The organism is Glycomyces halotolerans (assembly GCF_054779575.1).
Genome location: NZ_BAAGXZ010000007.1, coordinates 55,351 through 170,693 on the forward strand (window position 1 = coordinate 55,351; position 115,343 = coordinate 170,693).

Annotated in this window: 96 protein-coding genes, 1 tRNA gene, 1 other RNA gene, 1 pseudogene and 1 riboswitch (2 of these 100 only partly in view); of the genes and pseudogenes, 59 read left to right on the forward strand and 40 right to left on the reverse strand. The window is 70.0% G+C overall.

Features of this window, described 5'->3' with window-relative positions; genetic code table 11:
- Together ACYVL2_RS08330 and ACYVL2_RS08335 are read right to left on the reverse strand one after the other, a co-directional pair.
- A protein-coding gene (locus tag ACYVL2_RS08330; RefSeq protein WP_460542121.1) for a hypothetical protein crosses the window boundary here: on the reverse strand, positions 1-300 show its 5' portion. The gene continues 204 nt to the left of window position 1, outside the view; only the first 300 of its 504 coding nucleotides appear in the window; the start codon lies at positions 298-300; its stop codon lies beyond the left edge, outside the window.
- Between the two features lie 111 nt (positions 301-411).
- On the reverse strand, positions 412-945 hold the full coding sequence (locus ACYVL2_RS08335; RefSeq protein WP_460542123.1) for a hypothetical protein: 534 nt from the start codon (positions 943-945) through the stop codon (positions 412-414).
- A gap of 193 nt (positions 946-1,138) precedes the next feature.
- Here ACYVL2_RS08335 and pdhA point away from each other — a divergent pair, with 193 nt between their 5' ends.
- From pdhA to ACYVL2_RS08350, 3 genes are read left to right on the forward strand one after another with little or no spacing between them, the layout of a single operon-like run.
- Positions 1,139-2,296: a thiamine pyrophosphate-dependent dehydrogenase E1 component subunit alpha gene (gene pdhA, locus ACYVL2_RS08340; protein ID WP_460542124.1), complete on the forward strand. Its 1,158-nt coding sequence runs from the start codon at positions 1,139-1,141 to the stop codon at positions 2,294-2,296.
- Entirely contained in the window at positions 2,296-3,270 is a 975-nt protein-coding gene (locus tag ACYVL2_RS08345; RefSeq protein WP_460542126.1) for an alpha-ketoacid dehydrogenase subunit beta, read from the forward strand. Before pdhA ends, ACYVL2_RS08345 begins: the two co-directional genes overlap by 1 nt.
- Positions 3,271-3,282: 12 nt before the next feature.
- Entirely contained in the window at positions 3,283-4,602 is a 1,320-nt protein-coding gene (locus ACYVL2_RS08350; protein ID WP_460542128.1) for a dihydrolipoamide acetyltransferase family protein, read from the forward strand.
- 820 nt (positions 4,603-5,422) lie between these two features.
- Here ACYVL2_RS08350 and ACYVL2_RS08355 read toward each other — a convergent pair.
- Positions 5,423-6,130: a hypothetical protein gene (locus ACYVL2_RS08355; protein ID WP_460542130.1), complete on the reverse strand. Its 708-nt coding sequence runs from the start codon at positions 6,128-6,130 to the stop codon at positions 5,423-5,425.
- A gap of 5 nt (positions 6,131-6,135) precedes the next feature.
- Complete coding sequence (locus ACYVL2_RS08360; RefSeq protein ID WP_460542132.1) at positions 6,136-6,894, reverse strand: GntR family transcriptional regulator; 759 nt, start codon at positions 6,892-6,894, stop codon at positions 6,136-6,138.
- Between the two features lie 154 nt (positions 6,895-7,048).
- Here ACYVL2_RS08360 and ACYVL2_RS08365 point away from each other — a divergent pair, with 154 nt between their 5' ends.
- From ACYVL2_RS08365 to ACYVL2_RS08445, 17 genes are all read left to right on the forward strand, one after another.
- A complete protein-coding gene (locus ACYVL2_RS08365; RefSeq protein ID WP_460542134.1) occupies positions 7,049-7,549 on the forward strand; it encodes a hypothetical protein in 501 nt (166 codons plus the stop codon).
- A 15-nt stretch (positions 7,550-7,564) separates the two neighbouring features.
- Positions 7,565-7,822 carry a hypothetical protein gene (locus tag ACYVL2_RS08370; RefSeq protein ID WP_460542136.1) on the forward strand — a complete coding sequence of 86 codons (258 nt, stop codon included), beginning with the start codon at positions 7,565-7,567 and terminating at the stop codon, positions 7,820-7,822.
- Between the two features lie 4 nt (positions 7,823-7,826).
- Positions 7,827-8,291, forward strand: coding sequence for a hypothetical protein (locus ACYVL2_RS08375; protein ID WP_460542138.1), 465 nt, complete (start codon positions 7,827-7,829; stop codon positions 8,289-8,291).
- Positions 8,288-9,058 carry an ABC transporter permease gene (locus ACYVL2_RS08380; RefSeq protein WP_460542140.1) on the forward strand — a complete coding sequence of 257 codons (771 nt, stop codon included), beginning with the start codon at positions 8,288-8,290 and terminating at the stop codon, positions 9,056-9,058. The genes ACYVL2_RS08375 and ACYVL2_RS08380 overlap by 4 nt, the downstream gene beginning before the upstream one ends.
- Before the next feature lie 98 nt (positions 9,059-9,156).
- A complete protein-coding gene (locus ACYVL2_RS08385; RefSeq protein ID WP_460542142.1) occupies positions 9,157-9,372 on the forward strand; it encodes a hypothetical protein in 216 nt (71 codons plus the stop codon).
- Positions 9,371-9,438, forward strand: an RNA gene (locus ACYVL2_RS08390) — hammerhead ribozyme type II. The genes ACYVL2_RS08385 and ACYVL2_RS08390 overlap by 2 nt, the downstream gene beginning before the upstream one ends.
- Complete coding sequence (locus tag ACYVL2_RS08395) at positions 9,424-10,071, forward strand: NUDIX domain-containing protein (protein ID WP_460542144.1); 648 nt, start codon at positions 9,424-9,426, stop codon at positions 10,069-10,071. The genes ACYVL2_RS08390 and ACYVL2_RS08395 overlap by 15 nt, the downstream gene beginning before the upstream one ends.
- 83 nt (positions 10,072-10,154) lie before the next feature.
- Entirely contained in the window at positions 10,155-12,278 is a 2,124-nt protein-coding gene (locus ACYVL2_RS08400) for a cell division protein FtsK (RefSeq protein WP_460542146.1), read from the forward strand.
- A 133-nt stretch (positions 12,279-12,411) separates the two neighbouring features.
- Complete coding sequence (locus tag ACYVL2_RS08405; protein ID WP_460542148.1) at positions 12,412-12,642, forward strand: hypothetical protein; 231 nt, start codon at positions 12,412-12,414, stop codon at positions 12,640-12,642.
- A gap of 11 nt (positions 12,643-12,653) precedes the next feature.
- A complete protein-coding gene (locus ACYVL2_RS08410; RefSeq protein WP_460542150.1) occupies positions 12,654-13,562 on the forward strand; it encodes a bifunctional DNA primase/polymerase in 909 nt (302 codons plus the stop codon).
- A 23-nt stretch (positions 13,563-13,585) separates the two neighbouring features.
- On the forward strand, positions 13,586-14,584 hold the full coding sequence (locus ACYVL2_RS08415) for an AAA family ATPase (RefSeq protein WP_460542152.1): 999 nt from the start codon (positions 13,586-13,588) through the stop codon (positions 14,582-14,584).
- A gap of 177 nt (positions 14,585-14,761) precedes the next feature.
- On the forward strand, positions 14,762-15,031 hold the full coding sequence (locus ACYVL2_RS08420) for a helix-turn-helix transcriptional regulator (protein WP_460542154.1): 270 nt from the start codon (positions 14,762-14,764) through the stop codon (positions 15,029-15,031).
- A complete protein-coding gene (locus ACYVL2_RS08425) occupies positions 15,028-16,488 on the forward strand; it encodes a tyrosine-type recombinase/integrase (RefSeq protein WP_460542156.1) in 1,461 nt (486 codons plus the stop codon). The genes ACYVL2_RS08420 and ACYVL2_RS08425 overlap by 4 nt, the downstream gene beginning before the upstream one ends.
- A 260-nt stretch (positions 16,489-16,748) precedes the next feature.
- The gene (locus ACYVL2_RS08430) at positions 16,749-18,176 is read left to right on the forward strand and encodes a hypothetical protein (protein WP_460542157.1); all 1,428 of its coding nucleotides are present in this window, start codon (positions 16,749-16,751) and stop codon (positions 18,174-18,176) included.
- A 27-nt stretch (positions 18,177-18,203) separates the two neighbouring features.
- Positions 18,204-19,991 (forward strand): NHL domain-containing thioredoxin family protein, encoded by a 1,788-nt coding sequence (locus tag ACYVL2_RS08435; protein ID WP_460542159.1) that lies wholly within the window; start codon positions 18,204-18,206, stop codon positions 19,989-19,991.
- 129 nt (positions 19,992-20,120) lie between these two features.
- Positions 20,121-20,318, forward strand: coding sequence for a hypothetical protein (locus ACYVL2_RS08440; RefSeq protein ID WP_460542161.1), 198 nt, complete (start codon positions 20,121-20,123; stop codon positions 20,316-20,318).
- 281 nt (positions 20,319-20,599) lie between these two features.
- Positions 20,600-21,454 carry a DUF6042 family protein gene (locus ACYVL2_RS08445; RefSeq protein WP_460542163.1) on the forward strand — a complete coding sequence of 285 codons (855 nt, stop codon included), beginning with the start codon at positions 20,600-20,602 and terminating at the stop codon, positions 21,452-21,454.
- Positions 21,455-21,508: 54 nt separating this feature from the next.
- On the opposite strand, the gene ACYVL2_RS08450 is transcribed toward ACYVL2_RS08445, so the two are convergent.
- The 3 genes from ACYVL2_RS08450 to ACYVL2_RS08460 all read right to left on the reverse strand — a co-directional run bounded on the left by ACYVL2_RS08450 (position 21,509) and on the right by ACYVL2_RS08460 (position 24,536).
- The gene (locus ACYVL2_RS08450; RefSeq protein WP_460542165.1) at positions 21,509-22,426 is read right to left on the reverse strand and encodes a hypothetical protein; all 918 of its coding nucleotides are present in this window, start codon (positions 22,424-22,426) and stop codon (positions 21,509-21,511) included.
- Between the two features lie 74 nt (positions 22,427-22,500).
- A complete protein-coding gene (locus ACYVL2_RS08455; protein ID WP_460542167.1) occupies positions 22,501-23,088 on the reverse strand; it encodes a hypothetical protein in 588 nt (195 codons plus the stop codon).
- A gap of 2 nt (positions 23,089-23,090) precedes the next feature.
- Positions 23,091-24,536, reverse strand: a complete 1,446-nt coding sequence (locus tag ACYVL2_RS08460) for an aldehyde dehydrogenase family protein (RefSeq protein WP_460542169.1) — start codon at positions 24,534-24,536, stop codon at positions 23,091-23,093.
- Between the two features lie 99 nt (positions 24,537-24,635).
- Between ACYVL2_RS08460 and ACYVL2_RS08465 the strand changes: the two genes are divergently transcribed.
- Positions 24,636-25,325, forward strand: coding sequence for a hypothetical protein (locus ACYVL2_RS08465; protein WP_460542171.1), 690 nt, complete (start codon positions 24,636-24,638; stop codon positions 25,323-25,325).
- Between the two features lie 258 nt (positions 25,326-25,583).
- On the opposite strand, the gene ACYVL2_RS08470 is transcribed toward ACYVL2_RS08465, so the two are convergent.
- Complete coding sequence (locus ACYVL2_RS08470) at positions 25,584-25,826, reverse strand: DUF3073 domain-containing protein (protein WP_460542173.1); 243 nt, start codon at positions 25,824-25,826, stop codon at positions 25,584-25,586.
- Between the two features lie 295 nt (positions 25,827-26,121).
- Entirely contained in the window at positions 26,122-27,192 is a 1,071-nt protein-coding gene (locus tag ACYVL2_RS08475; protein WP_460542175.1) for a Glu/Leu/Phe/Val dehydrogenase dimerization domain-containing protein, read from the reverse strand.
- Between the two features lie 233 nt (positions 27,193-27,425).
- Here ACYVL2_RS08475 and ACYVL2_RS08480 point away from each other — a divergent pair, with 233 nt between their 5' ends.
- Positions 27,426-28,259 (forward strand): hypothetical protein, encoded by an 834-nt coding sequence (locus tag ACYVL2_RS08480; RefSeq protein ID WP_460542177.1) that lies wholly within the window; start codon positions 27,426-27,428, stop codon positions 28,257-28,259.
- 208 nt (positions 28,260-28,467) lie between these two features.
- Positions 28,468-28,689 (forward strand): BldC family transcriptional regulator, encoded by a 222-nt coding sequence (locus tag ACYVL2_RS08485; protein WP_460542179.1) that lies wholly within the window; start codon positions 28,468-28,470, stop codon positions 28,687-28,689.
- A 508-nt stretch (positions 28,690-29,197) separates the two neighbouring features.
- On the opposite strand, the gene ACYVL2_RS08490 is transcribed toward ACYVL2_RS08485, so the two are convergent.
- Entirely contained in the window at positions 29,198-30,070 is an 873-nt protein-coding gene (locus ACYVL2_RS08490; RefSeq protein ID WP_460542181.1) for an HhH-GPD family protein, read from the reverse strand.
- A gap of 61 nt (positions 30,071-30,131) precedes the next feature.
- Here ACYVL2_RS08490 and ACYVL2_RS08495 point away from each other — a divergent pair, with 61 nt between their 5' ends.
- A complete protein-coding gene (locus tag ACYVL2_RS08495) occupies positions 30,132-30,788 on the forward strand; it encodes a hypothetical protein (protein ID WP_460542183.1) in 657 nt (218 codons plus the stop codon).
- A gap of 8 nt (positions 30,789-30,796) precedes the next feature.
- On the opposite strand, the gene disA is transcribed toward ACYVL2_RS08495, so the two are convergent.
- Complete coding sequence (gene disA, locus ACYVL2_RS08500; protein WP_460542185.1) at positions 30,797-31,819, reverse strand: DNA integrity scanning diadenylate cyclase DisA; 1,023 nt, start codon at positions 31,817-31,819, stop codon at positions 30,797-30,799.
- 372 nt (positions 31,820-32,191) lie between these two features.
- Here disA and ACYVL2_RS08505 point away from each other — a divergent pair, with 372 nt between their 5' ends.
- Positions 32,192-32,785: a hypothetical protein gene (locus tag ACYVL2_RS08505; RefSeq protein WP_460542187.1), complete on the forward strand. Its 594-nt coding sequence runs from the start codon at positions 32,192-32,194 to the stop codon at positions 32,783-32,785.
- 5 nt (positions 32,786-32,790) lie between these two features.
- On the opposite strand, the gene ACYVL2_RS08510 is transcribed toward ACYVL2_RS08505, so the two are convergent.
- A complete protein-coding gene (locus ACYVL2_RS08510) occupies positions 32,791-34,077 on the reverse strand; it encodes an adenylosuccinate synthetase (protein WP_460542189.1) in 1,287 nt (428 codons plus the stop codon).
- Between the two features lie 127 nt (positions 34,078-34,204).
- On the opposite strand from ACYVL2_RS08510, the gene ACYVL2_RS08515 reads away from it, so the two are divergent.
- The 5 genes from ACYVL2_RS08515 to ACYVL2_RS08535 all read left to right on the forward strand — a co-directional run bounded on the left by ACYVL2_RS08515 (position 34,205) and on the right by ACYVL2_RS08535 (position 41,610).
- On the forward strand, positions 34,205-35,029 hold the full coding sequence (locus tag ACYVL2_RS08515; protein ID WP_460542191.1) for a diacylglycerol kinase family protein: 825 nt from the start codon (positions 34,205-34,207) through the stop codon (positions 35,027-35,029).
- Between the two features lie 154 nt (positions 35,030-35,183).
- On the forward strand, positions 35,184-37,139 hold the full coding sequence (locus ACYVL2_RS08520) for a beta-galactosidase (protein WP_460542194.1): 1,956 nt from the start codon (positions 35,184-35,186) through the stop codon (positions 37,137-37,139).
- Positions 37,140-37,345: 206 nt separating this feature from the next.
- Positions 37,346-38,083, forward strand: coding sequence for an SGNH/GDSL hydrolase family protein (locus ACYVL2_RS08525; protein WP_460542195.1), 738 nt, complete (start codon positions 37,346-37,348; stop codon positions 38,081-38,083).
- A gap of 217 nt (positions 38,084-38,300) precedes the next feature.
- Positions 38,301-39,410 carry a DUF4253 domain-containing protein gene (locus tag ACYVL2_RS08530; RefSeq protein ID WP_460542197.1) on the forward strand — a complete coding sequence of 370 codons (1,110 nt, stop codon included), beginning with the start codon at positions 38,301-38,303 and terminating at the stop codon, positions 39,408-39,410.
- A gap of 397 nt (positions 39,411-39,807) precedes the next feature.
- Positions 39,808-41,610 carry an HNH endonuclease signature motif containing protein gene (locus tag ACYVL2_RS08535; protein WP_460542199.1) on the forward strand — a complete coding sequence of 601 codons (1,803 nt, stop codon included), beginning with the start codon at positions 39,808-39,810 and terminating at the stop codon, positions 41,608-41,610.
- A gap of 286 nt (positions 41,611-41,896) precedes the next feature.
- On the opposite strand, the gene ACYVL2_RS08540 is transcribed toward ACYVL2_RS08535, so the two are convergent.
- Genes ACYVL2_RS08540 through ACYVL2_RS08555 form a run of 4 tightly spaced genes read right to left on the reverse strand, consistent with a single transcriptional unit; the run spans position 41,897 to position 46,928 of the window.
- On the reverse strand, positions 41,897-43,765 hold the full coding sequence (locus ACYVL2_RS08540) for a beta-propeller domain-containing protein (protein WP_460542201.1): 1,869 nt from the start codon (positions 43,763-43,765) through the stop codon (positions 41,897-41,899).
- Between the two features lie 45 nt (positions 43,766-43,810).
- Entirely contained in the window at positions 43,811-44,653 is an 843-nt protein-coding gene (locus tag ACYVL2_RS08545) for a carbohydrate ABC transporter permease (protein ID WP_460542203.1), read from the reverse strand.
- A complete protein-coding gene (locus ACYVL2_RS08550; protein ID WP_460542205.1) occupies positions 44,653-45,648 on the reverse strand; it encodes a carbohydrate ABC transporter permease in 996 nt (331 codons plus the stop codon). The genes ACYVL2_RS08545 and ACYVL2_RS08550 overlap by 1 nt, the downstream gene beginning before the upstream one ends.
- Positions 45,645-46,928, reverse strand: coding sequence for a type 2 periplasmic-binding domain-containing protein (locus ACYVL2_RS08555; RefSeq protein ID WP_460542207.1), 1,284 nt, complete (start codon positions 46,926-46,928; stop codon positions 45,645-45,647). Before ACYVL2_RS08555 ends, ACYVL2_RS08550 begins: the two co-directional genes overlap by 4 nt.
- A 434-nt stretch (positions 46,929-47,362) precedes the next feature.
- On the opposite strand from ACYVL2_RS08555, the gene ACYVL2_RS08560 reads away from it, so the two are divergent.
- Positions 47,363-47,436, forward strand: a tRNA-Gly gene (locus tag ACYVL2_RS08560).
- 83 nt (positions 47,437-47,519) lie between these two features.
- On the opposite strand, the gene ACYVL2_RS08565 is transcribed toward ACYVL2_RS08560, so the two are convergent.
- Positions 47,520-47,996, reverse strand: coding sequence for a GNAT family N-acetyltransferase (locus tag ACYVL2_RS08565; RefSeq protein ID WP_460542209.1), 477 nt, complete (start codon positions 47,994-47,996; stop codon positions 47,520-47,522).
- A 358-nt stretch (positions 47,997-48,354) separates the two neighbouring features.
- Between ACYVL2_RS08565 and ACYVL2_RS08570 the strand changes: the two genes are divergently transcribed.
- Entirely contained in the window at positions 48,355-49,458 is a 1,104-nt protein-coding gene (locus tag ACYVL2_RS08570; protein WP_460542211.1) for a PP2C family protein-serine/threonine phosphatase, read from the forward strand.
- On the opposite strand, the gene ACYVL2_RS08575 is transcribed toward ACYVL2_RS08570, so the two are convergent.
- Positions 49,437-49,655, reverse strand: a complete 219-nt coding sequence (locus ACYVL2_RS08575) for a hypothetical protein (RefSeq protein WP_460542213.1) — start codon at positions 49,653-49,655, stop codon at positions 49,437-49,439. The genes ACYVL2_RS08570 and ACYVL2_RS08575 overlap by 22 nt on opposite strands.
- Before the next feature lie 202 nt (positions 49,656-49,857).
- Here ACYVL2_RS08575 and ACYVL2_RS08580 point away from each other — a divergent pair, with 202 nt between their 5' ends.
- Positions 49,858-51,696 carry an acyl-CoA dehydrogenase gene (locus ACYVL2_RS08580; protein WP_460542215.1) on the forward strand — a complete coding sequence of 613 codons (1,839 nt, stop codon included), beginning with the start codon at positions 49,858-49,860 and terminating at the stop codon, positions 51,694-51,696.
- Between the two features lie 51 nt (positions 51,697-51,747).
- Here the strand turns inward: ACYVL2_RS08580 and ACYVL2_RS08585 are convergent, their stop codons facing one another.
- The 9 genes from ACYVL2_RS08585 to mqnB all read right to left on the reverse strand — a co-directional run bounded on the left by ACYVL2_RS08585 (position 51,748) and on the right by mqnB (position 64,066).
- Positions 51,748-53,166 carry a serine/threonine-protein kinase gene (locus tag ACYVL2_RS08585; protein ID WP_460542217.1) on the reverse strand — a complete coding sequence of 473 codons (1,419 nt, stop codon included), beginning with the start codon at positions 53,164-53,166 and terminating at the stop codon, positions 51,748-51,750.
- A 266-nt stretch (positions 53,167-53,432) separates the two neighbouring features.
- A complete protein-coding gene (locus ACYVL2_RS08590; RefSeq protein WP_460542219.1) occupies positions 53,433-54,410 on the reverse strand; it encodes a flagellar basal body-associated FliL family protein in 978 nt (325 codons plus the stop codon).
- Positions 54,411-54,562: 152 nt separating this feature from the next.
- A complete protein-coding gene (locus ACYVL2_RS08595; RefSeq protein ID WP_460542221.1) occupies positions 54,563-60,193 on the reverse strand; it encodes an alpha-1,6-glucosidase domain-containing protein in 5,631 nt (1,876 codons plus the stop codon).
- Positions 60,194-60,314: 121 nt separating this feature from the next.
- Positions 60,315-60,518 carry a hypothetical protein gene (locus tag ACYVL2_RS08600; protein ID WP_460542223.1) on the reverse strand — a complete coding sequence of 68 codons (204 nt, stop codon included), beginning with the start codon at positions 60,516-60,518 and terminating at the stop codon, positions 60,315-60,317.
- 10 nt (positions 60,519-60,528) lie between these two features.
- On the reverse strand, positions 60,529-60,987 hold the full coding sequence (yidD, locus tag ACYVL2_RS08605; protein WP_460542225.1) for a membrane protein insertion efficiency factor YidD: 459 nt from the start codon (positions 60,985-60,987) through the stop codon (positions 60,529-60,531).
- Positions 60,988-61,278: 291 nt separating this feature from the next.
- Positions 61,279-62,118, reverse strand: a complete 840-nt coding sequence (gene larE, locus ACYVL2_RS08610; RefSeq protein WP_460542227.1) for an ATP-dependent sacrificial sulfur transferase LarE — start codon at positions 62,116-62,118, stop codon at positions 61,279-61,281.
- Between the two features lie 27 nt (positions 62,119-62,145).
- On the reverse strand, positions 62,146-62,541 hold the full coding sequence (locus tag ACYVL2_RS08615; RefSeq protein ID WP_460542229.1) for a cold-shock protein: 396 nt from the start codon (positions 62,539-62,541) through the stop codon (positions 62,146-62,148).
- A gap of 95 nt (positions 62,542-62,636) precedes the next feature.
- Positions 62,637-63,452, reverse strand: coding sequence for a 1,4-dihydroxy-6-naphthoate synthase (locus ACYVL2_RS08620; RefSeq protein WP_460542231.1), 816 nt, complete (start codon positions 63,450-63,452; stop codon positions 62,637-62,639).
- Entirely contained in the window at positions 63,452-64,066 is a 615-nt protein-coding gene (mqnB, locus tag ACYVL2_RS08625) for a nucleoside phosphorylase-I family protein (protein ID WP_460542233.1), read from the reverse strand. Before mqnB ends, ACYVL2_RS08620 begins: the two co-directional genes overlap by 1 nt.
- Before the next feature lie 54 nt (positions 64,067-64,120).
- Between mqnB and ACYVL2_RS08630 the strand changes: the two are divergent.
- A pseudogene (locus ACYVL2_RS08630) lies at positions 64,121-64,888 on the forward strand (DUF3027 domain-containing protein); the annotation flags it as partial.
- On the opposite strand, the gene ACYVL2_RS08635 reads toward ACYVL2_RS08630, so the two are convergent.
- On the reverse strand, positions 64,861-65,319 hold the full coding sequence (locus ACYVL2_RS08635) for a DUF2530 domain-containing protein (RefSeq protein ID WP_460542235.1): 459 nt from the start codon (positions 65,317-65,319) through the stop codon (positions 64,861-64,863). The pseudogene ACYVL2_RS08630 and the gene ACYVL2_RS08635 overlap by 28 nt on opposite strands.
- Between ACYVL2_RS08635 and sepH the strand changes: the two genes are divergently transcribed.
- From sepH to dacB, 6 genes are all read left to right on the forward strand, one after another.
- A complete protein-coding gene (gene sepH / locus ACYVL2_RS08640; protein ID WP_460542237.1) occupies positions 65,318-66,337 on the forward strand; it encodes a septation protein SepH in 1,020 nt (339 codons plus the stop codon). The two genes, ACYVL2_RS08635 and sepH, sit on opposite strands and share 2 nt — an antisense overlap.
- Before the next feature lie 199 nt (positions 66,338-66,536).
- Positions 66,537-67,802, forward strand: a complete 1,266-nt coding sequence (locus ACYVL2_RS08645; RefSeq protein WP_460542239.1) for an MFS transporter — start codon at positions 66,537-66,539, stop codon at positions 67,800-67,802.
- Between the two features lie 170 nt (positions 67,803-67,972).
- The gene (gene thpR, locus ACYVL2_RS08650) at positions 67,973-68,635 is read left to right on the forward strand and encodes a 2'-5' RNA ligase family protein (protein WP_460542241.1); all 663 of its coding nucleotides are present in this window, start codon (positions 67,973-67,975) and stop codon (positions 68,633-68,635) included.
- Positions 68,636-68,705: 70 nt separating this feature from the next.
- Positions 68,706-70,586: a PQQ-binding-like beta-propeller repeat protein gene (locus tag ACYVL2_RS08655; protein WP_460542243.1), complete on the forward strand. Its 1,881-nt coding sequence runs from the start codon at positions 68,706-68,708 to the stop codon at positions 70,584-70,586.
- 89 nt (positions 70,587-70,675) lie between these two features.
- Complete coding sequence (gene glmS / locus ACYVL2_RS08660) at positions 70,676-72,523, forward strand: glutamine--fructose-6-phosphate transaminase (isomerizing) (protein WP_460542245.1); 1,848 nt, start codon at positions 70,676-70,678, stop codon at positions 72,521-72,523.
- A gap of 84 nt (positions 72,524-72,607) precedes the next feature.
- Complete coding sequence (dacB, locus tag ACYVL2_RS08665) at positions 72,608-74,218, forward strand: D-alanyl-D-alanine carboxypeptidase/D-alanyl-D-alanine-endopeptidase (protein WP_460542247.1); 1,611 nt, start codon at positions 72,608-72,610, stop codon at positions 74,216-74,218.
- Positions 74,219-74,265: 47 nt separating this feature from the next.
- On the opposite strand, the gene ACYVL2_RS08670 is transcribed toward dacB, so the two are convergent.
- Positions 74,266-74,646, reverse strand: coding sequence for an Rv3235 family protein (locus tag ACYVL2_RS08670; protein WP_460542249.1), 381 nt, complete (start codon positions 74,644-74,646; stop codon positions 74,266-74,268).
- Positions 74,647-74,963: 317 nt separating this feature from the next.
- On the opposite strand from ACYVL2_RS08670, the gene ACYVL2_RS08675 reads away from it, so the two are divergent.
- Together ACYVL2_RS08675 and ACYVL2_RS08680 are read left to right on the forward strand one after the other, a co-directional pair.
- Positions 74,964-75,335, forward strand: a complete 372-nt coding sequence (locus tag ACYVL2_RS08675; protein WP_460542251.1) for a holo-ACP synthase — start codon at positions 74,964-74,966, stop codon at positions 75,333-75,335.
- 22 nt (positions 75,336-75,357) lie between these two features.
- A complete protein-coding gene (locus ACYVL2_RS08680; protein ID WP_460542254.1) occupies positions 75,358-76,809 on the forward strand; it encodes a bifunctional ADP-dependent NAD(P)H-hydrate dehydratase/NAD(P)H-hydrate epimerase in 1,452 nt (483 codons plus the stop codon).
- Here the strand turns inward: ACYVL2_RS08680 and ACYVL2_RS08685 are convergent.
- Positions 76,784-77,452, reverse strand: a complete 669-nt coding sequence (locus ACYVL2_RS08685) for a cysteine dioxygenase (RefSeq protein ID WP_460542256.1) — start codon at positions 77,450-77,452, stop codon at positions 76,784-76,786. The genes ACYVL2_RS08680 and ACYVL2_RS08685 overlap by 26 nt on opposite strands.
- 91 nt (positions 77,453-77,543) lie before the next feature.
- Here ACYVL2_RS08685 and ACYVL2_RS08690 point away from each other — a divergent pair, with 91 nt between their 5' ends.
- On the forward strand, positions 77,544-78,503 hold the full coding sequence (locus ACYVL2_RS08690; RefSeq protein WP_460542258.1) for a C40 family peptidase: 960 nt from the start codon (positions 77,544-77,546) through the stop codon (positions 78,501-78,503).
- Between the two features lie 32 nt (positions 78,504-78,535).
- Here the strand turns inward: ACYVL2_RS08690 and ACYVL2_RS08695 are convergent, their stop codons facing one another.
- Complete coding sequence (locus ACYVL2_RS08695; RefSeq protein WP_460542260.1) at positions 78,536-80,527, reverse strand: SpoIIE family protein phosphatase; 1,992 nt, start codon at positions 80,525-80,527, stop codon at positions 78,536-78,538.
- Positions 80,528-80,673: 146 nt separating this feature from the next.
- Positions 80,674-81,951 (reverse strand): hypothetical protein, encoded by a 1,278-nt coding sequence (locus ACYVL2_RS08700; protein ID WP_460542262.1) that lies wholly within the window; start codon positions 81,949-81,951, stop codon positions 80,674-80,676.
- Between the two features lie 259 nt (positions 81,952-82,210).
- Between ACYVL2_RS08700 and ACYVL2_RS08705 the strand changes: the two genes are divergently transcribed.
- The 6 genes from ACYVL2_RS08705 (at position 82,211) to ACYVL2_RS08730 (ending at position 90,460) form a co-directional block, all read left to right on the forward strand.
- Entirely contained in the window at positions 82,211-86,653 is a 4,443-nt protein-coding gene (locus ACYVL2_RS08705) for a HAMP domain-containing protein (RefSeq protein WP_460542264.1), read from the forward strand.
- Complete coding sequence (locus tag ACYVL2_RS08710; protein WP_460542266.1) at positions 86,650-87,204, forward strand: response regulator; 555 nt, start codon at positions 86,650-86,652, stop codon at positions 87,202-87,204. The genes ACYVL2_RS08705 and ACYVL2_RS08710 overlap by 4 nt, the downstream gene beginning before the upstream one ends.
- 63 nt (positions 87,205-87,267) lie before the next feature.
- The gene (locus ACYVL2_RS08715) at positions 87,268-87,630 is read left to right on the forward strand and encodes an STAS domain-containing protein (protein WP_460542268.1); all 363 of its coding nucleotides are present in this window, start codon (positions 87,268-87,270) and stop codon (positions 87,628-87,630) included.
- Positions 87,627-88,997, forward strand: a complete 1,371-nt coding sequence (locus tag ACYVL2_RS08720) for a PrsW family intramembrane metalloprotease (RefSeq protein WP_460542270.1) — start codon at positions 87,627-87,629, stop codon at positions 88,995-88,997. Before ACYVL2_RS08715 ends, ACYVL2_RS08720 begins: the two co-directional genes overlap by 4 nt.
- A gap of 471 nt (positions 88,998-89,468) precedes the next feature.
- Positions 89,469-89,975 (forward strand): tRNA adenosine deaminase-associated protein, encoded by a 507-nt coding sequence (locus ACYVL2_RS08725; RefSeq protein ID WP_460542272.1) that lies wholly within the window; start codon positions 89,469-89,471, stop codon positions 89,973-89,975.
- Positions 89,976-90,037: 62 nt separating this feature from the next.
- A complete protein-coding gene (locus ACYVL2_RS08730; RefSeq protein WP_460542352.1) occupies positions 90,038-90,460 on the forward strand; it encodes a nucleoside deaminase in 423 nt (140 codons plus the stop codon).
- Between the two features lie 3 nt (positions 90,461-90,463).
- Here the strand turns inward: ACYVL2_RS08730 and ACYVL2_RS08735 are convergent, their stop codons facing one another.
- The 6 genes from ACYVL2_RS08735 to ACYVL2_RS08760 form a co-directional block, all read right to left on the reverse strand.
- Entirely contained in the window at positions 90,464-92,608 is a 2,145-nt protein-coding gene (locus tag ACYVL2_RS08735) for a (Fe-S)-binding protein (protein WP_460542275.1), read from the reverse strand.
- 494 nt (positions 92,609-93,102) lie between these two features.
- On the reverse strand, positions 93,103-94,197 hold the full coding sequence (locus ACYVL2_RS08740) for a LacI family DNA-binding transcriptional regulator (RefSeq protein ID WP_460542277.1): 1,095 nt from the start codon (positions 94,195-94,197) through the stop codon (positions 93,103-93,105).
- Positions 94,198-94,228: 31 nt separating this feature from the next.
- Positions 94,229-95,653 (reverse strand): glycoside hydrolase family 1 protein, encoded by a 1,425-nt coding sequence (locus ACYVL2_RS08745; protein ID WP_460542279.1) that lies wholly within the window; start codon positions 95,651-95,653, stop codon positions 94,229-94,231.
- The gene (locus ACYVL2_RS08750; RefSeq protein WP_460542281.1) at positions 95,650-96,567 is read right to left on the reverse strand and encodes a carbohydrate ABC transporter permease; all 918 of its coding nucleotides are present in this window, start codon (positions 96,565-96,567) and stop codon (positions 95,650-95,652) included. The genes ACYVL2_RS08745 and ACYVL2_RS08750 overlap by 4 nt, the downstream gene beginning before the upstream one ends.
- On the reverse strand, positions 96,564-97,508 hold the full coding sequence (locus ACYVL2_RS08755; RefSeq protein WP_460542283.1) for a carbohydrate ABC transporter permease: 945 nt from the start codon (positions 97,506-97,508) through the stop codon (positions 96,564-96,566). Before ACYVL2_RS08755 ends, ACYVL2_RS08750 begins: the two co-directional genes overlap by 4 nt.
- 203 nt (positions 97,509-97,711) lie before the next feature.
- Positions 97,712-99,037, reverse strand: a complete 1,326-nt coding sequence (locus tag ACYVL2_RS08760) for an ABC transporter substrate-binding protein (RefSeq protein WP_460542285.1) — start codon at positions 99,035-99,037, stop codon at positions 97,712-97,714.
- Positions 99,038-99,548: 511 nt separating this feature from the next.
- On the opposite strand from ACYVL2_RS08760, the gene ACYVL2_RS08765 reads away from it, so the two are divergent.
- On the forward strand, positions 99,549-102,149 hold the full coding sequence (locus ACYVL2_RS08765; RefSeq protein ID WP_460542287.1) for a glycoside hydrolase family 48 protein: 2,601 nt from the start codon (positions 99,549-99,551) through the stop codon (positions 102,147-102,149).
- Positions 102,150-102,381: 232 nt separating this feature from the next.
- Here ACYVL2_RS08765 and ACYVL2_RS08770 read toward each other — a convergent pair whose 3' ends face one another.
- The gene (locus ACYVL2_RS08770; RefSeq protein WP_460542289.1) at positions 102,382-102,918 is read right to left on the reverse strand and encodes a DUF1349 domain-containing protein; all 537 of its coding nucleotides are present in this window, start codon (positions 102,916-102,918) and stop codon (positions 102,382-102,384) included.
- A gap of 590 nt (positions 102,919-103,508) precedes the next feature.
- On the opposite strand from ACYVL2_RS08770, the gene ACYVL2_RS08775 reads away from it, so the two are divergent.
- The 9 genes from ACYVL2_RS08775 (at position 103,509) to ACYVL2_RS08815 (ending at position 114,173) form a co-directional block, all read left to right on the forward strand.
- Positions 103,509-103,916, forward strand: coding sequence for a hypothetical protein (locus ACYVL2_RS08775; RefSeq protein ID WP_460542291.1), 408 nt, complete (start codon positions 103,509-103,511; stop codon positions 103,914-103,916).
- A 167-nt stretch (positions 103,917-104,083) separates the two neighbouring features.
- Entirely contained in the window at positions 104,084-105,931 is a 1,848-nt protein-coding gene (dnaK, locus tag ACYVL2_RS08780) for a molecular chaperone DnaK (RefSeq protein ID WP_460542293.1), read from the forward strand.
- The gene (grpE, locus tag ACYVL2_RS08785; protein WP_460542295.1) at positions 105,928-106,770 is read left to right on the forward strand and encodes a nucleotide exchange factor GrpE; all 843 of its coding nucleotides are present in this window, start codon (positions 105,928-105,930) and stop codon (positions 106,768-106,770) included. Before dnaK ends, grpE begins: the two co-directional genes overlap by 4 nt.
- Before the next feature lie 47 nt (positions 106,771-106,817).
- Positions 106,818-107,942, forward strand: coding sequence for a molecular chaperone DnaJ (gene dnaJ, locus ACYVL2_RS08790; RefSeq protein WP_460542297.1), 1,125 nt, complete (start codon positions 106,818-106,820; stop codon positions 107,940-107,942).
- Positions 107,943-108,187: 245 nt separating this feature from the next.
- Positions 108,188-108,523 (forward strand): heat shock protein transcriptional repressor HspR, encoded by a 336-nt coding sequence (locus ACYVL2_RS08795; protein ID WP_460542354.1) that lies wholly within the window; start codon positions 108,188-108,190, stop codon positions 108,521-108,523.
- A 133-nt stretch (positions 108,524-108,656) separates the two neighbouring features.
- Positions 108,657-110,009: a hemolysin family protein gene (locus ACYVL2_RS08800; protein WP_460542300.1), complete on the forward strand. Its 1,353-nt coding sequence runs from the start codon at positions 108,657-108,659 to the stop codon at positions 110,007-110,009.
- Positions 110,006-111,028 carry a hemolysin family protein gene (locus ACYVL2_RS08805; protein ID WP_460542302.1) on the forward strand — a complete coding sequence of 341 codons (1,023 nt, stop codon included), beginning with the start codon at positions 110,006-110,008 and terminating at the stop codon, positions 111,026-111,028. Before ACYVL2_RS08800 ends, ACYVL2_RS08805 begins: the two co-directional genes overlap by 4 nt.
- Positions 111,029-111,159: 131 nt before the next feature.
- Entirely contained in the window at positions 111,160-112,416 is a 1,257-nt protein-coding gene (locus ACYVL2_RS08810; RefSeq protein WP_460542304.1) for a coiled-coil domain-containing protein, read from the forward strand.
- Between the two features lie 140 nt (positions 112,417-112,556).
- Positions 112,557-114,173 carry a beta-N-acetylhexosaminidase gene (locus ACYVL2_RS08815; protein WP_460542306.1) on the forward strand — a complete coding sequence of 539 codons (1,617 nt, stop codon included), beginning with the start codon at positions 112,557-112,559 and terminating at the stop codon, positions 114,171-114,173.
- A 121-nt stretch (positions 114,174-114,294) separates the two neighbouring features.
- Here ACYVL2_RS08815 and ACYVL2_RS08820 read toward each other — a convergent pair whose 3' ends face one another.
- Positions 114,295-115,233: a C40 family peptidase gene (locus tag ACYVL2_RS08820; RefSeq protein ID WP_460542308.1), complete on the reverse strand. Its 939-nt coding sequence runs from the start codon at positions 115,231-115,233 to the stop codon at positions 114,295-114,297.
- A 9-nt stretch (positions 115,234-115,242) separates the two neighbouring features.
- A riboswitch (cyclic di-AMP (ydaO/yuaA leader) is annotated at positions 115,243-115,343 on the reverse strand (it continues 68 nt past the right edge of the window).

Consider the following 115,343-nt stretch of genomic DNA (forward strand, 5'->3'; position numbering starts at 1 on the left):
CGGTCCGTTCGGATCGGCCGACCACCGAAGGCGCTCGACCGCTCTGACCGGCGCGTCCAGGCAGAGCCGGACCCGGCCCAGCAGTCTCGACTGCCGTGTCACGACGATGCGTTCGGCGGTGAGCATGAGGACGCAGTCGCCGCCGGCGAGTCCGTCGGAGCCGACGCAGCCGCTCAGCAGCGCCACCCGGTCCCCGGGGCGCACATTGCGGCGGAGGAGTGGAACGTGCCGGCTCAGCACCGTCGTGGTCAGGCCGGCCTCGGCCGAGGAGGCGAGCATTGTGCGGGAGAAAAGGTCCATCTGGCTGTACCCCACAGATTTCCGTTGCGTTCGTCACTCTGCGATGCGCTCTGTATCTGTAACGGAAATCCGCGTATGCAAGTTACGGCTGCGGGCGGCCGATCCCAGGGCTCACCCCTTCGGTCGAAGTGGACCCACGATCTCCAGTTCGAGGACGAGCCTCGGCTTCGAATCCCCGTGCGAGCCGTCCTCGTCGCCGGTCGGCGGCGTCAGCGACTGGCACTCCTCGGGGTCGGCCGTCCGGCTCGGCGCGAGCCGCTCCTCGCTCCCGGTCTCGGCGCTCTCCTCCGGCGCTCCGCCGGCCTCGGTCGCCGCTCCGGCTTCCGCGTCCGGCCCGGCCGTCCGTATCTTCTCGGCCCGCGGCACCGAAGCGCCGCCGCCGCCCTCCGGCCGCTCCGAAGGCTCACTCGTGGGCTCGTCCCGATCGGGTCCCGGCGGATCGCCCGGGCCGCCCTCGATCACCACCGACTCCTGCGGCCACGCCGCCGGATCGCCGGCCTCGGGGTCGTCGTAGAACCCGGCCGAGTGCATGAACGCCCAGCCGATACCGGCGAACGACGCCACCGTCCCGGCGCTCACCCCCACCAGGGCGAGCCAGGCCCCCGGCGGCCACTTCACTTCACGATCGCTGCCCTCGCGGCCCACCGCGCGCTCCTTTCCGGCCACCCCCGTGCGACGAAACGCCCGTTCAGGACCGATGATGTCGATGATCTGACGGGGTGGCTACTCAGCGTCGAATGTCAGCCCACGAATGGTAGTTGGACGGCGGCTGCGGAAGCGCCCGCGCCACGGCTTTGAGATGCTTGGATGACCGAGATAACAAAACGAGGAGGCAACCATGGGCTCAGTTGACCGACCGCGCCCCGCCAAGAAGACGGCCAAGAGCCGTCGGAATTCCGCCTCGGCGAACGAACCAGAGTTCGTCCAACTGCTGACGCCCGAAGGGCGTCGAACCTCCCATCCCGACTACGACGTGCAGTTCACCGACGAGGAGTACCGCGGGCTCTACCGCGACCTCGCCATCACCCGCGAGCTCGACGCCCAGGGCACGGCCCTGCAGCGCCAGGGTCACCTCGGCCTGTGGCCGAGCCTCCTCGGCCAGGAAGCGGCTCAGATCGGATCGGGCCGCGCCATGCGCGAGCAGGACACCGTCTTCCCCGCCTACCGGGAACTCGGCGTCCAGTGGTGCCGCGGCATCGACCTGATCTCCTCATTCGCCCTGTTCCGCGGCGTCGACCTCGGCGGCCGCGACGTGGAGGCCGACCGCTTCCACATGTACTCGATCGTGATCGCCTCCCAGACCCTCCACGCCGCCGGCTACGCCATGGGCGTGGCCAAGGACGGCGCCGTCGGCAGCGACGACGGGGAGGCCGTCATCGTCTACCACGGCGACGGCGCCACCGCCGAAGGCGACTTCAACGAGGCCCTGATCTGGGCGGGCGTGTTCAACGCCCCGCTGGTGCTGTTCTGCCAGAACAACCAGTACGCCATCTCCGAACCGAACTCCCGCCAGTTCCGCGTCCCGCCCTACAAGCGCGCCGAGGGCTTCGGCCTGCCCGGCGTCCGCGTCGACGGCAACGACGTCCTGGCCTGCTACGCGGTCACCCGCCGCGCGCTCGACCGCGCCCGCAACGGCGAGGGTCCCAGCCTGATCGAGGCGTTCACCTATCGGATGCAGCCGCACACCACCTCCGACGACGCCACGCGCTACCGCGACGAGGCCGAACTCGACTACTGGCGCGCCAAGGACCCGATCCTGCGCTACCGCACCTGGCTCGAGGCCGAGGGCCTGGCCGACGAGGCATACTTCGCCGCGATCGAGTCCGAAGCCACCGAGCACGTGATGGAGTTGCGCGAGCGGGTGATGAGCCTGTCCGACCCGGAGGTGACCGAGATGTTCGACTCCGTGTACGTGGACCGGCCTCCACGCCTGGAGTCCGAGCGGGCGGAGGCCCTGGCCTTCCGGGCCTCGCTCGACGAGGGGAGTGAGTCCTGATGGCGACGATGACGATGGTGAAGGCCCTCAACTCGGGGCTCCGCAAGGTCCTCGAGGAGGACGACAAGGCCCTGATCATGGGCGAGGACGTCGGCCGCCTCGGCGGCGTGTTCCGCGTGACCGACGCCCTGCAGAAGGACTTCGGCGCCGAGCGGGTCGTCGACACGCCCCTGGCCGAATCGGGGATCATCGGCACCGCGATCGGCCTGGCCCTGCGCGGCTACCGGCCGATCTGCGAGATCCAGTTCGACGGGTTCGTCTACCCGGCGTTCGACCAGCTCGTGTCGCAGTTGGCCAAACTGCGCAACCGCTCCGGCGGGCGCCTGCGCCTGCCGGTGGTCGTGCGGATCCCCTACGGCGGCGGCATCGGCGCGATCGAGCACCACTCCGAATCGCCCGAGTCCTACTTCGTGCACACCGCCGGCCTGAAGGTCGTCACCTGCGCGAACCCGAACGACGCCTACTGGATGATCCAGCAGGCCGCCGACTCGGACGACCCGGTGATCTTCTTCGAGCCCAAGCGTCGCTACCACGCCAAGGCCGACGTCGACACCGAGAACGCCGCCTCCGGCCTCCACGAGGCCAGAGTCGTGCGGGAAGGGTCGACCGCGACCCTCATCTCATACGGCCCGACCGTGGACGTCGCGCTCGGCGCCGCCGGGGCCGCCGCCGAAGAGGGCCTCGAACTCGAGGTCATCGACCTGCGCTCGCTCTCGCCGATCGACTGGGAGCCGATTCAGCGCTCCCTGCGCAAGACCGGCCGCGCGGTCGTGGTCCACGAGGCGCCCCGCACCCTCGGGATCGGCTCCGAGATCGCCGCGCGGCTCTCCGAGGAGTGCTTCTACTCCCTGGAGGCCCCCGTGCTGCGCGTGACCGGCTATGACGTGCCTTATCCGGCGAGCCGCCTCGAAGAGGACTACCTTCCGAACCTGGACCGGGTGCTCGACGCCGTCGACCGGTCTCTCGAGTACTGAGGAGACCAGGACATGGGACAGAAGATCACGTTCAACCTGCCCGACCTCGGTGAGGGACTCACCGAGGGCGAAGTCGCCGCCTGGCTGGTCGAGCCCGGCGGCGAAGTGAAGCTCAACCAGCCGTTCGTCGAGGTCGAGACCGCCAAGGCCCTGGTCGAGGTGCCCAGCCCGTATACCGGCACGGTCGCCGAGCACCACGCCTCACCGGGCGACACCGTCGACGTCGGCGCGCCGCTGGCCACCTTCGAGATCCAGGGCGCGGCCGGCCAGGACGAACCCGAGGACGAGCCCAAGGAGAAGCCCGAGGACAAGCGCACTCCGAACCTCGTCGGATACGGTGCGAAGGAATCGGCCCCCAAGCGGCGCAAACGCAAGCGCGACGCCGAAGCCGAGACCGCGGCCGCCGAGCCGCCGGCGCCCGAACCGGCCGCCCCCGCCGAACCGGCCGCCGCGCCCGTCTCCGGGCCGACGCTGGCCAAGCCGCCGGTCCGCAAGCTCGCCAAGGACCTCGGCGTCGACCTCGCCGCCGTGGTCCCGACCGGTCCGCACGGCACGGTCTCCCGCGCCGACGTGGAAGCGGCCGCCCAGGCCCCGGCCACCCGGAACGGGCGTCGCCTCGCGCCTTCGGGCGGCGAGGAGCGGATCCCGATCAAGGGCGTGCGGAAGGCCACCGCGCAGAACATGGTGGCCTCGGCCTTCACCGCCCCGCACGCGACGGTGTTCCTCACCTGCGACGTGACCGGGATGATGGAGACCGTCGCCGAGCTGAAGGGCCGCAAGGAGTTCGCCGACGTCAAGGTGACGCCGCTGCTCATGGTGGCCAAGGCCGTCCTGCTGGCGTGCCGCCGCCATCCGATGGTGAACGCCTCCTGGGACGAGGCGGCCGGCGAGATCGTCGTCAAGCGCGATGTGAACCTCGGCGTCGCCGCGGCCACGCCGCGGGGCCTGGTCGTGCCCAACATCAAGGGCGCTCAGGACCTCAACCTCGTCGAGCTCGCCGGCGCCATCGGCGACCTCGTCCGCACCGCCCGCGACGGCAGGACGCCGCCGGCCGACATGACCGGCGGCACGTTCTCGATCACGAACGTCGGCGTCTTCGGCATCGACACCGGTACCCCGATCCTGCCTCCGGGCGAGTCGGCGATCCTGGTGTTCGGCGCCGTCCGCCCGCAGCCGTGGGTCCACGAAGGCGAGATCGCGATCCGGCAGATCACCACGCTGGGCCTGTCGTTCGACCACCGGCTCATCGACGGCGAACTCGGCGCGAGATTCCTCGCCGACGTCGGCGACTTCCTAGGCGACCCAGGGGAAACGCTCCTCGCCTGGACGTGATGCATCGCACCTGCGATTCGTTGGTCGATATCGGCCTCGGGTGTTGTAATTGAGGCAAGGAAACGACGAGGTAACACAACTTCGAAGTCTCCGAGCGTCGCGGCACGATGACTGGGAGTCGAGCGTCGACCGCGCCGGACGCCTCCGGTCTCACCCGGGGCCCACAACTTATCTCCTCCCACTGGTGCGGCCGACAGCGCCGAGTCGCCGCACCGCGGAGGCCCTCTCCAGGGGGTTCTCACACCGGCCGGGCGCCGCGTAGCCATGAGGGGTGGGCTACGACCGGTGCCCGGCCTCTATCTTTTCCAAGCACTCTTGCAGCCGGGACGGCATCTGACCAGCGCATACGCTCTCAGCTTCACGCCAAAGTGAATGCAACCATGTGTAGTCGTTGGCAGCTAATGGCAGCATCTCGTGGATACACGGTGGATACGGCTGCCCGGGCATCTTTCTAATGCTCATATGCATACTTACTTATATATTCAGATTAAGGAACCGCGCCGTGCAGCCCTGCCCAGCGGCTGAAACAGAGGGGCTGAGCTGGGACAATGCTGTATCTGACCCTTACTTGACCTAGGGTCAAGCACTGTTCGTCCGTTAGCGTGGCTCTCAGCAGGTTACGTTTCCGCAGGTCAAAGGCATAATGCTTGGGAAACTCCCCAATGTTTCAGCCTCACTCAACGCGAGTGCAGGGATGCTCGAATAAATGTACGCATCCCAGGTTTTCGCAGGTCACAGCCTTAGAGATGCGTGAGATGCGCGGGATGTGTCAGACGCACATCCCGCGCTCAATGGTGCGGCTCGCTTGGTTCCCAGCGCCTCAGAAACCGTCATCGACCGCTTGCGCAGCCAAGCGGGCCGATGCAGCCGCGCGCAGCTCTGAGTCGCTGCCAAGCTCTGTGTTGGAACTTGCGATGCTGGCGATGAACTCTAGTGCCGTGCCCTGCGACGCAGCCGGTATAGGAACGCCTTCGCTGTCTGCTAGTACGCCCCACTTGCTCCGATAGAGCAGATACTCGCTGAGGCGCTGTCCCGACTCAAGGACTGCGGGGAACGCGGTTCCGTCTATCCAGGTCGGGTGATAGTTGGGCTCAGTGACGTTCAGGTCGTCTACCTCATCGCTGGTAAGCCACAGAGCGACGTAGGCCGTTTCCAGCCCGGAGGCGAGCATAGGCGCATACGGCACGTATCCCGCCCGGCTGACGTGTGCCGAGAATCCGACGCCGATTCCGGTGGTACGCGCTGTGGTCACTGGCACCGCAAGCTTCGGGTCTTCTCGCCACTTGCGGCGTAGCTGTCCCGAGCTGGCGTTGGAGCCGATGGCAAGCACCGGTTTGCGCTCTGACAGTGGAGCGGCACCGTTGAGCCTGCCAAGTGCGGAGTCGACATCGAGGCGCTTTCCATCGAGGTCGACGGTCCACCCCTCGGGTTCAACGCGCATCGAGATGATCGCGTCATGGGTGACAATGCAGCTCCCGGGGACAGGAGTGCCCGGATAGGTGGCCGGATCGGCGATAGGCGAGGACATCGCAATCAGGCTCTCTGCTGCATGTCGAGTTCGAAGGTCACCTCGTTGCGATCGGCGGGCGCTACGGTGCGCATCACCCGCAGCACGGTCTCGTCCTCGCTGTATCCGATGTGAGTGATGTACGCGGCGGGTGTGCCTGCGGGCAGGTCGCCGAAGGGCGCTCTTTCCTCATCGGTCGGGATTCCCCAACTGATGCGGACGGTCACGTGCCGCTGCGGATGCCCGATCTGAGCGAGAATGCCCTGCGCGATCTGCACCGGCTTGGGGTCCAGCAACGGGGTTCCTTCGGCGATGGACTCGGGAAAGTATGAATCGGCTAGCTGCACCGGCCTCCCGTCCACGTACCGGATTCGGTGGCGGACGACCACGCGGGTGCCCTCATCGACCCCGAGAAGTTCGGCGATGTCAGCGGGCGCGAACTCGTGGGACACGCGCACCGTCTCTGATGGCTCCCTGCCTTGCTTCCGGACCTCGACGGCCCACGGGTCGGCGTTGGGAATGGTGACCCGTCCGGACTCGTAGCTCGACAGCGGCCAAACGAACCGCTCGAACTCCCGCACCCAACGGCCGGAGCCCCGGCGTGACTCCAGCAAGCCTTCCTTGGTGAGGCGGTCTAGCGCCTCTCGCACCGAGCCGCGACCGGCGCCGTATTCGTCGGCGAGCTCCGGTTCGGTCGGAATCTTGTTCCCTGCGGACCACTCGCCGCTCTTGATGCGTGTCCGCAGCTTGTCGGCAATTTCAGCCGGTTTCGTCTTCGCAGCCACATGACCTCCTTTGGGCCGAGCCTAGCAAAAGTTCGAACTTTTCTGCGCGTAGGGCTTGACAGTAGTCCGAACGTATGCCCATCATTATAAAAGTTCGAACAACTCGAACGATCCGAACAACTTCCGGGCGGCAGTCCGGCTCTAGGAGGTCCGCATGGTTCTTGATGATTCGCATCCGGTGGCGTCGGCGGCGGCGCGGTTGTGCCGTTCGCAGCACGGTCATGTGCCGTCGTGGGAGGACGTGGCGTGTCCGCAGTGCTGGGACGCGGCGTTGCTCGCTGACAAGGAAGCCGCCGCCGAGGCTGGCCTGGACGACCGGTGCCCGGCCGACCCGTACCTGATCGATGAGGTTGCCGTGGCGCGTGCGGTGGCCGGTGAGTCGGTCGAGCTGACCGTCCCGGAGTGGCACGCGGCCAAGCAGGCGCTGATGCACCGCCGGGGCGTGTGCGTGCGGCAGGCCCGGTTCATCCTGGCGCGCACGGTCACGGTCGTTGACGCTCTGGGCAACCCGCTTGACCAGTACCTGCGGGGCGTGGCCGCCCGTGGCGCTGCCTCTCCGGCCCGCATCACCCGTCTCGCCGCTCAGGCCCGCGAGCGTCGCCGTGCGGCGCGTCGGGCCGCTTTCGCATCCGCCGCCTGCGACCAGGCCGCGTGAGAGGAGTCCCCCCCAATGAACATCGCTTACAGCCGTGACGGGTTCGAGCTCGAAGTCGACGATGTCGTCTTCTTCCAGGGCCGCGAGCGTCGCATCGTCCGTATCCACAACGGCGGCGGCTTCATCTTCCTGGAAACGCCGATCGGCTACCAGGCCGAGGGCGTTGACCCGGCCCGGGTCACCTACGCCGCCCCCACCGCCACCGCCACCGACGCCGCCTCCGAGACCGACGAGACCGGCGCTGACGCGCCCGACGTGATCGAGGGGAGCTGAGCCGATGACCACCCTGACTACCGATGACCTGGCCGTGGTGGTGTCCGTGGCCGATGAGCGGGTCGAGGCCGAGGTTGAACGGCTGCGCTCCGGTGCCCGTGCTGAGGCTCTGGCCGCGCTGTTCGCCGACCACCTGCCCGCGCACCTGCCGCCGCTGCGCCTGTCGTGCCGGATCGACTTCGCCGGGCAGCCGCGCTTGAGCGCGATCCCCGCCCGGGTAGGGGACGAGTCCACGCGAGACCGGATCGGCGCGTTCGCGGCCTGGGTCGCCGACCAGGCTCCCACCGACTACACCGTCCGCGTCGACGAGGGCGACCGGGCGATGTGCACCGCGCACGTGATGCTTGCGGGTCTGCCGGTGACCCTGCGCCTGTTCCTGTGGCCCTGGGAGTGCGATCTCGACGCCGTGGCCGAGGCCGTCGCGGCGGCCGTCGAGGCCGCCCGTGAGGCGAAGGCGGTGCGCCGATGAGCTTGGATGCGATGACTGAGGCGCAGCGCGCCCGGGCCGAGGCCCGCGAGCTCTACCGCGCTTCGCTGGCCTCGGGTGATCCGCTGACCGGGGCGCAGCTCGCTGAGCGGTTCGGTCGGCGTGAGCGGTGGGGGCAAGAGCGCATCGCTGAGGCGAAGGCCGAGGCTCGCACGTCTCCTCCGGTGCCGGTCTCTCCGGCGGTGCCGTCGCCGTCGCTGCCGCCGGTCACCCCGCCGCGTGCGGAATCCGCACAGACGCTCTCACCGCCCGCGCCGTATGCGGAAACCGCAGGACCGGTCTCGGGTGCTGCGGAAACCGCACGAGACCCGCAGGGACCGCGTAGGCCGGTGCGGGTCTGGCCGGTGTGGTTGCTGCTGCTTCCGGCGGCGGTGGCGATCTGGTCGGGCTGGGTGGGGTTGGGCGAGATGGCCGGGTTCGGTGAGGTGCGGCCGCTGCCCGGTATCGCCGATGGCGTGGTCATCAACTCGGCGATCACGTTGCCGATCGGCATGGAGGTCTACGCGGCGTATGCGCTGTACGTGTGGCTGTCGGGCCGGGTGAGTGGGAAGGCGCTGGTCATGGCGCGCCGGTCGGCGGTCGCTTCGCTGGTCGTCGGCGCGGCCGGGCAAGTCGCGTATCACCTGCTGGCCGCCGCTGGGGTGGAGGCGGCGCCGTGGTGGATCACGGCGGCGGTCGCGTGTCTGCCGGTCGCGGTGGTCGGTATGGGCGCGACGCTCGCCCACCTGGTCAAGGCCGAAGCCGAGTAGCGGCGAAACCGGCCCTGCGCTACGGGGGCGGGCCGGTCGGTCGGCGGGTGGCTCCCCCGGCCCTGACGAAGCCAAGCCGAACACGAGAGGACATCGCGATGGCGAAGAAGGACTGGTTCAAATCCAAGGAGCGCGACTTCATGGTGCGCGGACTCGCCGAGGCCAAGCGCAACGGCGACCGCCGCCTGGCGAAGGCGTTCGAGGCCGACCTGAAGAACGAGGACAGGGCCGCGCGCAGGAACAAGCGCAAGAACGGCGGCTACCGCTCGCGTCCCGAGTGGCTCGACAAGTCGGCCTTCAACGACAGCCACTAGGCGAAACCGGCCCTAGAGGGCCGGTCCGTCCCGGGTGGCGCCGGGGCGCTGATGAGCCAGCCAATCGAGAGGACCGATTCGATGTACAACGTCACCACCCAAGACGGGCCCGACGCCGCCGACCCGCGCGCCATCGACTGGGCCGAGCGGAAGGCGCGCGCGGTCGTCTCCTTCGACCTCGACGAGACCGGCCTCCCGGTGAACCCGGTCGAGCCGGACCTACCCGAGGGGCGCGGCGGCCTGTGGCACTGGGGCGAGGCGGTCGCGGCCGACGCGATCGTGATCGCCTGGGCCGTCTCGGGAGCGGCCCGGCTGCTGATGGTCGAGCGTGAGGACGGCCACGGGTGGGCGCTGCCGGGCGGGATGCTCGACCCCGGCGAGACGCCCCGCGACGCGATGGGCCGCGAACTCGCCGAAGAGACCGGGCTCAACCTCGCCGCCGAGGTGTTCGACATGCGGCCGGGCCGGTACGTCCCGGACCCGAGGGCCGGGCGTAATGCCTGGATGGTGACCGTTCCCGGTGTCGCGATCCTGCTCACCGACACGCCGCCTGCCGTGGCCGGTGCCGACGACGCGCGGCGAGCCGAGTGGCTGCCTGCGACCACGTACGCCGAGCTGGCCGAGGCCGTCGCCGAGGCAGGCGGGCGCGTGTTCGCCTCTCACGTCGACCTGCTGCGCGCCGAGCTCGGCGACCACTGACCACACCCAACGGGCCGCCCGTCTGCTGGCGCTGCCGGGCGGCCCCACCACCCAACCGGTCCAAGGGAAGGGAACCGAAGACCATGACGATTGAAAGCTACGACTGGCCCGCCGCCGAAGCCGACCTGAACGACCGAGGGCCGCACGAGGTCGAAACCATTCCGCCTGCCGAGGACGGCCGGGCCGACGCCGGGGGTGTACCGGTCGACGACGCCGACGCGATCCGGTCCTGGAACGGCCCGACCGAAACGAAGCGTGAACCGGTGCTGCCGGACTGGGCGCGGTCGCGTACCGCCCTGTACCGCAAAGCCGCCCGGTACGGGCAACTGGTCGCCTACCGGTGCGCGTTCCACGCCGTGCGTCTGCCGCTGTACGGCGGTCGGCTGATGGCGTGGTCTCCGGTGGGTCTGGCGCGGTTCATCGGCGCGGTGTGGCGCTGGGCTTCGGACGCCGAGGGGCGGCCCGCTCGGGCTGATGCGGTGGCCGGTCACGACTGGCAGGCGTACTCATCGCTGGTGCGGTTGCGGGACCGGCACGTGCGCTTCCGTGGCTTCGTCTGCACCGCCACCGGCATCGCCACCGCCGGAGCCGCCACGACCATCGCGGTGGCTGCGCCTCCGGCCCTGGCGTGGGTCGTGGCCGCTTCGATCGTCGCCGGGCTCGGCTTGGTGGGTAAACCGGCCGACAAGCCGCTCGCTACCCGCGCCGTGGTCAAGGCGAAGCTCCAGCCGCTGACGTCGCCGATGGTCGAGCGCGCCCTCGGGCGGATCGGTATCGCCGCGCTCTCCAGCGGTAAGGGCGAGGACCGGCTCAACTGGCCCGCCCCGATCCGTGAGGACGGCCCGGGGTGGCGCGCTGAGATCGACCTCCCCGGCGGGGTGACGGCCTCTGAGGTGATCGATCGGCGTGAGAAGCTCGCCGCCGCCCTCGGTAGGCCCCTCGGGTGCGTGTGGCCCGAGGGAGCGAGCGAGGTCCACCCGGGCCGTCTGGTGCTGTGGGTCGGCCACAAGGACCTGGCCGACGCCAAACCCGTCACCTGGCCCCTGGCCAAGTCCGGCACCGTGGACCTGTTCCGGCCCTTCCCCATCGGCGTCGACCCGAGAGGGCAGGCGGTGACCGGGGAGTTGATGTTCACCAACTGGCTCATCGGCTCCATCCCCGGGATGGGTAAGACGTTCCTGGTCAAGCTCCCGGTCCTCGCCGCCGGGCTCGATGAGCGCGCCGAGGTCCAGGTCTTCGAGCTGAAGGGCACCGGTGACCTGGCGTTCGCCGAGCAGTACGCCACCCGCTACGCGAGCGGCGCCGACGACGACGAGATCGAAGCCGCCCTGGTCGCCCTCCGCGACCTCAGGAAGGAGTGCAAGCGGCGCGCCAGGGTGATCAAGGACCTGCCGCGTGACCTGTGCCCGGAGAACAAGGTCACCCCGGAGCTGGCCTCCCGTAAAGACCTGGGCCTGCATCCCCTCGTGGTCGCCATCGACGAATGCCAGGAGCTGTTCAGCCACCCGGAGTTCGGGAAGGAAGCGGCCGAGCTGGCCGAGAAGATCGTCAAGCTCGGACGCGCCCTGGGCGTGATCCTGATTCTCGCGACGCAGCGGCCCGACAAGGACTCGCTGCCGACCGGTGTGTCCGCGAACGTCGGCACCAGAGCGTGCCTGCGGGTGATGGGGCAGGTCGAGAACGACATGATCCTCGGAACCAGCGCCTACAAGAACGGCGTGCGGGCGACGATGTTCACCCGGCGGGACCGGGGCGTGTTCTACCTGGTCGGCGCGGCCGACGAGCCCTTGATCGTCAAGGGCGCGTTCGTCGACGGCCCCCGAGGCGACGCCATCGCGCAACGCGCCCGCGCCCTCCGCGAAGCCCGAGGCACCCTCAGCGGACACGCGGCGGGAGAGACCACCGCTGCCGAGGGTCCGAGGTTCGATCTGCTCGACGACCTCGCCGCCGTCTGGCCCGCCGGCGAGGCGAACGTCTGGAACTCCACCCTGGTCGACCGCTTGGCGCGGCTCCGGCCCGAGGTCTACGGGGCGTGGGCGGGCCTGGCCGATGAGGACAAGACCGAAGCGCTCACCGCCGCCGTCAAGCCCTACGGGCTCGCCTCCAAGGGCGTGTTCCGCCGCATCGACGGGCGGGCCGTGAACCGGCGCGGCCTGGCCCGAGCCGACCTCGACACCGCCCGCCAGGCCCGCCCTGGAGGCCGCTAGGGGCCGCTAGCGCTAGCGGGCCTGCCGCTATCGATAGCAGACCCGCTAGCGCCCAAAACCCGCATTGACCAGGGTGCTAGCAGCTAGCACCCTCACCCGACCTCACCCAGAAACCGGCCGAAAGGAACCCTCCATGGCCCTGTCCGCTCTCGCTATCGCCGCCGCCCTCGGCGTCTATGTCTTCCGCTGCTGGGCGTTCCCGTTCGCGCCGTGCTGGTGGTGCCGTGGCGACGGCATCCGAGGCGGCACGTTCTGCCGCCGCTGCGACGGCACCGGCCGCCGCGTCCGCCTCGGACGCCGTGCCTTCGACCGCGCCCGCGCCGAATACCGCCGCGGCACCGACCACCGACCGAACAACCGTTGAGAGGACCTGCCGTGACTGCTCACGAACTGCTCACCGCCGCTCTGGCCGCCGCCGGTCGCGGCTGGCCGGTGTTCCCGCTCGTTCCCGGCGGGAAGCGGCCCGCCATCCGCAACTGGGAGACCCGCGCGACCTGCGACCCGGCCCGCATCCGCCGGTGCTGGGAGCACGGTGCGTGGAACATCGGCCTGGCCTGCGGCCCGGCCGGACTGCTCGTGGTCGACCTTGACCGACCCAAGGGCGACCAGCAGCGCTACAACGCCGATGGGTCGATCTACACCGGCGCGGTCGGCTACGACCAGGCCGCCGCCGAAGCAGACGGAACCACCGGGTTCGGCTCGACCTTCACCGTCGCCACGCCCTCGGGCGGCTGGCACCTGTACTTCGCCGCCCCGTCCGGTGTCGAGCTGCGCAACACCGCCTCGACCCTGGCGTACCTGGTCGACACCCGCGCGACCGGCGGCTACGTCCTCGCGCCCGGTTCGCTGGTCGACGGCAAGCCCTACACCGTTACCTGTAAGGCCGATCCCGCGCCGCTGCCTGGCTGGCTCGCTGAGCGGCTCGCACCGGCCCCAAGGCCCGCGCACGGTGGCCCGAGGACGCCTGCGGCGGCTCCTGCTCGCCTGCGCCGCGTTGAGCGGCGCACGGCCCGCATCGAGCGGTATCTGACCGCCGCCATCGCCCGCGAGACCGCCTCGGTGGCCACCGCTGCCGAGGGCGGGCGCAATCACCGGCTCTACTGCGCCGCTGTCGCCCTCGGGCAACTGGTCGCAGGCGGCTACCTCGCCGAAGCCGAAGCGGCCGAGCCGCTCACGCAAGCGGCCGGCACCGCCGGGCTCGGCGAGCTGGAGACCGCGCGCACGATCCGCTCCGGCCTGACCGCCGGAGCCAAGAACCCTCGCCACCTGCCCGAAACCCACTAGCCCACAACCGGAAGGAAGCACCAATGGCCGACACCGAGACCGGCTTCGACACCGCTAGCGCCTTCGAAGCGCCGAAGTACCAGACCGCTTGGAATGCCGCTGAGCTCATGGCTGCGACGTTCCCCGAACCGAACTGGGCCGTGCCCGGCATGATCTGCGAGGGACTGTCGCTACTGTGCGGCCCGCCGAAGGTCGGCAAGTCCTGGGCCTCGCTCGCTCTGGCCCTCGCCATCGCCTCCGGCGGCAAGGCGTTCGGCAGTATTCCCGTCGACGCTGGCCCCGTGCTCTACCTGGCATTGGAGGACACCGCCCGGCGCCTGCAAGCCCGTATCCGCACGGTGCTGGGCGACCAGCCCGCGCCCGAGGCGCTCACCATCGTGACCGAGTGCCCCCGCCTGGACCGGGGCGGCGCCGAAGCCATCGACGGCTGGTTGACCGCCCACCCTGACGCCAAGCTCGTTGTCATCGACGTGTTCGCCAAGCTGCGCCCGGCCGCCGCGCCGGGGACCGGCGCATACGACGCCGACTATGCCGCTGTCGGCGCGATCAAGCGCCTAGCGGACAAGCACGCGGTCGCCATCGTGTGCGTTCACCACATCCGCAAGGCCGGAAGCGAGGACTACTTGACCGAGGTTTCCGGCACCAATGGCATTGCTGGAGCCGCCGACGCAACGCTCGTGCTCAAGCGCGCACGCGGGCAGGCTGACGGGCTGCTTCAGATCACCGGCCGGGACGTCGAAGAGGTCGAGCACGCCTTGCGGTTCGACCCGCTCACCGGGACTTGGCATCTGCTCGAAGGCGATCCGAGGCTCCACACGACCACCGACACGCGCGGAACGATCCTCGCCTACCTCAAGGACCACCCCGACAGCGGCCCGCGAGCGATCGCTACCGGGACCGGCATCAAGGAGCCGACCGTTAAGGGCGCGGTCAAGCGCATGGCCGCTGAAGGCTGGCTGACCGCCGACGCTTCCGGGCGCTACCGCGTTGCAGAGACCACCGAAGCCGAGGAGCTGTGGTGAGCCCTGGCGCATCCGACGCATCTCACGCATCCGACGCATCTCCAAGCCTCTGACCTGCGCAAACCAGGGATGCGTACGGACGTTCGAACATCCCTGAACCGGACATTCAGGCAAAGAACAGTCGGCCCCGGTGCTAGCGACACCGGGACCGACCAAAAGAAAGGTTGTGACCCCAGCATGACACCCAAGAATCCGCGCGCCGTGGCGGCCCGCCGCCGCGCCGAACGGCGACGGGCCTACCGCAGCCGACTGCTCAGCGTCGACGAAATGCTTGAGCGCCTGGGAGACGAGAACGGGCCGCTGTCCCGTCGCACCTGGCAGGCCTGGCGCGCCTGCGGCAAGGCACCGAAGTGCTACAAGCTCCCGAACGGGCGCGTCGTCTGCACCGTCGACGAGTTCGAGCGCTGGTTCGAGAACCTCATGGAGGAGACGGGAGTGGCCGCATGAGGACCAGTCGCGATGTCGTCATCTACAAGATTCGAACGGTCAAGGGAGCCACGAAGCGGCCGTACAACCTCCGCTGGAGGGTCGGCAAGGGGACCAAGCCGTTCAGCGAGTACTACGCCTCCGAGGACGCCGCCAAGGGGCGCGAAGCAGACCTCCGGTACCACCTGGGCAAGGGCGCGGCGTTCGACTGCGAGACCGGCCTGCCGCTGCCTATCCTCGCCGAGGAAGAGGAGCGACGCCGAAGGGAAGCCGAAGCCGCGGGAGTCCAACCGACCGTGACCGTGTTCGAGGAGGCACGGGCCTACGCTGCGGCGAGGTGGGAGCACAGCTCGGGCAACTATCGAGCTGCCATCGCCGACACGATGCGGGACGTGCTGACCGCACTACTGCCTGAACGTCCGGCCTGGATAACTGCTCAACGACTGAGCCTCACCCTGCGGAACTTCGCGTTCAACCCACGCGAGGACCTCGACACTCTCAAGGAAGACGACCCCGAGTCTTACGACGTGCTCGCGTGGGCCGGGGAGCACTCACCGGGTGTGGAGGTACTGGCCGACCTCGCGACCGTCCGCGCGATCCTGCACGAGTTCACGCAGTGCTGGGCCGACCGCAAGTACCGCGAGCGTCGACGGGCGGGCGCGAAGCACTTCGAAAAGCGTCGTGCGATCTTCTCCGGCTTTCTGAAGCACCTGCTCGTAAACGGCATCCTCGACGACAACCCGCTCGCAAACCCGCGACTCGGATGGAAGCGGCCGACCGACCTGCAAACGGTCGACAAGGTGAGCCCGCGTGAGGTCGGCAACCGCCGCCAAGTCGAAGCCATGCTCTCCGCCGTCAGTTACACCGGGCTCCACGGCGAGCGTTACATGGCGTTCTTCGCGCTGATGTATTACGCCATGCTCCGACCCGAGGAAGCCGTCATCCTGCAATGCGACCAGTGCGAGTTGCCCCGGAAGACCGGCGCATGGGGGCAACTGACGCTGGAGGAGTCCTCATCGTGGGCGGGCAGGCGGTGGACCACCGAGGGCACGCCGAGTGAGAGGAGGCCACTAAAGCACCGTGGCAAGGGAGAGACACGACCGGTACCGCTGCCGCCCCGTGGCGTAGAGATACTCCGCGCCCACCTCGACCGGTTCCCGCCACGGCCCGACGGGCTGCTCTTCACGACACCAAGCGGCAAGAAGCCGACGCACGGGACGCTGGCGCGCATCTGGCAGGACGCACGCCAGCTCGGGCAGGGAGCGGCCGAGCGGCGTAGCCTGCTGCTGCACCGGCCGTACTCGCTACGGCACTCGGGCATCTCGATGCGCCTCTATGCGGGTGTGCCGCCGGTCCAGGTCGCCGAATGGGCGGGACATACGGTCTCAGAGCTTCAGGAGACCTACGCCAAGGTGATCGAGGGCTACGAACGGCGCTGGGAACAGCAGATAGACGCGTTCCTCGACGAGTCGGAATAGTTGCGGCGTGGATACCCCGTGGATACGATTCACGGGGTATCCACGTATATAGAGGTAGTGGTGCACTTCTGAGTTCATGAGGGGTGGGCTACGACCGGCGCCCGGCCTCTATCTTTGCCACAGGCGTTCGTCACCTGACGCCGGGCTTCGCCGCGACTGGGTCTTACCCTTTCGAGTGAGAGTGTGCGCTGCTGCTGTACCGTGTGCTTCGTCCGGCGTTCCCAGGGGCGGCGGACCGAAAGCACCATTGAGGAGCAGCCGTGACCTCCGAGCAAGGCAACGCGTCAGAGCAGGGCAAGACCCCCGAGGACGGGGCCGCCGAGAACAGTGCCCCCGCAGAGGAGCGCCCGACCCAGGCCAGCGCCCCTGAGCCTGACGTCGCCCCCGAAGCCGAGGCCGCCTCCGAGCCGCAGCCGGCCGACGAGAGCGCCTCTGAGACCGGCGAGGCCGACACGCCCGCCGAGCAGCCGGCCGACGCGGTCGAGCCCGCCGATGCCCCGGCGGACGAGCCCGCCGCCGAGCCGTCGGTCGACGAGGGCCAGACCCAGGCCGTGCCCGCCGACTCCATCGACGTCGAGATCCCCGAGGCCCCGGCCGCAGAGGCCCCCGCGCAGGTGCCGCCGGCGCCGCCCGAGCCTCCCGCGCCCGCCGAGCAGCCGGCGCCGAGCCCCGCTCCGGACGACGACGAGGGCACCACCGTGCTGCGTCCGGCCGCCGATGCCGCCCCCTCCGGTCAGGAGCCGCCCTCCGGAGGCGTCGAAGACGAGCGCACCGAAGTGCTCCCGCCCCAGGGCGTCGGATTCAACCCGCCCCCGCCGGTCGGAGGCGAAGCGCAGCAGCCGCAGCAGCCCCAGCCGAGTCCTCAGCGGCCGCAGCAGAGCCCCCAGCAGCAGGCCTCGCCCGCTCCGGCCTGGCCGTCGCCGCCGAACCCGCTCGGCGCGGTCATGCCGCCGGCCAACCAGCCGCCGCAGGCGCCCCCGCCGATGCCGCCCGCCGCTCAGCAGCCTCCGCAGCCGCCGGGCCCGCCGCAGTCCGACGACACCCAGCGCCTCATCATCGGCGCTCAGTCGCCGCAGAGCGAACCGCCGCAGCAGCCGGGATACGGCTACCCGCAGCAGCCGCCGATGCCGCAGGACCAGCAGATGCACCCGGGGATGCACCCCGGCGCCCAGCAGCCCGGCTACTCGCAGCCGGGCCAGATGCCGCCGGGCTCCGTGCCGCCGGGCTCCGTGCCCCCCGGCTCGGTCCCTCCCGGTCAGATGCCTCCGGGCATGGGCGGCCAGTATCCGCCGCCGCAGCAGCCGAAGCAGGGCAAGAAGTGGCTGGTGCCGCTCATCGTGATCGTCGCGGTCGTCGTCATCGGCGCCGCGGCGGCGGCCGCGTTCTTCATGTTCCGGCCCCCGACGTTCGAGCCGGGCGGGTGCGTGCGCCACACCGGCAACGACACCGCCGAGGCCATCGAGTGCGAAGAGGCCGTCGAGGGCGAGGACTACGAGATCACCTCCGAGGTCTCCGACGGCCAGGAGTGCGCCGACGCGGGCCGCGAGACCCTCACCGTCGGCGACGCCTCCGACCCCGAGGCCGTCTACTGCCTCACGCTCATCGGCGCCGAGGACGCCGGCGACGGCGGTGGCGAGGGCTCCGGCGAGGAGCCGTCCGAGGAAGCGACCTCCGAGGACGCGGAGTAGGCACAGCACGCGCGCTAGGCTCGTCGCGTGACACAGTCTCGCGTGCGCGCGGCCGCGCTCGTCGGCCGCGGCTGGCTCAACACCGGCGGCCGGCGGCTCGACCTCGACAGCCTCCGCGGCAAGGTCGTGGTCCTGGACTTCTGGACGTTCTGCTGCATCAACTGCCTGCACGTCCTCGATGAGCTGCGGCCGCTGGAGGAGCGGTACGGCGACGCGATGGTCGTCGTCGGCGTGCACTCGCCGAAGTTCGACCACGAGCGCGACGCCGAGGCCCTGGCGGCCGCCGTCGAGCGCTACGACATCCGCCATCCGGTGCTCGACGATCCCGACCTGGTCACCTGGGACGCCTATGCGGCGCGCGCCTGGCCGACGCTCGCGGTGATCGACCCCGCCGGCTACGTCGTCTCCACGATGGCCGGCGAGGGGCATTTCGAGGCGCTCGACGCGATCGTCGGCGACCTGGTGGAGCGGCACACCGCCGACGGGACGCTGCGGCCGGAGGGCTCGCCGTTCGTGGCCCCGGCGCCGAGCGAGACGACACTGCGGTTCCCCGGCAAGGCGATCGAGCTGCCGGGAGGCGACCTCCTGGTCACCGACTCGTCGCGCCACCGGCTGGTCCGGCTGGCTCCCGATCTGGAGACCGTCGTCGACGTCATCGGCACCGGCGAGCGCGGCCGCGCCGACGGCGTCGAGGCCCGCTTCAGCGAGCCGCAGGGACTCGCCCTGCTCCCCGGCGAGGTCGCCGAGCGGGTCGGTTACGACGTGGTCGTGGCCGACACCGTCAATCACCTGCTGCGCGGGGTCCGCCTCGCCGACGGCTCGGTGTCCACGGTCGCCGGCACGGGCCGCCAGTGGCGGACGGACGGCGGCGCCGACGCGGCGACGGAGGTCGACCTCTCTTCGCCGTGGGACGTCGCGTGGTTCGACGGCGGGATCGTGGTCGCCATGGCCGGCATCCACCAGCTGTGGCGCTTCGACCCGGTGGCCGGTACGGCCCGCCCCTGGGCGGGCACCACCGTCGAGAGCCTCAAGGACGGACCGCTCGGCGAGGTCTGGATGGCCCAGCCGTCCGGTCTGGCCGCAGACGGGGACCGGCTCTGGCTGGTCGACGCCGAGACCTCGTCGCTGCGCTATGTGGAGGACGGCCGGATGAGCACCGCGGTCGGGCAGGGCCTGTTCGACTTCGGGCATGTCGACGGGCCCGCGGGGGAGGCGCTCATGCAGCATCCGCTCGGCGTCGGTGTCCTGCCCGGCGGCGCCGTCGCGGTCGCCGACACCTACAACGGCGCGCTGCGCCGCTACGATCCGGCCACAGGGGAGGTCGCGACGTTGGCGACCGATCTCGCCGAACCCAGCGACGTGCTGGTGGCCGGCGGCCGGACTGTGGTGGTCGAATCGGCCGCGCACCGCCTGACCGCGCCCGCGGTGGCGGCGTCGGTCGTGGACGGCGAGCACCATCGGGTCACGCGCAAGCGCACCGAGGTCGGCCCCGGTCGGCTGCGCCTGGAGGTCGTGTTCGAGCCCGCGGCCGGGCAGAAGCTCGACTACGGCTTCGGGTCGCCGATCGCGATGACGGTGTCGGCCGACCCTCCCCAGCTGCTGGCGTCCGGATCGGGCGCGGGTGAGGAGCTCGGGCGCGACCTCGAGCTGGCCGCCGGCGTCGAGCGCGGGGTGCTGCAGGTGGTGGCCCAGGCCGCGACGTGCGACGCCGAGGCCGAGCACCCGGCGTGCCACCTCACCCGCCAGGACTGGGGCGTGCCGATCGAGGTCGTCGACGGCGGTTCGGATACGCTGCGGCTGGTCCTGCGGTCCTGATCCGGCGGAACGACCGCTTTGACAACGATTTGCGAGATTTCGACTCCGGGCGGCGTGTCGCCGGACGGCGCGAGGCCGGCCGGCATTAGCTTGGGCCGGATCACGTCGCTCGCTCAAGGGAGGAACCCAGTGACCGCCGAGGCGCAGGCCGAGGAACGTTACGCAGAGTACGAGCACTGGCTCGTCGTCAACCCCGCCGACCAGATCGTGGAGGTCGGTCAGCTCCTGGCGCAGCAGGTCAGGACCCTCGAGTACCTCGCCGCCGAGTACGCAGGCGACTTGGCAGGCTTCGAACCGGACCTTTCCGGTATTCAGCCGAACGGCTAGCCGACAGGGGCCGTCCGGTCGATATTCGCCGATATCGATCGGAGTAACGTCGGCTGCGGCGCGACAGGTGCATCGTCCGGCGAACGGGGCTTTGGCCCTGTTCTGTCGGGCGCATCCGACGCGCGGCGAGCCGCCTCGGCGTGAAGGGCACTCAACGGGCACTGAGCAACACCGACAACAGACCGCCGAGGCGGCTTTCTCCGCGGCCGTTCCGCTACCGGCGTAACAGTGCGCGGCCTCCGCGGCCGAGCGGTGTCGCAGTTCGCTGCTACCGTCGATACGTGGAAGCTTTCGAGAGGCCATTCGGCGGCGACGAGCCCGGACCGGTCCAAGCCCCGATGCATCCGGCGTGGATCCGCCTGATGCCATGCAGCATCGAGCTGTTCAGGACCGTGCCGCAGCTGGATCCCTTCCCCGCCTCCTGGTGGGCCGACGTCTTCCCCGACGACGACATCTGGAACGAGCCGGTGTGGTGCGACCCCGGTGACGTCGACGACTGGATCGCCGAGGCCCGCGAGCACAACTACGGCGCCTCGCCCGAAGTGGTCGAGAAGGAGGCCCGCGAGGAGTACGACCGGGCCACCGCCCAGCGCAGCGAGCGCATCACCACCTTCACCACCCACTGCGAGCGCTCGGGCCTGCCGGTGCCCCATACGGTGCGGGACCTGCTCGAATTCCTGCTGGCGATCGGCCTGTACCGCGGCGAGCACCGCGACGGCCAGCTGTACGTGGCCCCGCAGTTGTACATCAACCCGTTCGACGTGCTGACCTTCGACAAGCTCGGCGCCATCGAGGAGGCCGCCGATCAGCGCGGGGACCTCGAGGAGCTCACCGCCATCGCGATCCGCAGGGCCGGGGGCGTGGAGTACGAGTTCGACGACGAGGGCCACTTCTCGCTGCCGGGCGACGCCGAGTCGGTGATCGTCACCCTGACTCTGGCCGCGCTCAGCGACGAGTCGGACGTGCCGCCGCAGGTCATCCGCGGCATGCTCATGGAGCTGGCCGAGGACGGCGACGTCGTCTCCTCGGCCGACCTGGCCACGGTCGGGATCAGCGAGGAGTTCGACCTGACCGCCTCGGACGACCTCCTCGGCGGCTATCCGAACGACGAGCTGCTGCCGCCCGAGCACGCCTGAGCCGGCACCGCGGGGCCGCTGGAGATCACGGTGGGGGCCGCCGTGCTCGGCCGGTCAACGCTCGTCGCCGCACAGCAGGGCCGTGGTCAGGCCCTCGACGTCGGTGATCTGCCAGAACAACTCACCGCTCGAGCAGTCCGATGAGGCCTCCTCGGCCTCCTCGGCGCTGAGGTCGCGCGGCTGGTCGAACTCGATGGTGTCGGCCACTTCGTACAGTGCCGGCTCGGAGTCGCACGGCACCGACCACCAGGTGTCGCTGTCGTCGAAGCAGTCTCCGGTGTCCGGTGTGATCGGCAGGCGCCCTTGTTCGTCGGGGTTGCCGAGGGCTTCGACGCACAGGAGCTCCTCGACGCTGCCGGTCGCGCTGTCGTAGGTGAAGTACCAGTCGGTCCACGGCTCACCGATGGCGAACCGGCCGTACTCTTCGCCGCACACGTCGTAGGCGGCCTGCAGGTCGTCGAGCCGTCCCTCCTCGTCGACGGTGGCCTCGACACTGTCGTCGGCGGCGGTGACGGTCCAGAACGCTTCGTCGCTCTCGCACGTGGTGGTCAGGTCGAACGTGTTGTCCCGCAGGGTCGGCTCCTGGGGCAGGCAGGCGCCGACCGCTTCGGCGATCGGCGGCGGGCCCGTGGTCTCCTCTTCGGCGCCGGTCGTCTCCTCGGCTTCGGCGGTGGTCGTCTCGATCGCCGATGGCTCCTCGTCGTCGCCGGACAGCATGAGGAAGGCCGCGACGGCGGCGGCCAGCAGCAGCACCACCGCGATGACGATGCCGATGATCAGCCCGGTCCTGCCCCCGCCTCGCTTCGGCGGCGGCGCGAACGGTTGCTGGTAGTCGCCTTGTCCGTACCAGGCCGGCTCGCCTCCGGCGCCTTCGGGGCCCGGGCCTCCGTGCGGCCGCGGATCCGGTTCGCCGTGCGGTTCGGGCGGCCGGCCGCCGGGAGGCGGGGGACCGTAGTTGGGAGGCTGGACCATGCCACCAGGCTAAGAACTATCTCCCGCAGTGTCCCGCGAATCGGCCGATCGGGCCGCTCATGGCTCGACGCCTGTCAATAGGCGAAGTCGCACGCCTTCCACCGGCCGTCCTCGACGACCAGTTCCACGGTCCCGGCATCGGATTCGACGCCGTAGATGACGAACGCGACGTCGACCTCCACCCCGTCGCCCGTCTCGCGGGAGTCGGTGGCGACCATCTCGTCGATGAGGCTCACGTAGTCCTCGCCGAGCGTGTCGCGAACGGTCGCGCCCATGGTCTCGAGGTCGGTGAGGTAGTAGCCGGGATCGGAGCAGACCAGATCCTCGGCGCTCTCCTCGCTGACGCCGTAGAGGATCGTCGCGACCGCCACGGCGACCGTCTCGGGGTCGCCGCCGGCGTCCGCGTCGCCGGCGTCGGTGGCGGCCTCCTCGCCTTCGACCGTCGCCGAACTCTGATCGGCGGTCCCGCCGTCGGACGCGGCGGGCCGGCCGTCGTCGCGGTTGGCCAGGAACGCCACGAGCAGGATCGAGCCGAGGACCACCGCGGTGCAGGCGACGACGATCCCGCCGATCAGCCCGAGGTTCCGCCGTCCGGAAGGGCGGTCCCCGCCCGGCGGCGTGTAGGGGTGCTGGGGCTGATACGGAGTGGGGGCGTAACTCATGGTCACAGGGTATCGGGCAGGATCAACACCCGTTCGGTCGTGTAATCCTCCATAGCGGACCTCACGCCTTCGCGTCCCACCCCGGAGGCCTTGACGCCGCCGTAGGGCATCTGGTCGGCCCTGAACGAGGGCACGTCGCCGACGACGACCCCGCCGACCTCGAGTTCGCGGTGGGCCCGCATCGCCTGCGGCAGGCTCTCGGTGAAGACCCCGGCCTGGAGCCCGTAGCGGGAGTCGTTGATCGCCTCCAGCCCGGCGGTGAAGTCCTCGACGCGCTGGAGCACCAGCACCGGCCCGAAGACCTCCTCGCGCAGCACCTTCGCGTCGGGCCGCACGTCGGTCAGCACCGTCGCCTCCAGGGTCGCGCCGGAGCGGGGCCCGCCGCCGCACAGGATCTTCGCGCCGCCCTCGACCGCGTCGGTGATCCACGTCTCGACCCGTTCGGCGGCCTCGGCGCTGATCATGGGCCCGACCTTGCAGGACGGGTCGTTGGGGTCGCCGGCCGGGAGGGCCTGGACCTGCTCGGTGATGCGCTCGGCCATGTCGGCGAACGCGGCGTCTTCGATGTAGACGCGTTGGACGGCGATGCACGACTGGCCGGCCTGGTAGTTGGCGAACGTGGCGATCCGCTCGGCGGCCCAGTCGCGCTGGGGGTAGTCGGCGGCCACCAGCACGGCGCCGTTGCCGCCGAGTTCGAGTGTCACGTGCTTCTCGGGCACGTTGCGGCGGATCTGCGCGCCGACCGGGCCGGAGCCGGTGAAGGAGACCACCGGCAGCCGCGGGTCCTCGACCAGGCCGCCCGCGCGGTCGTTGGGGACCGGCAGGACCGAGACCATCGCCGCCGGCAGCTCGGTCTCGGAGAACAGGGCGCCCAGATGCAGCGCGGACAGCGGTGTCGCCGGAGCCGGCTTGACCACGATCGGGCATCCGGCGGCGATGGCGGGCGCGACTTTGTGCGCCACCAGGTTCAGCGGGAAATTGAACGGTGTGATGCCTAGCACGGGGCCGCGCGGGAAGCGCCGCACGATCGCCATGCGGCCGTCGGCGGCCGGGTCGGTGTCGAGGCGCTGGACCTCGCCGGTGAAGCGGCGGGCCTCCTCGGCGGCCCACCGGAAGGTCGAGACCGCCCGGCGCACCTCCACTCGGGCCCACGAGATCGGCTTGCCGGACTCGGCGGTGATGAGTTCCGCGGTCGTCTCGGCCTCCTCGTCGAGGCGGCGCCTGACGTGCTCGAGCGCCTCGGCGCGCACGTGCGCAGGCAGCGCCGCGCATTCGTCCGCGGCGCCGGCGGCGGCCGCGACCGCGGCCTCCACCTGCCCGCCGGTGGCCCAGGACGTGGCTCCCACGGGCGAGTCGTCGAACGGGTGCGTGACGAAGAATTCCTCCTCGCCGTGCTGGGGGCGGCCGGCCACCCAAATAGGCGAAACGGGACGGAGATGTTGCGACATGGTTCAAGCCTACGGGCTCCCGGCGGGAACGTGCCGCCATCCGGCTCGCGATGGCCCCCACTGGGGCCGGTTCTTGCGGACGCAAGGCATGATGGGGCCATGAGTGAACAGCAATCAGGTGCGGGCTACCCGCAGCAGCCGACCTCCGGCCAACCGCAGCAACAGGCGTACCAGGCGCCGCAGTACGCCTCGCCCCAGGCGCAGTACCAGGCCCAGCAGCAGTACGCGGCCTACACCCAGCCCGGGCCGTCGCTGTTCGAGAAGCTCGGTGTCCCCTCGATGTCCGCCATCCTCGGACTCAGCGGGCTCGGCGCCCTGATCCTGTCGGGCCTGATCGCCGGCACCAGTGACTCCACCCAGCTCGGGGAATTCGTCGGCTGGCAGTTCGACGGGGTGCAGACGACTCTCGTGGCCGTGATCGTGATGTTCGCCTTGACGATGTTCGCCGGGGAGCGGCTGCGCGGGCTGTGGAAGTCGCTCACGATCGCCGCGGCGGCGGTGTTCCTGGCCAAGACCCTGTACGCCCTGCTCTCGCTCGGCGACGGCAGCAGCGCTTCGGACGCTTCGGCCTGGATCGGACTGCTGCTCTTGATCGCGGCCTACGGGCTGTTCGTGTTCGGCGCGATCATGGTGCCCGGCTCGGCCGAGGCCGCCGAGGCCAAGGCCGCCGCCAAACAGCAGCAGGCCGCTCAGGCGGCGCAGCAGGCCCAGCAGCAACAGCAGCAGGCCGGCGCCTACGGGCAGCAGACGACGCAGCAGAACCAGTGGCCTCAGGCCCCGCAGCAGTAGGCTTCGGGCGGGGACACTGAAGGGGCGGTCGGTGACCGCCCCTTCTTGTGCGTTGTCGGTAGTGCCGCTGTTCAGCGGCCCGTCGCCGAATGTTCAGGAATCTGCGTGCATCGCCGTTCCACCGGGTGCGCGAACCGAAGGCGGGATCGGAGGACCGAAGCGGAGCCGAGCGGAACGCGTCGTGCCGGAGGCACGGGATGTGGGATCGCAGGTGCCTGGCGGGTCGGACCTGCCCTGGCCCGCGTTCAGGCGGGCCGATTACGGGGCGGGTCGTAACTCCTTGTCCGGCGGGAGCCAGTCCTCTTCGCGGATATCGTCGTCGTCCGCGTTGTACCGTTCGGCGTAAGCGGAGAACTCGTCGTCCTCGGATCGCTCGTCGTCCATGCTTTCGCGCGCACCGGCCAGCTCGCGCTCCAGCGCGCGCAGGTCGGTGTTCGGAGCATGGTACTTGAGCTTCCGAGCCACTTTGGTCTGCTTTGCCTTAGCTCGGCCGCGCCCCATATGGCTCGACCCCCTCGCACAGAAATCATCGGGGCAGCCGATAAGGCGCCCCGGCATGCTTGCAATCTCTTCGTGGCTCCTACGGTACAACCTTGCGGCGCTCGATTGCATCCCGGCCCATGAGTTGGATGCCACAGATTATCGGTCATCCGGTCGATACCGGGTCGATTTCCGGCCCGCGGGCCCCGGGGCCCGCGGGCCGTTCGGCGAGCCCCGGCCGCCACTGTGGCCGGAGCGTCGCGACGCCTTCGTCACCGCGTGGCGGGACGACCGCCTGCGGTTCGGGAGGACCCGCTCACCGGAAGAGGCGCAGGCGCTGCAGCCTGCCGACCGCGGTCATGCGCTCCTCGGCGATGGTCTCGGCGGCGGCCTCGGGGATCGTGCCCTCGGCGTCGGCGCGTTCGAGGATCCGTGCGGTGGTGTCGAAGATCAGCGCCGTGCGGCGCCTGGCGCGCTCGAAGTCGAAACCGCCGCCGTACTCGTCTGCGACCTGGATCACGCCGCCGGAGTTGACGACGTAGTCGGGGCAGTAGAGCACGCCGGCGCGGTCGAGTTCGGCGGCGACGCCGGGCTCGGCGAGCTGGTTGTTGGCCGCTCCGCACACGACTTCGGCGTCCATGATCTTGAGCGCGTGCTCACTGAGCACCCCGCCGAGCGCGCAGGGAGCGTAGACGTGCAGGCCCGAGGAGATGAGCTCGTCGGTGTCGGCGACGAGCCGCACCTTCGGGAAGTGCTCGGCCGTCCACGCCCGCGCGGCGTCGGAGACGTCGGTGGCGACGATGTCGGCGCCGGCCTCGGTCAGGTGCGGCAGCAGATGGCGCCCGACCTTGCCGAGCCCGGCGACGCCGACGGTCCGGCCGGACAGGTCGTCGGTGCCCCAGCGGTGGCGGGCGGCGGCGCGCATGGCCTGGAAGACGCCGAAGGCGGTGAGGATCGAGGAGTCCCCGGCGCCCCCGGCCTCGGGGGAGCGGCCGGTGACATGGGCCGACTCGCGCGCGACCAGGTCCATGTCCTCCACATAGGTCCCGACGTCGCAGGCGGTCACGTAGCGTCCGCCGAGGCTCTCGACGAAGCGGCCGTAGGCGCGCAGCAGCGCCTCGCTCTTGCCGGTGGCCGGGTCGCCCCAGATGACGGCCTTGCCGCCGCCGTGGTCGAGCCCGGCGATCGCGTTCTTGTACGCCATGCCCTCGGACAGGTGCAGCACGTCGGTGAGGGCCTCTTCCTCGGTGGCGTACGGATAGAAGCGCGTGCCGCCGAGGGCCGGTCCGAGCGCGGTCGAGTAGATCGCGATGATGGCGCGCAGTCCCGAGTCGGGGTCGTGGCAGAAGACGACCTGCTCATGGCCGCTGTCGTCGAAGATGCTCATGGCTTGCTCTCCAGTTCTGCGAGCGGACGGCCCGCCCGCTCGACGTTCGGCCGGGTCGCGGCCGGGGCGTTTCGGTGTAGCGCGGGTATGCCTACGCCCACAGTCTATGACTTCGGTCGCCGCCCGTCGCGGAGGTGATCGCCGGCCCGTCGCGCCGGTGCGCCCGAAGCGGATCGGACCCGGTCCCGAAGGCCCCGGCGCCGCGTGCTCGGGACTGTGGAAGTATCTGGCTCGTGTACGCACCGCACGCCTCGTATCTGCGCGTCTATGAGCCGGCAGGCGCTTTGGCCGACGCCGACTACTGGCGGGCCTACGCGGCGTCCGGACGCGCGGTCGACACCGCCGACGGCCCCCGCAAGCGCCGAGAGGCGCTCTACGAGCGCATCGGCTGGCCCTGGCGCGGCGTTCCCTCCTTTCCCCGCGAGGCCTACGTCATCGACCGCGGCGATGGCGATCCGCTGGTCTGCCCGTGGAACCTGCGCTACCGCGTCGCGCAGTCGGCTCTGGAGCTGCGGCACCTGACGCCCGAGGCGGTGGCAGAGGCGCTCGTGCCGCCGGAGTTCCTGGCCTCGGCCGCCGAGGTGGTCGCCCACGACGAGGGCGTCGACCGCCACGAGGCGCCGGCCGACGCCCACGAGCAGGTCGCCGCCTGGTCGGTGCCGCTGCGCTGGTTCGCCTGCGTCAGACCGGCCGACCGCGAGCTCGTGGCCGGGGACGGGCCGCCTCGGCTGCGCTACCGGACCCCGATGGCCAAGGCCCGCACCCAGCTGGTGGTCGCGCGCAACCTCATCCGCGCCGAGTTCGGCGACGACGCCGATCTGGCCGCGGCGCTCGCCGAGACGACCGAGTGGCTGGAGGGCTTCCACGCCGACTCGGTCGTCGAGCTCGACTACGGCGGACTGGTCTCCCGCATGGACGAGCGGGAGCTGCGGCGCGAGGACTCGGTCGACCTGACCTGGGAGGCGCTCGACCGGCTCGGCGACGGCGAAGCCGAGGCGGCGCAGGAATGCTATGCGCGCCTAGTGGAACGGTGGCGTGATCGTCGTCTCCAAGAGCGCCTGAACTGAGCGCTCCACCCCTTTGCGGCGGGCCCGTCCAGCTTTGTATTCTCCTGTGGAGTGATCACTCGTATGAGGCCGGGGCGCGGAAGGTCTAGGTAAAATCGACCGTTCGGCCTATGTCGGACATCTACGACAGCACGGACGATTGGAGAAGGAACGAATCGAGGCTGCGGCAGCCGGTGATTCCAAGCCCGTCTGTGGAGGAGACTGAACGATGACGACAGACTTGAACCTTCCGGTTGAATCAGAGGCCCTGCTCACCCCCTCGGAGGTCGCCGCGATGTTCCGCGTCGACCCCAAGACCGTGACCCGCTGGGCCAAGGCCGGCAAGATCTCGGCGATCCGCACGCTCGGCGGCCACCGCCGCTACCGCGAGTCCGAGATCCGCGCCCTCATCAACGGGGACATCCCCGGACAGCGCGAATCCGGCGAGTGAACCGGATCGGCCGGACCGCCCTGCCGGCCGAATCCGACGACGGACGTCGAGCGCGGGTCCCCCCTCAGGGGCCCGCGTCATACACCGAGAGAGCCGCCCGCACGTCAGTGCCGGCGGCTTCGTCGTGTCCTGGACGAGACGTGACGGTGCCGCCGGGGTCAGAGCGCGCGGTACCTCGGCGGCATCGTCGTCGCCCGGTCGCCTCGCCGGTCCCTGCGGCGCGGCGTCCACCTCGTCTGCTTTCATGCGGCCGGTCCGCGGTCGACGCGACGTTGTGATGGCGCGAGCCGCGTCGTCGTGTTCTCTGGCCGACCGCGCGGGGGCGGTCGAGGCGGCAGGTGTTCGGCTCCGGCACCGGCGGTGAGCACGGGCCGCGAGGCCCGTCCGGCGCCCCACTTGTGTGAGAAGCGGAGTTGGACCCGGAGCCGCCGATCGTGGGATCGGCACCGACCGAGCATCGTGAAGTTGTCTCAATTCCCGAGATTAACAGCGTGAGGGCCGCTTGTCATCAACTCGGCAATTCGAACCGGCCCTTTTCGTCGGTGGCGATCAATCCCTCGCTGACCAGCTGCGCCACCGCCTCGTCGAGCATCCGGCGATCGGGCCACAGCGCGGCGATCCGGTCGGGCTCGACCGGCCCGTCGGCCTCTCGCAGCGCCCGCATGATCTCTCCGCGCGCGTGCCGGTTGGTGCCCTTGTAGCGCTGGCGCTTGCGGCTCGGTCCGGCCGGGACCTCCCGGCCGGAGAATCCGCACAGGTCGGTCACCGGGCAGGAGGCGCACTCGGGGGTCCTGGCCGTGCACACCAGCGCCCCGAGCTCCATCAGCGCCAGGGACAGCCTGGCCGCGGTGCCCGCCGCCTCGGGCAGCAGCGCTTCGGCCGCGGCGATGTCGGCCTTGGTCGTCGCCGTCCCGGCGTCGGGCTCGCCGCCGAGCCGGGCGACCACCCGGCGGACGTTCGTGTCGACCACGGGGTGGCGCCCGCCGTAATGGAAGACCGCCACGGCCGCGGCCGTGTAGACGCCGATGCCCGGCAGCCGCTCGAGTTCGGCCGGATCGGAGGGCACTTCGCCGCCGTGCCGTTCGGCGACGATCCGTGCGCATTCCTGGAGGCGCAGCGCCCGCCGCGGATAGCCCATGCGGCCCCAGGCTCGCAGCACTTCGGCGGTCGGCGCCGCGGCCAGGTCCTCGGGGGTCGGCCAGCGCTCCATCCACGCCTCCCACACCGGAGCGGCGCGGGCGACCTGCGTCTGCTGGCTCATGACCTCGGAGACCAGCACGCCCCAGGCGGTCGTGCCGGGCCTGCGCCACGGCAGGTCGGTGCGGGACTGGGCGTCGAACCAGGGGATGAGCCTCTCGGCGAGCCGGTCGGGTGCGAGCATGTCCCCCATTGTCCGCGTGTAGTTCCGCCGATCGGGACCGAGGGTGCGCTAGCGTCCCGACGTGCAGGGTTTGAAGGGCAAGTTCGTCAAGGGCTCCGAGCCGGCCTCGGTCTACTGGCGGCGCCGGGCGATCGTGGCCGCGGCCGCCGTGGTGCTGACGCTGGTGATCGTGCTCGTCGTCAAGGCGCTCGGCTCGGGCGGCGGGGCCAGTGCCGAAGGCGGCGCCGACCGCTCGGCGTCCGCATGGGCCGAGCCGTCGTCGTCGAGCACCCTCAAGCGGCCCTACATCTCCGCGCCGCCCGAAGGCGAACCGAGCCCGGAGCCGACCACGCCGGCGGTGCCGGCCTGTCCGGAGGCCGATCTCATGCTGCAGGTGGTCGCCGCCTTCGAGGAGGCCCGTGCCGGCTCCGAGGTCCCCGTGAGCGTCCTGGTGGCCTCCGGTGCGGACCGGACCTGCACGGTCGAGTTGAGTCGCGTGGAGGTGGAGCTGGCCGCCGGCACCGACCTGGTCTCCTCCACGGCCCACTGCGAGAGCCTGGAGGAGCGGGAGGTGGAGCTCGAGGCGGGCGCGGGGGAGACGGTGGAGCTGCGGGTCGACGGCCTGGCCTCCGAGCCCGGCTGCGAGGGGGAGCGCCGCCGCCTCCCGGCCGGCGACTACGAGCTGCGGGCGCGCCTCGGCGAGGCGGTCTCGCAGCCGACGTCGCTGCGCTTCACCTGAGACGGGACCTAGATGTAGCGGTCGAGGATCGACACCTCGGCCAGGCGGGTGAGGCTCTCGCGGATGTTCTGGGCCCGGCCCGGACCGATCCCGTCGACGCCCTGCAGGTCCTCGACCGAGACTCCCAGCAGCTCCGGCAGCGACCGGAAGCGGCTGACGACGCGTTCGACGACCGCTTCGGGCAGCCTGGGCACCTTCGCGAGCATCCGGTAGCCGCGCGGGCTGACGCGCCGGTCGAGCACGTCGGGTGAACCGGGGTAGCCCAGCGACCGTGCCACGGCGGCCAGGTCCAGCAGTTCGGTGGAGCTCATCTCGTCGACTTTGCGGAGCGCTTTGGGGAAGTCGGCGCCCTCGGGCAGGTAGTCGCGGACGATCAGCTCGCGGTCGATGTCGACCCCGGCCATGAGCTCGTCGAGTTGCAGCGCCAGCAGTCGCCCGTCGGTGCCGAGTTCGATGACGTGGCCTTCGACCTCGTCGGCGATGTGGCGGGCCATCTCGAGCCGCTGCAGGACCGTGACCGCGTCGCGGACGGTCACCAGGTCTTCGATCTCGAGGCTGGAGAGGTTCGCGGCGACCTCGTCGAGGCGCTGCTTGTAGCGCTCGAGCGTCGCCAGGGCCTGGTTGGCGCGCGAGAGGATCTTCGTGGACGGCTCCAGCAGGTGGTGCACCGGCCCCATGTAGAGGCCGATGGTGTGCATCGACTGGCTCACCGAGATGACCGGCAGGCCGGTCTGCTTGGCCACCCGCTCGGCGGTGCGGTGGCGCGTGCCCGACTCGGCCGAGAAGATCGACGGGTCGGGCATGAGGTGGACTCCGGCCCGCACGATGCGCGAGCCGTCGTTGGTCAGCACCACCGCCCCGTCCATTTTGCACAGTTCGCGCAGGCGCGTGGCGGAGAACTCCACGTCCAGCTCGAACCCTCCGGTGCACATCGACTCCACCGTCTGGTCGCAGCCGACGACGATGAGCGCGCCGGTCCGGCCCCGCAGGATGCGCTCCAGGCCGTCGCGCAGCGCGGTTCCGGGAGCCATCGTGGCCAGTGTGGCGCGTAGGCCTTCATCCGGGATCGCCGGCACGGGTACCCCCAATAGGTGGACTACCGATCCGGCGCGAGCCGGTCGGACGGTGCGAGCCGACGCCCGGAGTCGGCGGGCGACTCACGTGCTCCGCCGGAAGGGGGTGGACGAAGCGGACATCGGGTTGACACCAGTGTACGGACGGCGCGGCGCCGACCGGGAACCGCATTTCGCGACCGGGGCGAGAATACGCGTCCCTTTGCGGTGGTTCGCGGTGAATATCCTGCCGTATCGACGATGTTCACCGCCTCACACCCCCGCCGCGCGAGCGACCCTCTACCCGACGGTAGCCCTCGCTGGCTACAGTTGCGCACGGGAGGTGGCCAGGTGCGAAGAAGCTCGGAATGGACCGTGGTCGAACGCAGCTCTCCCACCAGAAGGATCTCCTCCCTGGTCCTCTACGCGTTCGTCTGCGCCGCCGGCATCGGCGCGCTCGCCTGGCTCGTGCACACCGAACCGCCGACGCTCGACTCCGGCGAGCCGAACCCGGTGGTCGCCCTCCCCGGATTCTTCACCGTCATGTCGCTGCTGGGAGCGCTGTTCTTCCTGGTGCCGCTGATTCGGCCCCCGAAGCTCTCGGTCAACCACTTCGGCCTGCGCGTCCGCCCCAGCTTCGGCAAGGTCCTGCTCATCCCCTGGAGCAACGTCGAGGAACTGGCGGCGATCACCGTCGGCTCCCGCAGGAGAGGCCACTCCTATCTCCTGCTGGCCACCGACGTCTACCTCGGCCGCGGCGGCTCCGACCGCCCCGGCTTCGTCGACCGCTCGGTCCTGCGCGAGGCCAACCGCGCCACCGAAGGGCTCGTCGCCGGCTTCGACCTGGCCATGCGCTGCAACGACTTCAAACCGCAGCCGCAGCAGCTGCTGGCCCGCCTGGCCTCCTACGCCCCCGGCCACGTCCAGGTCGTCGACCGCCTCTGACCGGCTCAGAGCATGCTGTGCCGGATGATGTTCTCCTCGCGGCCCGGACCGACGCCGATGACGCTGACCCGCGCCCCGCACAGCTCCTCGAGCCGTTCGATGTACGACTGCGCGTTGGCCGGCAGCTCCTCGAACTTGCGGCACTCCGAGACGTCCTCCCACCAGCCGTCGTGGTACTCGTAGACCGGCTTGGCGTGGTGGACGTCGGTCTGGGTCATCGGCATGTCCTCCACGACCTCGCCGTCGACCTCGTAGCCCACGCAGATCGGCACCCGCTTGAGCTCGGAGAGCACGTCGAGCTTGGTCACGAACAGGTCGGTGATCCCGTTGACGCGCACCGCGTAGCGGCCGAGCACCGCGTCGAACCAGCCGCAGCGGCGCCGCCGCCCGGTGGTCACGCCGTACTCGCCGCCGCGCTTGAGCAGGAACTCGCCGTGCTCGTCGTGCAGCTCGGTCGGGAACGGACCGGAGCCGACGCGGGTCGTGTAGGCCTTGATGATCCCGATGGCCGTGGTGATCTTGTTCGGCGCGATGCCGGTGCCCACGCAGGCCCCGCCCGTGGTCGGGTTCGACGAGGTCACGAACGGGTAGGTGCCGTGGTCGACGTCGAGCATGGTCGCCTGCGCCCCTTCGAGGAGCACGTTCTTGCCGGACTCGAGCGCCCGGTTGAGCAGCAGCCGGGTGTCGGCGATGTAGGGCTTGAGCCGCTCGGCGTAGCCGAGGTACTCCTCGGCCACCGCCTCCGGATCGATCGCCTTGCGGTTGTAGACCTTCACCAGGATCTGGTTCTTCTCGCGGAGGATCGCCTCCAGCTTCGCGGTGAGGATCCCCGGGTCCAGCAGGTCCTGCACGCGGATGCCCATGCGGGCGACCTTGTCGGCGTAGGTCGGGCCGATGCCCCGGCCGGTCGTGCCGATCCGCGACGAACCCAGGTAGCGCTCGACGACGCGGTCCAGCGCCCGGTGGTGCGGCATGATCAGGTGGGCGTCCGCGGAGAGTTTCAGGTTCGAGACGTCGACCCCGCCGGCGGTGAGCTCGTCGAGCTCGGAGATGAGGAACTTCGGGTCCACCACGACGCCGCCGGCGATCACCGGCACGACTCCCGGAGTGAGGATCCCGACCGGAACCAGGTGGATGGCGTACTTGGTGCCGTCGGGCGTCACGACCGTGTGCCCGGCGTTGTTGCCGCCCTGGTAACGCACGACGTAGTCCATGTCGGCGCCGAGCAGGTCCGTGACCTTGCCCTTGCCCTCGTCGCCCCACTGCGTTCCGACGACCGCGATCGCTGGCATCTGCCCATCCTCCCGGGAAGTTGATCACCCGATTACCGACTAAGCGTACTGGCACTGTCCGACGCCAGGTCTCACCAGGCCCGAGCGCTATGCACCGGGCCTCCAACACACCGTACTGTGGTTCGTCGTGAACGTCGTCGTGCTGACTCTCGTGGAGTCGAACTGCTCCGCCACCGGGCCGCGAACCCAGACGCTGCATCTGATCGATGAGCTCAAGCGGCTCGGCGCCGAGGCGCGCACCGTCGAGGCCGCCTCTCCCAAAGAGATCGACCCGGTCGTGGAAGGACCGGACCCGATCGTCCTCGCGGCCGACAGCGACGAGCAGATCAACGCCGTGCTCGCCCGCATGGTGCGCCGCCTCGCGCCCGCGCCCGGCGAGCGAGGCGACGCTCTGCCGCCCGGCCGCACCGTGCCCGACCTGCCCGCGCTCGCGATCCTGCCGCTGGGGGCCGTGCCCGGCATCGTCGAGCGCTTCGGCCTGCCGCAGCGGCCCGCCGAGGTCGCCGAGGCCGTGGTCGGCGGCACGGTCAAGCGGACCGACCTGATGCGCCACGACGGCGGCGGCGTCTGCGTCGACGGCGTGCGCATCGGCGGCGGCGATCGGCCCTGGCGCGGCGTGGTCAACCTCGACGACGCGGTCCTGGCCGACGGCGGTGAGCAGATCCTCGCCTGCGTGGTCGCCAACGCCGACGGCTACGCCGCGACCGACGACATGGTCCTGGCCGAGCCCGACCCGGCCGACGGCCGCATCGACGTCGCGGTCGCCGTGCCGGTGACCGTCGGGCGGTTCAGAAAGCGGGTGCGCATCGAAGTGCGGCGCGCCCGCGGCCGGGCCGTCGCCGTCCACCCCGACCAGAGCGCGACCTTCGTCTCCGACGGCCTGGTCGACGAACTCAAGCGCAAGCGCACCTGGTGGGTCGAGCCGGGAGCCGCCGGGTGGATGACCCGTTAGCGGCGACCACCGGGGGGTCCGTTGAACGGACGATGGCCGCCCCCTACTTTATATAGGGGTACAAAAATGCAGGTCCGAGGGTTGGATCTAGGTAACCGTTTACCGTAGCCTTGGTGGCGAGCCAACCCGCCCTCTTCAGCAAAGGAGACCCGCCATGGCCATCGTCTACGGCGGCGATTACAACCCCGAACAGTGGCCCCGCGACATATGGGCCGAAGACATGCGCCTGATGCGCGAAGCCGGCGTCAACCGCGTCAGCGTCGGCATCTTCTCCTGGGCCAAACTCGAGCCCGAAGAGGGCCGCTTCGAGTTCGCGTGGTTCGACGAAGTCCTCGACATGCTCCACGCCAACGGCATCGAAGCCTGCCTGGCCACCCCCACCGCCTCCCCGCCGCCCTGGTTCGCCGCCACCTATCCCGAAGCGGTCATCGTCGACGAGACCGGCAGGCGCCTCACCCACGGCTCCCGCCAAGGATTCGACCCCTCCTCCGACGTCTACCTCGCCAAAGCGCTGGCGATCACCGAGCAGGTCGCCCGCCGCTACCACGACCACCCCGCCCTCGAGCTGTGGCACATCCACAACGAATACGGCTGCCACAACGCCCGCTCCTACTCCGAGGCGGCGACCGCCAAGTTCCGCGTCTGGCTGCGCGAACGCTACGGCGACCTCGACGGCCTCAACCAGGCGTGGGGCACCGCGTTCTGGTCCCAGGCATACTCCTCGTGGGACCAGGTCTTCGTGCCGCTGCCGACCCCCACCATCCCCAACCCCGCCCACGTCCTGGACTTCAAGCGCTTCTCCTCCTGGCAGCTCCTCCAGCTCTACCGGGCCGAGACCGAGGTCGTTCGCCGCTACTCCGACAAGCCGACGACCACCAACTTCATGACCGGCTCCCACCCCGACATCGACCTGTGGGAGTTCGCCGAAGCGGTCGACGTCCTCGCCACCGACCACTACCTCGAAGCCCCCTTCGAGCACGTCAACCTCGGCTTCGCCGCCGACTTCGCCCGCTCGCTCGGCCGCGGCCGGCCCTGGATCCTCATGGAGCACTCCACCTCCGCGGTCAACTGGCAGGGCCGCAACCGCGCCAAGGCCCCCCGCGAGATGCTCCGCAACTCCATGGCCCACCTGGCCCGCGGCGCCGACGCCATCATGTTCTTCCAATGGCGCGCCTCCAGGCAGGGCGCCGAGAAATGGCACTCGGGCATGGTCCCGCACTCCGGCACCGACTCCAAGATCTGGCGCGAGGTCTGCGAACTCGGCTCCAGGCTCGCCGAACTCGACGAGCTCGAAGGCTCCACCGTCCGCGCCGACACCGCGATCCTGTGGGACTACCAGAACATGTGGGCGCAGGAGCACGAGGCCAAACCCACCTCCGACCTCCACGTCCAGCGCGTCCTCAACACCTACTACGCCGCCCTGTGGCGCGCCGGGATCACCACCGACGTCGCCCACCCCGAAGGCGACCTGTCGCGCTACAAGCTCGTAGTCGTCCCGGCCCTCTACCTCACCTCCCGCAAGGCCGCCGAGAACCTCAAAGCGTTCGTCCGCGACGGCGGCACCGTCCTCATCACCGCCTACTCCGGCATCGCCGACGAGACCGACACCGTCTACCTCGGCGGCTACCCCGGCGCCTTCCGCGACCTGGTCGGCGTCCGCTCCGAGGAGTTCTACCCGCTCATCGACGAGACCGTCCAGCTCGCCTCCGGCGGCACCGGCCACATCTGGAGCGAGACGGCCGAGACCGTGCCGGTCTACGACTCCGCGGGCGTCGCCGTGGGCGGCGCCGAAGTCCGCGACACCTACGCCGACGGCACCCCGGCCTGGACCGTCAACCGCTTCGGCGACGGCAACGCCCACTACCTGACCACCTTCGTCGACGACGACACCCTCGACCGGGTGATCGCCGCGGCCGCCTCCGACGCGCACGTCGAACCGGTCGCCGACGCTCCCGCCGGCGTCGAGGTCGTCCGCCGCTCGCACGACGACGGACGCTCCTGGCTGTTCTGCGTCAACCACCTGGACACCGACGTCCAGGTCAAGACCGCCGGCGAGACGATCGACGTCCCGGCCGGAGAGGTCGTCGTCCACGCCGAGCACCAGGCCTGACCGCCGGTCCGCGAGCGCCCCGCCGGCCGTTCCGGGGCGCTCGCGGACCGAGGCGGCCGGGCCGCTGTGCTCGCGCTCGCCACTTGATTGAAATCCGATCGTTATCTGGATGAGGCATGCTGGTCAGCACCCGCAAGGGAACAGACCAGAGGTTCGATGCGGATTGAAGGTGGGGAGTGGGAGTGCCCGCGGAGTTCTCGAGTTTCGTGGCAGTCGGCGACAGTTTCACCGAAGGCGTCGGAGACCCCTACCCCGACGGTTCGGGTTTCCGAGGCTGGGCCGACCTCTTCGCCCATCGCGCCGCCGAGTTCTGGCCGGATTTCGCCTACGCCAACCTGGCCGTCCGCGGACGCCTGTTCGACCGCATCGTCGACGAGCAGATCGTCCCGGCCATCAAGCAGAACCCCGACCTGGTCTCCTTCGCCGCGGGCGGCAACGACGCCCTGCGACCCGGCTTCAATCCGACGCAGCTGTCGACCCGCGCCCACGAGGTGGTCCGCCTGCTCAAAGCCTCCGGCGCCGAGGTCATGCTCTTCACCTGCGCCGACGTCTCGTGCCACATCCCGGGCATGCGGATGCTGCGCAAGCGCTTCATCGCCACGAACGACGCCTACCGGCGGGTCGCCGCGCGGCACAAGGCGATCCTCATCGACCTGTGGGGCGACCAGGCCTTCGCCGACCCGCGCCTGTGGGCCGAGGACCGCCTCCACCTCAACGATCACGGCCACCGGCGCGTGGCCGTCAACGTCTGCGAAGCGCTCGGCATCGAACCCGACGAGGACTGGCTCAAGCCGCTTCCCAGCGTCGCCAAGGTCCGCCGCGAGCTGGGCGGCGCGGCCTGGGCCGGCAAGCACTTCGCTCCCTGGATCAGACGCCGCCTCACCGGCAAGTCGAGCGGGGACAGCGTCGAACCCAAACGTCCCAACCTCATGCAGGTGAAATGATGCTCCTTTTCAAACTCGTCGCCGTCCTGGTGATCATCCTGTTCTGCGCATTCTGGTTCGGCATGCTCTTCAAGAAGGGACGCAAACGCTGAGCTCGAACGGCGAACGCTAGAGTGCTACGGCGGGGTGCGTTTGGACTTCGTCACTCGGACAGGGCATCATATATCGGGTGGGACTCCTCCAGCGTCTGTTGGGGCGCCGGGATACGCCTGACTCAGTGCCCGATCCCGCCGCCCAACAGGAACCGACAGCCAAGCCCGAGCCCGAGCAAGCGCCGGAAGAGGCGTCCATCGCGTCCTCCGGTGCCCTCGACGATGCCGCCCCCGAGACACTCCAGACGGAATCTCAGGAGGAGAACGACATCGCGCCCGCCACGCCCGACTCCCCCGCCGGCAGGCCTATGCTCGTGCCGGTGCCCGATCCAGAACCAGACCCCTCGCCGGAACCCGAGCCGGCGCTCGAGACCGAACCCGAGGCCAAGCCGCTGCCGGAGGACATCTTCGTTCCCGAGCGGCCCAAGCGCGAACTGCTGACGCTCGACAAGCCCGAGCCGCCGACGCGGCCGCCCACCACCGGGCGCGACGAGATGATGCCGCGCGAGGAGGACACCGACGCGCTCGACATCGCCGGTTCCCCCCGCGCCGCCCTGCGCGACGCCGGCCTGGCCGTCCCCAAGATGCACCAGCTCGTGCGCCGCCATGACGCGACGATGTGGGCCTTCGGCGTCCGGGCCTCGGAGGCCCTGCACTGGTGGCTGGAGATCCGCCAGGCCGCCGAGAAGACCGGCTGGATGCCCGTGCTTCTCGGCGCCCCGGAGGAGTGGCGCGAAGGAGGCGAGTCGATCGTCCACGAAGGCGACGACGAACTCGCCCGCGCCGAGGGCATCGACGCCGCTCAGCTGCTTCACGACAAGGCCGCCGAAGCCGGAGAGCCGGCCCGCGGCGTCCCGATCCTGCATCGGCGCGGCGACTCGGACTTCGCCACGCCGCAGCAGGACGGGCTGCTCGGCCTGGTCGAGACCGACGCCGGTTGGAAGATCCCGGCCCTGTTCCCCTGGGCCGGTTCGACGAACTGGGAGCTGTACGGCGCCGAGCACGCCGCGATCCTCAGACGCTGGCACCAGCGCTTCGAGATCGAACTGGTGGCGATGACCTACGACGTGCTGGAGCTCTACGTGCCGCACCCGCCGAACTCCGAAGAGGCCCTCAAGGTCGCCGGCGAGGCCTACGCCTACTGCCCCGACCTCCTCGACTCCGGCGTGCCCACACTGGAGGACCTCGCCGACCACATGGTGAAGTCGAAGGCGTGGTACTTCAGGTGGACGTAATTCTGGGGTTGTGCGCTCGCATCGCGTCCGTGTTGTAGGCGGTGCTGCTTCCGATCGTTCTCAGCAACCCTAAGGCATGCGGGCGGTTGGGGTGGGCCTTCGGCTGTCGGGTGGTGGGTGGCCACGGTCTTTTGGCGGCGACAAAAAGGTAGCGGGGGCGGCCGGGGTCGTGTCGTCGTGGCCGGGCCTGGGCCGGGGTTGATGCCGGGCCTGTTCGGAGTGTCGCTCGGCTTTCCGCTTGGGCCGCAGGCGATCCGGGCTCGGAACATGAACGTATCCGCACCCCAAGAGTGATGGCAAACGGCCCCGGGCCTGGGATCATTGAGGTATCGGGCGAACAAGCCACCGGAAACCGGTAGGACGTTCGAACACCGACCACCGCGAGGGGGTGTGGCACATGGCAAGCACGCGAGCATCGGTTCAGGAACGCTCGGTCAAGTCCGAAGCCATCCACACCAGCCTCGACCAGGCCGCCGCCCTGATCAACTCCGTGCACGCCCGGGTGCTGGCCGAGGTGATCGAGGCACAAGCCTGGCGGATCCACCGCGAGATCGACGGGTACTCGGCGGTCCGGGCCTGGCTGGTCGCGAAGTTCGACTTCACCGACAAGACCGCCTCGGACATCGCCGCCATCGCCCGCACCGCAAGGAAGTTCACGCACCTGACCGAGACCGCGGTCTCCGGTGCTGCCCGGATCGACGCGGTCGCCGCCGCCGCACGCCGACTCGAACAAACCAAGGCCCTGCGCGACTACGCCACCACCCCCTATCGGGAGCCGGTGCCCTCCCCGTTCGACCCCGAGGTCCGGTGTGCGTCGCCTGAGGTGTTGATCGGGCAGTACTGCGCGCACACCAGCGTCAAAGCCGTCCACGCCCTCCTCGACGAACTCCAAGCCGCCCTCGACTCCGGCGAAGAACTCTTGGACGGGCTCTCGGAGCAGTCGCTGCAGCGCCTGGACCTGGTCCCGGTCGGAGGCGGCATGTGGGACCTGCGAGCGACCCTCTCATCGGAGACCGGTCAGATGCTCGCCAAAGCCCTGGAGACGGCCGTCCCGCCCCCGCGCCAGGACCAGACCGACCAGCACGACCTCCTGCCCCCGGCCGCCAACCGCCGCGCCGAGGCGTTGCATCAGGTCTTGGCGGTGTACGGGGCCGACCCGAAAGCGCACACCCGCCACGGGCACACCACCGCGCTCCACCTGACGGTCGACATCGAGACCCTGCGCGGCGAGGACACCGGCCGGGTGCCGCTGCTGGAGGGCCAACCGATCAGCCTCGCCAAGGCGCGGTTGTTGGCCTGCGATGCCGGACTCATCGTCCCGGCGGTGTTCGACTACGCCACCGGCGAAGCGGTCGAGCTCGGCCGGGCCGAACGCCTCCCCACCGTCGCGCTGCGCCGCAAACTCGAACTGGAGCAGCCCTGGGGGTGCGCCTGGCAGGGGTGCGACGCGCCCTTGGCGTGGACTGAGGCACACCACCTCCGGCACTGGGCCGATGGGGGTGAGACGGTCGCTGAGAACCTGATCCTGTTGTGCCGGTTCCACCACGGCCGCGTCCACACCCCCGGCTGGACGGTCACCAAAACCGCCCCCGGCCGGGCGTTGATCGTCCACCACAACTGCATCACCACCAGCACCGAGACCCGAAGCGATACCAGGAACGGGAACGGACAGCGGCCGACCGGAACCCACTCGAACGGGAACGGCTGCGGATGCGCTGACTGGCGCACCGCCGAAGACCTCGACGCCGAGTTCGCCGGTGATGCGGCGAACGTGTTCCCGACCGGGCTGTTCCCCGACGAGTGGGGCCCGGCCCTCCGCGAGGAGCTCGACGGCTGGGCCGAGCAGATCAGCCTCGACCAAGACTTGAGAGCCGCACGCGACGCCCGCAGCAGAGCACGAGCACGGTTCAGAAGCGACACCAACGGGCACGCACCGGCACCTCGGCAGGCGAACCAGCCTCACACAACGGACCGGGAACCGCAGGCACCATCACCGGAACCCGAGCCCTACCCGCCACCGGCCCGCGAACACGAGCACACCTCCCGAACGGGACGCGCCTCCACACCAGCACGACCGACCCCAACGGCACCGCCACCGCCTCCGCTGGGGATCAAAGGCGAACGCGCCTCAGCACACGAGCCAATACCCTTTTTAGCTCGCCCGTCGCGGGCGCTGATCCCGCGGCGGGGGACGCGATAGGCATCGCAGCCCGAACCCCACCGAGGGTCCGGGCCTTCCCCCATGCCCGGGGCCCGAATGAGCACCCCGGCCCGGCCACGAACACACCACCCCGGCCAACCCCACTACTTCTTCATCGCCGCCAAGCCACCCAAGCCACCCACCAACCCGCAGGCCGAAGACACGACCCCGGCCACCCTCTCACCCCGTCATCGCAGCCAAAGAGCCCGCGCCACTCACCGGCGGGCAGCCCGGCGACACGACCGTGATCGACTGCCTACCTTGTCGCCGTAGACCACAGCTCGATCTACCAGCCAATCCATTCGGCGGTCTCGTAGTCGCCGCCGAGTTCGCTGGCCATCAGGCCGGCTTGCGAGAGGGTCCACAGCTGATCGCCGATGACGAGGCTGCGGGTGATCATGGCCCGGTACGGCTCTTCGCCGCCGTCCTGCCCGTGGGCGATCCAGGCCAGTTCGGACACCGAGTCGTCGCCGATGTTCAGGACCACCGCGCCGGTCTCGGCGTCGTAGCCGGTCCAGTCCCACACCGGCAGGACCGCGATGCGTTCGGGCTCCCAGTACAGGAATCCGTGCGGGTCCCATTCGGCCTCCGAGCTCGCGCCGCCGCGCTCGTACTGGTCGAGCACGCTCGCCTCGTCGCCGGTGACGTCGAACAAGCTGACTTGGAGCCCGGTCGTGACGCCCTGGTCGGTGGCCTCCTGGCCGACGCCGAGCAGCCGGCCGTCGCCGACGGGGTGGAGGTAGGCCGAGTATCCGGTGATCTTCAGCTCGCCGGTCACGACCGGCGACCGGGGGTCCGACAGGTCGACGGTGTACAGCGGGTCGGTCTGGCGGAAGGTCACCACGTAGCCGGTGTCGCCGATGAACCGGACCGAGTAGATCCGCTCGTCGGGGCCCAGATCGGTGACCGATCCGACCTCGGTCAGGGAGTCCTCGCCGATCCGCAGGACCGTCACGGTCGACTTCGACGGCACCGCCTCGTCGGCGGGTCGCGTGTCCTCGGGGATGCCCCAGCCGAAGTCGTTGTTCTCCGTGGTCGCCGCGCGCAGGTGGCCGTCGTGCTCGCTGAGGGAGTACTGGTTCAGCAGTGTTCCCGGCACGGCCGCCTCGCCTGCCAGTCGCGCCCTGCCGCCGTCGAAGACGAACCGGTACAGCTCGGTCTCGGCCTCGGCGTCCTCGGCCCCCCAGTGGTAGTCGTTGTGCGCCAGGTAGAGACTGTCGCGGGTGCCGTGGACGGTCCCGCCGTCGGCGATCACCGTGGTCGGGTCCACATCCGTCCACGCCCCGTCGACCGGCAGGGCCAGCACCGACACGGTGCTGCCGCCTTCGAAACGGTCGGGGTGCGCGATGTCGCCGCAGTCGGTCTCGACCGCCGAGCCGTTGACGTCGAAGCCGGGCAGCCAGTCGTCGATCTCGGTCTGGCGCACGGCCCGGCGCAGGGATGCGGCGTCGCCGTCGTAGAACTCCTCCCACAGCGGCTGGAGGTGCGGCGCGGACGTCACCGCCAGCCGCACTTCGCCGTCGACCATCCGGGCGTCCAGCATGGAGCCCTCTGCGGTGAACACGTCGTGCCGCTCCAGGGTCCGCGGGTCGAGCCGCTCGAGGACGAACTCGGTGCGGTACTCCTGCCCGTCGGCGCGGTCGCGGCTGTACATGACCAGGAGTTCGTCGTCGCCGAGGAACAGCCGGTGTCCCCAGCTCTCCCAGCCGTACTCGTGCTCGGCGACCACGGCCGCCGCGTCCGCGTCGACGACGCGGACGACGGTCTCGGTGGCGGTGTAGACGTACTGGCCGTCGGTCTTGACGATGTCGGGCTCGTCGACGCCGGCGACGGCGTTGTTGGTCTCGGAGTGGGCGGTCGAGGAGGCGTCGCCGGCTCCGGCCGCCTCATCGCTCTCAGCGGAGACGGCGCCGTCCTCCTGTGCCGCTTCGAGGCGGTCGACGCCCCAGGAGCGGCTGTGCCGCATCGCGGTCATCGTGGACAGGGCCGACTGCTGGATGCCCTCCAGGGCCTCCTCACAGGAGTCGTAGGAGGCGAGCTGGGCCGAAGCGGGGATCCACTCCACCGGCGGGTCGATCGTGACGTCGGGCTGAGAGGTGCACGCGCCGGCGGCGAAAACGGCCGCGGCGCCGAGAGGTGCGATTCTCGATCTCATGCACCTCCGACGCCGCGGCGGGTGATCCGGTTCCTTCCGAAGGCATCAGCCCTTCGTGCTGCCGGCCGTCAGGCCGCTGATCAGGTGGCGTTCGGCGAACGCGTAGAAGATCAGCGCCGGCAGCATCGCCAGCATGACGAACGCCAATACCCTCGCCGTGTCGGAGGCGTACTGGCCCGAGAACTGCGTGACGCCGATCGGCAGCGTCCACAGGTTCGTATCCGTCAGCACCACCAGTGGCAGCAGGTAGTTGTTCCAACTGGCCACCAGCGCCAGCACCGACACCGTCGCCAGCACCGGGCGCGCCATCGGCAGCAGGATGGTCAGGAAGAACCGCCACGGGCTCGCGCCGTCGATCACCGCGGCCTCTTCGATCTCGCCGGGGATGGCGCGGAAGAAGCTCCGGAGGATGATGATCGTCAGCGGCAGCCCGAACGCCGCCTGCGGGAGGATGACGCCCAGCGGGTTGTTCAGCAGGCCCATCGTCCGCAGGATGATGAACAGCGGCAGCACGGCCACCGGGAACGGGAACATCATCCCGACCGCGAACAGCATGAACAGGGCCTCGCGGCCGCGGAAGGCGTAGCGTGCGAACACGAACGCCACCATCGCGGCGGCACCGACCACCAGGAACGTGGTGACCAGCGCGATGCCGACCGAGTTGAACAGCTGCCGCCAGAACGTGTCGGCCGCCAGCACGTCGGTGTAGTTCTCGACGTTCCACGGGTTCGGCAGGCCCAGGGAGTTCTCGCGCAGCTGCGCGTTGTCCTTGAAACCGCCCAGCAGCGCGAACATGATCGGCGTGGCCACGAATGCCAGCGTGAGGAACGCGGCGATGTAGAAGCCGGTGTTGCGCAGCATGTTGGACCGCACGGTGTTGACGCTCATCAGCGGCCTCCGTTCGTGTCCGGGCCGGTCAGGCCGCCTGCCAGGTCGCGCCGCAGCACGAGCCGCTGGTAGAACAGCGCGAATATGAAGCTGATCAGGAACATGGCGATCGACAGGGCCGAGGCGTAACCGATCTGGTTGCGCTGGAAGCCCTGCTCGTACATGGTGATGGCCAAGGTCTCCGAGGCGTGGAACGGTCCGCCGCCGGTCAGGACGAACACCAGGTCGAACAGCTGAACCACCCCGATGATGGACAGGAAGATCGTGATCCTCACGGTCGGGCCCATCAGCGGCAGGGTGATACGGCGGAACATCTGTCCCCCGGTGGCGCCGTCGATGGCGGCGGCCTCGTAGAGCTCGTCGGGAATGTTCTGGCGGCCGGCCAAGTACAGGATCATGTGGAAGCCGAAGAACTTCCACGTCAGTACGCCGAACACCACGAACAGGACGATGGATCGGTCCGAGAGCCAGCCGATGTCGGATTCGATGCCGAGCGAGGCCAGCAGCGAATCGGCGAAGCCTCGGCGCTCGGAGAAGATCAGCCGGAACAGGACCGCGGTGACCGCTTCGGTCAGCACGTAGGGCACGAAGAACAGCAGCCGGAAGATCGTGCGTCCCGGGAACTTCTGGTGCAGCAGCATCGCCAGTCCGAAGGCCAGCGGCAGCTGGATCACCAGGGACAGCAGGATGAACACGGCGAGATGCCACAGGTCGCCGAGGAACACCTTGTCGGCGAGCAGGTTGCGGAAGTTCTCCAGGCCGATGAAGTCGCTCGGCGGACCGCCGAGGCCGTTCCACCGGAAGAAGCCCACATAGGCCGCGAAGAGGACCGGTGTGAGCACGAACAGAACGAATAGGACCAGTCCCGGGGCGAGGAACGCGGCTATGGTCCCGGCGCCGGGGCGCCCGGCCACCCGGCGGCGGGGATTGCCCCCGCCTCGGGTGACCGGGCGCCCCTCGGCCGAAGCCGAGTCAGGCGTCTGGGTGACGGTCACGCCTCGGCCGCCCACGCATCATTGATCATCGTGACCATCTCCTCAGGCGAGATCTGCCCCAAGATCACGCCCTCGGTGGCCTCGTTGATGACGCCGCCGATGGCCGGCGGGTATGCCTGGTCGAGGTACAGCTGGGTACCGGTGGCCACGCCCAGCGCGTCGACGACGGCCTTGGTGTTGGCGTCCATCTCCGGCACCACGGCCTCCGGGTTCGCCGCGACGGTGGTGAAGCCGCCGTCGGCGACCTCACGGGCCTGGTTCTCCTCCGACAGCAGGTGGCAGACGAAGTCGAAGATCTCCTCGGGGGCGTCCTTGCCGACCGCGAAGCCGTTGCCGCCGGCGAGGTACTCGGTGATGGCGCCCTGGCCGCCTTCGACCTCGGGGAACGGGAAGAAGCCGAGCGCGTCGCCCAGGCCGTCGGTGCCCGAGGCGTCCGCCTGGACGGTCGGGGCCCACTGGCCCATGAGCTCCATGCCGGTCAGGCCCTCGCCCATGTGGGCGGCCTGGCCGTCGGCCTCACCGTAGGTGGCGGACTCGAAGCCGGGCTGGAAGGGCTCCATGGCGGACAGCTCGGCGAGCTTCTCGCCGGCCTCGACGAAGCCTTCGGCGGAGAAGTCGCCGGCCTCGGCCGCGGCCTCCATGCCGTCGAGGCCCACGATGCGCATCGACAGGTAGGTCCAGTAGAAGTGGCCCGGCCACTGGTCGGCGCCGGCGAGCGCGAGCGGGGCGACGCCGGAGTCCTTCAGTGCCTCGACGGCGTCGAGGAACTCGCTCCACGTCGCGGGCGGCTGCTCGATGCCGGCGTCGGCGAAGAGGTCCTTGTTGTACCAGAAGCCGACCACGCCGGCGTCGAACGGAACGCCGTAGAGCTTGCCGTCGACGGTGTACGGCTCGAGCGTGATCGGGTTGATGTTGTCGATGCAGGCGTCGAGCTTGCCGGTGAGGTCTTGGACCAGTCCGGCCTCGACCTGCTCGGCGAGCACGCCGCCGCCCCAGGTCTGGAAGAGGTCGGGAACGTCACCGGACTGCGTCGCGGTGCCCATGCGGTCCTTGAACGCCTGGTTCTCGATGGCCTGGATCTCGAACGTCTGGCCCGATTCCTCGGCCCACTCGTCGGCCAGTTCCTCCCAGGTCGTCATCATCGGGTCCTGGTTCTGGATGTGCCACCAGACGATGTCGTCGTCCGAGCCGGATTCGCCGCCGCAGGCGGCTGTCGCCGCCAGCGCGGCGACGGCTCCGGCCGCGGTGAGCGCGCGGAGCCTGTTAAGGGGTTTGCGCATCGGAGCATTTTCCTTTCGAGGGATGAGGGTTTGGTCACCGACGCCCGTTCCGGGACCCGCGAGGGCAGGATCACTGAAACTTTCGGAACAAGTATCGGTAATTTTCGATGACGTCATAGTACCTATGCCGAGACGGCTTGTGAAGAGGGTCTCCCTTCACTTGCAACTGGGAAATTTCCGCAGCTCTCGGTGCCGGGGGCAGCAGGCCCGAAACCGCCCAGAAGTGCCCATCGTCACAGTACGCCTTCCGGAACTATCGACCTCGGCAGGCTTCGGCCGCGCACGGGGAGGGGGGACGGCGTCGATGCGGTAACGGAGAGGAAAAGAGGTGCGGCCGGGCCCGCGTCGGGGGCCGTTGGGCGGCGGAAGGCGGCGTAATATACTTGGAGCCGCCTGTGTGGGCGCGCCGGGGCGTTTCGGCGAATGCACAGCGCGCGGATGTAGTTCAATGGTAGAACTTCAGCTTCCCAAGCTGATAACGCGGGTTCGATTCCCGTCATCCGCTCCAGTACGACAACGCACGTCAGCGCCGGTCTCTCTTCAGTCCTCGAAGGACCGGCTTCGCTGTTCTCTGTGGATCTTTCGGTCGCTTCAGCCGCGCTCGCTGCGCAGCTCCTTGCCCAGGTGGAGGGAGCCTTCGGCGCAGGCGTAGTAGCCGAAGGGCTCCACCGGCGCGTATCCGAGCGAGCCGTACATCGCGATCGCCTCGGGCTGGCGCGGGCCGGTCTCCAGGACGATGCGCTTGCGCCCCGCTTCGGCCGCCGACGACTCGACGGCGGCGACGAGGAGTTTGGCCAGGCCCCTGCGTCGGTATCCTTCGCGCACGTAGATGCGTTTCATTTCGGCGTCGTGATGCTCGTGCGTCCGCCATCCGCCGCAGCCGGCGGCCTCGCCTTCGGAGTCGAAGGCCACGAAGAAGTCGCCGCGCGGTGGATCGAAGTCGTCCTGGTCTATCGGCGTCTGGTCGCCCTCGCCTTCGTACCGGTGCACGTACTCGGCTTGGATCTCGGCGCAGAGTGCCTGCGCGACAGGGCTGGCGAAGGGGGTTCTCACGACCTTGAACTGCACGTTCCCACTCTGGCACAGTGCCCGCTCGGCGGCAACGGCGTTGTGCGCGCCGCCGCTGACGCGTCCGCGCCGCCGATACCGGCCGAACGGATGAGGTGGAATCGTCCCTTTCGGCGGCCGTGGCCGACCGAACGCACAGACCTCGCATTTCTCGGCATCGGGGCCTCGGCCACGGCGGGAGTCGACTCCGCGACCATTACGATCTTCACATCGGCGGTCGTCGGACCCAGCTGCGGCGATCCCGAAGGGCCCGGATCATCAGCAGGCGCGGCATTCCGCCCCTCTGCCGTGCTCCGCGGGGCGGGTGAGAGCCCACCGGCCCCGACGACCGTTCGGTGGGAAGGAGGCGAACACTGAGATGCGCACCACGACGCAACGGGCATCCCGCGCCGGGCGCACCCGGCAGTGGAGCGGCTGGTCCTCCCCGTCGGTCCGCTCGGTGTTCACCGCCGCCTTCGTGACCATGGTCGTCCTGGTGGGCCTGCAGCTGGCGCTCCAGGGCCAGTCGGACGCGGTCCCGTGGCTGGCGCTGCCGCCGCTGGTGGCCTCGGCGTTCCTCACCTGGCGCTGGGTCGCGGTCGTCGGTCTGGTGAGCCTGGCCAGTTCGATGGTCTACCTGTGGATCCTCTACGGCTTCGACCTCGGTGCCGCGCTGCGGCACACGGTCGATTTCGTGGTCGTGATCGGGGCGATCATCATCTCGATCACCGTGTCGGTGGTGCGCGAGCGCGACGACGACCGGCTGCGTCGACTGACGCAGTTGGCCGCGGTGGTGCAGCAGGCGATCCTGCGGCCGATCGACTCGCGGCTGGGGCCGTTCGACATCGCCGCGCGCTACGTCTCGGCCCGCTCGGGCGCCGAGATCGGCGGCGACCTGTACGAGGCGCTCGAGACCGGCTACGGGGTGCGGATCATCATCGGCGACGTCCGCGGCAAGGGTCTGGACGCGGTCCGGCTGTCCTCGACGGTGCTCGGCTCGTTCCGGCACGTCGCCTTCGAGCGGTCGGATCAGCGGCGCATGGTCAGCGACCTCGACCACGCGGTGGCCCGCAACGCCGATGAAGAGGACTTCGTGACCGCGATCCTGCTGCAGGAGCGCGGCGGGACGCTGGAGATCGTCAACTGCGGGCATCCGCCGCCGATGCTGGTGCGCGACGGCGTGGCCTCGTATCTGGAGCCGCAGTCGATGGCCCCGCCGCTGGGCCTGGGCCCCTCGGCGCAGGAGCTGACGGTGCGGCTGCAGCCGGGCGACCGGATCTTCCTGTACACCGACGGGCTGGCCGAGGCGCGGCAGGACGGCGAGTTCTTCCCGATCCGGGAGCGGGCGTGGAGCCTGATCGGGCACGGGCACGTCGGCGACGGCCTGGCGTCGCTGGAGACGGCGCTGCGCCGCTGGGTCGGCGGCCCGCTGACCGATGACATCGCGCTGCTGCTGCTGGACTACCGGCCGGAGACGGACTGACCGCTCTGGTCGGGGACCGGCGTCCTCGTGCGGAAGGCGCTGGCCAGGCGCGGCCGGGTGCGGCGGTGGCGGCCGATGTAGGTGGGTCGGGTGCGGGAGGTGATGCGGTCGGTGACGGTGCGGATCATGTGGGGCTCCTGGAGGACACGGCGGGAGAACGGGCGGGAGTCGCACAGACGGTCTGTTGCCTGGTTCAACGAGACTCGTCGTCGCCGGTTACGGCGGCAAGGCGAAAATTACCCGCCGCCTCCGACAATCCGGGCCGATGGCGGCCGAGGCGGCCACCGCGCGGTGGAATTCTCGAATCGGCTGGTCGAGGCGAGGACGTCGCGGGATGCTTGAGGTGCCTACCGGCGAGTAATATGATGGTGGTTACCACCAAGTAATGGAGGACCCGCAATGACGCACTTCCGCCACAACCTTCGGGACCTGGAGTTCAACCTCTTCGAGGTCTTCGGAGCCGACAAGATCCTCGACCACCGGGCGTTCGGCGACCTCGACATCGAGACCGCGCGCGACGTCCTCGGCGAGCTCGCGCGCCTGTCCGAGGAGGAGCTCGCCGCCAGCTTCGTCGAAGGCGACCGCAACCCGCCGGTCTACGACACCGCGACGCAGACGGTGACGCTCCCGGAGGCCTTCAAGAAGTCCTACCGGGCGTTCATGGACGCCGAGTACTGGCGCCTGGACCTGCCCGAGGTGCTCGGCGGCACCGTCGCCCCCCGCATGCTCTGGTGGTCGATGGCCGAGCTCGTGCTGGGCGCCAACCCGGCGCTGTGGATGTACGCCGCGGGTCCCTCCTTCGCCCACAGCCTGTTCATCGAAGGCACCGAGGAACAGCAGGAGTGGGCCAAGCTCTTCATCGAGAAGCAGTGGGGCGCGACCATGGTCCTCACCGAACCCGACGCCGGCTCCGACGTCGGCGCCGGCCGCGCCAAGGCCTACAAGCAACCCGACGGCTCCTGGCACATCGAGGGCGTCAAGCGGTTCATCACCAGCGGCGAGAACGACCTGTCGGACAACATCATCCACTACGTGCTCGCCCGCCCGGTCGGCGAAGAGGGCGTCGGCGGCCCCGGCACCAAGGGCCTGAGCCTGTTCATCGTGCCGAAGTACCACTTCGATCCCGAGACCGGCGAACTCGGCGAGCGCAACGGCGTGGTCGCCACCAACATCGAGCACAAGATGGGTCTGAAGGTCTCGGCGACCGCCGAGCTGACCTTCGGCGAGAAGACCCCCGCGAAGGGCTGGCTGCTCGGCGGCCGGCACGAGGGCATCCGCCAGATGTTCCTCATCATCGAGTACGCGCGCATGATGGTCGGCACCAAGGCCATCGCGACGCTCTCGACCGGCTACCTCAACGCGCTCGACTACGCCAAGAGCCGCGTCCAGGGCCCGGACCTGCTGCAGGCGAGCGACAAGGCCTCGCCGCGGGTGCCGATCATCAAGCACCCGGACGTGCGCCGGTCCCTGATGATGCAGAAGAGCTACGCCGAGGGCCTGCGCGCCCTGGTCTCCTACACCGCCTCCTGGCAGGACAGGACCTACCTGGCCCAGACCGACGGCGACGAGGAGGCCGCCGAGGCCGCCAAGCGCGTCAACGACCTCCTGCTGCCGCTGGTCAAGGGCTGCGGGTCGGAGCGGGCCTTCGAGCTGCTCGGCTCCGAGTCGCTCCAGACGTTCGGCGGCTCGGGCTACCTCCAGGACTACCCGATCGAGCAGTACCTGCGCGACGCCAAGATCGACAGCCTCTACGAGGGCACCACCGCCATCCAGAGCCTGGACTTCCTGTTCCGCAAGATCATCAAGGACAACGGCGAGGCGCTCATGTCCGTCGCCGGCGAGATCATGGCCACCACCGAGGAGGGCCACGCGGAACTGGCCGACGTCCGCGCCCGCGTCCAGCGGGCCCTCGGCGACGTCCAGGGCATCCTCGAGGCCCTGCAGCCGGCGCTGACCGGCCCGATGGAGGGGCGTCCGCGCGACCTGTACAAGGCCGGGCTCCACTCGCGGCGTCTGCTGCTGGCCGTCGGCGACCTCGTGGTCGGCTGGCTGCTGCTGCGCCAGGCCGAGGTCGCCCAGGCCAAGCTCGACGGCGGGTCCGACGACGACTTCTACCGCGGCAAGGTCGCGGTCGCGAAGTTCTTCTCCCGCGAGGTCCTGCCGCGCCTGACCGCCGACCGCAAGATCGTCGAGGCCGCCGACCTGACGGTCATGGACGTGCCCGACGAGGCGTTCTAGCCGGTCGAGCCGTCCGAACCCGGTCCGCCGCGGCGGACCGGGTTCGTCGTCTCACGGGCAGTCGCGAAGCCCGTAGTAGTTGATCCTGACGGCCTCGTCGAAGCCGACGGTCTCGCCGCCGTCGGGATGCTGAGAGACGATCGAGCACCCTTCGGTGGAGGCCCCGGAGCCGGGCAGGAGCGTGGACCGGATCCTCACGTCGGTCCAGCCCAGCGCGTTGAGGCGGTCCCGCGCCTCGGCCGCGTCCATGCCGACGACGTCGGGCAGGTCGCCGTCGGTCGCCGGCTCGGGGCTCGAGGAGGCATCGCCGCTCGGCGACGGGGGAGCCGGGCGCGGCCGCTCGGTCGCCGCCTCGCCGGTCGGCTCGTCGTCGGCCGCCGCCGTGGTCGTCGTCGACGGCGACGGGGTGGTGGCCGCGGACCGCTGATCGGCGTTCGCGGTCTCGGTCGCCGCGGCGAGGCCGCCCTCGCCCGGCTCGGAGTCGGCCTGCGCCGGCGCCCAGGGCCGCCAGATCGACACGGCGCCGACCACGGTGAACGCCAGGAGCGCCGCGATCAGGGCCACCAGGAACCGCCGCCGCCTGCCGTCGTCGGCCTCGCTCGACGGTCCGACCTGCACGGGACCGGTCGCCTCCGCGGGGCCGCCGAGGTCCCCGGTCTCGGCCACGGCCCGGCAGGCCGCGGCGAGCTCCGCTCCGGACCCGAAGCGTTCGGTCGGGTTCTTCCGCATGCACCGCATGACGATGTCGGACACCGCCGGCGGAACGTCGCCCGGCAGCGGCGGGGGATCCTCGTAGAGGTGCCGGTGGATGACGCCGCGTGGATCGTCGCTGGTGAACGGCGGCGCCCCGGTGAGGCACTCGTAGGCGACCGCGCCGAGCGAATAGAAGTCGGCCGCGCCGCGCACCTCCCGGCCGCTGAGCTGCTCGGGCGAGACGTACGAGAGCGTCCCCAGTATGCCTTTGGGCGAGGTCAGCCGCGCTTCGCTGTCGATCAAGGAGATCCCGAAGTCGACCACGCGGAGCCCGCCGCCGGATTCGACCAGCAGGTTGCCGGGCTTGATGTCGCGGTGGACCACGCCGCTGCGGTGGGCGATGTCGAGCGCCTCGGCGGTCGCGGCCACGTACCGCAGCGTCCGGCGGGGCGACAGGCGGCCGTGCTCGGCCAGCACGGCCGTCAGCGGTCGGCCCTCGACGAGCTCCATGACGATGTAGCGCATCGGCGTTGTCCCCACCTCGCCGTAGTCGTACACCTCCACCAGGCCCGGCCCCCGCAGACTCGCGAGGATCTTGGCCTCCCTGGCGAACCGGTCGCCCGTCCGCAGCGCCTCATCAGGTCCCCTGTGGAGCATCTTGACGGCGACCGGGCGCTCGAGCACCTCGTCGAAACCTCGCCACACCTCGCCCATGCCTCCCGAGGCGATGTGCCGGTCGAGTCGGTAGCGCCCGGCGACGGGCGTTCCAAAGTCCACGAAGTCTCCTTGAGCGTGCTGTCGGCGTCCAACGCGGCGACGGACCATCGCACCGCGCACCGAAGGGCACACCAAGGCTACCGACGGACCACTCGGGAACCGGCCCGCGGACGCGACTCGCGGAGGTGACGGAGGCAATGGCGAGCAGGGCTTTCACTCGCCGGAGCGACGGAGCGTTCTCCACCGCGCCCGCACGGTTCACCCGGTCGTGGCCCGACACCGCGACCGCACCGCACGCGCGAGCCGAACCGCTCCCGGCCCGCGGGTCAGGCCGTCTCGTCCTCGAACGTCGTGGCCAGCAGCGCGTCGACCGCGGCCTGGCGGAAGTCGGTGCCCGACTCCGGCACACTGGCGATCCCGATGAACCCGTTCGCGCCGTCGACGTCGACCAGCATGATCGCCACATCCTCGTACAGGTCCTCGGTGTTCGGACTCGACGTCCACGACACCCGCGTCTCGGCCAGCACCGCCGGACGACCGTCGACCTCCGCCTCGGTGAACTCGGTCTCCGAGACCTCCATGTCCTCGGTGCTGTCGAACGCGCCGCTCAGCGTCCACGCCTCCATCGCCGAGGCCGCACTGCCCTCCAGATCGCCCGGGTCGTAGTCGACATACAGCGTGCTCACCAACCCGACCTCCAGGTAGGAGATCCAGTTCTCGGTGTGCTGCACGTGAATCGAATGGGCGTCGTCGCTCAGCGCGCCGAGCCCGCCCGGACCGGTCGAAGGCGCCCAGTCCCCGCTCTCCGGCAGCGGCGTCCTCGCGCCCAGCGACGCCACCGTCAACGCGTCGCCGTCCGGCGCCGGAGCCTCCTGCGACGACTCTCCATCGCCGGTCGGCTCCTCGGCGTCCTCGCTCGGCGCCGCCTCCGAAGCCGTGTCGTCCCCGGCCGTGGTCCGACCCTCCTCGGAATCACCGAGCAGCAGATACCCGGCGACGCCGCCGCCGATCATCAGCACCAGCACCACGACGATGAGGATCGCGGTGCCCGCACCGCCCTTGCTGGTCGGCTGCACCGGCGGAGGCCCGTACTGCCCGTACGGGTCCGCATAGCCCGGCTGCGGCTGATAACCGGGCTGCGGCTGATAGGGATAGGCCGGCTGCGCCATGTCCGGCTGCGTGTACTGCGGCTGCTGCCGGCCGTACTCGGGCCCGGCCTGGCCGGGGACGTAACCGGGCGGCTGCGAGCCGGGCTGCGGCTGAAAATTCGGGTCGCCGGGCGAGCCTTGCTGGGGGTAGGTCATGACACGAATCGTATCCGGACACGTCGAAAACCACAGCGACCCTCTTCCGCGGCGGACCGGACACTAAACCGGGACGGACGCCGCGCGTCCGCCCCGGTTTCAGGGATCCGAAAGTTCTCCCCAGTATTCCCGGCCTGTCAAGGCCGAATGCGTTAACTCACGAACACGCCCACCGTCCGGGCCGGCACCGTGAACGTCCCCGACCCGTCGTCGAACGACGCCTCGGCGAACGCCGGATCGACCGACTCGGCCAGCACCGGGTGCAGTCCCGCGCCCGAACCGGCCAGATCGCCGACCGTCTGATCGACCGCCTCCGGCGTGGCGTTGAAGACCACCGTCACCGTCTCGAAGGCGTCCTCGAGCCCCTCGAGATCGACGACCATCGTGATCACGCCCGGCGTCTCGCCCTCACCCGACAACGGGAACGACACCCGCGCCGACACCTCCTCGGCGTCCCCGACACTGAACGCCCGCGTCGACGAGGCGATCCGCAGCAGCTCCGCGTACCTCCCGCTCGCCAGACCGATGTCCTCGCAACTCGGCTCGCCTACCCGCCCGATCGCCTCGGCCGCGTAAGGCCACTTGTCCTCGCTCGTCCACGCCGGCGGCAGCCCCGAACCGAAACCGTTCGTCGAGGTCCCGAAGCCCGCCGCGCCGCCGCAGTCCCACCGGATCGCGTTGAACCAGTCGCCCGAGTCGTACGAGTCCCGGTCCAGCGACTTCGACCGCAGCAGCTCCGAACCCGCGGTCACGAAACCCGTGCCCTGGCTCAACACCGCCGTCGACAGGCTCAACACCTGCATCCGCGCCCGATCCGCGCCGGTCACAGCGCCGTCGAGCTTGTACGCCAGCGCATCGAACAGGATCTCGTTGTCATGCGCGTCGACATAGTTCACCGCCTCGCCCGGCGCGGCCGTGTAACCCGCGGCCGCACCGTTGTAATCGAGCTCGGCGCCCGACACCAGACGCCCGTCGGAGGCCACGAACGTGTAACCGGCCAGATTGCCGACCAGACCCAGCTTCGTCAAATCCCCGGCGTGAAGCAGCTCGCCGAGCAGGTCGGCGGCGGTACCCGAACCGTTGTCCTCACTCCACAGGCCCGAACCGAATCCCTGCACCCGAGGATCGGCGTCGAACGGCCCACCGCCGCGCACCGCGTCGCGCATCCGGTCGTTGAACGTCCCGATGCCGGTGCCGGCCATGTTCCGCTGCGTCGCCTGCTCGAACAAGGCGTCCCCGGCGACCTCGCCGAAGTCCCAGCCCTCCCCGTACAGCAGCAGGTCCGGGTCGATCTCGTCGAGCACGGCCCTGACCGCCAGGATGTTGTCCTTCGGGTGGTGCCCCATCAAGTCGAACCGGAACCCGTCGACCCGGTACGCCTCGGCCCACAGCACCGTCGACTCGACCACGAACTTCCCGAACATCGCGTGCTCGGGCGCCGTGTTCTGGCAGCACGTCGACGTGTAGACCTCGCCGTCGCCGTCGAGCCGGTGGTAGTAGCCCGGCACGATCCGGTCCAGCACCGACTTCCCGTCCACCCCGGACGCCGAGGTGTGGTTGTAGACCACGTCGTTGACCACCCGCAGCCCCAACTCGCCCAGCGCCTGCACCATCCGGCGGTACTCCAGGATCCGCCGCGTCCCCTCAGGGTCGGTCGCGTACGACCCCTCCGGAGCGTTGAAGTGCAGCGGATCGTAACCCCAGTTGTACGAATCCGAAGCCCGCACCTCGCCCACGCACGCCTGCTGCTCGGCCGAATCCGGCGCGAACGAACCCAGATCGCAGCCCGGCTCGACCCGCCCCGTCTCCGGAACCGTCGCGATGTCGAACGTCGGCAGCAGGTGCACATGCGTCAGACCCGCCTCGGCCAACTCCGCGAGGTGCCCGACCGCGACCGAATCGGACTGCGCGAACGCCGCATACGTACCGCGCAACTCGGCCGGCACCGACTCGTCGGCGATCGAGAAGTCACGGACGTGGACCTCCCACACCTGCGCCGAGGCCGGCTCCACCGCCGCGGGCTTCGACCACTCGTCCCAGCCCTCCGGCTGCAGATCCTCGTCGTCCAGGTCCACGATCTGGCTGTGCGTCGAGTCGGCCGCCAGCGACACCGAATACGGGTCGGTCACCGAATACGACTCGACCCGCTGCGTCGCCGGATGCCACACCTCGACGGCGAAGCGGTAGTACGCCCGGTCCCAGGCCCGCTTCCCCTTGACCGACCAGACGCCCGTCGATCCGTTCCGATGCATCCGATGGACCGTGGGCTCGGCGCCGGGGGCGTCGTACAGCTCCAGGCTCACCGACCGCGCCGTCGGCGCCCACACCGACAGGGTCGGCTTCCCCTTCTCCCAAGTCAGACCCAGATCGGCGTCGACCGCCGCGGCGTAGACCGAATCCAGTGCGCCGGCGATCTGCACGCCGGTCGCCAGCCACGCCTTCCCGGTGTGGTCGCGCTCGACCGCCACCAACTGCCCGCGAAGCGCCTTCTTGACATCGGCCCCCGAATCGACCTTGAAGGCCCGGTAGTCCCAGTACTCGGGGTACGCCCGGCGCTGGGCCTCGGTCAGCCCGCCCGACGGCGTCAGACCGATCGACGCGAAGTCCCCGGTCAGCTCGCCGTCCTCGACCGTGATCGAACCGTCCGCGCTGGCCAGCAGTTCGAAGATCTTGCCGTCGGTGGCGCCGGTGTCGAGAGCGATCGTGTCCCGGTCGAGCCAGATCGCCCGTTCCTTGGTCGGGTCGAGGTCCTGCGTGCGCGAGTTCGAGGCCCCGGCCGGGCGCACGTAGCCTTCGGTGGCCGCGGTGATCCAGACTTCGTGGCCGTATTCGGCGAATTCGAGCCGCTGGTCGGCGGGCAGGTCCTTCTCGTCGTCCCGGTGGAGGATGTAGGACAGCGCTTCGGCGCCGTCGGCGAGGTCCACTTCGAAGACCGCGCCCCAGGAGTCGGTGCGGACCGGCTCCAGTCCGGCGTTCCAGTCGGTCGGCTCGGCCGCGCCTTCCCAGGTGTGCAGGGTCCAGCCGTCGAGGTCGCCGTCGGGGCGCTGGTAGTGGATGACGGCCTCGCCCTCGGCCGCGGCCCGAGTGGGGTGCGGCCCGGCGGCGGTCACCCAGGTCTCGCCGTTCTGCGAGGGGGTGAGCAGGATGTCGGACTCGTGGAGCTTGGTGTCTCCGGCGTGGACGATGACGCCCATCTCGGCGTCGACGTCGTCGACCGGGACGTTCCAGTACGGTCCCCACTGGTCGGTGCCGTCCGGGGGCCTCGGCGCCGCCCAGTCGGTGGCGACGCCGTCGGCGAGCGCCTCGCCCCACAGGTGCAGGCCCCAGTCGGTGCCGTCGTCCCGGGCGTGGACGGTGACGTGGCCGCTGGCTTCGGCCAGGGAGTGCGCCACGTCGCCGGTCCCGGCGCTGAGCCAGATCTCGGGGTCGGCGCTCGGATCGAAGGTCCGGTCGGCGGCGTGGTCCTTCTCGCCGGTCTCGTCGATCACGAGGTAGCCGACTTCGCTCGCGTTCTCGGCGAGTCGGATCGGCGCGAAGTTCCCGTAGGCGGTCTCGCCGCTGAACGGGTTGGATTCGGGCCAGACGGTGCTCGAGGAGTCGGCGACGTCGCCCCACACGTACAGGCCCCACTGCTCGGGGTCGCCGTCGTAGTGGACGTTCGCCCAGGTGAGCGATCCGCCGGCCTGGGCGGGAGTGGCGACGGTCGTGGTCGCCTTGTCCGAGGCGGTGCGGTGGCCGCGGTCGAGCACGGTGGCCTTGAATTCGACGGTCGCGCCGCCGCCGAGTCCGGCCAGGTCGAAGGCGACCCGGTGGTCGGGGCCGGGCGCGGTGCCGACGTAGGTCCATTCGCCGCCGTCGACGCTGGCGGCGAAGGCGACGCGGGCGAGCGGGTCGCCGGTCACGTCGGCGCTGACGTGCGCGGTCGTGGCCGACTCCGCGGCGACTTCGAGGCTTATGGTCGGCGCCTGGCCGGTCGGGACGGTCCCGTCGGCGCGGAAGACCGTCGCCGACAGCGGCGGCACGGTGATCGACGCCTCGCCGTCCGCGGCGTCGATCGAGCCGTCGCCGTAGATCCGGGTGAAGGCCTCGGAGTAGGTCTCGACTTCGACGGTCTGCTCGGTCTCGGCGTTCGAGATCGCGACGAGGTATTCGACGCCGTCTTCGTCGTGCACGCGGGAGAAGGCGAACACGCCGTTCTCGGTCGAGCGGGTGATCTGGATGCCGTCGCTCAGCGCCCGGTGGTCTTCGCGGAGCCGCCCCAGTTCGGCGATGGCCCGGTAGATCGGGTGCTCGGTGTCGTAGTGGTCCTCGGCGTGCGTGGTGTCGGCGCCGATGATCTCGTCGTCGAGGTATTCGTCCACTTGGGAGGCGAACATGGTCTGGCGCGAGTAGTCGTCGCCGCCGGATCCGGTGAATCCCTGCTCGTCGCCGTAGTAGACGACCGGCTGGCCGCGGGTGAGGAACATGAGCTCCTCGGCGAGGATCGCCCGGTCGAGCCAGGTGCTCTCGTCGGTGCTGTCGACGATGTGGGTGCCGAGGCGGCCGGCGTCGTGGTTGGACACGAATGTCGGCATCGAGGTCGCGTCGGTGTCGCGGGCGGTGTACAGCGGGTCGGAGTCGTAGAGGGTGCCGAGGGCCTCGGGTCCGGACGATCCGGTGACGAATCCGGTCGCGGCGCCGTGGAAGCCGAAGTCGAGCACGGCGTCGAGGTGACCCTTGCGGACGTATTCGCTGGTCACCAGCGGGTCGCCGGAGTAGACCTCGCCGAAGGCGAAGAAGTCGACGCCTCGGGAGTCGGCGGCTTCGCGGATGCCTGCAAGAAATTGCGGCCAGAATTCGAGGTTGACGTGTTTGACGGTGTCGAGCCGGAAGCCGTCGACGCCGGATTCGGTGATCCAGTCGGAGTAGACGTCGATCCAGCCGTCGACTACCTCGGGCCGCTCGGTCCACAGCGAGTCGAGTCCGGCGAAGTCGCCGTAGGTGGACGACTCGCCGGAGAAGGTCGACTCGCCGCGGTTGTGGTACATCGCCGGATCGTTGAGCCATGCGGGCCGTTTGCGGTCGGCCTCGCCGTCCTCGAGGACGGGCGTGTACGGGTAGGAGTCCCCGTTCACCTCGGGGAATTCGCTCGAAGCGGCGTAGTTCGCGTCGTCGAAGGGTCGGCCGTCGGCGTCGAGGTACGGCTGGTCGGCTTTCGAGATGTAGGCGCTGGAGTCCTCGGCGTACTGGATGACGTCGGCGGTGTGGTTCACGACGATGTCGAGGTAGATCTTGATGTCGCGCTCGTGGGCGGCGTCGATGAGGCTCTGGAGCGCCTCGTCGTCGCCCAGGTGCGGGTCGACGGCGGTGAAGTCGGTGCCCCAGTAGCCGTGGTAGCCCGAGCCGGTCCAGGCGTCGGTGACCTGCACCGGCTGGTTGACCACGACGGGGGTGAGCCAGATGGCGGTGGTGCCGAGGCCCTCGATGTAGTCGAGGTGCTGCTCGACGCCGGCGAGGTCGCCGCCTTGGTAGAACTGCCGCCGGGTCGGGTCGAAGCCGTGGTCGAGGGCGTCGCCGGTGATCGAGCCGGTGTTGTTGGCGCCGTCGCCGTCGGCGAAGCGGTCGGTCATGACGAAGTAGAACTGCTCGGCCGCTCGTCCCGCGTCGGCGGCCAGTTCGGCGAGGCGGGCGTCGGAGGGCTCCTCGTCCCATGCCCGGCCCGGGGGTTCGTCGGGGGTGTTGCAGGCGGTGAGGGCCAGTGCCGAGACCAGCACTCCCGCCGCGGTTCGGGTGGTACGCCGCATCGCGTCTCATCCTCCGGGGTCGATGAAGGGGCACGGGGCGTCGGCGCCCCGTGTGCGCAAGAACATACCACCTATGAAATTCTCTTACAACCTTCCCGCAATGACTTGCAGTCCGGTTGTGTCAGTGCCGCTCCTCGTCCAGGATGCGCGGCGGGGCGGGCTCGGGGTGCTCGTAGTACAGCCTGTCGACCGGCATCGGGAAGTTGCTCTTGCCGAACGGCGCCGAAGCGCCGATCCGGCCGAACTTGACATCGAACTCGCCGTGCCTCGAGCCCTCCTCGGGCCTGGCCTGGGGATGCTGCTTGGAAAGCTTCACGTCGCTCATGGCGAGGATTTTAACGTTCGCCCCCGGTGCCGGGCACCGGATCATGGGTGCCCGGGGCCACCCCGGGGCGGCAGCGCAGCACCCGGGCCAGCGCCAGCCGGCCCCCGGCCCACAGCCCGTAGCGGCGCACCGCCCGGTATCCGAAGCCCGAACATGAAGGGACGTAGCGGCATCCGACGCCCGTCCGCGGCGACAGCCATCGCCGGTAGGCCGCGATGAGCCGCAGCCCCGCCGTCTTCGGGCCGGCGCGGTGCCGTGACCGGGCTCGCTCCAGTCGCTGCGGGGTGAGCCGGGCGAAGCCGAACACGGACGCCGCCGCGGCCGACCACGGCCCGGGATCGGAGGGGCCGCCGCAGGCCGCCGAGCAGGCGTTGCACGGCCCTCCCGGGCCGCAGGCGCCTTCCAGCGGTGCGCCGCAGGCGATCGAGCACGCCGGCTCGTAGGCGCTGGAGCAGCCTGAGGGATCCACAGCACCGTTTCTACACGGCCGCCGCGCCCGCCGCGACCCTCCCTTGGGGAGATTGCGACCGTTCATCCCCTATGGTCCGCGTACCTACCGTTATATAGAGAACACGCCCGACTCAGGGAATTGACAGGATCGCTTCAGGGGCCGCTCAGCCTGGCGGCGGACGGTGGATGCCTCGGGTATTGAGGGGTTCCCGAGGGGTTATGAAGCCGGTGAGGCGGTCGCTCGTGACTCATCCTCCACTGACGATCACCGCGAGCGCCGTCTCACCGGACGCGTCGGGCCGCACTCGGCCTACCGGTACCGCTCGGGGTCGGGCAGCAGTTCGTTCATCGCCCCGGAGCGGAAGCCGCGCTCGTCGAGCCGCACTTCGGTGAAGCCCTCGACCGCCTCGAGCACATCGGGGCGGGCCGCGACGGCCGCCACCAGTTCGGCGTCGACCTCGACCTTCGCGGTGCCCGAACCGAGGTCGCGCACGCGCAGGTTCCGCACCGGTATCCGGGCCCGTTCGAGCTCGTGCCGCAGCCGCGACTCGGCGCGCGCCACCCGGCCGAGCCGCTCGGCGGTGACCTCGACGCCGTAGGCGATGCGGCTCGACAGGCACGCCGCGGCGGGCTTGTCCCAGGTGGCCAGGTCCCACGCTTTGGAGGCGGCGCGGACCTCGCTCTTGGTCAGGCCCGCGTCGGCCAGCGGGGTGATGGCCCCGGCCCGGGCGGCGGCGCGGATGCCCGGCCGGAATCCGGCCACGACGTCGTCGGCGTTGGTGCCGGTCGCGACCGTGTCGATGCCGCGCCCGCTCGCCAGGGGCGCCAGGACGCTCATCAGCTCGGTCTTGCAGAAGTAGCACCGGTCGCCGGCGTTGGCCCGGTAGCCCTCGCGCGAAAGCTCGTCGGTCGCCGGCGTGTGGTGGACGACGCCGAGCCCGGCGGCGAAGTCGCGGGCCTGGTCCATTTCGCTGGGCGCCAGGGACGGCGAGACGGCGGTCGCGGCCTCGACCTTGGCCGGGCCGAGCGCTTTCACGCCGGCCGCCAGCAGGAACGCCGAGTCGGCGCCGCCGGAGAAGGCGACCAGGAGCGAGTCGAGGGAGGCGAGTCGGTCGAGGAGCGCGCCTACGCGGTCGGGCTGGGAAGTCACTTCTCAGAGACTACTTCGCCGGGCCGGTCAGCCCAGATCGTCGGCGACGGCCCGGAGCATCTCGGCGATCTTGGCCGCGGTCTTGCGGTCCGGTCTGCGGCCGCGCGAGAGCGGCGGCATGATCTGCTGCTCGAGCACACCGATCATGTCCTGCAGGAGGCTGTTGAGCTCTTCGGGCGAGCGTCCCGGCTTGGGGGCCGCGGCGGGGGCCGCCTGCGGCGTGGCCACGAGGTGGACGCCCATCGCCTGGACGCCGCGCCGGGTGTCGATGATGCTGTACTCGACCTTCTGGCCCTTGGCGAGCTCTTCCACGCCTTCGGGCAGCGCGTCGCGGTGGACGAACACGTCTTTGCCGCCGTCGTCGCGGGAGACGAAGCCGAATCCCTTCTCGGCGTCGAACCATTTCACTCGGCCACTGGGCACCGCTGTACCTCGAAATTCTCGTCTGGTGAGTACGGACAAGTCCGACTAGCGTAGCCGGTGATTCCCTCGTTCAGGTCATCCGGAGTCGACCGGTGCTAAGTGAGGGCCATCCGGGTCTTCGGCACCAGGCCGAGCGCGGCGGCGCCCTCCAGCAGCCGCCGGACCGCCTCGCGGCCGTCGTCGCCGAGGTCGCGGGAGAACTCGTTGACGTACAGCTCGATGTGCCTGCGGCACACCTCCTCCGACAGCTCCTGGGCGTGGGCGGCGATGTAGTCGCGGCCGGCCTCGGGGCGGGCTCGGGCGTAGTCGAGCGAGGCCCGGATCGTCGCGGTGATCGCCTCGCCGTCCAAGTGGGACTTGGCCACGATCGCGCCCAGCGGGATCGGCCCGCCGGTGTGGTCCTCCCACCACTGGCCGAGGTCGACCAGGCACTCGAGGCCGAGGTCGCGGTAAGTGAACCGCGCCTCGTGGATGACCAGTCCGGCGTCGAACCGTCCCGCCAGCACCGCCGGCATGATCTGGTCGAACGGCACCACCTCGACGTCGACGTCGGTGCCGCCCGAGTCGTCGAGCCACAGCCGCAGCAGCAGGTACGCGGTGCTCCGGTCCGAGGGCACGGCGATCTTGGCGCCCTCGAGCGAGGTCCGACCGGCGGTGATCACCAGCGGCCCGCAGCCGCGGCCGAGCGCGCCGCCGGCCGGCAGCAGCCGCCATTCCTCGCCGAGGTACGGCAGCGCCGCGTAGGAGACCTTGGCGACGTCGAACTCGCCTCTGGCGCAGGCGGTGTTGGTCACGTCGATGTCGGCGAACGTCAGCCGCGTCGGCGGGCCGTCGACGAGCCCGGCGGTCCAGGCGTGGTAGATGTACGTGTCGTTGGGGCACGGGGAGTGCGCCAGGTGGATCTCGCTCATCACAGTTCTCGTATCGCTCCGGTCAGCGCCTTGAGCGCGCCGTTCCAGTCCCAGCCGGCCACGTCGCGGTCGCCGATGAAGTTGGAGACGGTGCGGATCTCGGCGAACGGGATGCCGCTCTGCTGGGCGGCGGTGGCCACGCCGAACCCTTCCATGGCCTCGCCGACCGCCGACGGGTACCGGGCGGCCAGCTCGGACGCCAGCGCGTCGGAGCCGGTGATCGAGGCCAGTGTGAGGATCTCGCCGCGGACGCCTTCGACGCCGACGGTCAGGACGGTGTTGCAGCCGATGCGGGCCGAGCCGAAACCGAGCTCGTCGAGCGGCTGGAGGCGCCCGGGCAGGGCGACGCCGAGTTCGGCGGCGACCGAGTCGGTGGCGATGAGCACGTCGCCGATGCGGGCGCGCCCGGGGAAGGCCCCGCAGATCCCGGCGTTGACGACCACGTCGTAGGCGCGTCCCATGTGGCTGTTCTCGGCGACGGTGCGGGCGGTGGCCGCCGCCGCGGCGGCCGGTCCGACCCCGCAGACCAGGACGTCCAGCTCGTGGCGGAGCGAGCGGCCGGCCTCGACGGCATCGGCCTCCTCGGGCACCGCGCACACGACGAGTATTCGCATGGCACCAAACCTACCCGCGCTGTCGCCGGGGAGGCTTGACCTATCCTTGGACTTGTGCCTGACACCGCCGCTAAGACCCGCATCCGCAAGCCGCGTCTCGACCGCATCTGCGCCGACGCCGTCGAGCTGGCCCGGCAGGCCGCCGAGGAGGCCGGCGACGACGTCGGCGAGCACCTGAGCGTCGAGGCCGAGGCCGACCGCGTGGTCACCCACTACTTCGACTGCACGCTGGCGGGCTACCGCGGCTGGCGCTGGGCCGTGGTCGTCACGCGCGCTCCGCGCGCCCGGGCCTGCACCGTGTCCGAGACCGCGCTGCTGCCGGGGCCCGACGCGCTCCGCCCGCCCGAGTGGGTCCCGTGGTCGGACCGCCTCGAAGCCGGAGAGGTCGGCGTCGGGGAAGTCCTGCCGACCTCAGAGGACGACGACCGGCTCATGCCCGCCTACCAGCACTCCGACGACGAGGCGGTCGAGGACATCGCCCACGAGCTCGGCCTGGGACGCGAGCGGGTGATGAACCGCGCCGGACGCGCTGAGACGGCGCAGCGCTGGTACGACGGCGACCGGGGGCCGAGGGCCACCATCAGCGAGTCGGCTCCGGCGCCGGCCCGCTGCGGCACGTGCGGGTTCTATCTGCCGCTGGCCGGCTCGATGCGGCTGGTGTTCGGCGCCTGCGCGAACGTGTACTCCTCCGAGGACGGGAAGGTCGTCTCGGCCGACCACGGCTGCGGGGCGCATTCGCAGATCGACCGGTTCGTCGACACCGCCCCGCAGGGCGTGGCCCAGTCGGAGACCGTCTACGACGACGAGGGCTCCGAGGTCTTGTGACCGCCGCTCGAGAAGCGGCGCCGGTCCCGCACCGCCATGGCGGCGGTGCCGATGAGGCCGAGCGCCACTCCGGTGAGCGCGCAGGCGGCCCACCATTCGCGTCCGGAGTCGGCGAGTTGGTCGCGGAACAATTGGGTCAACGCGAACCCGATCGTCCACAGCAGAGTCCCGGCGGCGGCGACGGGCGTCATCCGGACCGGCACCGGTCCTGGTGTGGGCAGTTCGGGCGACCGTTTGACCCGCTGCAGGGCCTCGCGCGGGCGCGAGGACCCCGGTTCGGGCGATTCCTCAGGCGGCATGAGCGCCAATCTACTCCTTAGAAGGGAATATCGGCCCCCAGTGGTTGTGGTTCGCCGGTAGGGTTGGGCGTACGCTCGGATGAGCCCGGCAATGCGGCGCTGACGATGAACACGAGGGGTGAAAGGCATGAGGCCGGTACGGTTCGTAGCCCTCTCAGAGGACGGTCACGCGCTGGTGCTCGCCGACGAGCTGGGGCGCCTGCTGGCGCTGCCGCTCGACGAGCGGGTCTCGGCGGCCGTCGAGGTGCCTTCCGACGGAAAGTCCCTCCAGCCGAAGTCCGACGGTCCCGCCCCTTCCTCGTCCAGTGGCGCCTCGCGCCCGGCCCCGCAGCGGCCGGCCCCCGCGTTGAACCTGTCGCCGCGCGACATCCAGACCCGCATCCGCTCCGGCGAGTCGGCCGAGGACATCGCCGCTTCGGCGCAGGTCGCGGTGGACCGGGTGCTGCGTTACGCCGGCCCGGTGCTGCAGGAGCGCGCGATGCTGGCGCAGGCCGCCCGCAGGGCGCGTCTGGCCACTTCGGAGCGCGGCGAGCGGATGTCCAACGTGGTCGACATGAAGCTCGGCGCGCACGGGGTCGACCCGGAGGCGGTCTCGTGGGACGCCTGGCGCACCGAGGACGGCTCATGGATGGTGCAGGCCTCGTGGTCGTCGGGCAAGACCACCGCGCGGGCCCGCTGGAAGCTCGACCGGCCCCGCCAGACGGTCACGCCCGACGACGAGATGGCCCAGTTCCTGTCGACTCCGGCTCCGCGCCAGGTCAGCGATCCGATCGACGTGGTCGCCGAGACCGGTATGCGGCCGGGCGAGCCGGCGCGTCCTTCGCGCGATCCGCTGCACGGGGTCGCCGACGACGACGCGGACCGGTCCGACCCGCTGCGCCGCGACCGGCTGCGCGAGGTGCTCGAGCGCCCGCTGGACGAGCCGTCCGGCCGCAAGAGCCGGCAGCCCTCGCTGGGCCTGCCGGGCACGACCGCGCCGGACCACCGGGAGACCCCGGAGGTGCCGTCGCTGGCGGTGCTGCGCCCGGGCAAGCGCTCCTCGGCCGAGGACGAGGTGAATCCGCCGCTGGCCGCCGCCGGTTCGAAGCCGCGCAACCAGCTTCCGGGTTGGGACGATGTGCTCTTCGGCGGAGCCGAAGGGAAGTAGCACGGCGGCGGAGCCGAAGGTAGTACCACGGCGGCGGAGTCGAGAGCAGGCGGCGGAGCCGACGACCGGCGATCGCCGACACCCATCACCGACACCGATGCGACCAGGCGGGCCCGAACGGGCCCGCCTGGTCTTTCGTATGCATTCGGTCTCAAATCCTAGCTTGCCGACCGGTAAGTGACCTAGCATTGGGGGCGCTATGTCCCCTGCCATCGCAGCGCAACTCCACCGGACGTTCCGGGCCCTGTCCTACCCGGCCTACCGCGTCTTCGCGGCCGGACAGCTGCTGGGGACCCTCGGATTCTGGCTGCAGACGACCGCGGTCAACTGGCTCGTCCTCGAACTCACCGGCGACTCCGGCACCGCCCTCGGCCTCTCACTGGCCATCCAGTTCGGCCCCTACCTCCTGTTCGGCCTCCAAGGCGGCAAGATCGCCGACGCGCTCGACAAGCGCATCGTCCTCCTGGCCGCCAGCCTCGGCTCGGCCACCGTCGCCGGCGCGCTGGCGACGGTCGTGATCACCGGCGTCGTGCAACTGTGGATGGTCTACCTGGCCGTGTTCCTGTTCGGCGCCGTCTCGGTGGTCGAAGGCCCGGCCCGCCAGGCCTTCTACGCCGAGATCGTCGACCGCGAGGCCTTCCCGAACGCCATCTCGCTCGGATCGGCCATCTTCAACACCAGCCGCATCGCCGGTCCGGCCATCGCCGGGCTCCTGATCGCCCTGACCAGCACCGGCACCGTCATCGCCATCAACGCCGCCGCGTTCCTCGGACCGGCGGCCGCCTGCACGGTCCTGCTGCGGCACGAAGTCGCCAACCCCGTCCAGCGCTCCGAAGACGCCTCGGGCGGCATCCGCGAGGCCCTGCGCCTGGTCGCCTCCCGCCCCGACCTGCTCGGCGTGCTGTTCGTGACCCTGTTCGTCTCCGGCTTCGCCTTCAACTTCCCGATCACCCTGTCGATGATGGCCAAGACCGAGTTCGCCACCGGCGCCGACAGCTTCGGGCTGCTGCTCACCTCGCTGGCCGTCGGCGCCCTGGTCGGCTCGCTGGCCTCGGGCCGCCGCTCGGGGCGTCCCAGCGTGTGGGCGGTGCTCGCCTCCGGCTTCGGCCTCGGCGTGGCCACGATCGCCGTCGGTTTCGGACCGACCCTCGCGGCGGCGATGGCCCTGCTGGTCCCGGCCGGCTTCGCGATGGTCTTCTTCGCCCAGGCCGCCAACCAGCGCGTCCAGATGGGCGTGCCCAGCGACTTCCGCGGCCGGGTCCTCAGCGTCTACCTGCTGGTGTTCCTCGGCTCCACCCCGGTGTTCGCGCCCCTGGTCGGCTGGGTCTGCGAAGTCGCCGGGGCCCGCTCGGGCCTCTGGCTCGGCGGCGGCGTCTCCGTGGTCGCGGTCGCCGCGGCGTACGCCCTCAAGCACGCCCGAGTCCGCCGCACGGCGGCGGCACTGCCGGGAAAAGCGATGCCCTAGTCGTTACTTCCCGGAAATTACCGTCCCGTCCAATGGGATTTCACTGAATTAACAGTCGGCCTTGCTGCGAGGATTAGTCACATCGCGACAACTCCCGCCGCGCCGGCCCGACACATCCATCGGCCCCGGGCGCGGCACTTACCCCGAGCGAGCCCCCTGGAGGGAATCCAGTGAGTGCCACCGTCGCCGCCGTCGCCGAGACGCAGACGCGGACACAGCGCCTCTTCGCCGCGCTCCCGCTGCCCGAGAACGCCGTGTCAGACCTCGCCGAAGTGGTGTCCGACCTCAACATCGCCCGCCGCAGCGCACCGGGCCGACCGGGCGCCTCGACCCGCCGCCCTTCGCAGTCGGGCCGCCTGGTCCGCTCCGAGAACTGGCACCTCACCGTCGCCTACCTCGGCGAGGTCGCCACCGAACGGGTCGGCCGGGCCGCCGAGGTCCTCGCCGACGCCGCCGCCACCTGCGACCCGCTGCGCCTGTGCGTATCGGGCGGCGGCCGATTCGGACGCGGACGCTACTCGGTCGTCTACGCCGGCCTCGACGGCGACGTCGCCCGCCTCGTCGGACTCGTCCACCGCATCCGCGCCGGACTGCTCGCCGCCGACCTCCCGGTCGACCAGAAGCAGTACCGCCCCCACGTCACCCTCGCCCGCCCCGGCGACCGCGTGACCAACCAGCAGGCCGCACAGGACCTGCTGACCCTCCGGCGCTACTACGGACCCAGCTGGACCGCCCACCGCCTCGTTCTGTACAAATCGGACTTCGGCTCGCGGCCCCGAGGCGAGGAGCCGAATTACACCGCTGTGTCCACGCTGCGGCTCGGTCCAGCCTAAAAGGGACCCCAGCGGACGCGATCTAGACGAAAATCGCTCGACTCGACCAGGCGGCGGGTAGAAAGAACGCATGTCCGCCAGCGCCTCTGCCCCACGCTCTCATCGCCGGCCCTCCGCCGCGAGACCGCTCGCCCGCGTCGTCCTGCGCACCGCGGGCCTGACCGCCCTGATCGCCTGGGCCGCGCTGCTGGTGTGGGCCTCCTTCGGCGGCGCCTCGACCGGCTCGTCGGGCTTCTACATGATCATCGGGACCGTCGCCTCGGTCCTGCTGGTGTCCCTGGCCCTCGCCGCCGCCTCCAGCGGCCAGAGCCTGCGCACCATCGCCGCCGCGCTCGGCGCGGCCATATTCGCCGCGGCCGCCGGCTGGGCGGTCTACTCGGCCATGCCCGACGCCGGACCCGGCCAGTACATCACCCTGCGCGCCGGAGTCGCCGCCCTCGCCTACGGCTTCGGCGTCGTCGGCGGCGGCCTGCTCGCGCTCAGCGAATTCGTCGTCGAAGGCTACGTCGGAGGCCGGCGCGCCGTCCCCACCTACCTGCGCCGCAAAGTCGCCATCATGTCGGCGGCCGTGGTCGTCGCCGCGGCCGTCGCGCTGGCGCCGGCCATGCAGCGGTGGGCGGAGTTGGCCAATCAGGACGTGCGCACGGGCCTGGCCGACGCGGCGGCCGCGAGCGCCGGCGTCACCGAGGTGGCCGACATCCGGTCGGGGCGCGGGTTCGTGGAGACCCCGTTCGGGCTGCTGCGCGTCGACTACCCGGACTCGCCGAGTCCGCAGGCGGTGACGCTGCTGGATCCGGCGACGGGGGATTCGGTGTGGTACCACCGCAGGTGGAACTGGTTGAGTGCGCAGTCGCCGGTGCTGTCCCACGCCGGGGAACTGGTGGCGCTCAGCGGTCCGCGCGCGGACGACCCGGAGGACTTCCAGACGCGGGTGCTGCGGACTCGGACCGGCGACGAGGTCGCCACCGCCGAATTCGACCGGTTCCCGGGCCGGCTCTTGGCGATCGACGACGACCGTCTGGTCTTCACCGGGGAGCGCAGCGCGGTCTTCACCGCCTACGACTTCTCCGGCGAGCGGCTGTGGGAGGCGCGGATGCCGCCGGGGTGCGAGGGCACGGCCGCGCAGACGACCGGTTCGCGTCTGCTGATGCTCGCCGACTGCGTGCCGGCGCCGGACCGCACGGTCGCCCGCGACCACGTGCTGGCCTTCGATCTGGCCGACGGCGCTCCGGCGTGGGAGCAGATGATCGACCGGCGCGCGCAGGTGGTGGCCGAGAGCTTCCTGGTCACCGACGAGGCGGTGATCATCGACAGCCGGATCGAGCAGCGGGTCACCGACGGCCCGTTCTCGGCGCGCCGGTTCGAGCACAAGCTCATCGCCTACGGCATCGACGACGGTGAGCGGCTGTGGCGCCAGGGGGAGCAGACGTTCGGTTCGACCAACTCCTCGGCGTGCGGCGGGACGCTGCACTTGTCGGCGGCGGTCGAACCGGCCGATGCGGGCGCCGAGGACGCGGGCGACGGCTCGGCCCGCGCGACGGTCGCCGAAGCCGACCGCCGCACCGTGCAGCTCGTCGAGTGCTACACGGCCGCCGACCAGTCGAGTTCCTTTCTGGGCCTGATGGCCTACGACGTCGAGTCGGGCAAGAAGCTGTACACCAAGACGGTGCGGCTGGGCTTCACCCCGCTGGATCCGGCCGTGGCGCGCGGCTGGGCCACGGTGCTGCCGGACAACCGCGCGATGCTGGCGACCGACCGGTCGCTGGACCGGCGGGAGCCCGACTGCCGTCTCTACGAGGTCGCCGAGAGCGGCAAGACCGAGGTCGACCTGTCCGGGGAGGACCTGCCGGCGAACTGGTGCCACGAGGCGCAGTTGACCACCGTCGCCGGCGGCGTGGCCGTCAGCTTCGTCGAAGACGCCGGCACTCGGGGCGTCTTCCTCATCATCTGACCTGGTCACCGATGAACGCTCAAGACATGTGATTGAAAACCCCTGATCCGCGCACGGGCCCTGCGCGAAACTGGGGTAGGGTTCTGGCCATGTGTGGAATCGTGGGATACGTCGGCCATCGCGCCGCAACCGAAGTCGTGCTCGCCGGCCTGCGCCGGCTCGAATACCGCGGCTACGACTCGGCCGGGATCGCGCTCGTCGCCGACGAGGAGCTCCGCTTCGCCAAGAAGGCCGGGAAGCTCGCCAACCTCGAGGCGGAACTCGACGAGGCGCGCCTGCCCGATGCCGACTGCGGCATCGGGCACACCCGCTGGGCCACCCACGGGATCCCCTCGGACCGCAACGCTCACCCGCACCTGTCGGCCGACGGGCGCATCGCCTTGATCCACAACGGCATCATCGAGAACTTCGGGCAGCTGCGCGCCGAACTCGAGTCGCAGGGCGTCGATTTCGCCTCGGACACCGACACCGAGGTCGCCGCCCAGCTGCTCGGCCGCGAATACGCCCTCTGCGGGGACCTGACCGAGGCGATGACGCGCGCCTGTGCGCGCCTTGAGGGCGCCTTCACCCTGCTGGCGGTGGCCGCCGACGACCCGGAGACCGTCGTCGGGGCCCGCCGCAACTCCCCGCTGGTGGTCGGCGTCGGCGACGGCGAGCACTTCCTCGCCAGCGACGTGGCCGCGTTCATCGCCTACACCACCGAGGCGATCGAACTGGGCCAGGACCAGATCGTGACCATCGGCCGCGATCGGCTGTCCATCCGCGACTTCGCCGGCGAGCCCTGCGAGGGCAAGCGCTACTCGGTCGACTGGGACATCGCCGCCGCCGAGAAGGGCGGCTATGAGACCTTCATGCGCAAGGAGATCCACGAGCAGCCCGCCGCGGTCGCCGACACCCTGCGCGGCCGCATCGACGAGGCCGGGCAGATCGTCCTCGACGAGGTCCGCATGTCCGACCAGGACTTCCGCGACATCGACAAGGTCTTCATCATCGCCTGCGGCACCTCCTATCACGCGGGACTGGTCACCAAGTACGCCATCGAGCACTGGACCCGCATCCCCTGCGAGGTCGAGCTGTCCAGCGAGTTCCGCTACCGCGACCCGGTCCTCGACCGCTCCACCCTCGTCGTGGCCATCTCGCAGTCCGGCGAGACGATGGACACGCTCATGGCGCTGCGCCACGCCAAGGAGCAGAAGGCCCGCGTCCTGTCGATCTCCAACACCGTCGGCTCCACCATCCCCCGCGAATCCGACGCGGTCCTCTACACCCGCGCGGGCATCGAAGTCGCCGTCGCCTCCACCAAGGCCTTCCTGACCCAGTTGGCCGCCTGCTACCTCGTCGGTCTCCACTTGGCGCAGATTCGCGGCATCAAGTACGCCGACGAGGTCGGGGCGGTCCTGCGCGAGCTGGTCGCCACCCCCGAGAAGATCACCGAGCTGCTCGAAGGCATGGCACCGGTGCGCCGCCTCGCCCGCGAGGCGGCCGACTTCGGCAGAGTCCTGTTCATCGGCCGCCATGTCGGCTATCCCGTCGCCCTCGAAGGGGCGCTCAAGCTCAAGGAGCTGGCCTACATCCACGCCGAGGGCTTCGCCGCCGGCGAACTCAAGCACGGCCCGATCTCCCTGATCGAGGACGGCACCCCGGTGATCGCGATCGTGCCCAGTCCTCGGGGCCGGTCGGTCCTGCACGACAAGATCATCTCCAACATCCAGGAGGTCAAGGCCCGCGGCGCCAAGGTCATCGCCGTCTGCGAGGCCGGCGACGACATCACCGCCGTGCACGCCGACCACGTCATCGAGACCCCGCCGGCCCCGACGCTCCTGGCGCCGCTGCTCACCGCCGTCCCGCTCCAGGAATTCGCCGCCGAACTGGCCACCGCCCTCGGCCGCGACATCGACCAGCCCCGCAACCTCGCCAAATCCGTGACCGTCGAATAGACCCGGCCGGGTGCGTCGCCGCGTCCGGCCGTGCCGGCTCGGCGACGCACCTTCCGGTCCTATTGGGGCATATAGAATCGGTTCGTGCGAAAGCGAACAATCATCACCAGCGCGGCGGCCATCGGCGCCGCGACCGCCCTCGGCATCGCCGGCACCGTCGTGGCCCAAGCACAGCACCACCGCGACGACCCGCTCGCCGAAGCCATCGACGCCATCATCGACGACCCCCGCCTCACCGACTCGCAGATCGGCGTCCGCATCGCCGACGCCGACACCGGCGAGATCCTCTACGACCACGACGGCGCCCAGCGCATCGTCCCCGCCTCCAACAACAAGCTCGCCACCTCCGCGGCCGCCCTCGAAATCCTCGGCCCCGACCACACCTTCACCACCGACCTCGCCGCCGAGACCGCGCCTTCGGGCGGCGCCGTCGACGGCGACCTCTACCTCAGAGGCACCGGCGACCCCACCCTCCTCGAAGCCGACTTCGACGCTCTGGCGGCCGAACTGGCCGCCTCCGGGGTGACCGAGATCGACGGTGACGTCGTCGCCGACGACACCGCCTTCGACTCCGAGCGGCTCGGCACCGAATGGGGCTGGAGCGACCTGCAGTATCTCTACGCCTCCGAAGTGTCGGCGCTGACCGTGGCCTCGGGCGACGACTACAACGCCGGGACCGTCCGCGTCTTCGTCGACCCCGGCGCCGGCGAAGGCGAACCGGCCGGGATCCGCATGGTCCCCGCCAATGACCACGTCACCATCGTCAACGACGCGGTGACCACCGAACCGGGCACCGGCACCTCGATCGCGATCAACCGCGACGACCACGCCAACACCGTCCGGGTCACCGGCACCATCGGCGTCGACTCCTACAGCACCTACGGCACCCGCTCGGTGATCGACCCGGCCGGCCTGGCCGGCGACGTCCTCGCCGGCGCCCTGGAACGCCACGGGATCAGCGTCGAAGGCGAGGTCCGCACCGGCGAGTCCACTCCCGCCTCGGCGACCGTCCTGGCCTCCCGCCACTCGATGCCGCTGTCCGAACTGACCGTCCACTTCCTGAAGCGCTCCAACAGCTCCCACGCCGAAGCGCTGTTCAAGACCCTCGGCTACGAGCGGAGCGGCCACGGCACCTTCGCCACCGGCAAAGCGGCCGTCTACGCCGGCATCGAGAAGTACGGCGTCGACACCGGGCCGGTGCGCCAAGTCGACGGCTCGGGCCTGTCGCGCCACAACCTCGTCTCACCGGCCATGGTGACCGACCTGCTGATCGGCGCCAAAGACGCCCCGTGGTTCGACACCTGGTACGCCGCCCTCCCGATCGCCTGCGAATCCGACCCCTTGGTCGGCGGCACCCTCTCCGGGCGCATGTGCGGCACCCCCGCCGCCGGCAACGCCCACGCCAAGACCGGGTCGATGACCAGCGTGTCGGCCCTGTCCGGTTACGTCACCGACGCCGACGGACGCCACCTCGCCTTCAGCGTCATGGCCAACGACTACCTGTGGTCGACGGTCAAGGACGTCGAAGACCGGATCGTCGCCGCCCTCGCCGCCCACAGCGACTCGGCGACCGAATCGCAGATGCGGACCTTCGGCAACCTCGACCAGATCGAGACGCCCGAACCGGTCGGCGAACCGGCCGGCGACCAGTTCGCCGAACTCGAGTGCAGCTGGATCGAACCGGCCGTCTGCTGACCCGCCCGCGCGGCGGGGGACGGGCGAGCTCCCGTCCCCCGCCGCGGTCAAGCCGGGGCGCCGTTCGGCCGCCGAGGGCGCCGCGCCGGATGCAGCACGGCGCAGTCGTCCAGGCGCCAGCCCTCGGCCACGAGCCGGAACGTCAACGTCATCGCCCGGCGGGAGCGGCCGTCCCCGATCAACGCCACCAGCTCGGCGGTGCGCTCGGTCGGGCACGACATCCGGCGGATCCTCGTCTCGTGCAGCCGGGCCGGCACCTGCCGGCGCACCCGGCAGAACGCCGCCCACCCCTGCGGTGTGGCATATCGCCGCACCTCGAAGGCCGGGCGCCGCCCGGCCAGCACGTTCAGGAAATAGCAGGAGATCCCCGCCGCCTGACGCGGCGAGACGGCCGGAACGGCTCCCTCATTTCGCTTGTGGCACTTCACATTCGACCTCTCGTCGGTCCGATGCGGGACGAGCCCGCCCTACGGACCGGTAACTTATCGATCGCCCTCCGCGGCCGCAAACACGACGACCCCCCAAACGCCAGGCGACGCCACCCCCGACTGTGGACATCACCACCCCCGCCACCACACCGACCCGCCCGTAGAAGACAAGCGACCGGCCGTAAACCCGGTTACTGGACGAAACCTACAAAAAACCCACGACACGACCCTCCGCGTGTCGCCACACCGCCCACCGACCGCCCAGAAGAACGCCCCGAAAAAAGGCACAACCACAAAACCCGTGGCACTCTTGACTGGTGATCGTCGCCGTAGGCATAGACGTAGTAGCAGTCGAACGGTTCGAACGCGTCCTCGAACGCACCCCCACCGTCGCCGACAAACTCTTCACCCCCGCCGAACGCGCCACCCCCGACGGCACACCCCGCCGCACCGAATCCCTCGCCGCACGCTTCGCCGCCAAAGAAGCCGTCGCCAAAGCCCTCGGCGCCCCAAGCGGCATGCACTGGAGCGACTGCCAAGTCCTCTCCGAACCCGACGGACGCCCAGCACTCGCCATCACCGGAACCGTGGCCCACGCCGCCGCCCAGCGTGGCGTCTCGCGCTGGCACGTCTCCCTGTCGCATGATGGCGGTATCGCGACAGCGGTGGTGATCGCCGAAACGGCGTGACAGAACTGCGAGGAGCACGACCATGGACGGAGCCTGGCCGACCGCGGCGATACGCCGCGCCGAAGCCGAACTCATGCCCCGACTCCCCGCCGGCACCCTCATGCAACGCGCCGCCACCGGACTCGCCACCACCTGCGCCCGACTCCTCCAGCAACAAGGCGGCGTCTACGGCGCCCACATCACCATCCTCGCCGGACCCGGCGACAACGGCGGCGACGCCCTCTACGCCGGAGCCCGACTCGCCGAACGCGGCGCCCACGTCCACGCCGTACCCGTCATCGGCCACAAAATCCACCCCCACGCCGCCACCGCCCTCCGACACGCCGGCGGCCACATCACCACCACCCCGCCCCAGCACACCCGACTCCTCCTCGACGGCATCCTCGGCATCGGCGGCCGCCCCGGCCTACCGCACCGCGCCGCCGAACTCCTCGCCCACATCCGAGCCGACACCACCATCGCCGTCGACGTCCCCTCCGGCGTCGACGTCGACACCGGCGCCGTACCCGGCCAAGCCGTCCACGCCGACCACACCGTCACCTTCGGCACCCGCAAACCCTGCCACGTCCTCGGCGACGCCGCCCTCCACACCGGCCACCTCCACATCATCGACATCGGACTCGCACCCCACCTCGACCCCAACCCCCGCATCCGCATCCCCACCGCCCACGACATCGCCGGGTGGTGGCGCACTCCCCGACCCCAGGACACCAAATACACCCGCGGCGTCGCCGGCATCGCCGCCGGCTCCGACAAATACCCCGGCGCCGCCGTCCTCGCCACCAGCGGCGCCCTCGCCGGACCCGCCGGCTACATCCGCTACGCCGGAGCCGCCGCCGACTACGTCCGCATCAAACACATCGAAGCCGTCTGCACCGACACCGCCAAACAAGCCGGCCGCACCCAAGCCTGGCTCGTCGGTCCCGGCATCGGCACCGACGACCGAGGCCTCACCGAACTCCAAGCCGTACTCGCCGACCCCACACCCGCCGTCATCGACGCCGACGCCATCACCCTCATCGGCGACCACCCCTCCGTACTCGCCGGACGAGACGCCCCCGTCATCCTCACCCCACACGACGGCGAATTCGAACGACTCTACGGCTCACCCCCCGGCGACGACCGCGCCGCGGCCGCCGCCGCACTCGCCAAACGGCTCAACTGCACCGTCCTCCTCAAAGGACACCACACCCTCGTCGCCGGGGGCGACGGCACCGTCTACGCCAATCCCACCGGCAGACCCGCGCTGGCCACGGCGGGATCGGGCGACGTGCTCGGGGGGTTCATGGCCTCGCTCCTGGCCTCCGGGATGAGTCCGGTCCAGGCGGCCGTGGCGGCCGCCTACCTCCACGGCCTCGCCGGAGGCATCGCCGCCCGAGGCCACCGCACCGTCAGCGCCGGCGACGTCGGCAGGGCCCTGCCCGAGGCGGTCGGGGAGGTCCTCGCCGCTACCAGTCCTCGCCGGCCCGCTTGATCGCGGCCGGCGCCAGGCCCGTCTCGTCGAACAGGTACGTCCGCATCGCCTCGAGGCCGGGGGAGTACACGTGCAGGCTCACCGCCGGAACCTCGCCGTCGTTGCGCACGGCGTGGATCGTCCGGTCATCTACTGTGGAGACGTCGCCGGCGCCCATCTCGCGGCGCTCCAGCGAAGGGAAGGCGCCCGGGACGACCGTGTACTCGGTCAGGCGCCCCGACACCACCGCCAGCGCCGCCGCGGCCGGCCTCGACGCGCCGCCGTGGTCGTGCAGCTCGGTGCCCTGGCCCGGAAGCCAGGCCAGCAGCCACGCCTCGTGGTCGGGGCCGGACAGGACCCGCCGGGCCCAGCGGCTGGTCTTGGTGAACCTGGCGCGCAGCGTCAAGTGCTCGGCGTAGCAGGCGGCCAGCGCGCGGAGGCGATCGGACTCGAGGACTTCGAGCGAGATGTCAGTCATGAAAGGAACGACTTTCGATGCGTCGGAACGGGTGCGGACAGAAAGGGACGGGCTCAGCGGGAGCCGCGACACCGTCGGCAGCGACACATCGTGGTTTCCATGCCGCTCATCGTACCGGAATTCCCAGGCAACTCTCAGCCTGGGCACACCTTCGGTGGAACCGGCGTTACGCTGCGAATTTGTCACGCGGGCGCTCTTCCCTGGGGGACGGGCCCGCGCTAGGCTCGACCTCGGTCCGTCCCCTCAGACTCGACTACTCCGAAGGAGCGCTCTCCTCGTGAAACAGCCGTCCTCCCGACGCAAATGGACCGCCGCCGCTCTGGTCGGTGGTCTGCTCGTCTCAGCGGTTGCCACGTCCCCCGCCTGGGCGCAGCGGAGCCCCGAGGACATCAACGACGAGATCGCGACGACCGACGCCGACCTCAACGCCACCATCGAGGAGTACAACGCCCTCGCCGGCGAGATCGCCGACAACGAGGACATGATCGCCGACACCCAGTCGGAGCTGGAGGCGTCCGAGGCCGAGCTCGACGACCTGCGCGCCAGGCTCGCCGACTTCATCACCGAGACCTATGTGGATCAAGGCATCGGCGACGTCGCCCTCATCCTCGAATCCGGCTCCCCGCAGGCCTTCGTCGAGCGCCTCGACCGGCTCAACTCCGCCAACATGTACGACTTCGACCTGATGAACGAGCTCAAGACCGTCAGCGAGGAGTACACCGCCCAGCTCGACCTCCTCCAGGACCTCCAAGAGGACCTCGAGGCCGACAAGGCCGAACTCGAGGAGAAGAAGACCGAGATCGAGACCCGCATGGAGGACCTCGAAGAGGAGTGGCGGACGGCCGCCGGCGAAGAGGTCATCGACTACTCGCTGCCGCACATGACCGACGACGAGTGGGCCGTGGTCGACTTCGCGCTCGACCAGGTCGGCAAGCAGTACGTGTGGGGCTCGGCCGGCCCTGACAGCTACGACTGCTCCGGCCTGATGCTGCGCGCCTACGCCCAGATCGGGATCTCGCTGCCCCACAACGCCGCCGCGCAGTACGGCCAGACGGCCAACATCTCCCGCGACGAGCTCCGCCCCGGCGACCTGGTGTTCTACAACAGCCTCAGCCACGTCGGCATGTACATCGGCAACGGCCTGATCGTGCACGCCCCCAACTCCAGGACCGTGGTCAAGGTCGTGGAGGTCGACCACGGCAACGTCTACTACGGCGCCACCACGATCCTGCACTAGGATCTGCGGCGGCGCGGGGCGCCATTCGGCGGCTAGGCCGTGTCGCACCGGACCACGAGGATCGCGATGTCGTCCCTCGGCGAGTCCGGCGAGAACGTCTGCACCGCTTCCAGCAGCGCCGTGGCGATCGTCTTGGCCGACTTGCCCGCGACGTCCCGCATGCACCGCAGGATCCGCTCATGGCCGAACATGACCGTCGCGTCGCGCCGCTCGGTGACCCCGTCGGTGAAGAACACCAGCGCGTCCCCCACCTCCAGACGCACCTGCTCGGGGTTGACCTTCACCTCCGGGAACAGTCCCACGGCGGTGCCCTCGTGCCCGACCCACTCGGTCCGTCCGTCGGAGCGCAGCATCAACGGCCGGTCATGGCCCGACAGGCACAGCGTCGCCTCCAGGCCCGCGCCGTCGCGCGCCAGCAGCGCGGACGCGATCGTGGCGTAGCGGTAATCGCCGGGCTGCTCCAGCAGCGTCGAGTTCAGCAGCTCCAGCGCCCGCGGCATCGGCCGGCCGTCCAAGGCCATGACCCGCAGGACGTCGCGGACGACACCGGTGATCGCGGCGGCCTGCGCCCCCTTGCCGCACACATCGCCGATCGCCACCCACAACCGGTCCCCGTCGAGCGTCGTCGCGTCGTAGAAGTCGCCGCCGACCTCGGTGCCGAACGCCGCCGCGGGCAGGTACTCGGCCGCGAAACTGACCCCTTCGACCTGCGGCAGGCTGCCGGGCATGAGCGCCGACTGCAGCTCGTGGGCCACCTCGGCACGCTCGGCGTGAATACGGGCGTTGTCGAGCGCCAGCGCGCTGCGCTTGGCCAGGTCGGCGATGACCGCGCGCTCCTCGGTCGAATGCTGCCGGTCGGCCGGGCGGCCCACCGACAGGACCCCGATGGTCGTCCCCCGCGCCGACAGCGGCACCGCGACCCCGTCGATACCGCGCGGCATCGGCAGCTCCATGCCGGTCCACCCGTCCGTGGCCAGCGACGCCTCGAGCGCGTTGCCCGCGGTGGTCAAGCGGGCCCGCCACGGCTCGAGGTCGGACTCCTCGACGTGCGAGAGCGCCGCCAGCTCCAAGGCGCCGGAGTCGTGGCGGAGGTGGACGGCGGCCCAGCGGCCCAGCTGCGGCACGATCAGCTGCGGGATGAGCGCGACGGTGAGGTGCTCGTCCAGCGAATGGGCCAGCAGCTCCCCGGCCTCGGCCAGATAGGTCAGCCAGCCGGAGCGGCGCTGCTCCTCGGTGCGCATCCGGTCGATCTGCAGCGCCAGGGCGATGCGCTCGGCGGTGAGCCTCGCGAGGGGCTCCCATGCGCGGTCGGTCTTGCCGGACAGCACCAGACGCCCGGTCGCCGGGGACGTCAGCGGCAGCGGCACGGTGATCGACGGATCCGACGGGTCGCCGAACCGCGTCAGCTCGGCGCCGCCGGCCCCTTCGCCCGGATCGTATTCGACCGTGCCGCCCGAGGCGGCGGTCGCGTCGCGCAACCGGGCGAGGAGCTCCCCGACGACCTGTTCGACCGGGAGCCGCGACTGCAGGGCCGGGGAGATGGTCAGCAGCGCGGCCAGCTGGTGGAGGTCGGTGACGGTGTCCTCGGTCGGGTCGACCGGGCCGGGCGGCCGCGGCGGCGGCGCCTCGGGGTCGCGGTCGATGCGGAACCAGATGGACTTGCCGGTGACGTCATGGGTGGTGCCCCAGGAGGAGGCGAAGCGGTCGACCAGGAGCAGGCCGCGCCCGCCCTGCGCGGTGACCTCGGGCATGACCGTGTCGGCCGGTTCGATCCCGCCGGACCGGTAGTCGGTGACGGTGACGCGCACCCCGATGGAGTCGGCCGCGACGGTGAGGTTGATGTCGGTCTCGGCGTGGACGACGCCGTTGGTGGTCAGCTCGGTCGTGAGCAGGAGGGTCTCGTCGAGGAGCTCGGGCATGCCGGCCTCGGTCAGCACCGTCCGGACTGCTGCGCGGGCGGCGGCTGGGGAGCGGTCGTCGGCGGGCAGTCGCAGCCGACGAGTGGCCCTCTCGGGGTACGTCACGGACCCAAGTCTATGACGCCGGGGCAGGGGACCGCCGTGCCGGATCATCGCCCGAGGGAAGGAAGCGGACGGCCGCCCCGGTGGTGGAATGCCGGGGCGGCCGCCTCAGTTCTGGTTATGTTCCTGTCGCCTTGCGGCGCTGGGGGTCACTCCCAGTTCTGGACGACCTTGCGGCGGCGGAGCACGAAGAACACGACCGCGCCGGCCGCGATGGCGGCAGAGGCGGCCGAGACCATCACGATCGAGCTGCCGCCGGTCTTCTGCAGGCCACCGGAGGCCGCATCCTCGGTCTCCTCCGACTCGGCGGGGTCGGTGGGCTCGACATCGCCGTAGCCGTTCTCGGCGCCGAAGAAGAGCATGCCGTAGTGCCGCGAGAAGTACCGGTCGTCGATCTCCTCGTCGGCTTCGACGAGTCCGAACTGGTCGTCGGTGCCGGTCACGACGCTCCTGCGGAACAGGTCCATGGTTGCTTCGTTGATGTCCCACGCCGTGTAGTAAGCGCCGAGGTCGACGTCGCTGGTCTCGTTGTCGACGGTGTACTGAACCGGGGTGTCGGCGCTCGGAGTGTAGGTGGCGCCGACTTGCGGGGCGAAGTCCTCGATGACGCAGAGCACGCCGCCGGGCCATTCCGTGCAGTTGTCATGGTCCGCGACAGCCCGGATGTTCTCGGTGTAGTGCCCGGTCGGCTCCTCCTCGTCGAACCAGGCGTTCAGCGACACCGAGTGGGAGAAGAACAGCGCGGTGGCGGCACGGTCCTCGCCGAGGTCGGACTCCGATTCGATCCGGAACTGCGGCGTGGCCGTGACCGTCCGGCCGCCGTGAGCGCCCTCGATCACCTGGTTGAGGAAGGCGAACCCGTAGGCGTCACCGGCCTCCTCGATGTCGCCGACCGGGAAGTCGTCCGGCAGCGCCGGGCCGTCTTCTTCGCCGATGTCGAAGTCCTCGCTGACCTGGATCTGGCCTTCGCCGTCGGTCTCCTCCTGGCCGTTGACCGTCACCGTGAAGAAGTAGTACGCGACGTCGCCTGGAGCGCCTTGATCACCCAGACCGAGGTCGAGGTCGAAGAACGTCCCGGCCAGACCGGAGCTGCCGTCGTCTACGCAGGTGAGCACGTGGTTGGAGATCTCGCAGCGCTCGTCGTGATCCGGCCTCAGTTCGATGATCCCCGGATGGTGGCTGAAGTCGTACGTGACCTCGATGACGTCACCTGCGAGGGGGTCGGGCCCCTCCACGGCGATGTACGCCTCTTGGCCCTCGTATTCGAGTACCTCGACCCGGTCATTGGTGTCGACCAGGTTGAACCAGACGTCGACGTATTCGAAGTCGGTCTGCGCGAAGCCGGGGGCTCCGGCCGCGAGCGTGAGGGCCGCCGCGGCCGTTCCGGCCGCCGCGATGCGGAGGCCGGAGGTCTTGGGGGAGGGCATGAATCTCCTTGTGAAATTGGATGGCAGGTTTCCGGGTGCATCCCTGCGAGGAAGCTACGGGCATCCGGACTCGCGCTCGCAGAAGCGCTTCCAGACATCACACGCCCCATTGCGCCGAGAAGTTGCGAAGTTTCCTAAGCTTTTCGGGTGTTACCCGAGGTGACGGAGCTATAGCCTCTCAGTAACCTGCCTTCACGTTTCGGCCTCCGGTGTGACAACCTGGTAGGCGACTGTACGCCAGCTGCGGAGGAAGAACGCCATGACGGACACCGCTTCCGACACCGCCCCAGCACACCCCGCCGACGAATCCGACCTGCTCAGGTCCCTCGCCGACGCGCTCGGCGCGGTCGAGCGCGGCGATTTCTCGGTGCGGCTGCCCCGCGGTGAAGGACTGGCCGGTGAGGTCGTCGACCGCTTCAACGCCGTGGTCGAGCAGGCCGACCGGCAGACCCGCGACCTGGCGCTCATCGCCCGCGTCGTCGGCCAGGAGGGCCGGTGGACCCACCGACTCGACATCGAGCACCTCGACGGCGGCTGGAGCGAGGGCGCGGCCAGCGTCAACCGCCTGGTCGAGGAGCTGGTGCGGCCCACCACCGAGTTGGGGCGCGTCCTCGAGGCCGTCGCCGCCGGCGACCTCTCCCAGGAGGCGGCGCTCGAGTTCGAGGGCAAGCAGCTGCGCGGCGAGTTCCGCCGCCTCGGCGAGACGGTCAACCAGATGGTCGGGCTGCTGCGCAGCTTCGCCGCCGAGGTCACCCGCGTCTCCCAAGAGGTCGGCACCGAAGGCAAGCTGGGCGGGCAGGCCGACGTCCAAGGCGTCTCGGGCACCTGGCGGTCCCTGACCGACGCGGTCAACACCATGGCCTCCAACCTGACCGACCAGGTCCGCTCCATCTCGACGGTGACGCAGGCCATCGCCGCCGGCGACCTGGACCAGAAGATCACCGTCAAGGCCTCCGGCGAGGTCGCCGAACTGGCCGACACCATCAACTCCCTGACCGAGACCCTCCAGATCTTCGCCGGCGAGGTCACGCGCGTGGCCCGCGAGGTCGGCGCCGAGGGCCGCCTCGGCGGCCAGGCCGACGTCCCCGGCGTCTCGGGCACCTGGAAGGACCTGACCGACAACGTCAACTCGATGGCCTCGAGCCTGACCGACCAGGTCCGCGACATCGCGACCGTCGCCACCGCCGTCGCCCGCGGCGACCTGACCCGCAAGATCTCCGTGCCCGCCCAAGGCGAGATCCTCGAGCTCAAGACCACGGTCAACACCATGGTCGACCAGCTGTCGAACTTCGCCGCGGAGGTCACGCGCGTGGCCCGCGAAGTCGGCACCGACGGGCGCCTCGGCGGCCAGGCGCAGGTGTTCGGCGTCTCCGGCACCTGGCGCGACCTCACCGAGAACGTCAACCAGCTGGCGACGAACCTGACCGAGCAGGTCCGCAACATCGCGAAGGTCACCAGCGCCGTCGCCGCCGGCGACCTGTCGCAGAAGATCACCGTCCGCGCCTCCGGCGAGGTCGCGGACGTCAAGAACACCGTCAACACCATGGTCGACCAGCTCTCCAGCTTCGCCGACGAGGTCACCCGCGTCGCCAGGGAAGTCGGCAGCGAAGGCAACCTCGGCGGGCAGGCGAACGTCCAGGGCGTCTCCGGCATCTGGAAGGACCTGACCGACAACGTCAACCTCATGGCCTCGAACCTGACCGCTCAGGTCCGCAACATCTCCTCGGTCGCCACGGCCGTCGCCGACGGCGACCTGTCACGGCAGATCACCGTCGACGCCCGCGGTGAGATGCTCGAGCTCAAATCGACGATGAACTCGATGGTGAACCAGCTGTCGCAGTTCGCCGACGAGGTCACGCGCGTGGCCCGCGAGGTCGGGACCGACGGCAAGCTCGGCGGGCAGGCGAACGTCCAAGGGGTCTCCGGCATCTGGGAGGCCCTCACCGAGAACGTGAACTCGATGGCCTCGAACCTGACCGCTCAGGTCCGCAACATCTCCTCGGTCGCCACGGCCGTCGCCCGCGGCGACCTGTCACGGCAGATCACCGTCAACGCCCAAGGGGAGATGCTCGAACTCAAGACCACCCTCAACTCGATGGTGGCGCAGCTGTCGCAGTTCGCCGACGAGGTCACCCGCGTCGCCCGCGAGGTCGGCAGCGAGGGCCGCCTCGGCGGCCAGGCCAGCGTCCCCGGCGTCTCGGGCACCTGGAAGGACCTGACCGACAACGTCAACTCGATGGCCTCGAACCTCACCAGCCAGGTCCGCAACATCGCCGAGGTCACCACCGCCGTCGCCCGCGGCGACCTCACCCGCCAGATCACCGTCGACGCCCAAGGCGAGATCCTCGAACTGAAGAACACCGTCAACTCGATGGTCGACCAGCTGTCGAACTTCGCCACCGAGGTCACGCGCGTCGCCCGCGAAGTCGGCGTCGAAGGCAACCTCGGCGGCCAAGCCGAAGTCGCCGGCGTCTCCGGCACCTGGCTCGCCCTCACCCGCAACGTCAACTCCCTGGCCGCGACCCTGACGCTGCAGCTGCGCGCGATCGCCAACGTCGCCCACGCCGTCGCCCGAGGCGACCTCACCCAGTCGGTCGACTTCGAAGCCGCCGGCGAGATCGCCGACCTCACCGAGTCGATCAACCAGATGATCACCGCGCTGCGCGACAAGACCCGCCAGAACACCGACGCCGACTGGCTCAACTCCAACCTCGCCCGCATCTCCTCACTCCTGCAGGGCAGGCGCAACGTCGAAGAGGTCACCCGCATGGTCCTCGACGAGGTCACCCCGCTCATCGACGCCCAGACCTCCACGTTCTACGTCCGCCACGAGGACGTCTCCGGGCACGTCACCTACCGGCTCAACGCCGTCTACGGCCACCCCAGCCCCGGCGAGAAGATCATCATCGAGGAGAACGAGGGCATGGTCGGGCAGGCCGCGGCCTCCAAACGCACCATCCACCTCCACGACATCCCCGACGGCTACCTCGAGATCTCCTCCGGACTCGGCCAGGCCACACCCACCGACCTGATCATCCTGCCGGTCCAGTTCGGCGACAAGGTCCGAGGCGTGGTCGAGTTCGCGTCCTTCAACACCTACTCCGGTCTCCACAAGAAGTTCCTCGACTCCCTCGCGCCCAACGTCGGCGTCACCCTCGCGACCATCGAAGGCAACGCCCGCACCGAAGTGCTGCTGCGCGAATCCCAGCGCATGGCCCAGGAGCTGCGAGCCCAATCCGACCGGCTCAAGGAGACCAACGCCGAGCTCGAGGAGAAGGCCACCCTCCTGTCGGCCCAGAACAAGGCCATCGAAGTCAAGAACCTCGAAGTCGAATCCGCCAGGCAGGACATCGAAGAGAAGGCCGAGCAGCTCGCCCAGGCCTCCAAGTACAAATCCGAGTTCCTCGCCAACGTCTCCCACGAACTGCGCACGCCCCTGAACTCGCTGCTCCTGCTCGCCAGGCTCCTCAGCGAGAACTCCGAGAACAACCTCTCGGACCGGCAGATCGAATTCGCCCGCACCATCCACAACGCCGGCACCGACCTGCTCAGCCTCATCGACGACATCCTCGACCTCTCCAAGATCGAAGCCGGACGCATGGACATCGCCGTCCACCCCGTCGACCTCGGCGAAGTCCTCGGCGACATCGAAGCCGGATTCCGGCCCCAAGCCGAAGACAAGCAACTCGGCTTCAGCATCGACATCGGCCCCGGCGTGCCCGGACGCCTCCAGACCGACGGCCAGAAATTCCAGCAGGTCCTGCGGAACCTGCTGTCCAACGCCGTCAAATTCACCCGCACCGGCTCGGTCACGCTCAAAGTCCGCAAAGTCCCCGCCGACCTCAGCTTCGACGTCCAGCGCCTCAACGAAGCCGGCGAACGCATCTCCTTCTCCGTCATCGACACCGGCATCGGCGTCCCCGAAGACAAGAAGAACATCATCTTCGAGCCCTTCCAACAGGCCGACGGCACCACCCGCCGCAACTACGGCGGCACCGGACTCGGCCTGTCGATTTCCAAATCCCTCTCCCAGATGCTCGGCGGCGACGTCTTCATCGAACACACCGGCTCCACCGGATCAGTGTTCACCTTCGTCATCCCCACCGAGATCGACTACGACGAGGACTTCACGATCGAACGATCCGAACTGCCCATCCCCGTCGAAGAGCACCGCGGGCCCTCCATCCTCACCGGAGCCCCCGAGACGCCCTCCTCCTCCGCCGCCGCCCAACGACTCGACGGCGCCACCGTCCTCATCGTCGACGACGACATCCGCAACGTCTTCGCCCTCACCGCCGCCCTCGAACTCCACGGCATCAACGTCCACTACGCCGAGAACGGCGCCGACGGCATCGACGCCCTCCAGAACAACCCCGACATCGACATCGTCCTCATGGACTCCATGATGCCCGGCATGGACGGCAACGAGACCACCCGCGTCATCCGCCGCATGCCCCAATTCGCCGACCTCCCCATCCTCTTCCTCACCGCCCAGGCCCTCGCCGAACAACGCGAGAAATCAGTCTCCGCCGGCGCCAGCGCCTACCTCACCAAACCGGTCGACCTCGACCGCCTCCTCGACACCATGTCCCAATGGATCGGCACCCGCCCCGGCACCGCCTCACCGCGAACCGACCCCGGCGGCAACAGCGGCACCGGCCGACGGGACAATGGCGCTCCGAACGAAGGGGAGGCCGAATGAGCACCGCACGGGTACTGCTCGTCGACGACAGGTCCGAAAACCTCCTGGCCCTCGAGGCCATCCTCCAAGGACTGCCCGTCGCCACCATCGCCGTCACCTCCGGAGAAGAAGCGCTCAAACGCCTCCTCTCCGAAGACTTCGCCGCGATCCTCCTGGACGCCCAAATGCCGGGCATGGACGGATTCGAAACCGCGCGCCACATCAAACAGCGCGAGAAGACCCGCCACACCCCCATCATCTTCCTCACCGCCGCCGACCGCGACGCCCACCTCGCCATGCGCGGCTACTCCGTCGGCGCCGTCGACTACATCACCAAACCCTTCGACCCCTGGATGCTCCGCACCAAAGTCAAAGTCTTCATCGACCTCTGGAGCCAGGGACAAGCCCTCCGCACCACCAACGAACGCACCCGCGACCTCCGCGAACGCGAAGACCACCTGCTCCAACGCATCAGAACCGCCCACGAAGCACTCACCGAATGGCAGAAAGGCCGCGAAGCCGACCCCGACATCGAACGCGTCCTCGCCCTCCTCGAACCCGGAGTCGACTGATCACACACGGACAGCCCACTCCTCGCCCCCGAACACCCAGAAATTTCAGCTAGGGTTGACGGCGTGGTACACCAGAAACTCGACATCTCGGTTTACCGCGAATCGAATGAGACGATCGTGGAGCTGACCGGCGAAATCGACCTCCAGACCGCCCCGAGGCTGTCCGGCGCCGTCGACGCCGCCCTCGCCGAAGACCCCGTACGCGTCGTACTCGACATGGCCGGAGTCACCTTCTGCGACTCACGCGGCCTCGGCACCCTCGTCGTCCTCTCCCGCGCCGCGGCCCGCTCCCGCGCCGTCCTCGTCCTCGCCAACCTCGGCGACTTCCTCAAACGGCTCCTCTCCGTCTCCGGCATCGGCGAACACTTCGTCATCCGCGACGACCGCCCCGACGACGAACCCGGACCGAAGGACACCACCCCGTGAGCGACCAGGCCATCGAGCTGATCACCGTGCTCGGCGCCGCCGGCCTCCTCCTCGCCGTCGGCCTCGCACTCGCCATCCCCGGCCTCATCCGCTCCACCCGGCCGCTCCTCATCGCCGGATGCTCCCTCGTCTTCACCGGCGGCCTCGTCGTCCTCGGCTGGGCCATCATCGAAGGCACCGGCGCCGAAGCCGCCGGCGTCGGCCTCATCGCCGCCCTCCTGCCCGCACCCATCCTCGTCGGCACCTTCCTCTGGCTCGGCCGCTACCGACGCCGTCCCTGGCTCGTCCTCGCCTTCTGCTTCGGCTGGGGCGCCTGCGTCTCCACCGCCATCTCCCTCGGCGTCAACACCGGCATCGCCCAGCTCCTGCGCAGCAACGACCTCAACGAAAACCTCGCCGCCGTCATCTCCGCCCCCGTCATCGAAGAAATCACCAAACTCGCCGGACCACTGCTCATCTACTGGTTCGCCCGCCGCCACTTCACCGGCATCCTCGACGCCATCGTCTACTGCGGACTCGCCGGCGCCGGCTTCGCCGTCTCCGAAAACGTCCTCTACGCCGCCGGCACCTACATCTCAGGCGTCCAAATCCTCGACGAAGCCGCCGGCCTCGCCCTCGTCACCTACCTCGTCCTCATCCGCGGACTCGCCACCATGTTCGCCCACCCCCTCATGACCGGCCTGTCCGCCATCGGCCTCGGCAAAGCCGCCCGCAAACCAGGCCGACCCGGCGCCGCCGCCACCTGGATCACCGGCATGCTCCTCTGCGGCATCGCCCTCCACGCCCTCTGGAACGGCACCAGCGTCATCGGCGCCGAAGTCGGCATGCCCGCCCTCTGGTTCGCCCTCTACCCCGCCTTCCTCATGCCCCTCTTCTTCACCATGGTCGGCCTCGCCCTCTGGCTCCGCGCCGCCGACGCCCGCCGCACCCAGACCACCCTCGCCCCCTACACCACCAGCGGACTCATCTCCCCGCCCGAACTCGCCTCCCTCGCCAGCTTCTCCCGCCGCGCCTCCGCCCGCGCCTGGGCCCTCCGCGTCGCCGGCAAACCCGGCGAAAAAGCCATGAAAGACTTCCAACACGCCGCCTCCGACCTCTCCGAACAACTCGACCTCGCCTCCATCGGCGGCAAATGGGACCAGAACGTCATCAACACCGGCCTCCACCGCATCGCCGCCGCCCGGAACCAATACGCCGGCAGAGACCCCGACATGCCCTCCGCCACCTGGGACGGCACCCGCTACCACGTCACCTTCCCCGACGGGAAGGTCCGCGCCGTAGAACCCCCCGCCCAACCGGTCATGCCCCTGCCCGTCGCAGCCGCACCACCCCCGCCGCCGCCCACGTACCCTGTCTCCTATGCATGACGGACCCATCCGCGCCACCTCCTGGCCCGGCCCCGGGACACCCCCGGCCAGGACCGGGCGACCGCGCTGGCGCGAACCGCACCAGGTGAGCGTCGGGCCCGTAGCCGCCGGATCGGCGCTCACAGCGCTGTGGGTGCTGCTGTGGCTGCTGGCCTTCGGGCGCTCCGCCGAAGGCGAGTTCATCACCGGGACGGGGATCGCCTGGGTGACTTTGGCCGCGAGTACGATCGCAACTGTCGTTGCAGCAGTGCTGGCGCGCTACGGTGACCGCGGTGTCGCGGTCGGCGTAGCCGCCGTCGCAGGGACGGCCGCCGGAGTCACCGGACTCTCCGCCGAGCTGTACCTTTTGCTGACCGGCAATTGGATCCTGTGGTTACATCGACGCAGGCCGCCACATCCTTCAGTTGGTCGATTCGAACAGCTGATTCCTACCGAGAAGCTGGTCCATTCAACAGAAAACGGGGACGGATCGTGTCGTATTTCGCTGTGGCTGTGGGCCGCGAGGGCGACGAATGGGACGCCACGGAGGTCGACCTCGACGAGGTCGCCGACATCGAGGACGCCGCCGAGGTGATGCGGGAGGCGCACCCGGACGCCGACCTGACGCTGCTCTTCGTCGACGCCGACGACGAATACCTCACCGTGATGCGTCTGGACAACGGCGACGACCTGCGAACCTTCGGCTCCGACGCCGAATACGCCTCGCAGTCGCGCCTGGGAGAGGCGCTGCTCGGTGACCTTGAACCCGAGGACACCGACGAGATCGACACCGAAGACGAGGAGTCGATCTCGGCGCGGCCCACCGAACTCGACGCCGAACCGGTCGGCGAAGCCGACCTGCTCGGCGACCTCGGGGTCGGCGGGGCCATGCTGCTGGCCTTGTGCGCCAAGGAGGGCATGATGCCCTCCGACGTGGTATCGGAGGTCGCCGAAGTGGTCGGCTTCGCCGAAGCCCTGGAAAACGCCACCGGCGCCTAGGCGGCGGCAGCCCCATGACCACGCCAACCGGCGCCCACCGCCGCGAGGTCCACGAGAGCTGGATGCGCCGCGCCCTCGAAGTCGCCGGCACCTCCGGCGGCGACCTCCCGGTCGGAGCCGTCGTGTTCGACCCCGAAGGCCGTGAACTCGCGGCCGCGGCCAACCGGCGAGAAGCCCTCGCCGACCCCACCGCCCACGCCGAGATCCTCGCCCTGCGTCAAGCCGCCGCCGTCCACGGCGACGGCTGGCGACTGCAGGGCTGCGCTCTCGTGGTCACCCTCGAGCCGTGCACGATGTGCGCCGGCGCCGCCGTGCTGGCCCGGATAGGGCCCCTGGTGTTCGGCGCCTGGGAACCGAAGACCGGAGCGGTCGGATCGCTCTGGGACGTCGTCCGCGACCCCCGCCTGAACCACCGCCCGGAGGTCTACGGCGGCGTCCTCGAATCGGACTCCGCCGCGCTCCTCCGGGCCCACTTCGGCCGCTGAGCCCTACTCCGCCTTCGCGGCCCGCTCCCGGCGGCTGCGCTCCAGCAGCTGCGCGATGTCGACGACTTCGACGTCGTCCTCATGGCCCGCGTCGGCGACGCCGTCGCGGATCATCGTCGAGCAGAACGGACAGCCCACGGCCACCGTCTTCGCGCCCGTCTCGACCGCCTCGTCGGCACGCTCCCGGTTGACCCGCTTGCCCAGCGGCTCCTCCAGCCACATGCGGGCGCCGCCGGCGCCGCAGCAGAACGCCTTCTCGGCGTTGCGCGGCATCTCGGTGACCTCCGAGAACGACCCCAGCAGCTCCCGTGGCGGCGTGAAGATCCGGTTGTGACGGCCCAGGTAGCACGGGTCGTGGTACGTCAGCGTCCCCTCGTGCTGCTCGACCGGCTGGATCTTCCCGGAGTCCACCAGGTCCGCCAGCAGCTGCGTGTGGTGCACGACCTCGTACTCGCCGCCGAGCTCCCCGTACTCGTTCCCGATCGTGTTGAGGCAGTGCGGGCACGTCGCGACGATCTTGACCGCGCCCGACTCGTTGAGCGTCTCCACGTTCTGCTCGGCGAGCATCTGGAACATGAACTCGTGCCCGATCCGCCGCGCCGGATCCCCGGTGCACGTCTCGGCCTCGCCCAGGACGGCGAACTTGACGCCCGCGTCGTGCAGCAGCGTCGCCACCGCCCGGGACGTCTTCTGCGCCTTGGGGTCGTAAGCCCCCGCGCAGCCGACCCAGTACAGGTACTCCCAGTCCCCGCCCGGCTCGGCCACCGGCACCTCGAAGTCCAGCGACTCGGCCCACTTCAGCCGCGCGGCCGGGTTCTCGCCCCACGGGTTGCCCTTGTTCTCGAGGTTCCGCAGCATCGTCTGCGCCTCGGGTGGGAACGCCGACTCGATCATGGTCTGGTGGCGGCGCAGATCCAAGATGTGGTCCACGTGCTCGATGTCCACCGGGCACTGCTCCACGCACGCTCCGCAGGTCGTGCACGACCACAGCACATCCGGGTGGATCACGTCCCCGATGATCGAGATCGGCTCGATCTCGGCCCCGTCCTCACCGCGCTGCTTCGCCGCCGCGGCGGCCTTCAAATACGGCGCCTGCTCGTACAGGTGATCGCGCAGGTCCGTCACCAGTTTCTTCGGCGACAGCGGCTTCCCGGTGTTCCACGCCGGGCACTGCGACTGGCAGCGGCCGCACTCGGTGCAGGTGGTGAAGTCCAGCAGGCCCTTCCAGCTGAAATCCGTGATGGTGTCGACCCCGAACGGTTCGCTCTCGGGATCGGCGGTCTCGAAGTCGGCCGGCTCGCCGCCGATCAACATCGGCTTGGCAGCGCCCATTGCCAGACCGCCGTCGGGCTCGCGCTTGAAATAGATGTTGAAGAACGCCGTCACCCGGTGCCACCCGATGCCCATCGACGGCACCAGCGCCAACACCATGAAGAACGTCCACGACACCAGGATCTTCACCCCGGCGGTCACGGTGAGCGTGGTGTGCAGCGCCGACTCGGAGACCCCGGCGAACAGGTTCGACAGTCCCGCCGAGATCGGCGAGGCCCATGAGGCCTCGATGCCGCCGAGCGCGAACTCGCCGGAGCGGATGACGAAGAAGCACGTGACGATCGCGAAGATCGTGGCCTCGACGTAGAAGGCCTGCCACTGCCGGGAGTTCTCGAACCGGGACGAGGACGAGCGCTGCCCGTCCTCGGAGATCGCTCCCTGCGGCGGGAGCCGGTTGATTCGCGGCTGCCTGGCGATGCGGACCCCGAACAGGAAGAGGATCCCGAGGCCGGTGACCGCGGCGATGAGCTCGGACAGCAGCAGCCACGGCTCCCAGTGGCCGATCCACGGCAGTGTCCACTCGGGGTTCAGCGTCTCCAGGTACGCCGTGGCCAGGATCGGGAACAGCGAGAAGAACCCGATGAACACGAACCAGTGCGCCGCACCGACCCAGGTCCATTTCAGCATCCTGGTGTGGCCGACGGTCTCCCGCAGCATGGTGGCGATGCGCTTGCCGCGCTCGCCGCCCCGCGTGCGGTCGGCGGTGCCGAGCCGGACGGTGGCCAGCAGCTGCATGCAGGCGCGGGCGAACAGCCCGATCGCCACCGCCGTGTAGGCGAATGCGATCGTGGCCGTGACGATTTGGACGACTCCCATGGCGACCTCTCGACGGTGCGGTGCTCCCGATCACGATACATGTTACTGGTCAGTAGCCAAGCTGTCGAGCCGGGCCTCGCTCCATTGCCGTGATGCTCCGGGCCGGCGGGACGCGGATCCTCGTCCCGCCGGCCTTTACTATGCAGTTCTCGCGTTCTTCAGTGATGTGGCTTCGGCGGCCGGAACGGGCTGGGTTCCGGCCGCCGTGGCCTCCCGGGCGCCTGGTGCAGGTGCCGCGGCGCGGGAGCCTACCCCGCGCCGCGATCTTCCGGCGGTCCGCGCGGTCTCCCCTATCAACCGCCGACCTACACCAAAACTGGAGCCAGCGTCCCACAAGAAGTCAAGGGCCTCAAGCACTGATTCTCCGCCTGTGGACAACTCCGGCGCTCGGCGGTGTTTTCGCTGTTCAGAGAAGTGCAAGGGGCCCGGCCGCGACATCGTCGCGGTCCGGGCCCTCCTGTGGAAAACCGGTGAAGTCGTTCGGCGAGCCGCATTCAAGCGGACTCGCGGATCACCATCCTGGTGCCCAGGATCGTGACCAGCGGGCCGGCCTCCTCGCCGCGGATCCGCCCGCACAGCAGGCGCGCCATCTCGCGGCCCATCGTCTCGGTCGGCTGGTGGACCGTCGTCAGGGGCGGCTCCGAGACCTCCGCCAGCGGCGAGTCGTCGAAGCCGATCAGCGCCAGGTCCTCCGGCACCCGGACGCCGCGTTCGCGCGCGACGCGCAGCGTCGCGATCGCGAGCGGATCGGAGGCCGCGAGGATCGCGTCGAGCTCGCCGGCCTCGTCGAACAGCTGCCGGGCGGCTTTGATGCCGCTGGCCTCGTCGAAGCCCCCGGCGATGGCCACGAGCCGGTCCTCGACCGGCAGCCGGTGGCCTCGCAGGCCGTCCCGGTAGCCGTTGAGGCGGTCGACGCCGACGGACATGTCCTGCGGCCCGGCGATGACGCCGATGCGCTTGCAGCCCTTCTCCGCCAGGTACTCCACCGCCTGCCGCGCCCCCGAGCGGTTGTCGCAGTCGACGTAGGCGGCCGGGTTGAGGCCGGCGGGCGTACCGCACAGCACGATCGGGATGCCGGACTCCTCGAGTCGCTCGGGCAGCGGGTCGCCGGAGTGGCTGGAGACCATCATGACTCCGTCGACGTGACCGCCCATGAGGTAGGACTCCAGGCGGCTGCGGTCGCCGTCGCGCGGGGCGAACGTCAGCATCAGCCGCATGTTCTCCTCGGCGAGCTGGTCGGAGGCGCCCCGCAGGACACCCGCGAAGAACGGCTCCCCCCACAGCCATTCCTGCGACTCGGTCACCACCAGGGCGACCGTGTCGGTCCGCTGGGTCACCAGCGTCCGGGCCGCCTGGTTGGGGACGTACCCCAGTTCCTTGATCGCGGCCAGCACCGCCGCCCGCGTGTCCTCGGCGACCTTCGGGGAGCCGTTGATGACGCGCGAGACCGTCCCCCGGCCGACGCCGGCGTAGCGCGCTACGGTGTCGAGCGTAGGCCGACCCGCGCTGCGTTTGCGTCTGATCTGCCCGTTCACCCCCTGCGGCGTGGGCCGCGGCGCGTCGGTGTCATCTGATCGGGTCTCGGTCATCGTCCATCACCTCGGGCTCCGTTGCGTGACCTTATTTTGCCTCACCGTTCGAACGAGCCTGCCGCACCAGGTCGGCGTACCACCTGCCCGAGTCTTTCACGACCCGCTGTCCGGTTTCGAAGTCGACGTAAACCAGGCCGAATCGCTTGGTGTAACCCCAGGCCCACTCGAAGTTGTCGGCCAGCGACCACGCGAAGTACGCGATCAGCGGCGCGCCGGCCTCGACGGCTTCGGCGCAGGCGAGGAGATGGTCGCGGATGTAGTCGAGCCGCTCGGAGTCGGCCACCTGGCCGTCGACGAGCTTGTCCTGGAACGCCGCGCCGTTCTCGGTCACCGCGAGCGTCACGCCCGGATAGTTGGCGTGCAGCCGTTTCAACGTTTCAGTAAGCCCCTGCGGCGCGATCTCCCAACCCATGTCGGTCTGCGGGAGACCGGTGGTCACGAAACCGACGTGCTCGTTCGACGGCCACGCCGAGCCGGTGTCGGTCGGCGCCGCCGAGGCCGAGGCGGCCCCGCCTTCGGCGCCGGTCACCGTGAACTGGCTGTAGTAGTTCACCGAAAGGCAGTCCAAAGGCGCGTTGATCAGCTCCATATCGCCGTCCTCGATGAACGAGAAGTCGGTGACGGCACTGAAGTCGTCGAGGACGTCCTCAGGATAGGCCCCTTTGAGGGCCGCGTCGGTGAAAAGGCGGTTCTGGACCCCGTCGATGCGCCGGGCCGCGTCCAGGTCCGCCGGCGAGTCCGAGGCGGCGTACACCGGGTAGAAGTTCAGCCCGATGCTCACCGTAGCCTCCGGGTCGGCCTCCTTGATCGCCCGCGAGGCGAGGCCGTGGCCGACCATGAGGTGGTGGGCGGCGGCGATCGACGCCGCCGGCTCCCGGCGCCCGGGGGCGTGCTCGCCCGAGGAGTAGCCGAGGAACGCCGCGCACCACGGCTCGTTGACGGTGATCCAGTGCTTGACGCGGTCGCCGAGGGCCTCGTGCGCGACGCGGGTGAAGTCGGCGAACCGCTCGGCGGTCTCGCGCCTCGGCCAGCCGCCGGCGTCCTCGAGGTCCTGCGGCAGGTCCCAGTGGTAGAGGGTCACCCACGGCGTGACCCCCTTCTCCAGCAGAGCGTCCACCAGGGCCGAGTAGTAGTCGAGCCCGGCCTGGTTGACCTTGCCGTCGCCCTCGGGGCAGATCCGAGGCCACGACAGGGAGAAGCGGTAGCTGTTGAGGCCGAGCTCGCCGATGAGCGCGACGTCGCCCTCGATGTTGCGGTAGGAGTCGATGGCCTTGTCCCCGTTCGAGCCGTCGATCACCCTCCCCGGTTGCGCCACGAAGGTGTCCCAGATGGACATACCGCGGCCGTCCACGGTGGTGGACCCCTCGACCTGGTAGGAGGAGGTGGCCGCGCCCCAGGTGAATCCCGAGGGGAATCTGGCCGCGAGGCGCGCTGCGTCGTTGTCGATGGTCATTCTTTGGAGGAACCTTCCATGATGCCGCTGACGATCTGCCGCCCGAAGATGACGAACAGGATCGCGATGGGAATGATCGAAATCAGGGTGCCGGTGAAGACCATCGAGAGGTCGGTGGTGTACAGCCCGATGGAGATCTGGCGGATCGCCAGCTGGATCGTGGGGGTCTCGCTGCTCAGGACCAGGAACGGCCACAGGAACTCGTTCCAGTTGAGCATGAACGTGAGCAGGCCGAGGACGACCATGCCCGGGCGCAGCGCCGGCACGACGATGCGCCACCAGATCCGCAGCGTCGAGGCGCCGTCGATGCGCGCGGCCTCGATGAGCTCGTCGGGGACGGATTGGAGGGTGTACTGCCGCATCATGAAGATGCCGAAGCCGTTGACCAGGAACGGGAGGATCGCGGCCTGGAGGGTGTCGAGCCATCCGAGCTCGACCATCATGAGGTAGAGCGGCACCAGGCCCAGGTGCTGCAGCGGCACCATCATCGTCGCCAGCACGATCGCCATGAGCAGTTTCGATCCGCGGAACCGCAGCTTCGCGAACGCGAACCCGGCGAGGGTCGAGATGAGCACGACCGAGATGGTGACGGTCCCGGTGATGATGAACGAGTTCCGCAGGCCCTCGAGCAGGTTGGCCGCCGGGTCGTTCAGCGCCCGGTTGATGTTGTCGCCGAGGTTGCCGCCGGGGATGAGCGCCGGCGGGAAGCTCGCGGCGGCCGCGGTGTTCCTCGAGGCGATGACGATCATCCAGTACAGCGGGAAGATCGACAGGAAGCTGACCGCGATGAGCCCGATGCGGGTCAGCGGCGTCGGCTCGAGCACGCGGGCGGCGGCCACTTTCCTGCGGCGCCGGGGCTCGCGCCGCTCGGGTTCGACCGGAGCGGTGGCGGGAGGTTTGAGGGTGGTGCTCATTTGTTCCCCTCGATGCGGTTGACGATCAGGAAGTTCAGTCCGGCGACGACGATGATGACGATGAACAGGAGCCATCCGGCCGCGGCGGACATGCCGTAGTTGCCGTGGGTGCGCAGCAGATCGATCAGGACCATCGAAGTGGTCTGGAACTGACCGCTGGCGCCGCCGCCGAGGCGTCCGGAGCCGAACATCATCGGCTCGGCGAAGAGCATCATGCCGCCCACCGAGGAGATGAACACGGTGAAGATGATGACCGGCTTGAGCTGGGGGATCGTGATCTGCCAGAACTGCTGCCGGGGGGTGGCGCCGTCGATGGCCGCGGCCTCGTACAGCTGCTTGGGGATCGTCTGCATGGCGGCCAGGTAGATGAGGGCGTTGTAGCCCATCCATCTCCAGTCGACCATCGAGGAGATGGCGAACCAGGAACTGAGCCTTCCGGCCTGCCAGTCGATGCTCTCGACGCCGAACACGCCGAGGAAGCCGTTGATCATGCCGTACTCCTGGCCCCAGATGCGCGAGAAGATCACGCCGACGGCGACCACGGAGGTGACGATGGGGGCGAGCACGAACATCCGCCACATCAGCTGGGCCCGGAGCCGCTTGTTCAGAGCGTTGGCGACCATGAGGCCGACGATGAGCTGCGGGATGGTGGCGATGGCGAACATGCCGAGGGTGTTGACGACCGACCAGCCGAAGCGGTCGTAGTCGAACAGCAGGAAACGGTAGTTCTCCAGACCGGCGAAAGTCCGGTCGGGTTTGCGGGTGCTCCATTCGTGGAGCGAGGCGTAGATCGTGTAGCCCATCGGGAAGAGCCCGAACACCAGGAAGAGCAGAAAGAAGGGGGCTACGAGGATGTAGGGCACGCCTTTGAGATCGAACGTGTGAAGCCGGTCTCGGAAAGTGCGGCGGGGCTGCTGCCGGGTGTCGACTGCGGTGGTCATGGTTCCTCTCTCGGTCCGAAGGAGTCGGCCCGCCGCGGGTTGGGACGCGGCGAGCCGACACGGCGCCGGGGCCGCCGGCCCGCCTCCCTCCGGGGGAATGCCGTCATTCGGGGAGGCGGGCGCGGCGGGCCGGTGCGGGGACGTCGCCGAAGGAGTGGGGAGCGGTGCCTGGGGACCACCGCTCCCGGCGGCGACGAGCGGCGCTAACCTCCGAGCGCCACCGCGTTCTCGGACTCGGACTGGATGACGTCCCAGATCTCATCGGACGAGTAGGTCCCGTCGGTGAGCCCGTTGAGCGCGCCTTCCACGGCACCCTTCACGGTCGGGTGCAGCTCGGTGTACTCCAGCGCCGGGAACTCGGCCACGGAGGCGGCGATGATCTCGCCGACCGGAGCGTCGTTGAAGTACGGGTTGGTGAAGTCGGAGACCATCTCGGCGCCCTCGAAGGTCGACGGGAACGGACCGACCTCTTCGAAGACCGCGACCTGCTGCTCAGGGGCGGTCAGGTAGGCGGCCAGGGCTGCCGCTTCCTCGGGGTGGGCGCTCTGCGCGGGCACGAGCAGCCAGGAGCCGCCCCAGTTGCCCGAGACGCCCGGCGCGGCCGCGAAGTCCCAGTTGCCCGCGTTGTCCTCACCGGCGTTGCCCTCGACGACGCCGAGCATCCAGGCCGGGCACGGCATGGTCGCGAAGCCGCCTTCGGCCTGCGCGGTGACCCACTCCTCGCTCCAGGAGGTGAAGCCGCCGATGGCGCCCATCTCGTGGAGCTCGACGATGGTGTTGACCGAGGTCTGGACGGCCTCGGAGTCGAGCGTCAGGTTGCCCTCGGCGTCGACGTACATCCGGCCGTCGGTGTTGCCGGCGGTCTGGCCCACCAGCATGTTCTGCAGCTGGGTCGGGCTGTCGAGGAAGGCCGCGTCGACACCGGAGTCGACGAACGACTGGGCGACGTCCTTGAACCCGTCCCAGTCGGACCAGGCCGCGGCGACCTCTTCGCGGTCGGTCGGCAGGCCGGCCTGCTCGAACAGGTCGGCGCGGTAGCACATGCCCATGCCGCCGACGTCGGTGCCGAAGCCGGCGAGCTTGCCGCCGGCGGTGTGCCCGAGTTCCCACTTCCAGTCCGGGTACTCCGAGGCGCGCTCGTCGTAGCCGTACTCGGACAGGTCGGCCCAGTAGTCGTCGTTGGCCATCATCTGCGACATGGCCTGCTCGTCCATGGCGACGACGTCGCCGGCGCCGGAGCCGGCCTGCAGGGCGGCCTCCATGGCGGGACGGTACTCCTGGTCGAAGTTGGTCCCGTCGCCGTCGAGCACGACGTCGATGTTCGGGTTGGCGGCCTCGTAGGCCTCCTCGAGCCCCGCCTCGACGTAGCCGAGGGTGCCGAACATCTTGACGGTCAGCTGGATCTTGTCGTCCTCGGTCGTGCCGTCGTCGTCGGAGTCGTCGCTGCCGCCGCAGGCGGACAGCGCGAGGACGGCCGCGGCCGAGGCGGCGAGGGCCGCCCTGCCGCGGTGTTTGTTGAGAAGATGCATCTTCGTGGTTTCCTTCCAGGCACCTGAGGGGTGCCGCGTTGTAGGAGGGGTTGTAGTAGTCGTCGTCATGCGGGGTCGACCACTGGGGTCGAGGGGTCGGGCGCTGGGCCCGGCCGGGTATTGCTGGACGTCATCGCTTTGGGAGCGATACCAGCAGCTTACGGGAGCGTGACTCACGACGCAAGCCCGGGTGTGGGAGGCGTTACCCAGTTGTTACGTCGTATGCATGCTCGGAAATATCGAAGCGCTTGTATGCCCTATTTCGACCGGCGCTTTCCACCTTGTCTACCAGGCACTTCATCCCGCTCGGCAAAGCGTGATCAATGCGCGCAAAACAAATTTAGAGATGTCGATGTATTGACATCCTGGGCGACGTCTTGCGAGGATGGCTTGGGAGCGCTTCCCTGGTGGGGACCGATTCGTTCCACCCGTCTCATATGGGGTGCCCCGCTCTACATGAGCGCTCCCATCAGAACCGGACATTTCACACCAGCTCTCAGGAGTAGCCACAATGGAACTCGACAATCTGGCCCCGCCGCCCCGGCGCCGGCGGCGATGGCGCCGCGGCGCCATGATCGGCCTGCCGGTCGCCCTCGTGGGCGCCCTCGGCGCGGTCGCGGCGCCGCAGGCCTTCGCCAACGATCACTGCACGGTCGACTACCGGGTCGTCAACAGCTGGGGCAGCGGCTTCCAGGCCGCCGTCGACATCACCGCCGGCTCGCAAGCCTTCGACGGCTGGACCGTCGAGTGGGACTTCCCCAGCGGCACCGGCGTCAGCTCGGCGTGGAACGTCGACTACAGCGTCAGCGGCGGCCACTTCACCGGCAGCGACGTCGGCTGGAACGGCTCGATCGCCGCCGGCCAGACCCGCGAGGTCTTCGGCTTCATCGGCTCGGGCTCATCGGACATGCCGACCGGCTTCGCGGTCAACGGCCAGTCCTGCGAAGGCGACGTCGACCCGCCGACCGAGGACCCCGAACTGGACGTCTCCGCCACCAACCTCGTGGTCGACGCCGGTGCGACGACCACCCTCGACGTCGGCTTCACCGCCGAGCTGGACGGCGACGTCACCGTCTCCACCTCCCGCTCGGGCGGCTCGACCGACCTGAGCGTCGCCGGCGGCTCCTCGCTGACCTTCGGACCGTCGAACTGGGACGTGCCGCAGTCGGTCACCATCGCCGCCGCCGAGGGCTCGGAGGGCGCGAGCGCGTCCTTCACCGTCTCGGCCGCCGGATTCGACCCGGTCGAGGTGAACGTCAGCGTTCCGACCGGCCCGGGTGAGATCAGCGCCAACGAGGAACGCTTCCTGGAGCTGTACGGGCAGCTGACCGGCTCCGACTCGCCGTATCTCCACGAGTCGGGCGTGCCGTTCCACTCGGTCGAGAAGCTCATCGTCGAGGCGCCCGACTACGGGCACCAGACCACCTCTGAGGCGATGAGCTACCTCATGTGGCTCGAGGCCTCCTACGGTCAGATCACCGGCGACTGGGGACCGTACAACCAGTCGTGGGAGACCACCGAGACCTACATGATCCCGGACATGAACCCGACCAACTACGACCCGTCGAGCCCGGCGTCCTACGCGCCCGAGGCCGACGACCCGTCGAAGTACCCGACGCAGCTCGACTTCGACGTGCCGGTCGGAGAGGACCCGCTGGCCCAGGAGCTGGAGCAGACCTACGGAACCAACCAGATCTACGGCATGCACTGGATCCTGGACGTCGACAACGGCTACGGCTTCGGCGAGTGCGGTGACGGCACCACCGAGCCGGCCTACGTCAACACCTTCCAGCGCGGGCTCCACGAGTCCACGTGGGAGACCGTGACGCACCCGTCGTGCGAGACCTTCGACTTCGGCGGACCGAACGGCTTCCTCGACCTGTTCATCGGCGATGACCAGTACGCCCAGCAGGAGCGGTACACCGCCGCTCCCGACGCCGACGCGCGCGCCGTCCAGGTCGCGTGGCTGGCCGAGCAGTGGGCCGCCGAGCAGGGCAACGCGGGCGCCATCACCGAGTCCACCGAGAAGGCCTCGAAGATGGGCGACTACCTGCGCTACGCCTTCGTCGACAAGTACTTCAAGCAGATCGGCGACTGCGTCGGAGCGGACTCCTGCCCCGGCGCGACCGGCAAGGACTCGTTCCACTACCTGCTGAGCTGGTACTACTCGTGGGGCGCCGGCATGAACGGCGACTGGTCGTTCCGCATCGGCGGCTCGGGCATCCACCAGGGCTACCAGAACGTCATGGCCGCCTACGCCCTGTCCGAGGACATGGCCCCCGACTCGCCCACCGCGGCGGGCGACTGGGCGACCAGCCTCGACACCCAGCTGGAGTTCCTCGAGTGGCTGCAGGCGCCCGAGGGCGCCATCGCCGGCGGCGCGACGAACAACTGGCAGGGCAACTACGGCACGCCGACCTCCAGCGCCGAGTTCAACGGCATGGCCTACGACTGGCAGCCGGTCTGGAACGACCCGCCGTCGAACAACTGGTTCGGCTTCCAGGCCTGGGGCATGGACGACGTGGCGACGTACTACTACCACACCGGTGACCAGCGCGCCGGCGACCTGCTCGACGACTGGGTCGCCTGGGTGCTGGACAACAGCACGATCACCACCAGCGACTGGAGCTTCCCCGGCGACCTCGAGTGGTCGGGCGAGCCCGGCGCCGGCCTGTCGGTCGACGTCGTGAGCCAGTCGCAGGACCCCGGCGTCGCCGGAGCGACCGCCAAGGTCTTGGCGTACTACGCCGCGGCCACGAACGACACCGCGCTCCAGCAGACCGTCTCGGACCTGCTCGACGCGCTGTGGTCGTACAACGACGGCGTGGGCGTGGCCCGTACCGAGCAGCGGGCGGACTACTGCCGCTTCGGCGACGAGGTCTACATCCCGTCGGGCTGGTCGGGCACCATGCCCAACGGCGACGTGATCGAGCCGGGCGTCAGCTTCATCGACATCCGCTCCTTCATGAAGGACTTCGAGGGCTGGAACCAGGTGCAGGCCTACATCGACGGCGGCTGCACCGGCGACGCTCCGGAGTTCACCTATCACCGCTACTGGCACCAGGTGGAGGTCGCCACGGCGTTCTCGACCTACGCCGATCTGTTCGAGTAGCACCTGACGGGGCGCCCGGGCTGTGAGCGGGCGCCCCGGCACGGAAGAAGGGAGCGCGCCTCCCGCCCGCCGGGCGGGAGGCGCGCTTTCGGTCGTCTCGCCAGCGGTGTGCGGAGGCGGCCGGCGCGGTCGCCTCTCCGCTGAGCACACAGGTCGGGTCCGGCGGGGAACCGGAGGCTCACCGGGCCCGACCTCTATGCTCAGAGCCTCGTTGCCCTGAACGGCCGGTCGGTCAGAAGACTTCGATGTCGAGGTCCTGGGCGGCGTCCCAGAAGCTCTCGCTGACCGGGCGGGAGCTGGCGATGCCGCCGAGGGCGCTCACGCCGCCGGGCAGGTAGGTGGAGGCGATGGTGGTGTAGTCGACGCCGTCGTCGGCGTGGGCGACGGTGACGGTGCCGCCTCTGCGGGTGAGCCGCAGCCAGATCTCGTCGGACTCGGTCTCGACCGGCGAGAGCGACCAGTCGGTGTGTTCGCGGGTGGTCACGGTGCTGACCAGGTGCTGCCCGCCGAGGTATTCGGCGCCGGCCTTGACCCAGTTGGTGTCGTCGACGCGGATGGTCAGGGACGCCTCGGCGTGCTGGTGGCGGTGCTCGGGACGGAAGCGCATGGCGACCACGCCGTCGCCGTCGAGGCGGAGACCGTAAATGTAGGCGTTGTCCCGCTGGTGGTCGTCGCCGGCGCGACGGCGGAAAGTGGTCTTGGTCTCGAAGTAGGGATTGATCAATCCACCATCAACAGTCCATTGTACTTCTTCTGAAGGAGATTGCATGAACCAATGATGCCACACGCGAAGCGGTCACATTCGGGCAAAACAGTCGTCGTAACGCAAAGTTAATGGAGACTTTGCACCCTTCATCGCCATGAAACCGCAGGTAAAATGTGATCTGGAGCTCCGGGTGCGGTCTCCGTTACTCTTCGGAGAAAGCGTTTCTCCGTGAGCGTGACAATCATCGCCGGAGGGATTTCGGCGTGCACGTGCATCGTAACGTGCTCGGCGTGCAATGGCAAATGGTCACCGGGTCCATTGGGACGGAGGCGCACGCTTGGTCGTGAATCGGCATTCTTGGTGACCAGAGTGGAATGCGCGGCGAATGGTTCCGCGTCGATCGCCGGATCCGGCGATCGCCCCGTCGTCCGGTCGTGTCCGCTCCGTCCGCGGCCGATGCGAGCGCTCTGGGGCCGAATGCGCTCTCCGGGGTTTTCCGCACCCGCCATCGGGGTATGCCGGACCGGTCGCCCCCTCTCGCGGCCCGCGGGTCGAATCCCGTTCGCACCCGTGTCCTCCCGCCGGGCTCGACCGTTATCCGGGGTGTAAGTAGTCGCGCAGGGCACGGAAGCGATGGCGGATGAGGAGATAGCGTGAGCATGCAGCATTCAGTGAGGTCGGTGTCGCTCGCCTCCGAGCCGGGGGGCGCGCGCGGATTCCCCCGCCAGGACCGATCGGCCCCACCCCGCCGCTCCCGCCACACCGCCGCCGACGACGAGCCCGGCGCCCGCGACTACGCGGGGCGGCGACCGCGCCGCGAGGCGCCCGGCAGCCGCTTCTCGATCGAACAGCCGCCGCCGCTCGAGGCGCCGCAGGGCATCGCCGAGATCACCGGCTGGGAACTGGCCGCGTCCATGTGGCGCGACCACCGCCCCGAGCAGCTCCTCGGCGTCGAGTGCGGCTCGTGCGGGCAGCCCTGGCCCTGTGACGCGTGGGAGATCGCCGATGACATCCTCACTCAGTGCTGCGAGGGCGCCCAGGGCGCCGCCGCCAGAAGTTGAGTCCAGCTGACTCAACTTTCGTGCGATTCGTCACAGTCGCCGAGCCCGGCTTGACAGTCGTGGTCTCCAGGTCGAACATTGAGCCTAGCTGACTCAACTTGGCTCCGGGTCCCGCCCGGCCGCTTGAGACACCTAGACATCTGTTCCACGTATTCCGGGAGATCAACATGGCACGTGCGGTCGGCATCGACCTCGGCACCACGAACTCCGTGGTCAGCGTCCTCGAGGGCGGAGAAGCCACGGTCATCACCAACGCCGAGGGAGCCAGGACGACTCCGTCCATCGTCGCGTTCGCCAAGAACGGCGAAGTCCTCGTCGGCGAGGTCGCCAAGCGCCAGGCGGTCACCAACCCCGATCGGACCATCCGCTCGGTCAAGCGCCACATGGGCACCGACTGGTCGGTCGACATCGACGGCAAGTCCTACACCGCCCAGGAGATCAGCGCGCGCATCCTCATGAAGCTCAAGCGCGACGCCGAAGCCTACCTGGGGGAGAACGTCACCGACGCGGTCGTCACCGTCCCGGCCTACTTCTCCGACGCCCAGCGCACCGCCACCAAGGAGGCCGGCGAGATCGCCGGGCTCAACGTGCTGCGCATCATCAACGAGCCGACCTCGGCCGCGCTCGCCTACGGCCTGGACAAGAGCGAGGAAGAGCAGACCATCCTCGTGTTCGACCTCGGCGGCGGCACCTTCGACGTGTCCCTGCTCGAGATCGCCGACGGCGTCATCCAGGTCAAGGCCACCAGCGGTGACAACCACCTCGGCGGCGACGACTGGGACGACCGGATCATCCAGCACCTGGTCAAGACCTTCAACGGCCAGTACGGGGTCGACCTGTCCAAGGACAAGATGGCCATGCAGCGCCTCAAGGAGGCCGCCGAGAAGGCCAAGATCGAACTCTCCAGCGCCACGCAGACCTCCATCAACCTGCCGTACATCACCGCCGGGCCCGACGGTCCCCTGCACCTGGACGTCTCGCTGACCCGCGCGGAGTTCGAGCAGATGACCTCCGACCTCCTCGACCGCTGCAAGAAGCCGTTCGAGCAGGCCGTCAAGGACGCCGGCATCGACGTCTCGGAGATCAACCACGTCATCCTCGTGGGCGGCTCCACCCGCATGCCCGCCGTCTCCGACCTGGTCAAGCGCCTCATCGGCCGCGACGCCCACAAGGGCGTCAACCCCGACGAGGTCGTCGCCGTCGGCGCCACCCTGCAGGCCGGCGTCCTCAAGGGCGAGGTCAAGGACGTCCTGCTGCTCGACGTCACCCCGCTGAGCCTCGGCATCGAGACCAAGGGCGGGATCTTCACCAAGCTCATCGAGCGCAACACCACGATCCCGACCAAGCGCAGCGAGGTCTTCACCACCGCCGACGACAACCAGCCCTCGGTGCTCATCCAGGTCTTCCAGGGCGAGCGCGAGATCGCCGCCTACAACAAGAAGCTGGGCACCTTCGAGCTGACCGGCCTGCCGCCGGCCCCGCGCGGCGTCCCGCAGATCGAGGTCACCTTCGACATCGACGCCAACGGCATCGTGAACGTCTCGGCCAAGGACACCGCCACCGGCAAGGCCCAGTCGATGACCATCACCGGCGGCTCGAGCCTGGCCAAGGACGACATCGAGCGGATGATGGCCGAGGCCCAGGAGCACGCCGAGGAGGACAAGGCCCGCCGCGAGGAGGCCGAGACCCGCAACATGGGCGAGTCGCTGGTCTACCAGACCGAGAAGCTGCTCGCCGAGAGCGGCGACAAGATCCCCGAGGACACCAAGGGCAAGGTCAGCGAGGCCACCTCGACGCTCAAGTCCGCGCTGGCCGGCTCCGACATCGAGGCGATCAAGAACGCCACCGAGGAGCTGTCGAAGGTCAGCCAGGAGGCGGGCGCGGCGATGTACGCCGCGCAGCAGTCCCAGCAGCAGGAGACGCCGGGGGCCGCTCCCGGAGCGGACGCCGGCGCGGCCGGCGCCGACGACGTTGTTGACGCCGAAATCGTCGACGACGACAAGGACCAGAAGTGAGCGAAGAGGACAAGCGCAGAGCAGAGCGGTCAGAGGAGTCCGAGGAGGCGTCCGCGGAGCCCGGTTCCGGCGATACCGATGGCGCCGAGGCCGAATCCGAGCTGACGGTCGACGACATCCTCGCCGAGGCCTCCGACGACGGCCAGGCCGCCGACGACACCGTCTCGGTCCTGCAGAACACCCTCGAGGAGCGCACGAGAGACCTGCAGCGGCTGAACGCGGAGTTCCAGAACTACCGCAAGCGCGTCGAGCGCGACAAGTCGCGGGCCGGGGAGCTGGCGACGGCGGCGGTGCTCTCGAGCCTGCTGCCGATCCTCGACGACCTGGACCGGGCCCGGGAGCACGGGGACTTGAACGGACCGTTCGGGTCGGTCGCCGAGCAGCTCACCGGGGCGCTGGCCAAGCACGGCCTGGAGTCGTTCGGCGAGAAGGGCGACCGTTTCGATCCGACGGTGCACGAGGCCGTCGCCCACATGCAGATGGGCGATGTGGACGGTCCGACGTGCATCGACGTGATGCGGCACGGGTACCGGCTGGGCGACCGGCTGCTGCGGCCGGCGCTGGTGGCGGTGGCCGAGCCGCTCGAGGAGTCCGAGGAGGACGCGGCCGAGTCGGCCGAGCCCGAGGAGGCGGCCGGTGAGCCGCTGGTGGAGCCGGAGCCGGAGGGGGCCGTCGAGCCCGCCGACGAGGAGCGGACCGAGGAAGCCGAGGCCGAGCCCGACGGCGCCGGGTCCGCCGACGCGGCCGAGACCGAGGACGACGCCGAGGGCGCGTCCGAGCCGAAGGCCGACGGGGGCGACGTCGACGACAAGGGCGACAAGGACGGGAAGGACTCCTGAGTCCCCCTGCCGCACCGTTGATCTGAATATTTCGAAGGAGGCGTCCGGTGGCATCGCAAGAGTGGCTCGAGAAAGACTTCTATGCCGAGCTCGGCGTGCCGCAGGACGCCTCCAAGAAGGACATCGAGCGGGCCTATCGCAGGCTCGCGCGGGAGCTGCACCCGGACCACAATCCGGATCCGAACGCCGAGAACCGCTTCAAGAGCGTCTCGGAGGCCTATTCGGTGCTCCACGACGACAAGGCCAGGGCCGAGTACGACCAGGTCCAGTTGATGAAGTCCGGGCGCGGCGGCTTCGGCGGCATGGGCGGTCCGGGCGGTCCGACGGTGAACTTCGACGACCTGTTCGGCGCCGGGGGCGCCGGCGGTTTCTCGGACCTGTTCGGGGACCTGTTCGGCCGCACCGCCGGGGGCGGGCGCCGGGGCGGTCCGCAGCGCGGCAACGATCTGCGCACGCATCTGACGCTCGATTTCGCCGATGCGGTGCGGGGCACCACCACCGAGTTGCGCATGCGCGCGCCCGGTGAGTGCGAGACGTGCCGCGGGACCGGCGCCAAGCCGGGGACGAGTCCGTCGCGCTGCCTGCGCTGCAACGGCACCGGGCTGGTGACCGAGAACCAGGGGGCCTTCAGTTTCGCGCAGCCGTGCCCGGACTGCGAGGGCACCGGGTCGGTCGTGACCGACCCGTGCGGCGACTGCGGCGGGACCGGTGCGATCACCGCCGAGCGCGTCATCACCGTCCGGGTGCCGGCCGGCATCGCCGACGGGCAGACGATCCGGCTGGCGGGCCGCGGCGCCCCGGGCGACCGGGGCGGGCCGGCGGGCGACCTGCTGGTGCGGGTGAACGTCCGCAGCCATCCGCTGTTCGCGCGTGACGGCGACAATGTGACGCTGCGGTTGCCGGTGTCGTTCCCGGAGGCCGCCGGCGGCGCCAAGATCCGCGTGCCCACGCTCGAGGGTCCGGTGACGGTGAGGATCCCGGCCGGCACGCCGACGGGGCGGGTGCTGCGGGTGGCCGGTCGCGGCGTCCCGGGCAAGGGCGATCTGCTGGTCACCGTGGACGTCGAGGTCCCGGCGGATCTGTCGGTCGAGGCCAAGGAGGCGCTGGCGAAGTACGCGGCCGTCGCTCCGCCGGCCGACCGCTCGAAACTGGAACAGCTGACCGGACAGTGACGTTGCACCGTTCGACGTTGACACCCGCCGGGCGGGTTGCAATGCTGGAGTCCTGAACGCGATGGGAGTGAACCGTGACCGCCTCCGAGAACGCCGGAAGCGGCGACCGGCGCCAGGCCGGCCGTTCCGATCGACGTGAGCCGCGCGTCCGCACCGTCGTCGAGGTCACCTACCACCGGCGTGGCCATGCGGGGGACGAGGTCGACTTCGACGCGAAGATCCTCGCGATCTCCGCGGCCGCCGAGATGGCCGGCATGCACCCGCAGACGTTGCGCCAGTACGACCGGCTCGGTCTGGTCGAGCCCGCCCGCACGCCGGGGGGCGGTCGCCGCTATTCGGCCCGTGATGTGGCGCAGCTGCGGGAGATTCAGCGGCTCAGTCAGGACGAGGGCGTCAACCTCGCCGGCGTCAAGCGCATCATGGACCTCGAACGGGAGGTCGCGGCCATGCGGTCGGAGCTGTCGGCGGTCCTCGACGAGCTCGCGCGCGCCCGCGCGCAGCTCTCGGAGCTGCGCGCGATGGCCGGCCCGTTCCAGAGCCGCAGCACCGACATCGTGCTCTGGCAGGGGAAACGGCGATGACCTTTTGCCGCGGGCCCGGTTGCGGCTAGGATCTTCGCATGTCGAGAGAACGACGAAAACGAAGACTCAGGCGCGCTTCGCGCGATGCCGATTCGGAGCCTCACTCTACGAGGCCCCGCAGGGGGCTTGACCCGTGCTCATAGTGCTCGGACTGGTCATCACCCTGGCCGTCACCGCCGCCACCGGATTCTTCGTGGCCCTCGAATTCGCCTATACCGCAGTCGACCGCTCCCGCCTCGAGGACATCGCCTCGAACGGCGGCAGGCGCGCCGCCCGAGCCGCGCGGGCGCTGCGCATCTGCTCGCGGCTGTCGTTCGCCCTGTCGGGGGCGCAGCTGGGCATCACCGTCACGGCCTTGTTCGTCGGCTTCTTCGCCGAGCCGTATCTGGGACAGGGACTGGCCGGGCTCCTCGGTGTCGCGGGGGTGCCCGCGGCCGTCTCGATCACCGCCGGCGTGATCGTGGCCTTCGTCATCGCCAACGTCATCCAGATGATCCTGGGCGAACTGGGGCCCAAGAACCTCGCCATCGCCCGCACCGAGGCGCTCGCGCTGGCGCTGGCGACGCCCACGCACGTGTACCTGACCGTGTGCGGGCCGATCATCCGCTTCTTCGACACCGCGTCGGTCAAGCTGCTGCGGCTGCTCGGGATTCACGCGGTCGAGGAGCTCGAGCACTCGGCGACGCCTGAGGACCTGCACCGCATCATCGACCTCTCCCGCGACGAGGGCGCGCTCGAGGCCGGGCTGTCGGAGCTGCTCGACCGCGGCCTGGACTTCTCCGAGATCGTCGCCGAACAGGCCATGACGCCCCGAGTCAACGTCCAGACCCTCGACGCCGACGCGTCGGTCGCCGAAGCGGTCGAGGCCCTCGCCGGCGGCCATTCGCGTTTTCCGGTCGTCGGCGAGGACGTCGACGATCTGCGCGGCGTGGTCGGCATCGGCCAGATCATCGACGTCCCGCGGGAGCGGCGCGGGGCCGTCCGCGTCGCCGAGGTCGCCGACGCGGCCCTGCTCGTGCCGGCCTCGCTGCCGCTGCCGAACCTGCTCGAGCAGATGCGCGTCGAGCACCGGCAGCTGGCGTGCGTGGTCGACGAGTTCGGCGGCTTCGCCGGGATCGTGACCCTCGAGGACATCGCCGAGGAGCTGGTCGGGGAGATCCGCGACGAGCAGGACCGCTTCGAGGCCGTCCCGGTGTCCCTGTCCGGCGGCGCCTGGCTCATCCCCGGCCGCTGGCGGATCGACGAGGTCGGCGACGCCACCGGCATCATCCTCCCCGAAGGCGAGCACTACGAGACCATCGCCGGTCTGGTCATGGCCGAGCTCGGCCGCGTCGCCCACCCCGGCGACGCGGTCACGGTCGCCGCGGTCGGCGAGGACGGCCATGAGGCGCCGGTGCGCATGGTCGTGGTCTCGTGCGCTCGGCACGTGCCGCAGGCGATCGAACTGCAGCCGCGCCCGGCCGCCGTACGTCAGGAGCGGCCATGAGCACCGGACCGGCGTTGCTGATCTCGGTGATCCTGCTGGGCGCCAACGCGTTCTTCGTCGCAGCCGAGTTCGCGCTCGTGGCCTCGAGGCCGCACCGCCTCGAGCAGGACGGTTCGCGCGCGGCCCGAGCGGCCCTGCGCGGCACCAAGCACCTGTCGATCATGCTCGCCGGCGCGCAGTTGGGCATCACCGCCTGCACGGTCGGCTTGGGCGCGCTGGCCGAGCCGGCGCTGGCGCACACGATCGAGGTGCCGCTCGAGGCGATCGGCCTCGAGGCCGCCGCGCACCCGATCGCGTTCACGCTCGCGCTGGCGGTGGTGGTGTTCCTCCACATGGTCGTCGGCGAGATGATGCCCAAGTCGTGGGCGATCAGCCACCCCGAGAACTCGGCGATGGCCCTGATCTGGCCGTTCACGGCGTTCGTGACCTTGACCAAGCCGATCCTGCTGACGCTGAACGAGGGCGCGAACATCATGCTGCGGGCCTTCAAGGTCGAGCCGGCCGACGAGAAGGCGCAGGCGCACTCGCCGGAGGAGCTGCGCTACCTGCTGCGGTCCTCGGCCGAGGCGGGGCTGCTGCGCGAGCCGGAGCACCGGATCCTGGCGCACGCGATCGAGGTGCAGCGGCGCGCGGTCGGCGAGGTCGCCGTCCCGTGGTCCGAGGTGGTCACCGTCCCGGCCGCGTCCGGCGCGGTCGAGGTCGAGGACCGCAGCCGGGCCACGGGACGGTCGCGGATGGTCGTGGTCGACGCCGAGGGCCGCCCGGTCGGCCTGGTCCACGTCCGCGAGGCCGTCCAGGCCCGGCCGGACGCCTCGGCCTCGGGCCTGGCCTCGGCGCCGCTGCTCATCGCCGAGGACACGACCGTGTCGGCCGCGGTGGCGCTCATGCGGCGCCAGCGGGCGCAGCTGGCGCTGGTGACCGGCCCCGGGCGGGAGGTCGTCGGCCTGGTGGCCATGGAGGACCTGCTGGAGGAGATCATGGGCGATTTCGAGGACGAGACCGACACCGGCGCGCTCTGACGGAGGGGCCCGGAGGGTCACCGGCGGCAAGGACACGCCCCGCCGGGCGTGTCCATCGCCGATTTCGACCCGGTTCGGCGTGATGATGACTCATCAACCGTTTCCCGTGATCACGTCAACTCTGGAAGAGCATGTCGAAATTCTTCGAGGAGTCCGGGCCCGAATTCGCCGTCAGTATGCGCGGCTACGACCGCCATCAGGTCGACGAGTTCGCCGCCCGGCTGCAGAGCAACATCAAGTCCAGCGAGGAGCGGTCCGCCGAGGCGCGGCGGGCCCTGGAAACCGCTCAGAGTCGACTGCGCACGGCCGAGGAGCGCATCGCGGTCCTCGAGCGGCGCGCGGCCGACCGCGCCGACCAGATCGCCGAGGCCGAGCAGCCGACTTTGGCCGGGCTCGGCTCCCGTGTCGAGAAGATCCTGCGCGTCGCCGAGCACGACGCCGCCGTCCAGCGCCAGGACGCCGGTCGCCGGCAGGCGGCCATGTTGAACGAGGCGCGCGCCGAAGCCGAGGAAGTGGTGCGGACCGCCCGCTCCGAGGCGGCCGAGATCACCGCCACCAGTGAGCAGGAGGTCGCCGAGATCCGCGCTCGGGCGGTCGCGGAGACCGGCGAGCTGCGGGAGAACGCCCGCCGCAGCCACGACCTGGCCGTGGCCGACGCGCGCCGCGAGACCCAGACGACGCAGAGCCAGGCCCGCGCCGACGCCGAGAAGGCCCGGTCGGCCTGCCAGCGCGAGATCGCGCTGCTGCACGCGACCGCCGAGCGGGAGGTGACCGAGGTGAAGGCGATCGCCGTGCGGGAGGCCGATGAGCAGCGCGGCGCGGCGCAGCGGCTGGTGACCGAGGCGGCCGACTATCGCAAGCGCCGCACGCAGGAGCTGACGTTGGCGGAGGCCGACCGGCGCGAGCGCGCGCAGAAGGAGGAGGCCGAGCGGCACCGGCAGGCGGTCGCCACGGCTCAGCGGATCGTGGCCGAGGCCGAGGAGCGGCTGTCGCTGGCCGAGGAGCGTGCCCGCGGTGCGGACAATCGGGCGATCGAGCGGCGCGAGGAGGCCGATCGGCAGGCGGTCGAGCTGTTGCAGCGCGCGGCCGATCAGGTCAGGTCGCTGCGTGGTGAGTCGGAGCGGGAGGCGCAGCGCATCCGGCGCTCGGCCGAGGAGCGGGCCGCCGAGATGGTGGAGCCTTTGGCCGAGGAGGTCGAGACGCTTGTGCGTCAGCGTGACAGCGCGGGGTCGAATCTCAATGATCTGAAGCGTCAGTTGGGTCTGGTCTCGGGGGACGCGGAGTCGGCGGAGGCGGTGTCCTCGTCGGATCCGGCGCCGGCGCGGATCAACCGGCAGCGTGAGCCTTCCGATCTCGATGCGACGCAGCAGCTGCCGGTCGTCCGTTAGCGCTTGTCGGGCGGCGGGGTGTGGCGGGCGGGTCGCTTTCCGCTGACGCGAAGGCTGGCCGTGCGCGGCGGTTGCCTATATTATAAATAAACTGAACTATTAAGGGCCTTCCCCCGCCGCCGACAACACAGGAGCCCCCCATGCCGCGCCGCATATCGCTGATCCCGCAGCCGCGCCACCTCACCGCCACCGGCGGCGAGCTCGACCTCGCCTCCCTCGGCGCCATCGTCGCCCCCGACCCCGAGACCACCGGCCTGGCCTGGCTCCTGTCCGACCTCCTGGCACGCGGCACCGGCCTGCGGCTGCCGGTCGCCGAGGCCTTCGACGGCCCGGCGGTGCGCCTGCGGCTCGAAGGCTCCCGGCCCCAGGATCTGACGACCGAGGCCGAGGCCTACCGGCTCGAGGCCGGCCCCGGCGGCGTCGACCTGTCCGCCGCCCACCCGGCCGGGATCTCGCGCGGCATCGCGACGCTGCGCCAGCTGCTGCCGGCCGCCTCGCTGCGGTCGGCGCCCAGCGCCGAGGCGAAGGTCCCGAACGTGGTGATCGAGGACGAGCCGCGGCTGCGCTGGCGGGGGGTCATGCTCGACGTGGCCCGGCACTTCCAGCCCAAGGACTTCGTGCTGCGCATGATCGACCGGGCCTGGCTGCACCGGCTCAACGTCGTCCACCTGCACCTGACCGACGACCAGGGCTGGCGCATCGAGATCCCCTCGCGTCCCAGGCTCACCGAGGTGGCCTCCTGGCGCGGCGAGACGGTCGTGGGCCACGCCCTGGACGTCCAGGAGTTCGACGGCACGCCGCACGGGGGCCACTACACCCTCGACGACCTGCGCGAGATCGTCGCCTACGCGAACGAGCGGCGCATCCTGGTGGTCCCGGAGATCAACCTCCCCGGCCACACCCGCGCCGTGCTGGCCGCCTACCCCGAGCTCGGCGCCGGCGCGCCCGAACCGGTGGCGACCACCTTCGGGGTCTTCGAGGAGGTCCTCGAGCCGACCGAGGAGGCCCTGGCGTTCGCCCGCGAGGTCTTCGACACGGTCGCGGCGGTGTTCGACTCCCCGTTCATCCACATCGGCGGCGACGAGGTCCCCACCGCGCAGTGGGAGCGGTCGCGGACCGCCAAGGAGCTGATGGAGCGCGAGGGCATCGGCGACGTCCGCGGCGTCCAGGCCTGGTTCACCCGGGCCTTCACCGAGCATCTCACCTCGCTGGGCCGCAGGGTCATCGGCTGGGACGAGATCCTCGAAGGAGGCGGCGCGCCCGCCGAAGCGGTGATCGCGGTGTGGCGCAACGAGGCCTACGTCAAGAAGGCCGCCGACGCCGGGCACGAGGTCATCGTCTCCCCCGAACCGTACGTCTACTTCGACCACTACGAGGGCGACGGCGGCGACGAGCCGCTGCGCATCCACGGGCACACCACGATCGACAAGGTCGCCTCCTGGGACCCGGTGCCCGACGACGTCGAGGCCTCCTCGGTCCTGGGCGCCCAGTGCCAGCTGTGGTCGGAGTACCTGCCGCGGGGCCGCGACGTGGAGTACGCGGCGTTCCCGCGCCTGTCGGTCCTGGCCGACGTCCTGTGGGCTCCGGCCGAGGCGCGGGCGGCCGCGCCGGTGCGCGAGCGGCTCGCGGGCCACCTGGAGCGGCTCGACGCGATGGGGATCAACTACCGGCCCCTGTCCGGGCCCCGGCCCTGGCAGGCCGGCGGCACCGGCCGCCGCAAGCGCTACGACCGCGAGTTCCGGGCCCACCAGGCCTAGGCCGACGCTCGGTGGCCTCTACGATGAGGTGGCCCCCGGCGGCGGCGCCTCGCGATGCGGGTCAGCAGGTCGGCAACGGAGTGGTCGCGCCGACGCCGGGGAGTCTGTGCGGCGGGGCCGGTCAAGGCCGGCCGTAACCGCCTATGTCCATGATGTACATGCTTGCGATCTTGACGTTCGAGCCGGTGCGCGGGGCGTGGATGATCTGCTCGTCGCCGATGTAGATGGCGTTGTGCCCCAGGCCGGAGTAGAAGACGATGTCGCCGGGCCGCAGCTCGCTGCGGGAGACGCGCGCGGTCTCGTTCCACTGCATCTCGACGTTGTGCGACAGCGAGTAGCCCGCCGCGCCCCATGCGCCCTGCACCAGGCCCGAGCAGTCCCAGCTGTCGGGCCCGTCGGAGCCGTACACGTACGGGTCGCCCAGCTGGTCGTAGGCGAACTGGACCACGGTGGAGTCGCCGCTGTAGTCGGGGTTGTTCGCCGGCGGCGGGTCGGGTGTGACCTGGTCGAGCAGCACCTCGAGTTCGTCGATCTCGGCCTCGATCTGGTCCTTCTGCTCCTCGATCTCGCCGAGGATCTCGTCGGCGTCGGCCCTGAGCGTCTCCAGCTCGGTCCTGCGGGTCTCCAGCTCTTCGCCGCGCTCCAGGTGCGCCTGGAGCTGGGCGTTCTCGGCCTGGGTGAGCGACTCCAGGTAGGTGAGGCGGTCGGCGAAGTCCCGGGGGTCGCCGCTGAGGACGGAGTTCACCATCGCGAACTCGCCGCCGGTGTGGGCGACGGCGACGATGTCGGCGATCCGCTCGGCGCTCTCGGCGACGGCCGCTTCGAGTTCGGGCAGCTCGGCCTCGATCTCGGCGATGAGCTTCTCGGCGTCCTCGAGTTCCTCGTTCTTGGCGTTGTAGTCCTCGATGACGAGTTCGAGTTCGGCGTGGCGCTCGTCGATGTCGGCCTCGACCTCCTCGGGGGAGGGCTCGGCTGTGGCCTGGCCCGCGGTCAGCACGAGGGCCGACACGGGCAGCAGCACCGCGGCCATGAGCACGGCTATCGGACGCCGGGTACGCACCAGTGATGCGCTCCTTCCTTCTGCCGCCTACCGGGTTAGCTGTCGGATTCGGGCGGGAAGAAGGTTCGCCCTACCCGCCCTGAGGCGGGATTCACCCCGATCGAATCGGT

Bases quoted from the DNA above. Each gene is read 5' to 3' on its own strand.
- ACYVL2_RS08600 (WP_460542223.1), bottom strand. From the start codon at position 60,518: ATGAGCGACGTGAAGCTTTCCAAGCAGCATCCCCAGGCCAGGCCCGAG.
- ACYVL2_RS08680 (WP_460542254.1), top strand. From the start codon at position 75,358: ATGGACGGAGCCTGGCCGACCGCGGCGATACGCCGCGCCGAAGCCGAA.
- ACYVL2_RS08810 (WP_460542304.1), top strand. From the start codon at position 111,160: ATGTCGAAATTCTTCGAGGAGTCCGGGCCCGAATTCGCCGTCAGTATG.
- ACYVL2_RS08590 (WP_460542219.1), bottom strand. From the start codon at position 54,410: ATGACCTACCCCCAGCAAGGCTCGCCCGGCGACCCGAATTTTCAGCCG.
- ACYVL2_RS08520 (WP_460542194.1), top strand. From the start codon at position 35,184: ATGGCCATCGTCTACGGCGGCGATTACAACCCCGAACAGTGGCCCCGC.
- ACYVL2_RS08465 (WP_460542171.1), top strand. From the start codon at position 24,636: ATGAGTGAACAGCAATCAGGTGCGGGCTACCCGCAGCAGCCGACCTCC.
- ACYVL2_RS08730 (WP_460542352.1), top strand. From the start codon at position 90,038: ATGCGCCGCGCCCTCGAAGTCGCCGGCACCTCCGGCGGCGACCTCCCG.
- ACYVL2_RS08580 (WP_460542215.1), top strand. From the start codon at position 49,858: ATGACGCACTTCCGCCACAACCTTCGGGACCTGGAGTTCAACCTCTTC.
- ACYVL2_RS08755 (WP_460542283.1), bottom strand. From the start codon at position 97,508: ATGACCACCGCAGTCGACACCCGGCAGCAGCCCCGCCGCACTTTCCGA.
- ACYVL2_RS08460 (WP_460542169.1), bottom strand. From the start codon at position 24,536: ATGTCGCAACATCTCCGTCCCGTTTCGCCTATTTGGGTGGCCGGCCGC.
- ACYVL2_RS08370 (WP_460542136.1), top strand. From the start codon at position 7,565: ATGAACATCGCTTACAGCCGTGACGGGTTCGAGCTCGAAGTCGACGAT.
- ACYVL2_RS08795 (WP_460542354.1), top strand. From the start codon at position 108,188: ATGGCCGGCATGCACCCGCAGACGTTGCGCCAGTACGACCGGCTCGGT.
- ACYVL2_RS08805 (WP_460542302.1), top strand. From the start codon at position 110,006: ATGAGCACCGGACCGGCGTTGCTGATCTCGGTGATCCTGCTGGGCGCC.
- ACYVL2_RS08350 (WP_460542128.1), top strand. From the start codon at position 3,283: ATGGGACAGAAGATCACGTTCAACCTGCCCGACCTCGGTGAGGGACTC.
- ACYVL2_RS08595 (WP_460542221.1), bottom strand. From the start codon at position 60,193: ATGCGGCGTACCACCCGAACCGCGGCGGGAGTGCTGGTCTCGGCACTG.
- ACYVL2_RS08345 (WP_460542126.1), top strand. From the start codon at position 2,296: ATGGCGACGATGACGATGGTGAAGGCCCTCAACTCGGGGCTCCGCAAG.
- ACYVL2_RS08620 (WP_460542231.1), bottom strand. From the start codon at position 63,452: ATGAGCGAGATCCACCTGGCGCACTCCCCGTGCCCCAACGACACGTAC.
- ACYVL2_RS08540 (WP_460542201.1), bottom strand. From the start codon at position 43,765: ATGAGATCGAGAATCGCACCTCTCGGCGCCGCGGCCGTTTTCGCCGCC.
- ACYVL2_RS08655 (WP_460542243.1), top strand. From the start codon at position 68,706: ATGTCCGCCAGCGCCTCTGCCCCACGCTCTCATCGCCGGCCCTCCGCC.
- ACYVL2_RS08355 (WP_460542130.1), bottom strand. From the start codon at position 6,130: ATGTCCTCGCCTATCGCCGATCCGGCCACCTATCCGGGCACTCCTGTC.
- pdhA (WP_460542124.1), top strand. From the start codon at position 1,139: ATGGGCTCAGTTGACCGACCGCGCCCCGCCAAGAAGACGGCCAAGAGC.
- ACYVL2_RS08745 (WP_460542279.1), bottom strand. From the start codon at position 95,653: ATGACCATCGACAACGACGCAGCGCGCCTCGCGGCCAGATTCCCCTCG.
- ACYVL2_RS08400 (WP_460542146.1), top strand. From the start codon at position 10,155: ATGACGATTGAAAGCTACGACTGGCCCGCCGCCGAAGCCGACCTGAAC.
- ACYVL2_RS08765 (WP_460542287.1), top strand. From the start codon at position 99,549: ATGGAACTCGACAATCTGGCCCCGCCGCCCCGGCGCCGGCGGCGATGG.
- ACYVL2_RS08385 (WP_460542142.1), top strand. From the start codon at position 9,157: ATGGCGAAGAAGGACTGGTTCAAATCCAAGGAGCGCGACTTCATGGTG.
- ACYVL2_RS08450 (WP_460542165.1), bottom strand. From the start codon at position 22,426: ATGGTCCAGCCTCCCAACTACGGTCCCCCGCCTCCCGGCGGCCGGCCG.
- ACYVL2_RS08510 (WP_460542189.1), bottom strand. From the start codon at position 34,077: ATGCCAGCGATCGCGGTCGTCGGAACGCAGTGGGGCGACGAGGGCAAG.
- ACYVL2_RS08555 (WP_460542207.1), bottom strand. From the start codon at position 46,928: ATGCGCAAACCCCTTAACAGGCTCCGCGCGCTCACCGCGGCCGGAGCC.
- ACYVL2_RS08535 (WP_460542199.1), top strand. From the start codon at position 39,808: ATGGCAAGCACGCGAGCATCGGTTCAGGAACGCTCGGTCAAGTCCGAA.
- ACYVL2_RS08490 (WP_460542181.1), bottom strand. From the start codon at position 30,070: ATGCTCGCACCCGACCGGCTCGCCGAGAGGCTCATCCCCTGGTTCGAC.
- ACYVL2_RS08425 (WP_460542156.1), top strand. From the start codon at position 15,028: ATGAGGACCAGTCGCGATGTCGTCATCTACAAGATTCGAACGGTCAAG.
- mqnB (WP_460542233.1), bottom strand. From the start codon at position 64,066: ATGCGAATACTCGTCGTGTGCGCGGTGCCCGAGGAGGCCGATGCCGTC.
- ACYVL2_RS08415 (WP_460542152.1), top strand. From the start codon at position 13,586: ATGGCCGACACCGAGACCGGCTTCGACACCGCTAGCGCCTTCGAAGCG.
- ACYVL2_RS08395 (WP_460542144.1), top strand. From the start codon at position 9,424: ATGAGCCAGCCAATCGAGAGGACCGATTCGATGTACAACGTCACCACC.
- ACYVL2_RS08545 (WP_460542203.1), bottom strand. From the start codon at position 44,653: ATGAGCGTCAACACCGTGCGGTCCAACATGCTGCGCAACACCGGCTTC.
- ACYVL2_RS08710 (WP_460542266.1), top strand. From the start codon at position 86,650: ATGAGCACCGCACGGGTACTGCTCGTCGACGACAGGTCCGAAAACCTC.
- disA (WP_460542185.1), bottom strand. From the start codon at position 31,819: ATGGCTCCCGGAACCGCGCTGCGCGACGGCCTGGAGCGCATCCTGCGG.
- ACYVL2_RS08420 (WP_460542154.1), top strand. From the start codon at position 14,762: ATGACACCCAAGAATCCGCGCGCCGTGGCGGCCCGCCGCCGCGCCGAA.
- glmS (WP_460542245.1), top strand. From the start codon at position 70,676: ATGTGTGGAATCGTGGGATACGTCGGCCATCGCGCCGCAACCGAAGTC.
- ACYVL2_RS08740 (WP_460542277.1), bottom strand. From the start codon at position 94,197: ATGACCGAGACCCGATCAGATGACACCGACGCGCCGCGGCCCACGCCG.
- ACYVL2_RS08485 (WP_460542179.1), top strand. From the start codon at position 28,468: ATGACGACAGACTTGAACCTTCCGGTTGAATCAGAGGCCCTGCTCACC.
- sepH (WP_460542237.1), top strand. From the start codon at position 65,318: ATGAGGCCGGTACGGTTCGTAGCCCTCTCAGAGGACGGTCACGCGCTG.
- ACYVL2_RS08375 (WP_460542138.1), top strand. From the start codon at position 7,827: ATGACCACCCTGACTACCGATGACCTGGCCGTGGTGGTGTCCGTGGCC.
- dnaK (WP_460542293.1), top strand. From the start codon at position 104,084: ATGGCACGTGCGGTCGGCATCGACCTCGGCACCACGAACTCCGTGGTC.
- ACYVL2_RS08570 (WP_460542211.1), top strand. From the start codon at position 48,355: ATGCGCACCACGACGCAACGGGCATCCCGCGCCGGGCGCACCCGGCAG.
- ACYVL2_RS08735 (WP_460542275.1), bottom strand. From the start codon at position 92,608: ATGGGAGTCGTCCAAATCGTCACGGCCACGATCGCATTCGCCTACACG.
- ACYVL2_RS08770 (WP_460542289.1), bottom strand. From the start codon at position 102,918: ATGCAATCTCCTTCAGAAGAAGTACAATGGACTGTTGATGGTGGATTG.
- ACYVL2_RS08645 (WP_460542239.1), top strand. From the start codon at position 66,537: ATGTCCCCTGCCATCGCAGCGCAACTCCACCGGACGTTCCGGGCCCTG.
- ACYVL2_RS08700 (WP_460542262.1), bottom strand. From the start codon at position 81,951: ATGCCCTCCCCCAAGACCTCCGGCCTCCGCATCGCGGCGGCCGGAACG.
- ACYVL2_RS08760 (WP_460542285.1), bottom strand. From the start codon at position 99,037: ATGCATCTTCTCAACAAACACCGCGGCAGGGCGGCCCTCGCCGCCTCG.
- ACYVL2_RS08365 (WP_460542134.1), top strand. From the start codon at position 7,049: ATGGTTCTTGATGATTCGCATCCGGTGGCGTCGGCGGCGGCGCGGTTG.
- ACYVL2_RS08750 (WP_460542281.1), bottom strand. From the start codon at position 96,567: ATGAGCACCACCCTCAAACCTCCCGCCACCGCTCCGGTCGAACCCGAG.
- ACYVL2_RS08405 (WP_460542148.1), top strand. From the start codon at position 12,412: ATGGCCCTGTCCGCTCTCGCTATCGCCGCCGCCCTCGGCGTCTATGTC.
- ACYVL2_RS08635 (WP_460542235.1), bottom strand. From the start codon at position 65,319: ATGCCTTTCACCCCTCGTGTTCATCGTCAGCGCCGCATTGCCGGGCTC.
- ACYVL2_RS08470 (WP_460542173.1), bottom strand. From the start codon at position 25,826: ATGGGGCGCGGCCGAGCTAAGGCAAAGCAGACCAAAGTGGCTCGGAAG.
- ACYVL2_RS08815 (WP_460542306.1), top strand. From the start codon at position 112,557: ATGCCGCGCCGCATATCGCTGATCCCGCAGCCGCGCCACCTCACCGCC.
- ACYVL2_RS08380 (WP_460542140.1), top strand. From the start codon at position 8,288: ATGAGCTTGGATGCGATGACTGAGGCGCAGCGCGCCCGGGCCGAGGCC.
- ACYVL2_RS08705 (WP_460542264.1), top strand. From the start codon at position 82,211: ATGACGGACACCGCTTCCGACACCGCCCCAGCACACCCCGCCGACGAA.
- ACYVL2_RS08475 (WP_460542175.1), bottom strand. From the start codon at position 27,192: ATGAGCATCTTCGACGACAGCGGCCATGAGCAGGTCGTCTTCTGCCAC.
- ACYVL2_RS08455 (WP_460542167.1), bottom strand. From the start codon at position 23,088: ATGAGTTACGCCCCCACTCCGTATCAGCCCCAGCACCCCTACACGCCG.